Annotated in this window: 114 protein-coding genes and 1 tRNA gene (1 of these 115 only partly in view); 88 read left to right on the top strand and 27 right to left on the bottom strand. The window is 34.1% G+C overall.

The window, feature by feature from the left end; genetic code table 11:
• Window positions 1-689: 689 nt before the first annotated feature.
• From infA to CGEO_RS09620, 34 genes are all read left to right on the top strand, one after another.
• Entirely contained in the window at window positions 690-908 is a 219-nt protein-coding gene (gene infA / locus CGEO_RS09785) for a translation initiation factor IF-1 (protein ID WP_005869854.1), read from the top strand.
• 174 nt (window positions 909-1,082) lie between these two features.
• Window positions 1,083-1,196 carry a 50S ribosomal protein L36 gene (gene rpmJ / locus CGEO_RS09780; protein ID WP_075492963.1) on the top strand — a complete coding sequence of 38 codons (114 nt, stop codon included), beginning with the start codon at window positions 1,083-1,085 and terminating at the stop codon, window positions 1,194-1,196.
• A gap of 3 nt (window positions 1,197-1,199) precedes the next feature.
• The gene (rpsM, locus tag CGEO_RS09775; RefSeq protein ID WP_172658142.1) at window positions 1,200-1,568 is read left to right on the top strand and encodes a 30S ribosomal protein S13; all 369 of its coding nucleotides are present in this window, start codon (window positions 1,200-1,202) and stop codon (window positions 1,566-1,568) included.
• A 9-nt stretch (window positions 1,569-1,577) separates the two neighbouring features.
• A complete protein-coding gene (gene rpsK / locus CGEO_RS09770) occupies window positions 1,578-1,970 on the top strand; it encodes a 30S ribosomal protein S11 (protein WP_075492965.1) in 393 nt (130 codons plus the stop codon).
• Between the two features lie 9 nt (window positions 1,971-1,979).
• Complete coding sequence (gene rpsD, locus CGEO_RS09765) at window positions 1,980-2,606, top strand: 30S ribosomal protein S4 (protein WP_075492966.1); 627 nt, start codon at window positions 1,980-1,982, stop codon at window positions 2,604-2,606.
• Window positions 2,607-2,618: 12 nt separating this feature from the next.
• Complete coding sequence (locus CGEO_RS09760) at window positions 2,619-3,632, top strand: DNA-directed RNA polymerase subunit alpha (RefSeq protein ID WP_075539980.1); 1,014 nt, start codon at window positions 2,619-2,621, stop codon at window positions 3,630-3,632.
• 3 nt (window positions 3,633-3,635) lie between these two features.
• On the top strand, window positions 3,636-3,992 hold the full coding sequence (gene rplQ, locus CGEO_RS09755; RefSeq protein ID WP_075492968.1) for a 50S ribosomal protein L17: 357 nt from the start codon (window positions 3,636-3,638) through the stop codon (window positions 3,990-3,992).
• Window positions 3,993-4,109: 117 nt separating this feature from the next.
• Complete coding sequence (locus CGEO_RS09750) at window positions 4,110-4,385, top strand: NifU family protein (protein ID WP_075492969.1); 276 nt, start codon at window positions 4,110-4,112, stop codon at window positions 4,383-4,385.
• Window positions 4,372-4,923, top strand: coding sequence for a hypothetical protein (locus CGEO_RS09745; protein ID WP_075492970.1), 552 nt, complete (start codon window positions 4,372-4,374; stop codon window positions 4,921-4,923). Before CGEO_RS09750 ends, CGEO_RS09745 begins: the two co-directional genes overlap by 14 nt.
• A complete protein-coding gene (locus tag CGEO_RS09740; protein ID WP_075492971.1) occupies window positions 4,920-6,224 on the top strand; it encodes a UDP-N-acetylmuramoyl-L-alanyl-D-glutamate--2,6-diaminopimelate ligase in 1,305 nt (434 codons plus the stop codon). The genes CGEO_RS09745 and CGEO_RS09740 overlap by 4 nt, the downstream gene beginning before the upstream one ends.
• Window positions 6,214-6,558: an aspartate 1-decarboxylase gene (gene panD, locus CGEO_RS09735; protein ID WP_075492972.1), complete on the top strand. Its 345-nt coding sequence runs from the start codon at window positions 6,214-6,216 to the stop codon at window positions 6,556-6,558. The genes CGEO_RS09740 and panD overlap by 11 nt, the downstream gene beginning before the upstream one ends.
• Window positions 6,559-6,566: 8 nt before the next feature.
• Entirely contained in the window at window positions 6,567-6,881 is a 315-nt protein-coding gene (locus CGEO_RS09730; RefSeq protein WP_075492973.1) for a YbaB/EbfC family nucleoid-associated protein, read from the top strand.
• On the top strand, window positions 6,878-7,729 hold the full coding sequence (locus CGEO_RS09725) for a polyprenyl synthetase family protein (RefSeq protein ID WP_075531221.1): 852 nt from the start codon (window positions 6,878-6,880) through the stop codon (window positions 7,727-7,729). Before CGEO_RS09730 ends, CGEO_RS09725 begins: the two co-directional genes overlap by 4 nt.
• Window positions 7,730-7,731: 2 nt before the next feature.
• Complete coding sequence (gene tkt, locus CGEO_RS09720) at window positions 7,732-9,642, top strand: transketolase (RefSeq protein WP_075539981.1); 1,911 nt, start codon at window positions 7,732-7,734, stop codon at window positions 9,640-9,642.
• 694 nt (window positions 9,643-10,336) lie between these two features.
• A tRNA-Ser gene (locus CGEO_RS09715) sits at window positions 10,337-10,424 on the top strand.
• Between the two features lie 204 nt (window positions 10,425-10,628).
• On the top strand, window positions 10,629-12,350 hold the full coding sequence (locus CGEO_RS09710; protein ID WP_106381564.1) for a ShlB/FhaC/HecB family hemolysin secretion/activation protein: 1,722 nt from the start codon (window positions 10,629-10,631) through the stop codon (window positions 12,348-12,350).
• A 14-nt stretch (window positions 12,351-12,364) separates the two neighbouring features.
• Window positions 12,365-13,114 (top strand): hypothetical protein, encoded by a 750-nt coding sequence (locus CGEO_RS09705; RefSeq protein ID WP_075539982.1) that lies wholly within the window; start codon window positions 12,365-12,367, stop codon window positions 13,112-13,114.
• Between the two features lie 72 nt (window positions 13,115-13,186).
• Window positions 13,187-13,672 carry a hypothetical protein gene (locus tag CGEO_RS09700; protein ID WP_075539983.1) on the top strand — a complete coding sequence of 162 codons (486 nt, stop codon included), beginning with the start codon at window positions 13,187-13,189 and terminating at the stop codon, window positions 13,670-13,672.
• A 209-nt stretch (window positions 13,673-13,881) separates the two neighbouring features.
• Window positions 13,882-14,310, top strand: coding sequence for a hypothetical protein (locus CGEO_RS09695; protein WP_075539984.1), 429 nt, complete (start codon window positions 13,882-13,884; stop codon window positions 14,308-14,310).
• Between the two features lie 483 nt (window positions 14,311-14,793).
• Window positions 14,794-15,597 (top strand): hypothetical protein, encoded by an 804-nt coding sequence (locus CGEO_RS09690; protein WP_075539985.1) that lies wholly within the window; start codon window positions 14,794-14,796, stop codon window positions 15,595-15,597.
• A gap of 780 nt (window positions 15,598-16,377) precedes the next feature.
• Window positions 16,378-16,644: a toxin C-terminal domain-containing protein gene (locus tag CGEO_RS09685; RefSeq protein ID WP_075531215.1), complete on the top strand. Its 267-nt coding sequence runs from the start codon at window positions 16,378-16,380 to the stop codon at window positions 16,642-16,644.
• 5 nt (window positions 16,645-16,649) lie between these two features.
• Window positions 16,650-17,054 (top strand): Imm41 family immunity protein, encoded by a 405-nt coding sequence (locus CGEO_RS09680; protein ID WP_075539986.1) that lies wholly within the window; start codon window positions 16,650-16,652, stop codon window positions 17,052-17,054.
• The gene (locus tag CGEO_RS09675; RefSeq protein WP_075539987.1) at window positions 17,041-17,475 is read left to right on the top strand and encodes an Imm41 family immunity protein; all 435 of its coding nucleotides are present in this window, start codon (window positions 17,041-17,043) and stop codon (window positions 17,473-17,475) included. Before CGEO_RS09680 ends, CGEO_RS09675 begins: the two co-directional genes overlap by 14 nt.
• Window positions 17,476-18,302: 827 nt before the next feature.
• Window positions 18,303-20,894, top strand: a complete 2,592-nt coding sequence (gene nosZ, locus CGEO_RS09670; RefSeq protein WP_075492985.1) for a Sec-dependent nitrous-oxide reductase — start codon at window positions 18,303-18,305, stop codon at window positions 20,892-20,894.
• Between the two features lie 38 nt (window positions 20,895-20,932).
• A complete protein-coding gene (locus CGEO_RS09665) occupies window positions 20,933-21,694 on the top strand; it encodes a cytochrome C (RefSeq protein WP_075539988.1) in 762 nt (253 codons plus the stop codon).
• A complete protein-coding gene (locus CGEO_RS09660; RefSeq protein ID WP_075492987.1) occupies window positions 21,691-22,902 on the top strand; it encodes a nitrous oxide reductase family maturation protein NosD in 1,212 nt (403 codons plus the stop codon). Before CGEO_RS09665 ends, CGEO_RS09660 begins: the two co-directional genes overlap by 4 nt.
• Window positions 22,899-23,624 (top strand): 4Fe-4S dicluster domain-containing protein, encoded by a 726-nt coding sequence (locus CGEO_RS09655; protein WP_075492988.1) that lies wholly within the window; start codon window positions 22,899-22,901, stop codon window positions 23,622-23,624. Before CGEO_RS09660 ends, CGEO_RS09655 begins: the two co-directional genes overlap by 4 nt.
• Entirely contained in the window at window positions 23,621-24,187 is a 567-nt protein-coding gene (locus CGEO_RS09650) for a c-type cytochrome (RefSeq protein WP_075492989.1), read from the top strand. The genes CGEO_RS09655 and CGEO_RS09650 overlap by 4 nt, the downstream gene beginning before the upstream one ends.
• Window positions 24,184-24,609, top strand: a complete 426-nt coding sequence (locus CGEO_RS09645) for a c-type cytochrome (protein ID WP_075492990.1) — start codon at window positions 24,184-24,186, stop codon at window positions 24,607-24,609. The genes CGEO_RS09650 and CGEO_RS09645 overlap by 4 nt, the downstream gene beginning before the upstream one ends.
• Window positions 24,610-25,512, top strand: a complete 903-nt coding sequence (locus tag CGEO_RS09640) for a NapH/MauN family ferredoxin-type protein (protein WP_075539989.1) — start codon at window positions 24,610-24,612, stop codon at window positions 25,510-25,512. It begins immediately after the preceding gene.
• A gap of 8 nt (window positions 25,513-25,520) precedes the next feature.
• On the top strand, window positions 25,521-26,159 hold the full coding sequence (locus tag CGEO_RS09635) for an ABC transporter ATP-binding protein (RefSeq protein WP_075539990.1): 639 nt from the start codon (window positions 25,521-25,523) through the stop codon (window positions 26,157-26,159).
• Window positions 26,143-26,760: a hypothetical protein gene (locus CGEO_RS09630; RefSeq protein WP_075539991.1), complete on the top strand. Its 618-nt coding sequence runs from the start codon at window positions 26,143-26,145 to the stop codon at window positions 26,758-26,760. Before CGEO_RS09635 ends, CGEO_RS09630 begins: the two co-directional genes overlap by 17 nt.
• A complete protein-coding gene (locus CGEO_RS09625; RefSeq protein WP_075492994.1) occupies window positions 26,760-27,587 on the top strand; it encodes an ABC transporter permease in 828 nt (275 codons plus the stop codon). Before CGEO_RS09630 ends, CGEO_RS09625 begins: the two co-directional genes overlap by 1 nt.
• An 8-nt stretch (window positions 27,588-27,595) precedes the next feature.
• Window positions 27,596-28,060 carry a nitrous oxide reductase accessory protein NosL gene (locus tag CGEO_RS09620; RefSeq protein WP_075539992.1) on the top strand — a complete coding sequence of 155 codons (465 nt, stop codon included), beginning with the start codon at window positions 27,596-27,598 and terminating at the stop codon, window positions 28,058-28,060.
• Window positions 28,061-28,513: 453 nt separating this feature from the next.
• On the opposite strand, the gene CGEO_RS09615 is transcribed toward CGEO_RS09620, so the two are convergent.
• Entirely contained in the window at window positions 28,514-28,978 is a 465-nt protein-coding gene (locus CGEO_RS09615) for a hypothetical protein (RefSeq protein ID WP_075539993.1), read from the bottom strand.
• A 244-nt stretch (window positions 28,979-29,222) separates the two neighbouring features.
• Between CGEO_RS09615 and CGEO_RS09610 the strand changes: the two genes are divergently transcribed.
• From CGEO_RS09610 to CGEO_RS09520, 19 genes are all read left to right on the top strand, one after another.
• Window positions 29,223-29,588 carry a YegP family protein gene (locus tag CGEO_RS09610; protein WP_075492997.1) on the top strand — a complete coding sequence of 122 codons (366 nt, stop codon included), beginning with the start codon at window positions 29,223-29,225 and terminating at the stop codon, window positions 29,586-29,588.
• Window position 29,589: 1 nt separating this feature from the next.
• Window positions 29,590-29,976, top strand: a complete 387-nt coding sequence (locus CGEO_RS09605) for a hypothetical protein (protein ID WP_075492998.1) — start codon at window positions 29,590-29,592, stop codon at window positions 29,974-29,976.
• Between the two features lie 293 nt (window positions 29,977-30,269).
• Window positions 30,270-30,740 (top strand): cyclic pyranopterin monophosphate synthase MoaC, encoded by a 471-nt coding sequence (gene moaC / locus CGEO_RS09600; RefSeq protein ID WP_075492999.1) that lies wholly within the window; start codon window positions 30,270-30,272, stop codon window positions 30,738-30,740.
• The gene (locus tag CGEO_RS09595; protein ID WP_075493000.1) at window positions 30,718-30,984 is read left to right on the top strand and encodes an HP0495 family protein; all 267 of its coding nucleotides are present in this window, start codon (window positions 30,718-30,720) and stop codon (window positions 30,982-30,984) included. The genes moaC and CGEO_RS09595 overlap by 23 nt, the downstream gene beginning before the upstream one ends.
• A gap of 11 nt (window positions 30,985-30,995) precedes the next feature.
• Window positions 30,996-32,255 (top strand): hypothetical protein, encoded by a 1,260-nt coding sequence (locus CGEO_RS09590; RefSeq protein ID WP_075493001.1) that lies wholly within the window; start codon window positions 30,996-30,998, stop codon window positions 32,253-32,255.
• Entirely contained in the window at window positions 32,245-33,807 is a 1,563-nt protein-coding gene (locus CGEO_RS09585) for a class I SAM-dependent methyltransferase (RefSeq protein ID WP_075539994.1), read from the top strand. Before CGEO_RS09590 ends, CGEO_RS09585 begins: the two co-directional genes overlap by 11 nt.
• Before the next feature lie 46 nt (window positions 33,808-33,853).
• On the top strand, window positions 33,854-34,822 hold the full coding sequence (locus CGEO_RS09580; RefSeq protein WP_075493003.1) for a putative transporter: 969 nt from the start codon (window positions 33,854-33,856) through the stop codon (window positions 34,820-34,822).
• A gap of 18 nt (window positions 34,823-34,840) precedes the next feature.
• Entirely contained in the window at window positions 34,841-35,635 is a 795-nt protein-coding gene (locus tag CGEO_RS09575; protein WP_075493004.1) for a M48 family metallopeptidase, read from the top strand.
• Between the two features lie 29 nt (window positions 35,636-35,664).
• On the top strand, window positions 35,665-36,603 hold the full coding sequence (locus tag CGEO_RS09570; protein ID WP_082255616.1) for a 4Fe-4S binding protein: 939 nt from the start codon (window positions 35,665-35,667) through the stop codon (window positions 36,601-36,603).
• Complete coding sequence (locus tag CGEO_RS09565) at window positions 36,603-38,549, top strand: proton-conducting transporter transmembrane domain-containing protein (protein ID WP_075493005.1); 1,947 nt, start codon at window positions 36,603-36,605, stop codon at window positions 38,547-38,549. The genes CGEO_RS09570 and CGEO_RS09565 overlap by 1 nt, the downstream gene beginning before the upstream one ends.
• Window positions 38,550-38,562: 13 nt before the next feature.
• Window positions 38,563-39,483 carry a respiratory chain complex I subunit 1 family protein gene (locus CGEO_RS09560; protein ID WP_075539995.1) on the top strand — a complete coding sequence of 307 codons (921 nt, stop codon included), beginning with the start codon at window positions 38,563-38,565 and terminating at the stop codon, window positions 39,481-39,483.
• Window position 39,484: 1 nt separating this feature from the next.
• Window positions 39,485-40,129, top strand: a complete 645-nt coding sequence (gene hyfE / locus CGEO_RS09555) for a hydrogenase 4 membrane subunit (protein WP_075493007.1) — start codon at window positions 39,485-39,487, stop codon at window positions 40,127-40,129.
• Between the two features lies 1 nt (window position 40,130).
• Entirely contained in the window at window positions 40,131-41,621 is a 1,491-nt protein-coding gene (locus CGEO_RS09550) for a proton-conducting transporter transmembrane domain-containing protein (RefSeq protein WP_075493008.1), read from the top strand.
• The gene (locus tag CGEO_RS09545) at window positions 41,618-43,357 is read left to right on the top strand and encodes a hydrogenase large subunit (protein WP_075539996.1); all 1,740 of its coding nucleotides are present in this window, start codon (window positions 41,618-41,620) and stop codon (window positions 43,355-43,357) included. Before CGEO_RS09550 ends, CGEO_RS09545 begins: the two co-directional genes overlap by 4 nt.
• A gap of 7 nt (window positions 43,358-43,364) precedes the next feature.
• The gene (locus tag CGEO_RS09540; RefSeq protein WP_075493010.1) at window positions 43,365-43,904 is read left to right on the top strand and encodes a formate hydrogenlyase complex iron-sulfur subunit; all 540 of its coding nucleotides are present in this window, start codon (window positions 43,365-43,367) and stop codon (window positions 43,902-43,904) included.
• A gap of 11 nt (window positions 43,905-43,915) precedes the next feature.
• Window positions 43,916-44,746 (top strand): NADH-quinone oxidoreductase subunit B family protein, encoded by an 831-nt coding sequence (locus CGEO_RS09535; protein ID WP_075539997.1) that lies wholly within the window; start codon window positions 43,916-43,918, stop codon window positions 44,744-44,746.
• Window positions 44,740-45,084, top strand: coding sequence for a formate hydrogenlyase maturation HycH family protein (locus CGEO_RS09530; protein ID WP_075493012.1), 345 nt, complete (start codon window positions 44,740-44,742; stop codon window positions 45,082-45,084). Before CGEO_RS09535 ends, CGEO_RS09530 begins: the two co-directional genes overlap by 7 nt.
• Window positions 45,081-45,530: a hydrogenase 3 maturation endopeptidase HyCI gene (locus tag CGEO_RS09525; protein ID WP_075493013.1), complete on the top strand. Its 450-nt coding sequence runs from the start codon at window positions 45,081-45,083 to the stop codon at window positions 45,528-45,530. Before CGEO_RS09530 ends, CGEO_RS09525 begins: the two co-directional genes overlap by 4 nt.
• An 87-nt stretch (window positions 45,531-45,617) precedes the next feature.
• The gene (locus CGEO_RS09520; RefSeq protein WP_075493014.1) at window positions 45,618-46,934 is read left to right on the top strand and encodes a hemolysin family protein; all 1,317 of its coding nucleotides are present in this window, start codon (window positions 45,618-45,620) and stop codon (window positions 46,932-46,934) included.
• A gap of 545 nt (window positions 46,935-47,479) precedes the next feature.
• Here CGEO_RS09520 and CGEO_RS09515 read toward each other — a convergent pair.
• Complete coding sequence (locus CGEO_RS09515) at window positions 47,480-49,096, bottom strand: sulfatase-like hydrolase/transferase (RefSeq protein ID WP_172658141.1); 1,617 nt, start codon at window positions 49,094-49,096, stop codon at window positions 47,480-47,482.
• Window positions 49,097-49,657: 561 nt separating this feature from the next.
• Window positions 49,658-50,140, bottom strand: a complete 483-nt coding sequence (locus CGEO_RS10250; RefSeq protein WP_242647983.1) for a type II secretion system protein — start codon at window positions 50,138-50,140, stop codon at window positions 49,658-49,660.
• 114 nt (window positions 50,141-50,254) lie between these two features.
• Here CGEO_RS10250 and CGEO_RS09505 point away from each other — a divergent pair, with 114 nt between their 5' ends.
• The 5 genes from CGEO_RS09505 to CGEO_RS09485 all read left to right on the top strand — a co-directional run bounded on the left by CGEO_RS09505 (window position 50,255) and on the right by CGEO_RS09485 (window position 55,377).
• Entirely contained in the window at window positions 50,255-51,370 is a 1,116-nt protein-coding gene (locus CGEO_RS09505) for a tyrosine-type recombinase/integrase (RefSeq protein WP_172658140.1), read from the top strand.
• A gap of 130 nt (window positions 51,371-51,500) precedes the next feature.
• The gene (locus CGEO_RS09500; RefSeq protein ID WP_172658139.1) at window positions 51,501-52,043 is read left to right on the top strand and encodes a type II secretion system protein; all 543 of its coding nucleotides are present in this window, start codon (window positions 51,501-51,503) and stop codon (window positions 52,041-52,043) included.
• 40 nt (window positions 52,044-52,083) lie between these two features.
• Entirely contained in the window at window positions 52,084-53,532 is a 1,449-nt protein-coding gene (locus tag CGEO_RS09495) for a sulfatase-like hydrolase/transferase (RefSeq protein WP_075540001.1), read from the top strand.
• A gap of 456 nt (window positions 53,533-53,988) precedes the next feature.
• Window positions 53,989-54,516, top strand: a complete 528-nt coding sequence (locus CGEO_RS09490; protein ID WP_075540002.1) for a type II secretion system protein — start codon at window positions 53,989-53,991, stop codon at window positions 54,514-54,516.
• 93 nt (window positions 54,517-54,609) lie between these two features.
• Window positions 54,610-55,377, top strand: coding sequence for a RipA family octameric membrane protein (locus tag CGEO_RS09485; protein WP_133147230.1), 768 nt, complete (start codon window positions 54,610-54,612; stop codon window positions 55,375-55,377).
• 447 nt (window positions 55,378-55,824) lie between these two features.
• Here CGEO_RS09485 and CGEO_RS09480 read toward each other — a convergent pair whose 3' ends face one another.
• Entirely contained in the window at window positions 55,825-56,592 is a 768-nt protein-coding gene (locus tag CGEO_RS09480) for a UDP-N-acetylmuramate dehydrogenase (protein ID WP_075493023.1), read from the bottom strand.
• Complete coding sequence (locus tag CGEO_RS09475; protein ID WP_082258963.1) at window positions 56,592-57,455, bottom strand: menaquinone biosynthesis family protein; 864 nt, start codon at window positions 57,453-57,455, stop codon at window positions 56,592-56,594. The genes CGEO_RS09480 and CGEO_RS09475 overlap by 1 nt, the downstream gene beginning before the upstream one ends.
• A gap of 98 nt (window positions 57,456-57,553) precedes the next feature.
• Between CGEO_RS09475 and recA the strand changes: the two genes are divergently transcribed.
• The 4 genes from recA to thiD are packed head-to-tail and all read left to right on the top strand — an operon-like array spanning window position 57,554 to window position 60,890.
• The gene (recA, locus tag CGEO_RS09470; protein ID WP_075493024.1) at window positions 57,554-58,594 is read left to right on the top strand and encodes a recombinase RecA; all 1,041 of its coding nucleotides are present in this window, start codon (window positions 57,554-57,556) and stop codon (window positions 58,592-58,594) included.
• Window positions 58,591-59,841 carry a phosphopyruvate hydratase gene (gene eno / locus CGEO_RS09465; RefSeq protein ID WP_075531195.1) on the top strand — a complete coding sequence of 417 codons (1,251 nt, stop codon included), beginning with the start codon at window positions 58,591-58,593 and terminating at the stop codon, window positions 59,839-59,841. The genes recA and eno overlap by 4 nt, the downstream gene beginning before the upstream one ends.
• Complete coding sequence (locus CGEO_RS09460) at window positions 59,838-60,113, top strand: hypothetical protein (RefSeq protein ID WP_075493026.1); 276 nt, start codon at window positions 59,838-59,840, stop codon at window positions 60,111-60,113. Before eno ends, CGEO_RS09460 begins: the two co-directional genes overlap by 4 nt.
• 18 nt (window positions 60,114-60,131) lie before the next feature.
• Window positions 60,132-60,890 (top strand): bifunctional hydroxymethylpyrimidine kinase/phosphomethylpyrimidine kinase, encoded by a 759-nt coding sequence (gene thiD, locus CGEO_RS09455; RefSeq protein ID WP_242647932.1) that lies wholly within the window; start codon window positions 60,132-60,134, stop codon window positions 60,888-60,890.
• A gap of 673 nt (window positions 60,891-61,563) precedes the next feature.
• Here thiD and CGEO_RS09450 read toward each other — a convergent pair.
• From CGEO_RS09450 to CGEO_RS09435, 4 genes are read right to left on the bottom strand one after another with little or no spacing between them, the layout of a single operon-like run.
• Window positions 61,564-62,205, bottom strand: a complete 642-nt coding sequence (locus CGEO_RS09450) for a hypothetical protein (protein WP_075540005.1) — start codon at window positions 62,203-62,205, stop codon at window positions 61,564-61,566.
• A 3-nt stretch (window positions 62,206-62,208) separates the two neighbouring features.
• Window positions 62,209-63,066, bottom strand: a complete 858-nt coding sequence (locus tag CGEO_RS09445) for a dimethyl sulfoxide reductase anchor subunit family protein (protein WP_075540006.1) — start codon at window positions 63,064-63,066, stop codon at window positions 62,209-62,211.
• Window positions 63,053-63,700, bottom strand: coding sequence for a DMSO/selenate family reductase complex B subunit (locus tag CGEO_RS09440; protein ID WP_075493029.1), 648 nt, complete (start codon window positions 63,698-63,700; stop codon window positions 63,053-63,055). Before CGEO_RS09440 ends, CGEO_RS09445 begins: the two co-directional genes overlap by 14 nt.
• Before the next feature lie 9 nt (window positions 63,701-63,709).
• The gene (locus tag CGEO_RS09435) at window positions 63,710-66,112 is read right to left on the bottom strand and encodes a DMSO/selenate family reductase complex A subunit (RefSeq protein ID WP_075540007.1); all 2,403 of its coding nucleotides are present in this window, start codon (window positions 66,110-66,112) and stop codon (window positions 63,710-63,712) included.
• A 419-nt stretch (window positions 66,113-66,531) separates the two neighbouring features.
• Between CGEO_RS09435 and CGEO_RS09430 the strand changes: the two genes are divergently transcribed.
• Both CGEO_RS09430 and CGEO_RS09425 read left to right on the top strand, forming a co-directional pair.
• Window positions 66,532-68,463 carry a TonB-dependent receptor domain-containing protein gene (locus tag CGEO_RS09430; RefSeq protein WP_075493031.1) on the top strand — a complete coding sequence of 644 codons (1,932 nt, stop codon included), beginning with the start codon at window positions 66,532-66,534 and terminating at the stop codon, window positions 68,461-68,463.
• Window positions 68,463-69,554, top strand: coding sequence for a PepSY-associated TM helix domain-containing protein (locus CGEO_RS09425; protein WP_075493032.1), 1,092 nt, complete (start codon window positions 68,463-68,465; stop codon window positions 69,552-69,554). The genes CGEO_RS09430 and CGEO_RS09425 overlap by 1 nt, the downstream gene beginning before the upstream one ends.
• A gap of 987 nt (window positions 69,555-70,541) precedes the next feature.
• Here CGEO_RS09425 and tsaD read toward each other — a convergent pair.
• Genes tsaD through CGEO_RS09395 form a run of 6 tightly spaced genes read right to left on the bottom strand, consistent with a single transcriptional unit; the run spans window position 70,542 to window position 77,294 of the window.
• Window positions 70,542-71,537, bottom strand: coding sequence for a tRNA (adenosine(37)-N6)-threonylcarbamoyltransferase complex transferase subunit TsaD (tsaD, locus tag CGEO_RS09420; RefSeq protein ID WP_075540008.1), 996 nt, complete (start codon window positions 71,535-71,537; stop codon window positions 70,542-70,544).
• The gene (locus CGEO_RS09415; RefSeq protein WP_075540009.1) at window positions 71,534-72,847 is read right to left on the bottom strand and encodes a uracil-xanthine permease family protein; all 1,314 of its coding nucleotides are present in this window, start codon (window positions 72,845-72,847) and stop codon (window positions 71,534-71,536) included. The genes tsaD and CGEO_RS09415 overlap by 4 nt, the downstream gene beginning before the upstream one ends.
• Window positions 72,844-74,094, bottom strand: a complete 1,251-nt coding sequence (locus CGEO_RS09410) for a hypothetical protein (RefSeq protein ID WP_075540010.1) — start codon at window positions 74,092-74,094, stop codon at window positions 72,844-72,846. The genes CGEO_RS09415 and CGEO_RS09410 overlap by 4 nt, the downstream gene beginning before the upstream one ends.
• Window positions 74,084-75,193 carry a 1-deoxy-D-xylulose-5-phosphate reductoisomerase gene (gene dxr, locus CGEO_RS09405; RefSeq protein WP_075540011.1) on the bottom strand — a complete coding sequence of 370 codons (1,110 nt, stop codon included), beginning with the start codon at window positions 75,191-75,193 and terminating at the stop codon, window positions 74,084-74,086. Before dxr ends, CGEO_RS09410 begins: the two co-directional genes overlap by 11 nt.
• Window positions 75,187-75,936 (bottom strand): phosphatidate cytidylyltransferase, encoded by a 750-nt coding sequence (locus tag CGEO_RS09400; RefSeq protein ID WP_075540012.1) that lies wholly within the window; start codon window positions 75,934-75,936, stop codon window positions 75,187-75,189. Before CGEO_RS09400 ends, dxr begins: the two co-directional genes overlap by 7 nt.
• 41 nt (window positions 75,937-75,977) lie before the next feature.
• On the bottom strand, window positions 75,978-77,294 hold the full coding sequence (locus CGEO_RS09395) for an NFACT RNA binding domain-containing protein (protein WP_075493038.1): 1,317 nt from the start codon (window positions 77,292-77,294) through the stop codon (window positions 75,978-75,980).
• Window positions 77,295-77,361: 67 nt separating this feature from the next.
• Here CGEO_RS09395 and leuC point away from each other — a divergent pair, with 67 nt between their 5' ends.
• From leuC to CGEO_RS09375, 4 genes are all read left to right on the top strand, one after another.
• Window positions 77,362-78,627, top strand: a complete 1,266-nt coding sequence (leuC, locus tag CGEO_RS09390) for a 3-isopropylmalate dehydratase large subunit (protein WP_075493039.1) — start codon at window positions 77,362-77,364, stop codon at window positions 78,625-78,627.
• An 8-nt stretch (window positions 78,628-78,635) separates the two neighbouring features.
• Window positions 78,636-79,184, top strand: a complete 549-nt coding sequence (locus CGEO_RS09385; protein WP_075493040.1) for an NTP transferase domain-containing protein — start codon at window positions 78,636-78,638, stop codon at window positions 79,182-79,184.
• The gene (locus tag CGEO_RS09380; RefSeq protein WP_075540013.1) at window positions 79,181-80,224 is read left to right on the top strand and encodes a phospholipase A; all 1,044 of its coding nucleotides are present in this window, start codon (window positions 79,181-79,183) and stop codon (window positions 80,222-80,224) included. The genes CGEO_RS09385 and CGEO_RS09380 overlap by 4 nt, the downstream gene beginning before the upstream one ends.
• 70 nt (window positions 80,225-80,294) lie before the next feature.
• Entirely contained in the window at window positions 80,295-81,605 is a 1,311-nt protein-coding gene (locus tag CGEO_RS09375; protein WP_075493042.1) for a dicarboxylate/amino acid:cation symporter, read from the top strand.
• 1,187 nt (window positions 81,606-82,792) lie between these two features.
• On the opposite strand, the gene CGEO_RS09370 is transcribed toward CGEO_RS09375, so the two are convergent.
• From CGEO_RS09370 to topA, 8 genes are all read right to left on the bottom strand, one after another.
• Window positions 82,793-83,941: a glycerate kinase family protein gene (locus CGEO_RS09370; RefSeq protein ID WP_075531187.1), complete on the bottom strand. Its 1,149-nt coding sequence runs from the start codon at window positions 83,939-83,941 to the stop codon at window positions 82,793-82,795.
• Window positions 83,942-85,315 (bottom strand): GntP family permease, encoded by a 1,374-nt coding sequence (locus tag CGEO_RS09365; protein ID WP_075493045.1) that lies wholly within the window; start codon window positions 85,313-85,315, stop codon window positions 83,942-83,944.
• A gap of 133 nt (window positions 85,316-85,448) precedes the next feature.
• Window positions 85,449-87,800, bottom strand: a complete 2,352-nt coding sequence (locus CGEO_RS09360; protein ID WP_075540015.1) for a hypothetical protein — start codon at window positions 87,798-87,800, stop codon at window positions 85,449-85,451.
• An 89-nt stretch (window positions 87,801-87,889) separates the two neighbouring features.
• Window positions 87,890-88,672 (bottom strand): 3'(2'),5'-bisphosphate nucleotidase CysQ family protein, encoded by a 783-nt coding sequence (locus CGEO_RS09355; RefSeq protein WP_075493047.1) that lies wholly within the window; start codon window positions 88,670-88,672, stop codon window positions 87,890-87,892.
• 6 nt (window positions 88,673-88,678) lie between these two features.
• Window positions 88,679-89,992, bottom strand: a complete 1,314-nt coding sequence (locus CGEO_RS09350; protein WP_075493048.1) for a citrate synthase — start codon at window positions 89,990-89,992, stop codon at window positions 88,679-88,681.
• Window positions 89,993-90,075: 83 nt separating this feature from the next.
• Window positions 90,076-91,227, bottom strand: a complete 1,152-nt coding sequence (locus tag CGEO_RS09345) for a cation:proton antiporter (protein ID WP_172658138.1) — start codon at window positions 91,225-91,227, stop codon at window positions 90,076-90,078.
• Window positions 91,220-91,750, bottom strand: a complete 531-nt coding sequence (locus CGEO_RS09340) for a YfcE family phosphodiesterase (RefSeq protein WP_075493050.1) — start codon at window positions 91,748-91,750, stop codon at window positions 91,220-91,222. The genes CGEO_RS09345 and CGEO_RS09340 overlap by 8 nt, the downstream gene beginning before the upstream one ends.
• Complete coding sequence (topA, locus tag CGEO_RS09335) at window positions 91,750-93,822, bottom strand: type I DNA topoisomerase (RefSeq protein ID WP_075540017.1); 2,073 nt, start codon at window positions 93,820-93,822, stop codon at window positions 91,750-91,752. Before topA ends, CGEO_RS09340 begins: the two co-directional genes overlap by 1 nt.
• A 328-nt stretch (window positions 93,823-94,150) precedes the next feature.
• On the opposite strand from topA, the gene CGEO_RS09330 reads away from it, so the two are divergent.
• From CGEO_RS09330 to CGEO_RS09320, 3 genes are all read left to right on the top strand, one after another.
• Window positions 94,151-94,396: a hypothetical protein gene (locus tag CGEO_RS09330; protein WP_075540018.1), complete on the top strand. Its 246-nt coding sequence runs from the start codon at window positions 94,151-94,153 to the stop codon at window positions 94,394-94,396.
• A complete protein-coding gene (locus CGEO_RS09325; RefSeq protein WP_165590151.1) occupies window positions 94,396-94,545 on the top strand; it encodes a hypothetical protein in 150 nt (49 codons plus the stop codon). Before CGEO_RS09330 ends, CGEO_RS09325 begins: the two co-directional genes overlap by 1 nt.
• A gap of 600 nt (window positions 94,546-95,145) precedes the next feature.
• Complete coding sequence (locus tag CGEO_RS09320) at window positions 95,146-95,625, top strand: hypothetical protein (RefSeq protein ID WP_075495453.1); 480 nt, start codon at window positions 95,146-95,148, stop codon at window positions 95,623-95,625.
• Between the two features lie 17 nt (window positions 95,626-95,642).
• Here the strand turns inward: CGEO_RS09320 and CGEO_RS09315 are convergent, their stop codons facing one another.
• On the bottom strand, window positions 95,643-96,146 hold the full coding sequence (locus tag CGEO_RS09315; RefSeq protein WP_075495455.1) for a tetratricopeptide repeat protein: 504 nt from the start codon (window positions 96,144-96,146) through the stop codon (window positions 95,643-95,645).
• Window positions 96,147-96,722: 576 nt separating this feature from the next.
• Entirely contained in the window at window positions 96,723-97,283 is a 561-nt protein-coding gene (gene dcd, locus CGEO_RS09310) for a dCTP deaminase (RefSeq protein WP_075493053.1), read from the bottom strand.
• A gap of 157 nt (window positions 97,284-97,440) precedes the next feature.
• Here dcd and CGEO_RS09305 point away from each other — a divergent pair, with 157 nt between their 5' ends.
• From CGEO_RS09305 to CGEO_RS09295, 3 genes are all read left to right on the top strand, one after another.
• Entirely contained in the window at window positions 97,441-99,003 is a 1,563-nt protein-coding gene (locus CGEO_RS09305; RefSeq protein ID WP_075540019.1) for an ATP-binding cassette domain-containing protein, read from the top strand.
• A 50-nt stretch (window positions 99,004-99,053) separates the two neighbouring features.
• Window positions 99,054-99,608 (top strand): hypothetical protein, encoded by a 555-nt coding sequence (locus CGEO_RS09300; protein WP_075540020.1) that lies wholly within the window; start codon window positions 99,054-99,056, stop codon window positions 99,606-99,608.
• A 102-nt stretch (window positions 99,609-99,710) separates the two neighbouring features.
• Entirely contained in the window at window positions 99,711-100,595 is an 885-nt protein-coding gene (locus tag CGEO_RS09295) for a GNAT family N-acetyltransferase (protein ID WP_075531183.1), read from the top strand.
• Window positions 100,596-100,790: 195 nt separating this feature from the next.
• Here the strand turns inward: CGEO_RS09295 and hutX are convergent, their stop codons facing one another.
• Window positions 100,791-101,285 carry a heme utilization cystosolic carrier protein HutX gene (gene hutX, locus CGEO_RS09290; RefSeq protein WP_075531182.1) on the bottom strand — a complete coding sequence of 165 codons (495 nt, stop codon included), beginning with the start codon at window positions 101,283-101,285 and terminating at the stop codon, window positions 100,791-100,793.
• 163 nt (window positions 101,286-101,448) lie between these two features.
• On the opposite strand from hutX, the gene CGEO_RS09285 reads away from it, so the two are divergent.
• The 12 genes from CGEO_RS09285 to CGEO_RS09230 all read left to right on the top strand — a co-directional run bounded on the left by CGEO_RS09285 (window position 101,449) and on the right by CGEO_RS09230 (window position 112,442).
• Entirely contained in the window at window positions 101,449-102,060 is a 612-nt protein-coding gene (locus CGEO_RS09285; protein ID WP_075540021.1) for a MotA/TolQ/ExbB proton channel family protein, read from the top strand.
• A gap of 23 nt (window positions 102,061-102,083) precedes the next feature.
• On the top strand, window positions 102,084-102,473 hold the full coding sequence (locus CGEO_RS09280; protein ID WP_075493059.1) for an ExbD/TolR family protein: 390 nt from the start codon (window positions 102,084-102,086) through the stop codon (window positions 102,471-102,473).
• Between the two features lie 9 nt (window positions 102,474-102,482).
• Window positions 102,483-104,471 carry a TonB-dependent receptor gene (locus CGEO_RS09275; protein ID WP_075540022.1) on the top strand — a complete coding sequence of 663 codons (1,989 nt, stop codon included), beginning with the start codon at window positions 102,483-102,485 and terminating at the stop codon, window positions 104,469-104,471.
• Window positions 104,461-105,435: a FecCD family ABC transporter permease gene (locus CGEO_RS09270; RefSeq protein ID WP_075493061.1), complete on the top strand. Its 975-nt coding sequence runs from the start codon at window positions 104,461-104,463 to the stop codon at window positions 105,433-105,435. The genes CGEO_RS09275 and CGEO_RS09270 overlap by 11 nt, the downstream gene beginning before the upstream one ends.
• Window position 105,436: 1 nt before the next feature.
• A complete protein-coding gene (locus CGEO_RS09265) occupies window positions 105,437-106,204 on the top strand; it encodes an ABC transporter ATP-binding protein (protein ID WP_075493062.1) in 768 nt (255 codons plus the stop codon).
• A 9-nt stretch (window positions 106,205-106,213) separates the two neighbouring features.
• Window positions 106,214-107,011: an ABC transporter substrate-binding protein gene (locus CGEO_RS09260; RefSeq protein WP_075493063.1), complete on the top strand. Its 798-nt coding sequence runs from the start codon at window positions 106,214-106,216 to the stop codon at window positions 107,009-107,011.
• Complete coding sequence (locus CGEO_RS09255; RefSeq protein WP_075540023.1) at window positions 107,008-107,637, top strand: hypothetical protein; 630 nt, start codon at window positions 107,008-107,010, stop codon at window positions 107,635-107,637. The genes CGEO_RS09260 and CGEO_RS09255 overlap by 4 nt, the downstream gene beginning before the upstream one ends.
• 8 nt (window positions 107,638-107,645) lie before the next feature.
• Window positions 107,646-108,881 (top strand): radical SAM protein, encoded by a 1,236-nt coding sequence (locus CGEO_RS09250; RefSeq protein WP_075540024.1) that lies wholly within the window; start codon window positions 107,646-107,648, stop codon window positions 108,879-108,881.
• 15 nt (window positions 108,882-108,896) lie between these two features.
• Entirely contained in the window at window positions 108,897-109,391 is a 495-nt protein-coding gene (locus CGEO_RS09245) for a flavodoxin family protein (protein WP_075493066.1), read from the top strand.
• Window positions 109,392-109,471: 80 nt separating this feature from the next.
• Complete coding sequence (gene accB / locus CGEO_RS09240; protein WP_075493213.1) at window positions 109,472-109,927, top strand: acetyl-CoA carboxylase biotin carboxyl carrier protein; 456 nt, start codon at window positions 109,472-109,474, stop codon at window positions 109,925-109,927.
• Window positions 109,927-111,264, top strand: coding sequence for an acetyl-CoA carboxylase biotin carboxylase subunit (locus CGEO_RS09235; RefSeq protein WP_075540025.1), 1,338 nt, complete (start codon window positions 109,927-109,929; stop codon window positions 111,262-111,264). Before accB ends, CGEO_RS09235 begins: the two co-directional genes overlap by 1 nt.
• 719 nt (window positions 111,265-111,983) lie before the next feature.
• On the top strand, window positions 111,984-112,442 hold the full coding sequence (locus CGEO_RS09230; RefSeq protein WP_075493068.1) for a hypothetical protein: 459 nt from the start codon (window positions 111,984-111,986) through the stop codon (window positions 112,440-112,442).
• Here CGEO_RS09230 and CGEO_RS09225 read toward each other — a convergent pair.
• Window positions 112,392-113,261 carry a peptidylprolyl isomerase gene (locus tag CGEO_RS09225; RefSeq protein WP_075493069.1) on the bottom strand — a complete coding sequence of 290 codons (870 nt, stop codon included), beginning with the start codon at window positions 113,259-113,261 and terminating at the stop codon, window positions 112,392-112,394. The genes CGEO_RS09230 and CGEO_RS09225 overlap by 51 nt on opposite strands.
• 89 nt (window positions 113,262-113,350) lie before the next feature.
• Between CGEO_RS09225 and gltX the strand changes: the two genes are divergently transcribed.
• Both gltX and CGEO_RS09215 read left to right on the top strand, forming a co-directional pair.
• The gene (gene gltX, locus CGEO_RS09220; RefSeq protein WP_075531178.1) at window positions 113,351-114,724 is read left to right on the top strand and encodes a glutamate--tRNA ligase; all 1,374 of its coding nucleotides are present in this window, start codon (window positions 113,351-113,353) and stop codon (window positions 114,722-114,724) included.
• Window positions 114,725-114,740: 16 nt separating this feature from the next.
• Window positions 114,741-115,343, top strand: the beginning of a protein-coding gene (locus tag CGEO_RS09215; protein WP_075493071.1) for a malic enzyme-like NAD(P)-binding protein. Its footprint extends 651 nt past the window's final position; only the first 603 of its 1,254 coding nucleotides appear in the window; it begins with the start codon at window positions 114,741-114,743; its stop codon lies beyond the right edge, outside the window.

The following is a 115,343-nucleotide window of genomic DNA, read 5'->3' as shown; positions in this document are numbered from 1 at the left end:
AAAAAAGATTAAAAAAAATTATGAAATTTTTATGAAAAAATAACAAAAATGTTATTATAAATATTACTTATCGAAATGACTAAATTTTATTTCAACACCCAAAATAGCGTAGCATCGTGGGTTTGGAGATTGAAGTAAATTAATTTTTACTGAATTGATAGATTTAATTTAATCAATTAATAAGTAATTAAAAAATTTTTAATAATAAAAGTAGTAGAAAAAAGTTTATAAAACTCAATTAAATTTTAAATAAAAACAGTTAATAATATTTTAAAACTACTTTTTATTTAAATTAATTTAAATTTTAAAGCATATGCTGTTAAATTTTATATATAATAGTGTTTTAAACGATAAATTTAAAACTATTAAATTTTAAGTTTAAATTTAATAGTTTTTCAAAATTTATAGCCACAAATTTTGCAAAATTTAATAGCTTGTGGTTTGGTTTTTGCTTTATAAATTTAGATATTAAAATTTAATTAAACATTATTTTTTTACGGCTCGAAGAAAATTTTATAACAAAATTTGAGAAATTTTAGCCTAGAAGTTATAGTAAATTTTTACGATTCTTTGCGAATTCTTAAATTTAAAACTAAAATTTAGCTTATTTTAAATTTAGTTTAAGATGAAATAAATTTAAATTTATGTATAATGACAAGTTTTCGCGAAAATTTATATGAAAGGATATTATGGCAAAAGATGATGTCATTGAAATAGACGGGAATGTCATTGAGGCGTTGCCAAATGCGACATTCAAAGTTGAGCTGGATAACAAACATGTTATTTTGTGTCATATCGCTGGCAAGATGAGAATGCACTATATTAAAATTATGCCTGGAGACCGTGTTAAGGTGGAGCTAACTCCATACAGCCTTGATAAAGGTCGTATTACTTATCGTTATAAGTAAATTTAAAGCTATTTTTAGATAGAATAATCGTTTTTGCAACTAAGCTGTAGGAAGAAGTGTTTTCAAAATCACCACTATTTTGAAAACAGTTGGTTTGATACTTTCTTTAAAGATTTCATTAAACCTAGGTGCAGTTTGCATTAAAAGTGGAAATTTATTTTTTAGGAGACTAAGATGAAAGTTCGTCCTTCTGTTAAGAAGATGTGTGACAAATGTAAGATTGTCAAACGCAAAGGCATAGTTCATGTTATTTGCGAAACCCCAAAACATAAACAAAGACAAGGATAAGGCATGGCTCGTATTGCAGGTGTTGATTTACCAAAGAAAAAGAGAGTTGAGTACGGCCTTACTTATATTTTTTGTATTGGGTTGTTTACTTCAAGAAAAATTCTTGATGCTGTAGGGATATCTTACGATAAAAGAGTTGCTGAGCTAAGCGAAGATGAAGCTGCTGCTATAAGAAAAGAGATTCAAGAACATTATGTTGTTGAAGGTGATCTTAGAAAAAGTGTAGCGATGGATATCAAAGCTTTGATGGATTTAGGAGGCTACAGAGGTTTAAGACACAGAAAAGGTCTTCCAGTTCGTGGTCAAAAAACAAAGACAAACGCTAGAACCAGAAAAGGTAAGCGTAAAACTGTCGGCGCAGCATCTAAGTAAGGATAAGAAATGGCAAAAAGAAAAGTACTTAAGAAAAAAGTAGTTAGAAAAAATATTGCAAAGGGTATTGTTTATATCAGTGCCTCTTTTAATAATACGATGATAACTGTAACTGATGAGATGGGAAATGTTATAGCATGGAGTAGTGCTGGCGGTCTTGGTTTTAAAGGAAGCAAAAAATCAACCCCATATGCAGCACAACAAGCTGTAGAAGATGCATTAGCTAAAGCTAAAGATCATGGCATCAAAGAAGTCGGTATCAAAGTTCAAGGCCCAGGAAGCGGTCGCGAAACTGCAGTTAAAAGCGTAGGTGGCGTAGAAGGAATCAAAGTTACATTCTTAAAAGATATAACTCCACTTCCACACAATGGTTGTCGCCCACCAAAAAGAAGAAGAGTGTAAGGATATAAAATGGCAAGATATAGAGGACCAGTTGAAAAGTTAGAAAGACGACTTGGAGTTGATCTGTTTTTAAAAGGCGAAAGAAGACTAGCTGGAAAAAGCGCTCTTCTTAAAAGAGCTTTTGCACCAGGACAACATGGACAAAGAAGAGCGAAAATTAGCGAGTATGGACTTCAACTAAGAGAGAAACAAAAAGCTAAATTTATGTATGGCGTGAGCGAGAAACAGTTTAGAAGACTATTTACAGAGGCTGCTAGAAGAGAGGGAAATACAGGTGCAATCCTTATCCAACTTTTAGAGCAAAGACTTGATAACGTAGTTTATAGAATGGGTTTTGCAACAACTAGAAGATTTGCAAGACAACTTGTAAGCCATGGACATATTTTAGTAGATGGCAGAAGAGTAGATATCCCATCATATAGCGTTCAAGCTGGACAAAAAGTAGAAGTTAGCGAAAAAAGCAAAAACAACCCACAAATCAGTAGAGCTATAGATTTAACAGCTCAAACTGGTATTGTTGCATGGGTTGATGTAGAAAAAGATAAAAGATATGGCATCTTTACTAGAAAACCAGAGAGAGAAGAGGTTGTCATTCCTGTCGAGGAAAGATTTATAGTAGAGCTTTACTCAAAATAATAGGAGGCAAAGATGAGAAAAATCACAACGTCAGCCTATATGCCAACTGATATAAAAGTAGAAAATGTTGGGCCAAATGTAGCTAAAGTTATAGCATATCCTTTTGAAACAGGATATGCGGTTACTGTTGCGCATCCGCTTAGAAGACTTTTGTATACTAGTACAGTTGGTTTTGCTCCTACTGCTATTAAAATTGATGGCGTTAGTCATGAATTTGACAGCATAAGAGGTATGCTTGAAGATGTTGCAGTTTTTATTATAAATTTAAAAAATCTTAGATTTAAAATAAAAGGCGATTCTAAAAGAGAGATTATCGAGTATAGTTTCAATGGCCCAAAAGAGATAAAAGGTAGCGATTTGACTAACTCTGTTATAGAGATAGTAAATCCAGATGCATACCTAGCAACTATCAACGAAGATGCTGATTTAAAATTTACAATTATTGTAGAAAAAGGTATCGGATATGTTCCAAGTGAAGAGTTAAGAGATTATATCGATAATGATTACATGGCACTAGATGCATTTTTTACACCTGTAAAAAGAGCAGTTTACGAGATAGAAAATGTTCTTGTTGAGGACAACCCAGACTATGAAAAGATTATTTTTACGATTACGACTGATGGACAGATAGGACCAATAGTTGCATTTAAAAATGCGCTTGAAGCGATGTATCAACAACTATCAGTTTTTGGCGGTATCGTCGATATAGACATACCAGCTAATGTAAGTAGCCCAGCTCAAACTGGTGAGCACTCAAAGCTTTTTGAAAGCGTTGAGAACCTAAATTTAAGCGCTAGAAGTTTTAACTGTTTAGATCGTGCTGATGTAAGATTTATCGGAGAGCTTGCACTTATGGAAGAGAATGAGCTAAAAGATTTAAAAAATCTTGGTAAAAAATCTCTTGAAGAGATAAAATCTATAATGGAAGAGATAGGTTATCCTGTCGGAACTCCAGAGTTAGCAGACCAAAAAGAGCAGTTGCTTAAAAAAATTAAAGATTTAAAAACACAAAAGAGCGAAGGATAAAATATGAGACATAAACATGGTTATAGAAAGCTTGGTAGAACTTCGACTCATCGCTCGGCTTTACTTAAGAATTTGTCAATAGCAATTATAAAAAGCGAGAAGATTGAGACTACACTTCCAAAAGCAAAAGAGCTTAGAAGTTATGTAGAGAAGTTGATAACAAAAGCAGCAAAAGGCGATTTTAACGCGCATAGAGCGGTTTTTGCACAGCTTCAAGATAAAGAGAGCACAAAAAAACTTGTAGAAGTTATTGCTCCTAGATTTGCGCAAAGAAACGGTGGATATACTAGAATAGTAAAAACTAGACTACGCCGTGGCGATGCTGCTGAAATGGCTTATATCGAGCTAGTCAGCGAATAACCCCTCCATAATCTACCCTGAATTTAGGGTAGATTTCCTCTTATTTACTTATATTAAATTTATAATTTATCAAATTTAGGGTAAAATACATCCAAAATAACAAATTTAGGATTATACATGATACCTTTTAGTGATGAAGAACTGTTAAAACCTGTTAAACAATGCCTTGATACAGTAAGACCTATGCTCCAAAACGATGGTGGGGATATGGAACTTTTGGGCATCAAAAATGGCGTTGTATATGTGCGTTTACAAGGTGCTTGTCATGGATGTGCTGCTAGCGGACAGACACTAAAATATGGCGTAGAAAGACAACTTAAACTTGATATCCACCCCGAACTTAGCGTTGTAAATGTTCCCGTTGGCGAGGAATTTTGCCTTGAGCGATTATAAAAAACTAGGAAATAAAGCCTTTAAAACTGGTAAATTTGACCTTGCAAAGACATACTTTTCTTTAGCGATAGATGATGAAAACAAAGAGGAAATTATGTTTTTAGTCAGTCTTTGCGAAGTGGCTAAAAAAAGCCGCGATGATGCAAATTTGCTTTTTGATTTTTATATTTTTAATATAAAAGAAAAAAGAGACTTTGATAACCTAAACTCACTTCTTTTAACTATCGAAGAAGATACGCAAGATGAGCAGTTAAACGAAGTGCTTACCAAAGAGCATGCCATAGGATATGAAGAGTTTAAACAAGTTGTCTTAAGACACAAAAGCTTTAAAGAGGGGCTTGAAGGAGTTATGGTTTCTACTAAGCTTATCATCAAAGATAGGGATAACTTTTTAGATTTTATAGAAAATTTACTAGATAATGAGATGTATGAGGCGGGAATTCAGTACTTTGAGATGTTTATCGAAATTCACGGTTCGTGGGATGAGCAGATTAAAGTGATAGCACAAAAGATTAAAGATTACGAAGCAAGAAGATGAAAATACAAATAAATTCAAATTTCATAACTGACAACTCAAACGAGTGTGAGGCGAGATGTTATTTTTTAAAAACTGATGCAAACGCTAAATTTAGCGATATCGCCACTCAAAAAGGTGCGAGCATAATCAGTGTAAATGAGGCAAAAAAGCTTTTAAATATAGATGAAAACATAAAAATAGTCGGCATAACAGGGACTAATGGCAAGACAACGACCGCTGCTGCTATTTACTCAATCCTTTTAGATTTAGGTTATAAATGCTTTCTTTGTGGCACAAGAGGAGCTTTTGCAAACGATAAAAGAGTCGATGAAAAAGGACTTACAACAAGTTCAGTCATAGCAAATTTAAACTACTTAAAAGAAGCGACCAAGTTAAACTGCGAGTATTTTATCATGGAGGTTAGCTCCCACGCAATCGCGCAAAACCGTGTAGAGGGATTAAATTTTGCTCTTAAAATTTTTACAAATTTAAGCCAAGACCACCTAGACTATCATAAAACTATGCAAGAGTATGCAAGGGTAAAAAGTAGCTTTTTCCTTGATGAAAATACACCAAAACTTATAAATAACGATGATGAGCATATAAAATTTAGCTACAAAAACACGCAAACTTACGCGATTAAAAAACCAGCCACTTATAGCGTTGTAGCTTATGGGCTAAAAAATGGTATAAACGCTGTGCTAAGAACCCCAGATGGCGAGGTTGAGATAGAAAGTGATATGGTTGGAGAGTTTAACCTTTATAACCTTATGGCAGCTTTTGCTGGAGTTAAATTTCTAACAAAAAAACCAAATTCACAAATCGCCAAAGCTTTACAAAATTTCGCTGGAGTTGAGGGAAGAGTCGAAGTTGTATCACAAAAACCACTTGTTATAGTAGACTTTGCTCATACTCCTGATGGGATAGAAAAAGTGTTAAATGCTTTAAAAAGCAACGAGCTTATAGTTGTCTTTGGAGCTGGTGGAGATAGAGATAAAACAAAAAGACCGATAATGGGAGCCATGGTTGAGCATTTTGCAAAAGTGATAATCATAACAAGCGATAACCCGCGAAGCGAAGAGCCTATAAGGATTATAAACGATATTTTAGATGGCATAAAAAGCAAAGATAGAGCAACCGTAGAGCCAGATAGAAAAAAGGCGATAGAAAAAGCTCTAAATTTAGCTAAAAACGGCGAAGTTGTAGTCATACTTGGCAAAGGCGATGAGCCTTATCAGGAGATAAAAGGAGTAAAATATCCATATTCGGATAAAGATACTGTAAGAAAAATTTTAAAACTGGAGATAGATAATGCAAATTGAAATGTTAAAGAGTAAAATTCATCGCGCCACAGTTACAGACGCGAATTTAAACTATGTCGGCTCGATTACGATAGATAACGAACTTATAAAAGCGGCGAATTTAAGAGAGTTTCAAAAGGTTGAAATCCTAGATGTAAACAACGGCGAGAGATTTCAAACGTATGTTATAAAAGGTAGCAAAAAAGGCGAGATTTGCCTAAATGGCGCAGCAGCTAGAAAAGTCTGCGTTGGCGATATCGTTATCATAGTAAGTTATGCAAGCATGAGCGAAGAAGAGGCTGATAAATTTAGCCCAACAATCGTGCATGTAAACGAAAAAAATGAGATAGTATAGGAGCTAAAATGTTTGATGGACTTGATTTTTCTAAAATGGGTGGCATGTTTGAAGAGATGCAAAAAAAGGCTCGCGAACTAGAGCTTGAGAGCCAAAATAAAGAATTTAGCGTAAAAAGTGGCGCTGGAATGGTTGAGATAAAGCTAAATGGCAAGGGCGAAGTTTTGGATGTCAGCATAGATGAGAGCTTGTTTGAAGATAGAGAGAGCTTACAAATTTTACTAATCTCAGCGATGAATGACGCTATAAAACTTGTTGAAAACGAGAAGAAAAACATCGCAACAAAGATGCTTGGCGGACTTGGCGGAGGGCTTGGAGTGTGAATTTGCTTGATGAATTTAAACTCTTTTTAAAAAACAACACCATCGAGTGCGAAAGCTATCATCCATATTTTCAAGAGGCGCTAAACTATATGCTTTTAAGCGGTGGCAAGCACTTTCGCGCTCAACTGCTTTTAGGCACGGTTAAAGCTTTAAACCCATCTTTGCTTGAAAATGCGATGAGAGTGGCGCTAGCTGTTGAGATGGTGCATACTTACTCGCTGATTCATGATGATTTGCCGGTGATGGATGATGCAGATTTGCGCCGTGGACACACTACAACGCACGTAAAATACGATGAAGCGACTGCGCTTTTAGTAGGAGATGCTTTAAATACGCAAGCATTTTATGAAATTTCAACATCAAATTTAGATGATAAAATCAAAACAAAATGCACTCAAATTCTAGCTTATAACGCTGGAGCAAACGGTATGGTTTTAGGGCAAGCGCTTGATTTGTATTTTGAAAATAAAAGGCTAAATTTAGATGAACTTAAATTTTTACACCTTCACAAAACTGGCGCATTAATCGCAGCTAGTTTACAACTAGGCGCGGTTATCGCTGGATTTAGCGATGAAGATAGCAAAAAGCTTTATGAGCTTGGATTGAGTCTTGGACTTGTTTTTCAAATACAAGATGACATAATTGATGCGACAAAAAGTTGCGATGAAGCTGGAAAACCAACACACAATGATGAAGCCAAAAACTCTTTTACAAACCTTCTTGGCGTTGAAAAATCAAAAGAGATAAAAGATAAACTCATAGATGAAATTCAAACCAAAGCCAGAGAAAACGAGCCAAAACTAACAGATATGATAGAAAATTTGATAAACAGATACCTAAAGGAATAACTATGCAAAGAATTTCAAACACGATTAAATTTTTAAGTGCCGACATGATACAAAAGGCAAATTCGGGTCATCCAGGCGCTCCTATGGGGCTTTCAGACATCATGAGCGTTTTGATGAAAAAGCTAAAGCATAACCCAAAAAACCCAAGCTGGCTAAACCGCGATAGACTTGTTTTTTCTGGTGGACACGCAAGTGCGCTAGTTTATAGCTATTTGTATTTAAGCGGATATGATGTGAGTTTGGAGGATTTGAAAAATTTCCGCCAACTTCACTCTAAAACTCCAGGGCATCCCGAGATTACAACTTCTGGTGTAGAAATCGCAACCGGTCCACTAGGACAAGGCGTGGCAAATGCTGTTGGCTTTGCTATGGCTGCAAAATATGGTGCAAATTTGCTAAATAGCGATGAGTGCAAGGTGATTGATCATAAAATTTATTGCCTTTGTGGCGATGGAGACTTGCAAGAGGGCATTAGTTATGAGGCTTGTTCTTTGGCTGGAAGACACCAGCTTGATAACTTAGTTATCATTTATGATTCAAATGCTATAACTATCGAAGGCGATGCAACTATCGCGTGGGATGAAGATGTTAAGGCGCGTTTTGAAGCGCAAGGCTTTGAAGTTGCTCGTATCAACGGACATAATTTCGATGAGATTGAGTTTGCGTTAAATGAAGCTAAAAATAAGAAAAAACCATATCTTATCATCGCAAACACAACCATCGCAAAAGGAGCAATGGAGCTTGAAGGAAGCCACAATGCCCATGGTGCGCCACTTGGAGAAGAGCTAATCGCTCGTGCAAAAGAAGCTGCTGGCTTTGATAAAGATGCTAAATTTAGCGTGGCTGAAGATGTGCTTTTCGAGACTAGAAGTGCGGTTGAAAAGGGCGATTTGGCTGAAGCATTGTGGAAAAAAGAGCTTGAAAAACTAAGCGATGAGAAGCGCGAACTTTTAGAAAATTTGCTAAATCCAGACTTTTCTAAGGTTGAATTTCCTGATTTTAGTGGTCAAAAAGTGGCAACTAGAGATAGCAATGGTAAAATTCTAAACGCCATAAGCGCTGTAGTTCCTAGCTTTTTAGGTGGAAGTGCCGATCTTGCTCCATCAAATAAAACTGAGCTAAAAGGCGCTGGAGACTTCCCGCACGGTAAAAATATCCACTATGGAATTCGCGAACACGCAATGGCTGCCATTGGCAACGCGTTTGCTAGATATGGGCTTTTTGTGCCGTTTTCTGCAACATTTTTTATCTTTAGTGATTATTTAAAAACAGGCGCAAGACTTGCTGCTTTGATGAGTTTGAAGCACTTTTTTGTCTTCACGCATGATAGCATAGGCGTTGGCGAAGATGGGCCAACTCACGAGCCGATTGAGCAGTTATCAACTTTTCGTGCAATGCCAAATTTCTATACTTTCCGCCCAGCCGATGGCAACGAAAATGTCGCTAGTTGGAAAGTTGCACTTAGCTTAAATGCTCCATCGGCATTTGTCTGCTCTAGGCAAGGTCTTGAGCCGCTTCCAAAAGCTGTTTTTGGCGATGTAAAAAATGGAGCTTATCTAATCAAAAAAGCGCAAAATCCAGCCATAACGCTTGTTGCAAGTGGCAGTGAGGTTAGCCTTTGTTTAAAAGCAGCTGCGATTTTAGAAAACGAAAATATCGCTACTAGCGTGGTTTCAGCTCCTTGTTTTGATATTTTATGCGAACAAGATAAAAGCTATATAGAGCAAATTTTTGCACCATCTAGCAAGGTTTTAGCTGTTGAAGCAGCAAGCGCTTTAGAGTGGTATAAATTTGCTGATGAGGTCTTTGGTATGAAGAGCTTTGGAGAGAGTGGCAATGCAAATGAGCTTTTTATACACTTTGGATTTAGCGATAAAAACATCGCAAATGAGGCAAAAAAGCTTTTAAAATAGATATTTAGCCTAAATTTGTATTAAATTTAGGCTAATCTTTGATAAATTTAATAAAATATTTATAAAAAACTATAAATTTATAAAACCGCATAGCAAAACTCTTTGTAAATAGCAAAATTTGGCACTCTTATCGTGGTTTTAGTTTTACTTATCTTTTGCTTGGTGCGCTATTTGGTTAAAGTTAGTAAGCTTATTTGGATTTTTAAAGACAATTTTATGTTTAAATAAATTTATAAAAAAGAGAAAATATAAAAGATTTATTTATCATTATTTTGGCTTGTTGGTTTAAATGCTGTTGCAGATAGAGCTTGTGATATGTCGCGTGGCTGTGCTAAACCACTGCAAATGTGAGTTTTTAAAGCTTTGCAGTTTTTTTGTGATAGCGAAGCGTTGCTGGGTGTGCTTTTAAGACGTTTAAATAACGTGAGTGCAGATATAAAATAAGATGATAACGAACTAAGCTATATAAAAAAACTTGCGATGATGGAAATGATATAAATTTATATTATTAAATACTGATATAAAATTTAGTTTAGTAAATATATTTATGATTTGCCGTTTAAAATTTTCGTAGTCAAATTTGGCAATTATATTTAGATTTAATAGATAAGTTATATAAAATATTTAATTTTAGGCAAAACATAGCAAATTCTTTTAGTTTTAGCTAAATTTGGCTAGAATTACAGCCTTATTTGGGTAGATGTCCGAGTGGTTGAAGGAGCACGCCTGGAACGCGTGTGTAGGGCAACTTACCGTGGGTTCGAATCCCACTCTACCCGCCATGATATATTGTATTTAACTATTTTTACTTTTGCAATCAAGCTTATAAATTTTACAACATATCTATCTAAAGCGTTTGTCTTAGTTGATACTAAATTTATGAAACTATAAAATTAGCATTAAATAAATATCTTTTCATTTACTTTTATTAATCTTTTATTTTATTATTAGTATAATTTTATTTATTTTATAAATAGGAATATAATATGCTAAAAGGTTTTATAAAAAATTTTTCCTTTGTTATATTATCTTTTAGCGCTCTTTATTCTAATGCTATATCTACTGCGACAAACACAATAACTCAAACCCAAACTTCGACTCAAACTACAAGAGAAGAAGTGACAAAAAGTATATTTAAAAAAGATACAAATATCATTTTAGATGAAAAACGCACCTTTAAACAAGCTTTGCTTAAAGATGAAAGTCCTTGCTTTAGGATTGACAAGATTAAACTATATGGAAATGAAAGCAAGAAGTTTCAAATTTATCTTGATAGGGCCTTAAAAGAGCTTAAATTTAAACGTGGTATCTGTTTAGGTAGCCAAAGTATAAATGCTATATATTCTACATTTTCTAACAACATAATAAAAGCAGGATATATAACAACTTCTATACAAATCCCATCTCAAAACCTAAATTCCAAAACACTTAAATTTAATGTATCGGCTGGCAAAATCGATAAAATTTATATAAACAAAACAGATAGCGTAAAAAACAGAGCTACCAAATTTACGGCATTTGGGTATTTAGAAGATAAATTACTAAATTTGCGAGATATCGAGCAAGGGTTAGAAAACATCACAAATGCTTCGGTTTCACAAGTAGATATAGAACTTATCCCTTCAAAAAACGTCTCTTATACAGATGTATATATAGATAAGGACGAGAAATTTCCGGTTAAATTTAACCTATCGTTTGATAACTTAGGAAGTGCTGCTACTGGAAAATATCAAGGTGGACTGTCTGCTCACTCTTTAAATTTATTAGGTTTTAATGAGATGTTTTATGTCTCATATACTAGAAATATCTTTAAAGGCAATGAAGAGAGAGTAGAAGACGAATCAAAAAGAGGCAAATCACATAACTATTACTATGGTTTTAGTATACCATATAAATATTTTTTACTAGATTTTAACGAAAACAGATACACATACGCTCAAGCAATCCCTGGAGCTTATAGCGTATATAAATACAGTGGCGAGAGTTTAACAAGAAATCTAAATTTAAGCTATCTTTATCTAAGAAATCAGTTCTCAAAAAACAGCATTTATCTAAAATTCTGGGAAAAAGAGAGCAAAAACTATATTCAAGATTATGAACTAGATAACCAAAGTCGAAAAACATCTGGATATGAAGTAGGGCTAAGCTCTCAAATCTTTTTAAAAAACTCCACTATAAAAGTAGCAGGAGCATATAAAAAAGCAACCGGAGCAAGAGGGGCGATTACTATGCAAGAAGATGAGGATGGAGATAGTAGAGTAGAAATTATTACCTTTGATTTGGCATTTCAAACATATATAAACAACCTACCTTTAGCTTATGATATCTCTTTACACGCACAGTTTAACCAAACTCCACTTGTAGTCCAAGATAGGCTTAGTATCGGCGGAAAATACACAGTTAGGGGCTTTGATGGAGAAATGAGCTTAGTTGGCAATAGAGGGTATTATATAAGAAATACATTAGAGTATTCATATGACGTAAAACATGGTGTGTATGTAGCATTTGACGTTGGTAGAGTTTCTGGGTTAAGTAGTGAGTATCTAAGTGGGCAAACTTTAGTTGGCTCAGGAATCGGATTTAAAGGTAACTTCACACCTCATGGAACTTTAGGTTATGATTTGCTTGCAGGATTTGCTATAAATAAGCCAAGCTATTTTAAAACAGATGATGTGGCTTTAAACTTTTCGCTAAATTATAGCTTTTAACAAGGATGTTAAAAATGGTTACAATGTTGAAAAACATTCTAGGCATTACAGTCTTGATATCTTTACTTTTTCCAAATTTTATTTTAGCACAGATAATCGCCGATAAAAACGCATCTATAGCTAATCAACCTAGCCTTTTACAAACACCAAACAAAGCAGTACAAATAGATATAGTCAAACCCAGCAAAGATGGAGTATCTATGAATGAATACTCTAAATTTAACACACTAAAAACTGGCACTGTGTTAAATAACTCCAAAAAAGGTACTAATTCTATAACTGGCGGTTATATACAAGCCAATCCACAATATAATAGCGATAAAAAGGACACTCAAACACCAAAGCCAACTTCTACTAAAAGTAAGATTGTAGCCAAAGAGATTATAAATGAGAGTTTAAAGATTATCTTAAATAGCATAGATTTAAAGATAAAAGATACTCTTTTAAACATTAATTCAAATTTAGCACTTAAAAGTATAAACCAACTAACTAGCATAAACTCTATAAATAACAAAAACTTAGACAGCATTTTTATCAACTCTTTTAAAAACATAGACTCAGATATATCTATAAAAACAGACTATCAAACAACAAGTAATAAATTTATAAGTAAAAAAACATCTTTTAACCCACTAAATTTTACTCTTTCCACAGGAAGTCTAGGTTTTATAGACAAACCTATCTATGAAGCAAAACTTCATAAAGAACTAGATAGTAAAAACATCCAAAAAGCTTCAAATTTAAAAGCTGGTAAAAACATTTAAAAAAGCTGGTAGTAAGTTAAAAAGAATTGGCACAGCAGATAAAGATTTAAATATTTTTAAAAAGTAAAATATATGAAAATAGATGATATAACACCAAACAACTTCGACAAGGTATTTGAAAAAATGCTTAAAGACAAAAAGAAAAGAGGAGTAGCTAATGCGCGTATTGATTTTGAAAATATCAGCATTAATGACAAGATTAAACTAATACTATTTTTAATTTTTAACGGTAATGGAGTAGAAAATATTATTTATAAAATTCTTTTTTGGGAAAACGATACGGAGATTAAAAACTATATTGAGACAAAAATTCCAAAAGAAAATTTTAAAAAAATAAAACCTTATAAAAAAGGAGCCGAGCCTGGCGTAATTTTTATAGAGCAAAATGAGATTAATACAGATTTTTTAAAATCTATATTGCTAAGGCATTTTAATTTTGAATTAGCAAAAGAGCCATTGTTAAATATTAGAGTGCTTCTCTTTGTTAAAATGAAAAATCAATTTTCTATTTTGTTGGATATTTATGATGATAGAGGATGTTATGCGTATTATTTATAGGTTAAAAATAGACAAATCGCAAAAAATATATCAAAAAATGCAACTAAAAAAGCTATTAAATATTTATTAAAATTAAGGAAAAACATAGTGCGAATAAATGAATATGAACTAAAAAACACTTCTTATAAAAAAACAGAAATAACTTTAAGTAATATAGAGATAGTAGCAGATGCGATAAAAAAATTTGTATACGCAAACTATAAAGGTAGTTGTTTTACGGTAGATTTTTTGGCGAAATAAATAGTGATTTTAGAGCTGTGGCAATTATAGGCAGTGTAAGTGATGATAATTTAATTTTTAATATTGATTTAAAAGAATATGATAGTAAGTTTACATTTGGAGCTTTTAACATAAAAAAAGATATACTCAAAGCAAAACATTGTCATTTATTAAAAATGGATGAAAGAGATATTTTAAATACAATTTTATTGTATATTTCTTATGAAAGATTTGAAGGTGGATATTTTTCTAAAGGTAAATTTATAGGTAAAAATACTAAAAATTTGAAATTTATTGGTATTTGTGGTGATATCGCAAATGAGATGTCGATAAAATCTATAAATTTAGATGAAATTTACTCTTCAATGCCAAAATTAACAAGTAAAAATGGTTTTTATGTATCTAAATTTTATCAATAAATAAATGGTTGTATCATTAAAATTTAGATACCCGCAATGGTAATCAAGAATCATTCTAAAGCAGATTCTAAATAAAGGAAAAAATTTATGATAACTTTGCCTATATCAATTTTTAATAATGATATACAGAAGTTGATATTGATTTAAAACCACAAAATAAGACAGATAAATCTGGAGGACATAGTATTAATGAAAAATAAAATTGTAAAAAATTTGAAAAATTTAATTATTGACTATGATAATAATTTATTAAAATTTAAAGATATATTAGATAAATTAAAAAAAATAGATATAGAAAAATAGTTTGATAAACATTTTAATTAAGTATGATTTTAAAAAAAGCATTCGATAATTAACAGTGTTTATGAAAAATATTTTTTTGAAAAAGAATATGATGATAAATTAAAAATTGAGATAAATATAACAATATTTCATTTATTAAATGGCTTTAACATTGAAAATATAGCAACAAGATTTTATTCTGTGATACTTGATGATATTTCATTGGAAGCATCTTTTAATTTATACAAACAAAATTCAGATAGTTTAAAATATTTTTATAATGAATTTAATGAAATTATAGCTGTCAATAACAAGATTAAAAACTTTATATCAAAAATGCATTATAATGAAATTTTGCATAATGAATGCTATGAAAAAAAATTAGTAAAAACAAACAAAGGCTACTGCATTGTAGAAGCCGATATTATATCGTTAAGAGAAATATTATGTAGAGATTTTAATAATTTACCAAAAGAAATAAATGAATATTATTTTGATAGGCATTTAGGCAAAAGCTATAATGATAGCTCGCAGTATTTAAGTATTATTTTACTTTTAGATAGAATTTTTACAAAAAATGATAATATTTCTACTATAGAAAAAAGCGATAATACTTCTATCCAGAGATGGAAAATGGACTTTGGAGAAGTAGATAATATTTGTAGTGGGATTATTCTTCTAATATGGAAAAAGCAGCCTTTTTATACGATATTTAAGTTTGTATATGATAAAAAATTTAAATTTAAAACAGATTTGGTAGATTTTACAACATCGCAAGAAGATTTTATAGAAAATTTGAAAGAAAATTTAAAAAAAAATGGTTTAAAAGAGTGCTTTTCATCAAATTTAAACCTTTGCTATTTTAAATATGAATTTGGTAAATTATTAGAAATAAAAAGAGATGAGATTTTATCGGGCAAAAATGTTGTATTTGTGGAGGATGATGGAAATATAAATTGGTTGTTTGGTGATGGAGCATTGGATGTGCTAGGTTTGGAAGAATAAATTTATCATAATCCTACTCGTGGTATTTTGGCTGACTTAACTGAAAGGGATATTAAAAAAATGGATGAAGTTACCAAATGAATAAAATGAAATATTTTGATTTGGATTGGATTAAAGGTAATTTGTCTGATACAGAATACGAAAGAAGAGAGGCATATTATCAAAACCAAATAGATGTTTTGAAAAAATTTAAATATAAGCCAAAGAATTTTTGCAGATATTAATTTTAATGATGCAAAAAATATCTCGAATTTATGGCTTGTATGAGATGTAGAGAAGTTTTTAATTTCCGCGATATTAAAGAAAATAAAGTATGTCATATATGCAACTGATTGATAAACCGCAACCCAAAAAACTAAAGAGTAAAAAAGACAACAAAGAAGTTTGAATTTAAATAAAAAAGAGATAAAATAAAACAAATAAGTAAAAAAGTGTCGTAGATGATTAATTATATATTAAATAACATAAAGCAAGGCTTTAGCAACTGGTTTTCTGCTAATGTATGGAATATTTCTAGAGAGTATCCGATATTTTATTGGATATTGTTTTTTATCGTTGGGCTTTTTTTACTTCGCGCATTTTTACATTTATTAATTTTAGAAATTACAAACAACTATTATAAAAAGTTTAAGTCAATTTTTATATATTCTATAATTATTTTAACTATTTTTGCTTTACTTATATATCTTACTTTGACAAAAACTCATGGTTGGCTAATATATCCTTGCGTATTTGCTTGGATATCTACTTTTTATATAGTATTTTTAAGTTACAAAATATATGAAAAAGAAAAATTTTTTATACCAACGCAACCCAAAAAAACTAAAGAAAAAGAAAAACAATAAAGTTAAATTTAACAAAACCTCAAGTGATAATCTGATAAATTTAAAAGATGTAAAATTAAAGAGTAAAAAAGACAACAGCTATATTGCTAAAGATTTAGATTCTCATAATGGCGGAGCTTGGAAAGAAGCTTCAAAGCCAGATAAGCTAGAAAGTAAAAAAACTCGAAACGGAACATTTGATAAAGATATGAAACGAATTTGAGATTAATGAATTTAAAAATATTTTATCAAAATATAAAAAAGATTGATAAATTTAACCCTCATTCTTTTGTTGGAAAATTTATACTACAAGGAGTTTGGTCTGATATAGACTATTGGGGTCTTGATAGTGATTTGGTTAAAATTTATAAACATTATAAAAATAAAGAGCTTCCAAAAGATATTTTTGCTGGAATTGTATCTATAATGACAGATATATGCGGAATTTGTGAAAAGTCGGAAATTTATATAGACAATGAATATTATCTTAAAAATGATGATGGCGTAATTCCTGATTTATATAGTAGATACGAGAGATTAAAGGTGCTATGCGAATGCATTGTGTATAAACACGAATTTGAATGTATCGATTTTTGGTATAATCCAAAGGATAAATTTAATGAAATTAGTTGATTTTTATAGAAATACTGCATTTGATAATAGATATGATGAAAACTCATTTATAGGCAAAATCCTTAATTATAACCTTTGGTCTGATGATGAATATTGGAAACTAGAGGCTGATTTGCAAAAGCTTTTAAGATTAAATTTAAATAAAATTTTTATCAAGCAAGAGATTATGGAAGGAATATTTTCTATTTGCAATGATGTTTTCTTAGCTCAAAAATGGGATTTCATTAAGATAGATAGTGATATTTTATACAAAAATAATCCAAATATAATAGATAAAGAGCCAAATATTTATGATAGATTCAGAAGATTAAAGAGGCTTTTAGTAGCCGTTGCATATGGCGATGAAAACTTTTTCAATATAGATTTTGTATATAAAAAACCAGAAATTAGTTGCAAAAAAGACAGCAAAAAAGAAGCTTAAATTCAAATAACAAGAGATAAAGTAACAAATGAATAAAAAAGAGTATTTGGCTAAATTTAGAAATTTAAATAAATATAAATTTAAAAATTATTATTTAAAAGCGAAAGATGTGAAATTCTCACATTTTTAACCTTTCTAAATTTTAAAAACAGAAAAAGTGTCGTAAATGCTAAATAACGTGAATTGCTCGCTAAAATAGTAAAATAAAATTTGATTTTTAAATAGCAAAATATACTATAAGAGTCGGTTAAGCCGCCACTTTTATAACTGCTCGCATATTTTCTAAAGCAGCAAAACATACGAAAATAGCATGGTTACAAAAGAGCAAAGCGTAAATTTAAAGCGTTAAAAGATATCTAAATTTCAAACTCAAAGTATCAAATCCAGCTTTTATAACCAAATTTAAAAAATCGCGAGCAGTAAAATAGCAAAATTTAAGCTAAACCTAAGCTAAATGTTACCAAAAGGAATTTAATTTTTAAATTTATATTATGTCATTTTTACGCTTTTTCATAAAACACAGCAAATTCATAAACATCTTTAAATGTTAAAGCTTGGTATTTTTATATCTTTATTATAAACAAAACTAAAATTTAAAAAGATATAAAAAGCATAAAGCCCTATTCTAGCGATATTTTAAAAAACAGGTCTAAATTTATAACTGTTTTAACAAAAGCCAAAACATAGTCAGATACATTTAATATATCTATTTTTCTTTTATTTTATAGAAGCTAGAAAATTTTTTATTTATAATTTATTGATTTAAATCAACGATTTCTAAATAAAAAAGAGTATCCTAAAGTAAAAATTCACAAAAGGAGTTTAAGATGCGAAGTTTAAAACGCGCAGTCTTGTCAATAGGCTGTTTGTTCGCTTTTGCGGTATCGGCTTTTGGACAAAGCGATTTGCAAAAGATTATGCAAGAGCGAAAGCTAACAGAGCAAGATGTTTTAGCCGCGGCTAAGACTTATCAGCCAAGTGGCAGAAAAGATGAGTTTATCGTATTTTCATCTGGTGGACAATCTGGTCAAGTGATAGTTTATGGTGTTCCATCGATGAGAATTTACAAGTATATCGGCGTTTTTACACCTGAGCCGTGGCAAGGATATGGCTTTGATAATGAGTCAAAAGCAGTTTTAGCCGAAGGTAGAATTCACGGTAAAGACATCACATGGGGCGATACTCACCACCCAAATTTCACCGAGAAAAATGGCGAGTATGTGGGGGATTATCTTTTTATAAATGATAAAGCAAACCCACGAGTCGCTGTTATAAATTTAAAAGATTTTGAAACAACACAAATAGTAGTAAATCCAATCATAAAAAGCGAGCATGGTGGAAGTTTTGTCACGCCAAATACCGAGTATGTCATCGAAGCTAGCCAATACGCAGCTCCACTTGATGACTTATGGCACCCAATCGAAGAATACGAAGCCGTTTACCGTGGCGCGGTTACACTGTGGAAGTTTGACTATGCAAGCGGTAGAATCGATGTAAATAAGTCATTTAGCCTTGAGCTTCCACCTTATATGCAAGACTTAAGTGACGCGGGTAAAGGCATTTCTATGGGTTGGGCGTTTACAAACTCTTTTAACTCTGAGATGTATACAGGTGGCATTGAAAAGGGACTTCCGCCGATGGAAGCTGGTATGAGCAGAAACGACACCGACTATCTTCACATCTATAACTGGCAAATTTTAGAAAAGTTAGCAAAAGATTCTAAAAACTATAAAATTTATAACAACCACAAAGTTATCACCATAGAAGCAGCCGTTAAAGCTGGTGCGTTGTTTTTAATCCCAGAGTCAAAATCCCCTCATGGCGTTGATGTGACTCCAGATGGCAGATATATCATAGTTGGCGGCAAGCTTGATACTCATGTTAGTGTTTATGACTTTAAAAAAATCAAAGAGCTAATCGATAAAAAAGAGTTTGCAAGTAAAGATCCTTATGGCATTCCTGTCTTAGATATGAAAAAAACGCTTCATGGACAAGTTGAGCTTGGACTTGGACCACTTCACAGTTCGTTTGACTCAAAAGATGGCATTGTTTATACTTCGCTTTATGTTGATTCTCAAGTTGTAAGGTGGGATTATAAAAGCTTAAAAGTGCTAGATAGAATAAATGTGCATTATAACATCGGACATCTTGATACAATGGAAGGCAAATCAGCAAAGCCTATCGGCAAATACGCCATAGCGCTTGATAAACTCTCAATCGATAGATTCAACCCAATCGGACCTCTTCATCCACAAAACCATCAGCTTATCGATATAAACGGTGCTAAGATGGATTTGCTTTATGATTTACCAATAGGACTAGGAGAGCCTCACGATGTTGTTAGTATACAAGCATCTAAACTAAGTCCAGCCGTAACTTATAAAATGGGAACAAACTCAAGAACAGGCAAGCAACACCCCGCTATGACACTAGCTGGACAAGAAAGAGTTGAAAGAGATGGCAAAAATGTTAAAATTTATATGACAGCAGTTAGAAGCCACTTAAATCCAGAGCATATCGAAGTACAAAAAGATGATAACGTAACTATATATCTAACAAATTTAGAGAGAGCTCAAGATGAGACTCACGGTTTTGCCATAGATAACTATAATGTGCATATGTCAGCAGAGCCTGGAAAAACTGCAAGTATAACGTTTATAGCAGATAGAGAGGGAGTTTTTCCATACTACTGCACTGAGTTTTGTTCAGCACTTCACCTTGAGATGTTTGGGTATTTATATGTAAAAGATCCAAACAAAAAGTATGAATCAGCCAAAAAAATGCAGCTTCAAACCCTAAGTCCTCAAGCACTTGAAACAGAGTATCAAAAAATTCTAGCAACAAACAAAGCAACCGATGAAGTTATCGGCTCTGTTGTTAAATTTCTAACTGAAAAAGGGTATGAAAAATATCCAAAAATCAAAGAGCAAGTCGTAGACGCACTTGATCAATACTCTAAAATCAAAGAGGTAAAAGACAAAGCAGACGCGGCTTATAAAGCAAAAGATTTAAATAGCGCTATTTTGTGGGAGTATCAAGTTTGGCAATATCTTGTAAAAACAGCAGATGTTGGACTAAGAGCTAAAAACAACCTTGTAAGAGAGCTATCAACTCCGATGAGCCCAGCTGCAACTAGAGGCGAGGTTGCTTATTTAGAGGGTGGTTGTAATGGTTGTCATGTCATAGGACAAGTAAGTTCAGGACCAGATATCACAGGTGCGCTTTTAAGGCATGAAAAGGGCGAAGAGTGGATATTTAGCTTTATAAAAGATCCTGCAAAACACTATGAAGAGGAGTATGTTAAAGCGCTCATTAACTACTTTAACCTTAGAATGCCAAATCAAAATATGAAAGATAGCGAGATTAAAGATATCATTGAATATATGAAATGGATTGACGAAAACGCTGGACTAAACTAAATTTAAGCCCCATTTTGGGGCTTATTTAAGGAGCTAAAATGCAAAAATACAAAATTTACACCATCATAGCAATTATCATTATGAGCGTGTGCTTTACTATACCTGCGCTTGGATTTTTCGGTGTTTCACAAAAGATAGCAAATGGCGAAGCTGTGCCAACGTATGCGGTTAAAATTTGGAATTTATACTCAAAAATTCAGTATAAAAACCACCTGATAGACAAAGATACGGCAAGTGATTTAAACAAGATGATAGCTTCACGCGCCGAGATTGCTCCAGCGTCATTTCCGGTTTGGTCGATTTCGCTTGATGCACCAAACTATCCAAAAGAGGCATTTCCAAACGGAGTTCCTTTATATGTGCATATCGACGGATATGGTGGCGATGTAAGTGAGATGAATACGCTAAATCACTATATAGGAATGTATGCAGTAGAGTATGGTGGGAATTTTGAAAGAGCGATGTCGCCATACTATCTTTTGATTTCTACTTTATGTATGCTTGCGTTTTTATACTATGATGGCAGGGCAAACTCGCTTTTAATGGTGCTTCCTATCATCGCTCCTTTGATTTTTATAGCCTGTTATGCTGGATGGCTTTATTGGTATGGGCATAATATGCAAGAATTTGGCGCATTTAAGATAAAACCATTTATGCCAACAGCTTTTGGAGATGGCAAAGTAGCGCAGTTTAACACGCATTCATATCCAGCAATTGGCTTTTATGCTATGCTTTTGTTATCGTTTTTTTCTATTTTGGCACTCTTTTCAAAAAGAAAGTTTCTAGCAGATAAAAGATGAAAAAATTTAGCCTTTTTTTGCTGATTTTGCTAAACGCCTTTGCTAGTGAGCTTCAAGATGCCATTGACAATGCCCAAAATGGCGATATAATCGAACTATCAAATGGTGTTTATAAGGGTGGAATTTTAATAAATAAAGCAATCACAATAAACGGAGTTGATAACAAAGCGATTATCGATGCAAACGGAGTTGGAAGCGTTATAACAATCACTTCGCCAAATGTTATCATAAAAAATCTCACCATCCAAAACAGCGGTAGCTCACACGAAAACCTTGACGCTGGGATAAATGCGATAAATGCTAATCACATCGTTATAGAAAATAATATCATAAAAGATGTTCTTTTTGGGATTGACTTAAAACAGACTCAAGAAGCCGTAGTTGTGAAAAACACCATCTCTTCACGCCCAGCAGCTCTTGGTTTAAGAGGCGATGCGCTTAGGCTTTGGTATAGCCATAGTGGCGTTATAAAACAAAACCGAGTAACAAACGCAAGAGATATCGTGCTGTGGTATTCTAGTAACAACACAATATCTAAAAACTACAGCACAAATTGCAGGTATTCTTTGCACTTTATGTATGCGGGTGCGAATTTAGTAGAGGATAATATCTTTGAAAACAACTCTGTTGGGATATTTTTTATGTTTTCAAAAGGCTCAACCGTTAGAAATAACACGGTAAAAAACTCAATCGGCGCTTTTGGCGTAGGCATTGGTATGAAAGATACGAGCGATTTTAAATTCTATAACAACACTCTTATGTATAATGCGCGTGGATTTTACCTAGATCAGTCGCCATTTCAGCCAGATACTACAAATTTATTTGACTCAAACATTGTCGCTTATAACACAGTTGGTATCCAGTTTCACGCCACGCAGCACAAAAGCATTTTTACAAATAACACCTTTAAAGGCAACATGGAAGTAGCCAACAACGATACTTTAGGCTCAAAGCTTGAGTTAAATCAGTGGAGTCAAAACTACTTTGATGATTATGAGGGAATGGATAGAGATAAAGATGGTTTTGGCGATATCGCTTATAAAAACTACGTTTACGCAGATAAGCTTTGGCAACAAAACAAAGCGGTGCAGTTTTTTTACGGCTCAAGCGTTATGGGCTTGTTAAATTTTTTAGCAAAACTCGCGCCATTTTCAGAGCCTAGTTTGCTTTTAAGTGATGATATGCCAAGAATGCGAGAGATAAAATGAAAGCTATAAAAGAGAAAAAAGTTAAATTAAAAAAGCGATTTTTTTTACTCTCATCGGCGATTTTGTTTACAAATTTAAGTCTAAATTTGCAAGCAAAAGATAAAAAAACAAAAAATTTGTTTTTACGCCCTCCTGGAGCTTTAAACCCAAAAGAGTTTTTAAGCTCCTGTATAAAGTGTGGACAATGCGTTCAAGTATGCCCATATTACTGTCTTAAAATCGCAGATATAACAGATGGATTTGGTATCGCTACGCCATATATAAATGCAAACGAAAGAGGCTGTTATCTGTGCGATCTTTTCCCTTGTGTGCTTTCTTGTCCAAGTGGAGCGCTAAGTCATGATACAACGCTAGTAAGCGATGTTAAAATGGGCGTTGCGGTTATAACAGAGCTTAATTCTTGTCTTAGTTTTAAAAAAAAGAGGCTAAAACAAAGTGATGTGCTAAATTTAATCTCATATAAAACGCATAATCAAAAAGAAAAAGATGTGGTAGAAAAGATAAAAAGTAAAGTTGGAGAAAAGTGCGATTTGTGCGCTAGTTTATGTCCACATCCAGAAAGTTTTAAAGCGATCGAAATGATAAATTTAGATGATAAAAAAGCACCACTTATAAAAGAAGCTTGCGTTGGCTGTGGGGTTTGCGCTGAGGTATGTCCGGCGCAAATTATAGAGATTGTGCCACAAGCTACATATAGTAAAATTTATGGAGATAATATATGAAAAAGATAGTTTTTATGATGATTTTGGCTTTGCTTTTAGCTTCGTGCGAGAAAAAAGAGCAAAAAACAGAGCAAAATACAAGCTTTAAAAATCAAAACTCGCTTGAACAAAACGAGCCGCAAAAGGCAAAAATTGTCATTAAAAAAGGCGATGAAAAGATAAAAAATGATGATAAATTTATAGTTTATAACATCGATGGCGAGCGAAAAGTGCAGTTTAATATAAATAACGAAAACAACGAAACCACACGCGAAATCATCGCTTATGCAAGGCTAAAATCACCTTATAAAAATATAAATTTAGATTTGCTAAAAAAACGGCTAAGCCCAAATTTTATCCTTAAATGTTCAGCCTGTCATAACGACTACGCAAATGGCATAATAGGACCATCTTTGCTTGATAAAACAGATAAAGAGATAGTCAAAATGATAAAAAAATACCAAAGCAAAACCCAAAAAAACGTTTTGATGTATGAACTTATAAGCAAGATGAGCGATGAGGAGATTTCAAATTTAGCTGATGAAATTTATGAGTTTAACAAGCAATTTAAGGAGTTAGAATGAAAAAAGTAGTTGTTGGAATTTGCGTTTGTATAATAGCGCTTATGATTTTTATGATAACTTCGCAAACTTCTAGTCAAAGCATGCCAAAAACGCAACCAAAAAAGCCAAATTTAGAGCCTAAAAAAGAGATTGTTTTGCAAGAAAAAGATGATATCAAAAAAATCAAAGAGCTAAAACAAAGCGTAAAAGCAAAACAAACAAGCAAACTTTATCTTGTAAGTTGCGCGCCTTGTCATGGCGATGATGCGCGTGGAGTTATCGCGCCATCGATTGCTGGAAAAAGCAAAGATGAAATTTTAGCAAGGCTAAAAGATTATAAAGCAGGCAAGTATCCAAACACACTGATGGCTGGAGTTTTGCAAAATATAAATGATGTAAATTTAAGCGCACTTGCTGGTGAAATTTCGGAGTTAAAAAAGTAGATGGATAGTTATAAAACAAGAGCCACGCTAAAAGATACGAGCTTTTTCTCAACTCTTATAATCACTTCTAAAAATGGCACAAAACGCCTATCAATCCGAGCTTATCGCTTTTTTACTATAATTTTAGTGCATCTTTTGTTTTGGTTTTCATACCATGTTGATATCCAAATTTTAGAAGGAAGCATAAGCGGCTCAAGGGCTTTTGGATTTCACTTAAGTGACCCATTTATCGTGCTTGAAGTGCTTGGAGCGTTTGGAAAAGTTGAGTTAAATTTAATCATCGGCGCAGTAAGCATTTTGTTTTTTTACCTTATTTTTGGTGGACGAGCGTTTTGTGGTTGGATCTGTCCGTATGGGCTTATAAGCGAGATTGGCGAGAAAATCAATGCAAAATTAATCGCTAAAAACATCATAAAAAAACGTAAATTTACAAGAATTTCAAGATATGTTTTTTGGGTTTTGTTTTTAGCAAGTAGCTATTTTAGCGGATATTTGGTTTTTGAGGTTATAAATGTTGTTGGAATTTTATCACGATTTATAATCTATGGCTTTAGTTTAGCTATTTTGTGGCTTGTGGCTGTGTTTTTAGTGGAGCTGTTTTTTGCAAGAAGGGTTTGGTGTGCTTGTTTTTGTCCGGTTGGAACGACGTATTCTTTGCTTGTTTCAAAACCTAGTTTTACAAAAATTCAGTGGGATAAAGATAGGTGTGATCACTGTGGTGTTTGCGTTGATGTCTGTTTTGTGGGCGATATACTTGAGCTAACTAAGAAAAATAGCGCCATTTCAAAAGAGCAAAAGAAATTTAGAATCAGCGGGATTGACTGCACACTTTGTGGAAGGTGCGTTGATGTGTGTCATCATGATGCGCTTAAATTTGATAACCTTTTAAAACGAATGGTCTAAGGAAAAAAATGATAGAAATAACAAATTTAACTAAAAAATTTGGCGAACAAATAGCACTTGATGATATAAATTTACACTTTAAAAAAGGTGAAAAATCTTTGATAATAGGGCAAAATGGCGCAGGAAAAAGCACGTTGATGAAAAGCATTTTAGGCGAGTATTTGCCAAATACTGGAAGCGTTAAAATCAATGGCATAAATCCACTAAAAGATAGAAAAAAAGCTTTAAAAAACATAGCCTTTGTCCCACAAACTCCACCTCCGATTAAGCTAACATTGTCAGAAATGGTTGAGTTTGTTACAAAAAGTTGTGAAATTTCGCCAACAAAGATAGATGAGTTTTCAAAGTTTTTAGAGTTTAATTTAAAGGCGAATTTAAACAAGCCGTTTTTTAAACTCTCAGGCGGTATGAAGCAGAAATTTCTCATTGCAATCGCTTATGCAAGGGATTGTAGTATCTTGATGTTTGATGAGCCAACGGCGAATTTAGACCCAAAAGCGCGCGAGATATTTAAAGAGTTACTAGCTAACTCGCAGGGCAAAACGGCGGTTTTTATCTCTCATAGAGTTAGTGAGATGGGTGGTTTGATAAACAGAGTTATAGAAATGGACTTAGCAAAGGTGGTTAAAGATGAAAAAGTTGTTTAAGATAGCGATTTTAGCGATTGTTATAGCATTTGGAGTTGTTGGATGTGATGAGAAAAAAGAGTTTGGAAATATCCACTTTGACCGCGATGTTTGCGAGCATTGCAAGATGTTAATTAGCGATAAACTTTACGCAGTTGATGCTTTAGTCGCTGATAAACACTACTATTTTGATGATATTGGTTGTTTGATTGAGTGGAGCAAAAACCAAAAAATAGAGCTTGAAAATGCTAAAATTTACGTAGCAGACGCAAGCAGTGGCGAGTTTTTTAACGCTAAAGATGGATTTTGGTATGGCGGGTTTTTAACGCCGATGAACTATGGATTTGCTGCTTTTAAAAAGGAGCAAAACAACGGTAAAAAAGTTTATAAATTTAGTGAAGTTATAAATTTAATTTCCACCAAACCACACAGTCACGAAATGCATAAAGCAAAACATTATATGCACGATAAAGCGCTTGAGTCTAAAGACAAAGCGCATGGCAAAACGCTTGAAAATGCAGATGAAAATTTAACGCCCAAACATATAAACGATACAAAAAACAGTAGCCAAAAAGATGAAAATGAAACGCTTAAAAACCAAAGCAAACACGAGGCGCACTGATGAAAAACACGATTTTAATAGCATTTTTAGATATCAAAGAGTCGTTTCGCTCGAAGTGGTTTTTGATTTATCTTTTGATTTTTGGTGGGCTTGTGGCAGCATTTTTTATAAGTGGTGTTACAAACTCGCGCGTTTTGGGCTTTAGTGGGCTTTCTCGTTTGCTTTTACTTTTTATACAAGTTTGTATTATAATTTTACCTATTTTTATCCTTGTAAGTACGGTTAGAGCGATACTTCAAGATAAAGAATCAAACGTGCTTGAATACTTGCTAAGCTTTCCTATAAATTTACGAGAGTATTATTTTGGTAAGGCGCTTGGTAGGCTTTTTGGAATTTTTGTGCCGGTGTTTTTATCGCTTGTTTTAGCTGTGATTTGGGGAGTTATAAAAGGCGTAAATGTGCCATGGGAGCTGTTTTTGCTGTATAGCGGGCTATTATTTTGTCTTTGCGTTTCGTTTCTTGGCATTGCGTTTTTAATCTCTAGCTTGGCAAAAACTGCTGAAATCGCCCTTGCTTTGGCGTTTTTTGTCTGGCTTGTGGCTTTGGCATTTTTAGACCTACTTTTAATCGCTATTTTGATGAAGTATCAAGTAGATCAAAACATTATCTTTGCTGTGGCTTTGGCAAATCCGATTGAAGTTTTTAGAATCGCAGCCATCGGACTTTTTGACCCAGCACTTGCTGTTATCGGGCCTGCGGCGTATTTTATACTAGATACTTTTGGGCGTGTGAATTTCTTGATTTTTGCGCATGTTTATCCGATTTTTCTTGGAATTTTGTGTTTAGTTTTGGGATTTGTCGTTTTTTGTAAAAAAGATTTGGCTTAGGAGAGATGATGAGAGTTTTTTTGATTATGATTATGTGTATTTTGGGTTTGAGTGCGAATTCTATCAGTGGTGATGTAAAAAAAATGTGGCTAAAAGATGTGAATTTAACCTGCGCCCAGACCTTTGTCGATATGAGAAAATATCCAAAATGGATAGCGGTTTTAGAACTAAAAAATGGTAAAAAAGTTGTTTTTGGCTCGGTAAAAGTGATGATGCAACACTTCTATGAAAACTCGCACAAATATGCTTCAAAGATGAAAGCGATGTATGTGAGTGATTATAAAAGTGGCGATTTAATCGATGCTAGCGAGGCTTTTTACGTTTTTGGCAGTCGCATAGTAAGCATAAGAGGCGATGATTTGATACCATTTGCAAAGCTTAGCGACGCACAGGAGTTTTCAAGCCAAAACTCAGGGCATAAGATACTTAAATTCAGCGGTATTACAAAAAGGCTGATTGATTATCTAAGATAAATTTGGCTATTTTTAAATGGCTATAAATTTAAAAGAAAATTTGGTAAGTTTTAAGTGGTGGTTGATTATGCAATACAAAATTTATTTAAATAAAATAAGTAAAAATTATGACTATCCTATCGTAACATTTGAGTCTATAATACAAAATATAGTTTAAAAAATCGATATGGCTAAGTTTTTGCTGTAACGCTCGTGCAAATTTTTAATACAAAATTCTTAAACAAAATTTGCAAAGTAAAGCTAACAACTCCAGCTTCAAATGCGTAGAAAAACTATATAAGCTACTTTGCAAAGTTTTGATATAAAATTTGTTCAAGCAAAATTGCAGATAGTAGAGTAGTTTTACTTAAAGGAAAAGCGTTTCAATACAAAATTTGTTCAAGCAAATTTAACAAATTTCTCTCTTTATCAAAAAATTTCAACCAACTACACAAAATCACCTTTAAAGCAAATTTAGTGCTGTTTTAAATCAAATTCTATATAAATTCCAGTGCTTTTTTTCTTATCAAAAATCTCAGCTTTATAACGCATAGAGTGCATACTACACATACTTAGAACAAAAACGCCATCAAGCTCATCGCCGTTTTTTTTCAAACTAGAAGTGATATCTCCCATATACATATTAACGCCGCTAAAAACGACTTCCAAATCTTTTGAGTTTAAATCCAAGCCTTTTATCTTAATAATATGCTTTTGCATCGCAGTTATGGGCTTTGGAGAGATTTCAAAACTGATTTTTTTGCCAGAGAATTCTTTTGTGCAAATTTGTCTATTTAAATCGCAAACCAACGGTTCTAAATCCTTTAAAATAGGGCTTTTAGCAACATAAGCGCTATCTTTTTTAACAAAAATAACAAGCACGATTAAAACCACAGATAAAGCGCCAAGAAGATAGATAGCTAGTTTTTTAAATTTCATCTTTTATCCAATTTTTTAGATATTTTAGCATAAATTTCGGGCATAAAAAAATCCGCCTCAAAAGAAGCGGATATACAAAAAGGAGGTTTTTATTTCAGTTGGTAGAATTATAGGCACTTTGGCTAAATTTAACTAAAATTTTTAATAAATTATTTTTAAATATATTTTTCTAAAATAATTAAAATATGAAAAGATTAAGCTAAAAGTAGTTAGAATATAGTTAAATTCTTTAAAAGGAGTAGATATGTCTAGATTTATCATAAAATCGGCAAAAGATGGTGTTAAATTCGACCTTGAAATTAACACTCATGTAGTTTGCACCTCTCAAGTTTACAAAAGCTTGAATGGCTGTCAAAACGGTATCGAAAGCGTTAAGAAAAATGCATCTTTGCATAAGGTTGATGACTTGACTATAGAAGAAAAAGCCCAGCTGTCAAATCCTAAATTTGAAGTTTACCAAGATAAAGCTGGTGGATTTAGGTTTAGGCTTAAAGCAAGCAATGGTCAAATAGTCGCAGTTAGCGAAGATTTTAAAGCAAAAGAGGACTGTCTTAAAGTCATAGAACTCATAGCTAAAGAGGCTTATAGAGCACAAATTCAAAAGGCATAATATGGATATAAACGCACTGACAAATATGATATCTTCGCTAAAAGGCGATGGAAATTTGCTTAGCAAATTTAAAGAAAATCCAGTAGCTGTAGTAGAGCAGTTTTTAGGAGTTGATTTGCCAGATGACCAAGTAAATGCAGTTATTTCTGGACTTAAGTCAAATTTCTTAGGAGAAAAGGCACAAGGAGCGGTTGATTCGCAAGGGCATGATTTTTCAGCTATTATCGCAAGTCTTGCCTCATCAAAATTTGATGCAAATGGCGATGGGAAACTAGGACTTGATGATTTAGGTGGTATTTTGGGCGGATTTATGGGCGATAAAGGTCAAAATCAAGCAGACAAGAGCCAAAGTCCGTTAGGAAATTTAAAAAATATCTTTAAAATTTAAAAGGTGCGGATATTTTCCGCGCCGTTTCAATATTTGTTATAAAATTTACCCCAAATTTACGCACTTTTAGAAGTTAATAATAAAAATTATCAGTTGTTATTTTTTATTTATAAAAAGTTAATCCTAAATTTAAAGCTTATGGGTAGTATTTCACTTGTCCAACAAGATAAAAAAACCTCCTTTTTGTAGAATTCGAGCGCCGTGGGTGCTCGGATTATTTTCTTAAACTCATAAATCTTTTAAAAACTTTAATCCTTTAAAAACTTTTGTTATAATTGCTTCAAAGGAAAAATATGCTAACACATTTAGATGAAAAAAATAGACCAAAAATGGTCGATGTAAGCCCTAAAAATGAGACTTTGCGAGTTGCAACTGCAAGTGGGGTTATCAAGATGAGTGATGAGGCGTTTCGTGCGATTAAAGAAAATAGTGCTAAAAAAGGTCCAGTTTTGCAAACTGCGGTTGTTGCGGCGATAATGGGTGCAAAAAAAACAAGCGAACTTATACCGATGTGCCATCCACTTTTAATCAGCTCAGTCGATACAGATATCATCGAACTTCCAGAAATTTTTGCATTTAAACTGATTGTGACTGTTAAAATCAAAGGGCAAACTGGCGTTGAAATGGAAGCGCTAACTGGCGTAAGCGTGGGGCTTTTAACTATATATGATATGGTAAAAGCGATAGATAAATCAATGGTTATCGACGAGATAACACTTCTTAAAAAAAGCGGAGGCAAAAGTGGCGAGTATATGCGAGCTTAACAGCAAAAAACCAGAAATTTTATACCCAAATTTTTGGGAATATAAAGTTATCATGGACTCAAAAGAGCATGATGAGAAAAAGTTAGAAGAGATTGTAGCAAATAAAGAGCATAAAATTTCTTTTTCAAAACACAGTAACGGTGGGAAATATATGAGTTTTAACGTGTCTGTTTTGGTAAATTCAGAAGCTGAACGCGTTGAGCTTTTTGAAAAATTCAAAAAAATTTCTAAATTTGTACTATAAAAGGATAAAAGATGGCAAAAAGTAGGTTTTATATAAAAATAAGTCAAAACCTAGATAAGGAAAATCTTGCTTTATACATACTTCAAACGGCTCAAGATGAGAGTTTGGAGTGTTTTAGAGGTAAGAGTTTGGAAGAGAAAAAACTAGAAGCGGTTAAGCTTTTTTCAGGATTTTGTGATGATTTGGAGAGTTTGGGTTTGTTAGACAAACAAAACGCAAAAAATATCCTAATGGGCGTTAAAAAGGCTATCACAAAAGATGAAGAGGAGTATTTATATAAGCTTTTATATGAAAGCGATAAGATAAAAAAACAGATTGAAGAGCAAGGCAGAGAGATAAAAAACAGCATATCTTCAAGCTTAAAAAGTATAGAAAATGATATAAAAAGCAAAGAAATCACGCATAAAGGCGAAATTCTCTCAGCGATAAATGAGATGCTAGTAAGCGAAGTTCAACTACGAGATGTGATAAAAGAGGTGTGCGAGTCTGTTTTTGTAAGTATCATTGAAGATGGCGTTGATATCGAAGAAAGCGCACGCGAATCAAGTAAAAATATGGTTTATAAAATCATCTTAGAAAGCGGTTTTAGCAAAAACTACGCCATAGAAATCTCTAAAATCATCATCAAAGAGGCAATAAGTGTTGCAAATTTAAGTAGCGCTTATGCTGATGAGTTAGTTAGTGGCGTTGTTGATGGCGCAAATGATGGCATAGTAAAAGCTATGGAAAAGACTAAATCAAAGTGTAAATTTGCTCCAAGCCAAGAATATAGCGAATGCAACGAAGTGCAAAAAGAGTTTTTAGGCGTTGATGAGGCGTTTGTTTTGATGCTTAAAGAGCTTGCAAATTTATCACAAAATCCTTCAAAAGAGATTTTAGAAACGATACTTAAAAAAGATTATAACAACTATTTTGCAAAGATGAAAAGACTATCAAATGACGCAAGCGAGCAGATAAAAGCGCGTTTAGAACAGATCGATATGGGAGAAAACTACAAAGAGTTAAGCAAATTTGTAGCGACTAAATTTGATGATATTAAAAAAGATATTAGCGCAAAAGGTTCTAAAATCATTGATGATTTTGACCTAGATGATAAATTTGCAAATTTTAAAAAAGAGATCGAAGAGATAGAGAAAAAAATTAGCTCTAAATTTAGCGAATTTAAGAAAAAGAAAATCGAGCCTCACACAAAAGAGTTAGCCGATAGAACTTATGAAGCGACAAAAGAGATAGTAAAAGAAAAAAAGGAGAAAACTCCAGATGAACAATAGTGTAGAAATGGTTGAAAAAACCTACGAAGAAGAGCCATATATCTCTTATCAGTATCCACAATCCTCGCCAAACAGGCAATGGGTGGCTGGATTTGTTTTTGGCTTAAACGCGCCAGATATTCAAACAGCTAGAGTTTTGGAGCTTGGTTGTTCGATGGGCGGGAATTTAATGCCTTTAGCTTCAAGATATAAAAAGGCTAAATTTATAGGAGTTGATCTATCTAAAAAGCAAATCAGCGTTGCTAAAGAGATAGCAAAAGAGCTATCTTTAAAAAATATTGAGTTTTATGCAAAAGATGTTACAACTATAACAAAAGATTTTGGCGAGTTTGATTACATCATCGTTCATGGCGTTTATAGTTGGGTTCCGCAAGAGGTTAAAGAGGCTATAATGCGAATTTGTGGAGAGTGCTTGAGCCAAAACGGACTAGCATATATCTCATATAACACCTATCCAGGCTGGAAAGGTAAGGAAATTTTGCGAGATATTATGCTTTTTAACATGGATAAAGATACTCCAGCTTCGCAAAAAACAGTCAATGATGGCATCGATATGCTTAATTATATGAGGCAAAATGTCGGAAATAACTTCATAAGAAAAATTCTTGATGATAGTTTTAGCGGGTTTGAAAGTCATGGCACATCTTATATTTTGCATGAGTATTTTGAGATATTTAACCAGCCAAACTACTTTCATGAAGTGGCAAGTTTAGCCAAAGCTAATGGGCTTGAGTATCTTAGCGAGTCAGAATACACGCAAAACATCTTCCCACCAATCAGCAATGAAGTCAAAGAAAGACTACTTAAAAAATGTGCTGGTGATAGGGTTAAATTTGAACAATACATCGACTTTGTTATAAACAAGACATTCAGACAGACGATTTTTTGTAAAAAAGAGAATGCAGAAAATATAAAAGTAGATTTTACTTATAAATTTGAAGAGCTAAACAAGCTAAATTTAGCAGGCAAATTTAGCTATAACGCAAACATTCAAAGATATGTCTCACAAACTCAAGTTCACATGCCAGTTGGAATTTCAAAGCTGTTAAACAAAATTACTGATGCTTATCCATCTAGCGTGAATGTGGGCGAGTTTGTTAATGAACTTAAAGATAAAAGTCAAGAAGAGTTGCAACGAATTTATCAAGGAGTTGCATTTTTACTAAGTAATAATGTCTGCTACATCTCGCCGGTTGCTGATAAATTCCTAAGTGAAATTCCAAAAAAACCAAAGCTTAACAGCGAAACACTAGCTCTAGCAAAATATAAAGTAAGGGTTGAAAATTTAGATAACATCTCGTTTTTTACGCCAAGAGGCGAAACTTTTGGTATAGATAAAAACCTAGATCATAGAATTTTAGCCTTGCTTGATGGAAGTAAAGATGTAGATGGGATTTCAAAAGAGATTTTTAAGATGTCAAAAGATGGAATTTTCTCATTCGTTGTCGAAGAAATGCCAGTCGTTGAAGATGAGGAAATTTTAAAACAAGCTAAAGAAAGAGCAAATTTTATAGTCTCAAGGCTATTTTTTGAAGGAATGCTTGTTAAGTAGAGTCTAAATTTAGTTATAATGGCTAAATTTTTTAATTAGGTTATATATGTTTAAATCTTTTTTTGGTAGTAAAAAGTGGGCGATTTGGGCTTATGGCGGCGGTTTTTTTCTAATTGCGATGCTGTATTTGCAAGTGCAGTTTAATGTCATGATAAACGAGTGGTATAAAGACTTTTATGACATGATGCAAAAAATCGGCGAACATAAGATAGATGAGTACTGGGCGCAAGTTAGGCGGTTTTTATATATCGCGATGCCATATGTTATAACAGCGACCCTGACTCAATACTTTACTAGCGTTTATACATTTAAGTGGCGAGAGGCGATGACTTTTGCCTATGTTCATCAGTGGAGAGGCGTTAGTAAAGATATCGAAGGTTCATCACAACGTATCCAAGAAGATATCTACCGCTTTGCTAAAATCGTTGAGAGTTTAGGCTTGATTGTGATTAGGGCGGTGATGACGCTTATCGCGTTTTTACCGATTTTATGGGGGTTAAGCAAGGGGCTTGATTTGCCTATTTTTGGTACGACTCCTGGCTCTTTGGTTTGGGTTGCGCTAATCGTATCAATCGGTGGGCTTGTTATATCGTGGTTTGTAGGAATCAAACTTCCAGGACTTGAATACAACAACCAAAAAGTAGAAGCTGCTTTTAGAAAAGAGTTAGTTTATGCTGAAGATGATAAGTTAAATTACGGCGCAGAAAGCACGCTTTTTGAGCTTTTTACAGGGCTTAAATTTAACTACCACAGGCTGTTTTTGCACTATGGGTATTTTAACATCTGGCTTTACTCTTTTGAGCAGTTTATGGTCATCGTGCCTCATCTTTTTATGGGAACATCGCTATTTAGCGGTGCGATAACGCTTGGAGTTTTGATTCAAGTATCAAATGCTTTTTCGCAAGTTAGAGAGAGTTTTTCTATCTTTATAGGCAACTGGACGACGATAACAGAACTTCGCTCGATTCATAAAAGATTAAGTGAATTTGAAGTCAATATTGGGTATAAAATATAAAATTTTTTAAGGTAGATTATGAAAAAATTTATCATTTTCGCATTGACTTTTGCGGCAATTTTGTTTAGTGGATGTGCTTCTACAACTCAAGGTGGCGTTGTTGGAGCCGATAGGAGTCAGTTTTTTATGGTGAGTGAAGCTCAGATGGATCAAGGAGCAGCACTAGCTTATACTCAAACCATAGATAAAGCCAAAAAAAGCAACACGCTTAACACAAACCACGCTCAAACAAAGCGAGTAAGGGCGATATCTAGCAGACTTATAGATCAAGTTGGCGTGTTTAGACAAGATGCTGCTAAATGGAACTGGCAAGTAAATGTGATAAATGAAAACACCATAAACGCGTGGTGTATGCCAGGTGGGCGAATCGTAGTTTATAGTGGGATTATAAATCAACTTAAGTTAAATGATGCAGAGTTAGCTGCCATTATCGGACATGAGATGGCTCATGCTTTAAGAGAGCATGGAAGAGAGCAAGCATCAAGCGAACAGCTTAAAAGCATAGGAATTATGGCAGTTGGCATAGCAACTGGAAGTAATGATTTAGCAAATTTAGCCAACATGGCGGCTCACTATACGATAAGTTTGCCATTTTCAAGGGGTCATGAAACAGAAGCGGATTTAATCGGACTTGAACTTATGGCGCGCGCTGGATACAATCCAAATGCCGCTATAACACTATGGGAAAAGATGGATAAGGCTAGTGAAAGCAAGCCTTTAGAGTTTCTTTCAACCCACCCATCAAACGAGAGTAGAATTTCAGAATTAAAGGCAAAGATAGATAAAGTTATGCCTTTATATGAGAAAAAATAAAATTTAACCAGATAGGTTTAGGAAAATTTATGTCAAAACTTAATAAATTTGTCATCTGCAACCCTGATCTTTGCATCGCTTGCAACGCCTGTATGAAAACGTGCATTAAAAATGCATATGTTAGAGGCAGACTTTCTAAAGCAAGACTTGATGTGCTAAAAAGAGAGAGCGGTAAAATGCCAAACCAGTGTCGCCAGTGTGATGATGCACCCTGTGCAAACGTCTGCCCAACTTCAGCACTTCGTCTTACAAACTCGTGCGTTGAGCTTCATGAAGAGCTTTGTATCGGCTGTAAACTTTGCACCATCGTTTGTCCATATGGCTGTATTTACATAGAAGGCGAAATTCAGCCATCGGCTAAAGATGAAGCTGAGCGTCATATGGAGATAGGGTGTGTTAGTGGTATAAAAAGTTTAGCTGTAAAGTGCGATATGTGCAGTGGACGAGATGATGGTCCAGCGTGTGTAGATATCTGTCCAAAAGGCGCGCTTCTTTTGGTCGAGCCAATAAGCTTAGAGCATAAATTTGGCAAAAAGCTAAAGGCTGATATGACTCCGTTTTTACAGATGATTTTAAACAAAGATGAGGTTATGCCTAAAAAAGTTGAAGAAATAGAAGAGCCAACATCAAATCAAGAAGCACAAACTAAAGAAAATTTAGAAAAAACAAAAGATTCTAAAGAGAATTTAGATAAAGTTGCGCAAAAAGACAGCTCAAATTTAGAAAACAAACCAAATTTAGATAAAAAAACTGCAGAGCCAAACTTAGCAAATTTAAAAGCCAAAACTGAGTCAAATTTAGATGATAAATCATCAGAAAAAAAGCTAGTTAAAGAGGCTAAAGTATCAGATAAAGAAACAAGCAAAGAGCCAAATTTAAATGAAAATTTAGCGGACAAATCTTTGAATTTAGATACCAAAGTTGCAAGCAGCGAACACGCTAAAACCCCAACGCAAAGCGAGATATAATGCAAACTATATATTTAACATTTTTGATTTTAAGTTTTATTACGCTTTTGTTTTATAAAGCGCCAAAACTTGGAGCGTTTTTCGGCTTTGGGCTCTCGGCTTTGATCTCGCTTATCTCATCGCTTTATTTTCTAACTCATATGTTTGAAACTCACAGTTTTTCCCTTGGTTCTGGGTTTTTGTTTACGCCAAATTTTTTACTCGAACCGATTGGAAATTTCTTTAGTTTTATAGTGTGTTTTATCGCTTTTATCTGCGCGATTTTTAGTATAAAATACGTTCTTTCGTATGCAAAAAAGGCAAATTTAGCTGTTTTTGCATCGCTTTTTAACACATTCGTGCTTTCTATGCTTTTAGTAATAAGTGCAAATAACGTCTTTTCTTTTATCGTTTTATGGGAGCTGATGACGTTGATTTCAGCGTTACTTATCATGGTCGATGATAATAAATTTAGCCAAAAAGCCGTTATGATGTATCTTGGAATCGCACAAATCGGAGCATTTTGTATAGTTTGCGCTCTTGTGATTTTAGGGCATTTTGCTGGAAGTTTTGAATTTAGCCAGTTTGATAAAGTTAGTTTAACTCCGGCTTTAAATTTAGTTGTTTTCTTGCTATTTTTTATCGGTTTTGCAAGCAAAGCTGGACTTTTTCCTTTGCATGTTTGGTTGCCACTAGCCCATCCAGTCGCGCCTTCAAACATATCTGCTTTGATGAGTGGAGTGATGTTAAAGGTTGCTATTTTTGTTTTTATTAAATTTAGTCTGTTTTTAGAAATCAGCACAAGTTTTGCCTATATTTGCTTGGTTTTAGGTGGGATTACTGCGCTTGTTTGTATGCTTTATGCTGCGATTCAAAACAACTACAAAGTCGCAATCGCCTATAGTTCGTGCGAAAACATAGGCATTATTTTTATGGGAATTGGAACTTGTTTTTATGGACTTGCGACATCAAATTCTATTGTTGTTTTAGGCGGAGCTTTGGCGACATTTTATCACATTTTAAACCATAGCGTTTTTAAAAGTTTGCTTTTTTTAGGAAGTGGAGCAGTTCACAGCGCAACGCACACTTTTGATATGAACAAGCTTGGTGGGCTTGATAAAAAGATGCCAAAAATTTCTATCTTAATGCTAGTTGGAGTAGCAGGAGCTGCTGCGTTGCCGCCACTTAATGGTTTTGCTAGTGAGTGGGTTTTGTATAAAAGTATGCTAGCTGGTGGCGTTGATGTGAGTGTTGCTTCAAGAGCGGTTTTTATACTTTGTATTTTAGCTCTTGGTGTTGCTGGAGCTTTGGCTGTGATGTGTTACTCTAAAATTTATGGCGCGATTTTTTCTGGCGTAGCAAGAGATAAAGAGATAGAAAAACATGCCAAAGATGGCGATAAATTTATGGTTTGCTCTATGGGCGTGCTTGCTGTTTGTGTTGTCTTGCTTGGAGTTTTTATGAGTGAGATTTGTGAGTTTATCTTAAATATTATTAAAACCATTCCACGTTTTTCGGCGTTTGAATTTAATAGAAGTGAGTTTATAAGCTTGCCTTTAGTTTTTGTACTTTTAGCGTTTTTAAGCGTTTTACCTCTTTGGGTTTTGTGGGTTTTAAAATCAAACTCGCTAAAACCTAGACTTAGTGAGCCTTGGGCGTGTGGGTTTAAATACAGCCCAAATATGCAGATTGGTTCAAACCCATACACTGGAGATTTGCGAAAGGTTTTTAGCTTTTTTTACCGCACAAAATCGGTTGTAAAAACGACTGATTATTTTGCAAAAGTGGAGTATAAAAGCAAGACTAAAGAGGTGGTTTATAACTATATTTATGAGCCAGTTATTAAATTTTGTATCTTTTTAGCAGATAAAATCGGTGCTTTTCAAAACGGGCGAACAAACGCGTATGCAGCCTATATCTTGGCATATTTATGCCTAGTTTTAGTGCTTGGTTACTATTTTTTATAAAAGGAGCGAGTAGATGAGTGTTATATTTTTGATGTTTTTACAACTTCTTGCTATCTTGCTAATCGCCCCTTTGTTTGATGGGATTGCTAGAAAGCTTAGAGCAAGGTTTCAATCGCGCGTTGGATGTAGTATCTACCAAAGCTATCTTGATGTTTTTAAACTAATAAAGCGTGGCAGAACATATCCAGAGTGCAGTGGTTTTATCTTTAAAATCACACCTTATTTGATGTTTGCAATCATATCTTTTATGGTTTTAGCAATGCCGATTGGCTATGGAGTGAGTCCAACTTCGATTAAAATTTCAGATATTTTACTTATAATTTATCTTGGAGCTTTATTTCGGTTTGTATTTGCCATAGCAAGTAGCCAAAGCGGAAATGCATTGGCTGGAATTGGCGCAAGTAGAGAGGGAATGGTTGGAATTTATGTAGAGCCAACCTTGATACTATGCCTTGTAGTTGTGATGTTAAAGACTCAAACAACATCATTAGTTGAGATAAATGCCTTAGTTAGCAGTGGCGCTTATGGATACACAACGCCATCATTTGCAATCGCTTCAATCGCGTTTTTATGGGCGATGTATGTTGAGATGGGAAGAAAGCCTTATGATTTAGCTGAAGCTGAACAAGAGCTTCAAGAGGGCGTTATAGGCGAGTATAGTGGGCGAGATCTTGCGATAATAAAAGTAGCACTTATGCTAAAACAGTTTGCGATGATTGCCTTTTTTATCTCTATTTTTGAACCGTGGAATTTCTCAAATCCGATTTTAGCGATTTTAGTCTTTATAATAGAAGCTGGAGCGATGTATGTTTTGGCTATTTTTATCGATAACTTTGGACCTAGATATAAAATCGAATTAGGCGCAAAAACAAGCTCGCTAATCGCTTTTGGAATTTCACTAATTGCTGTAATGCTATATGTGATAGGGGCGTAGAATGGTTGCTTTAGATATTTTAACAGTTTTGATGGCTATAACTTCAGTTGGTGTTTTTGGGCTTAGAAAATATAAAAAAAGTATTTATCTTTACTCGCTTGGAACGTTTCTTTTAGTCTGTATTTTTATGCTTTTATCTTTTAAATACGATATTTCAACTTTAAGAAATTGGGCTTTGATAGCCTTTTTTATAAAGGTGATTTTAGTGCCTTTGATTTTACTTAAGTTAGTTAAAAAGCTAGATGTTATCAACGAAGATGAGCCAGTTGGCGGGTTTTTTGTGGCTGTGATAGTCGCAGTTGCGTTCTCGCTAGCAGTTTCTATGCTTTTATATAAAGTTTTTATGGAATTTTCACTTTTAAAAGATGAACTTCCGCTTTTCGTATCGGCTTTTATATTTATGATGGGAATTTTTGGCTTTATTTTAAGAAATTCTTTTATAAAGCAAATTTTATCTTACTGTCTTTTTGAAAACGGAATTCATCTTAGCCTTGCTTTGATGGCTTATGACTCACATGAGTTAGTTGAGCTTGGGATTTTAACAGACGCCGTTTTTGCCGTGATTATCATGAGTGTTTTAGCCGCTAGATTTTATAAAATTTATGGCTGTCTTGATACATCAAAAGCCACAAATTTAAAGGGATAAAATGAGTAGCTTAACTTTGATTTTAATACTACCGCTAGTTTTTGCTGTGGCGATGATGATTTTGCCAAAAAATTTAAAAACATTAAATTTAGCCCACATAGTTTTTAACGCTATTGGCTCTTTTGCGATGTTGTATTGTGTTAAAAAGGTTGTTTTATCTGGAACGTTTTTTGCGCATGATAAATTTCTTTTTCTTGATAGTATTGGGGCGATTTTCTTATCTATTATCGCGATTACAGGCTTTTTAGTAAATTTATATGCTACAACTTATTTTAAATGGGAAGTTGAGGATGGACATTTAGAAGTTAAAGATGTTAAGAAATACTACTGTTTAAGTTATATTTTTATATTTACCATGACTTTAAGCGTTGTGGCAAACAACCTAGCTTTTATGTGGAGCGCTATTGAGGCTACGACTCTATCTTCGGTGTTTTTAGTTGCTATTTATAAAAACAAAAAATCAGTCGAAAGCGGATATAAATACATCGTTCTTTGCAGTATCGGCTTAGCCTTTGCTCTGTATGCGACTATCATCTTATATGCTGATGCGCACTCAGTTTTAAAAGGCGATGATGCGATGCTTTTTACTACTGTTTTAGCAAATTCACATCTTTTAAGCGATAATGCTTTAAAGCTTATCTTTATCTTTGTGCTTATCGGCTTTGGAACAAAAGCTGGATTAGTTCCAACTCACACTTGGCTTCCAGATGTTCACGCACAAGGTCCTGCGCCAACTTCTGCGTTGCTATCTGGAATACTTCTAAAGTGCGCTATGTTAGGACTTATCCGTTACTATGCGATAGTTGGAAATGGCGTTGGGTTTGTGTATGTTGAAGAGCTGATGATAGTAAGTGGCGTTATAACGCTGTTTGTTGCGGCATTTTTCCTAATCCGCCAACACGATGTAAAAAGAATGTTTGCCTATCATAGCATAGCTCATATGGGCGTTATAGCCTTTGGGCTTGGAGTTGGTGGAATTTGGGGCGTAGCAGCAGCTCTTTTTCACTGTGTTGCTCACTCGTTTACAAAAGCTTTGGCGTTTTGTTCAACTGGAAATATAGCTAGAATTTATGGAACGAAAGATATGACTAAAATGGGTGGCATGATAAGACTTGCTCCTGTTACAACTGTGCTTTTTGGCATAGCGATTTGTTCTCTTGTTGGAGTTCCTGGATTTGCTATTTTTGTGAGTGAATTTATGATTTTCAAAGCAGCTTCAATCAACGAAAGCTACCTGCTTATGGGAATTTTCGCTCTATCTTTAACGATAATTTTTATAGCTGACTTTTCTCACTTTTTCTTAGCTAGTTTTGGTGAAGTAAAAGGTGAGGTTAAATTTAATGGCGAGATGAAATTTAAAGAGAATTTACCACTTATAATCCTTGCTATCTTAGTCATAGCGTTTGGAATACTAAATTTTGACTCTTTTGTAACGCTTTTAAATGAAAGCGTTAAAACCATAACAAAGCAACCGGAGGCGATACTACTGTGAAATGTGATAAATTTGTTGAAATTTTAAAAAGTAAAATAAATGTCTTAGATACAACTAGACAAACTGATGATCAAGTTACTGTGCTTGTTGATAGAAATGACTTGCCAGAGGCGGTAAGAGTTTTATACTATGACATAGGTGGCTACCTTAGCACGATGGTTGCAAACGATGAGCGCTCGCTTAACAAGCATTTTGCGCTTTATTACGCGCTTTCTATAGAAGGCTCAAAGATGAGTGAAGCCGATGAAATAGCTCAAGATGAAAAGTGCTTTATAACAGTCAAAACGCTTATCCCACCAGCAGATCCTACATATCCATCTGTTACGCCAGTCGTTCCAGCGTGTGTTTGGTATGAAAGAGAGGCTTATGATATGCTTGGACTTGTTGCTGAGGGCTTGCCTGATAAGAGGCGTTTGGTTTTAAGTGATGATTGGCCTGATGAGCTTTTCCCGCTTAGAAAAGATGCGATGGACTATCGCTTTCGCCCAGATTCAGTTGAGCATAGAGATGAGCCAGAATATGACTTTTTAAGACCAGATGGCGATACAGTTATAGATGTACCACTTGGACCACTTCACGTAACTAGCGATGAGCCGGGGCATTTTAGACTATTTTGTGATGGCGATACTATTGTCGATGCAGACTATAGACTTTTTTACCAGCACCGTGGTATGGAAAAACTAGCAGAAAACCGTATGAACTACGACCAGATGGCGTATTTGGCTGAAAGAGTTTGTGGAATTTGTGGATATGCTCACGCGATTGCTTGTATAGAAGCTGTTGAAAAGGCTATAAATTTAGAAATTCCGCTTCGCGCTCAAGCCATCAGGGTTATTTGTTCTGAAATCGAACGCCTTCACTCACATCTTTTAAATTTAGGACTAGCGTGTGAGGTCACTGGAAACTACACGGCATTTATGCATATTTTTAGAATCAGAGAGTATTCCATGGAGTTAGCCCAGCTAGTAACTGGTGGGCGAAAAACATATGGAAACGTTGTAGTTGGCGGTCTAAGGCGTGATGTCACTGGAGCTGAGATAAAAAGAAGTTTGGAGATTTTAAAGACAATCGATATTCAAGTTGATGAAATTTGGGAAGCTTTGATGGAAGATAAACGCCAAATTTCGCGTTGGAGTGGAGTTGGAATTTTAAACAAGCAAGTAGCAAGGGATTTTTCAACTGTTGGGCCAAATATGCGAGGAAGTGGCATTAAACGAGATAGCAGATATGATCATCCATATGACTTTTTTAACCAAATCGAGTTTAAAGTAGCAGTCGAGCATGGTGGAGATGTTCTTTCTAGACTTATAGTTAGATATAAAGAGCTTAAAAGTTCGGTTGATATCATAAGACAATGTTTTGAGCTTATGCCTGATAGCGCGATTATCGAAGATCCAAATTTTAGAATCAAACCAGAAAACTACGCTCTAGCTTATGATGAAGCACCACGTGGCGAGAACGTTCACTGGATAATGCAAGGAAGCGCTCAAAAGATTTATCGCTGGAGATGTAGAGCAGCTACATATAACAACTGGCCAAGTCTTCGTTACCAGTTTCGTGGTAACAGCATAGCAGATGCTGCTTTGATAGTTTGCTCGCTTGATCCTTGCTACTCTTGCACAGAAAGAGTAACGGTAGTGGATATAAAGTCTAAAAAGAGTAAAATCCTAACGGAAAAAGATTTAAAACGATATTGCAAAAGTTTAAAAGATAGCCCACTCAAAGATTTAAGGTAGGTGTGAAATGATGAAGCTTATAGATATAACTGAAAAGTATGGAAGAACGACATATAAATATCCGTTTGAGCCATATCTTGTAAATGAAAACTTCCGTGGCAAACCTAGCTATATCTTTAACCGCTGTATAGGTTGTGCAGCGTGCGGGATAGCATGTCCAAGCAACGCTATAACGGTGCTTTTAAACGATAAACAAGATAAGCTTATATGGCAATTTGATTGTGGAAGATGTATCTTTTGTGGACGTTGCGATGAGGTTTGTCCAACTGGCGCGATTCATTTAAGTAATGAGTTTGAACTAGCGATTAAATTTGATAAATCAGCGTTGATTCAAAGAGGCGAACTTGAAGTCGTAAGGTGTAAATGCTGTGATAAGCCATTTACAACACACCGCCTAATCGAATACAGCAAAGAACGCCTAAGCAAGGCAAATATCCCAGAAAAGCGTATCAAAGAAGCAGATGAGTATCTTTATATCTGCCAAAAATGCAAGCAGGATATGAGTGTTGATAAGCTAACTAAAAAAGAAGAAGTTAAGATAAGATAAAGAGAGTAAAAATGGGTATTTATGAAATTCCAGCAGCAATTAGTAGCGCAAATGACTTTGAATCAAAGCTTGAGTTGTTAAAAAACATCAAGCGAAGTTTTAGCGTTTTTAGGATTGATTGCGGTAGTTGTAATGGTTGCGAGATTGAAACTTTTGCGGCAATCACTCCGATGTGGGATCCTGAGCGTTTTGGGTTTAAACTAGTCGCAAACCCACGCCACGCTGATATTTTGCTTTGCAGTGGACCGGTTACTAGACAGATGTATTATCCCTTGCTTCGTGCTTATGAAGCAACACCAGATCCTAAAATCGTAGTCGCGCTTGGCGCTTGTGGAAGCACGGGCGGTATTTTTTACGATGCGTATAGCGTTTGGAGTGGTGTTGATAAGCTAATCCCTGTTGATGTTCACATCCCAGGTTGCCCACCACATCCTGCAAGTATAATTTATGGTTTGGCGATGGCTTTAGGTTTGATTGATCAAAAGCTTCATAAAGTTAGCTTTGAAAAAGAAGATGAGCTTCCAAGTTTGGTTGAAGACTCGATTTTAGGTGATACGCTTTTTGAAAGAGATTTGCTAGTTCATGCTAAAAGACTGATGAGTTATGTTTTTGGAAGAAAGCTGTATGATAAATTTATAACTGCTGCAAAAACGGCAAAAGATAGAAAAAATCCACTTGAAGTAAAAGAGCTTATAACAAAAGCAGCCCAAGCCGAAGAAGACCCGCGATATGCGCAGTGTTTGGGAATTTTATATAATGAAATTTATCTAAAATACGTTGGAAGAAGCGATGAACTTTTAATCGATAGTGAAAAAATTTGGAATAAAGCAGAAAAATGGTAGAAGTATATAAACTAACAAAACGCCACACCAACGAAGCTAAAGAGCTATCGCGTGAGTTAAAACACATCGTGATGTTTTCAACTAGCGTTGGACATGGAGTCGGTAAAATCGACTTTAGCCAAAAGGTTTTAGAACTAGATGATGATGAGTTTAACAAGATTGTCGAAAATAGTGGCAAATACGCTAAATTTAAGCTTGGAAATTTAAGCAAATACTTTGAAATCGAACTCTTTGCCGAACACATAAACAAGCTTTTACCGGAGTTGGCTGATGGGGAATTTAAAGAGATTTTAGCAGATTTAAAAGAGGGGTATTTTATCATAAGGAAGTCGTTTTGAAAAAGGCTATTTTATGTATCGGAAACGCGCTTCGTGGTGATGATGGCGTAGCACTTGAAGTAGGGCGGTTGGCTTTAGAAAAGTTGCCACAGTGGAGGGTGTTTTTTGGAGAAGATGTGCCGGAAAATGAATTTGGCGAGATTAGAGAATTTTCACCCGATGTTTTAGTTGTAGTTGATGCGATGAGTGGCTTTAAAGAGGGCGTTAGCGAGTTTTTGGACTTAAGCGATGATAGGGAGTATATCTACTCTACACACAACATTCCAACGCCGATTTTACTTAGTTATCTAAGAAGTATTTGCAAAAGTACGATTTTTCTTGGGATTTCTGTTTTGCTTGAAAATGTGCTTGATTTTAAAGAGGGCTTAAGTCAAAATGCTAAAAACAGTGCAAATTTAGCCATTCAAAAGCTTATAAATTTAGACCAATCGTTAAAAGAAAGATAAACTTACTTAAATTTAGAAAAATTTAGCTATAATTAATGAATTTTTATTTTAAAGGATCGATTTTTGGACACGGATAATTCGGGATTGATGTTACTTCTCGCTTTTGTATTCATATTTTTAAACGCCTTTTTTGTTCTCTCAGAGTTTGCCATTGTTAAAATCAGAAAGAGTAAGCTTGAAGAACTTATCAAAGAAAAAGTTCCAAATGCTAAAATGGCATTTGATATTACAAATTCACTTGATACCTACCTAAGTGCGACTCAACTTGGTATCACACTTAGTTCACTTGCTCTTGGTTGGATAGGCGAACCAGCTGTTTCAAGGCTTATCGAAGGTCCTATAAGAGAACTATTCACTGTAAGTGATTTGGTTATACACACGGTATCTTTTGCTATCGCATTTACTTTTATCACACTTTTACACGTTGTTTTAGGCGAACTTGTACCAAAATCGGTCGCCATAGCAAAACCAGAAAAAGCAACTCTTTTTGTTGCTCGTCCACTTCATGCGTTTTGGGTGGTTTTTTCGCCATTTATTAAGATTTTTGACTTTTTAGCTCAAAGAATTTTAAAGTTGATAGGCATAAAACCAGCTAGCGAAAGCGAGATAGCGCACTCTGAAGAGGAGATTAAAATCATCGTTGGCGAGAGCTTAAAAGGTGGTGTTTTAGACTCGCTTGAGACTGAAATCATCAAAAATGCGGTTGATTTTAGCGATACAGTCGCAAAAGAGATAATGACTCCACGAAAAGAGATGGTGTGCTTAAATAAACAAAAAAGCTACGCTGAAAACTACAAAACAGTGCTTGACTCTAAATTCACGCGCTTCCCATATATCGATGGAAGCAAAGACAATGTTCTTGGTATGATACACATCAGAGATATCATCCAACAAGGCGATGAAAAGGACTTTAACAAGCTAGTTAGAAAGATGATAATAGTCCCAGAAAACAGCTCTATAGCTAAGATTTTACCGATGATGAACAAAGAGCGGATTTTTGCTACTTTGGTTATCGATGAGTATGGCGGGACTGCCGGACTTTTGACTATGGAGGATATCATCGAAGAGATTTTTGGCGATATTAACGACGAACACGATGATAAAAACCAAAATTTTAAAAAGATATCAGATGGCGTTTATGAGTTTAAAGGTCGATATGATATCGAAGATGTCGAAGAGATAATGAGCATAACATTTGATGAAGAAACCGAGCAGCTAACCATCGGCGGATACGTCTTTAACCTGCTTGAACGCTTGCCAGTAGTTGGCGATAAAATCGAAGATGAAAACTGCATATATGAAGTTTTAAGTATGAATGGCACGATGATATCTGTAGTAAGAGTTACCAAAAAAGATATCTTAGAAACTTCACAAACTACACAACCAGCACAGAGCGAGGAGTAAATTTACTCCTTTGCTTTGGCAAATTTGATGACTTTTGCTTGTTTTATAAATTTATGATTTTAAAAATCTTTGAATAAATTTATAAATTTAAGAGATTTTGTTGGGCTTTTTTGATTATCTGTTTTTATAAATTTAGAAATTTTTATGAGTGTTGCAAAAGCATTTCAAGTGTTTTTGAGATATAAATTTATTGATAGAGCGTTTTTGGCTATTTGCTAAATTTAGAAATTTATAAAATTTGATTTTAACGCGATTTCTAAGTATTTATACCCTAAAAAGTTAGCTAAATAAGCCATATCTTTTGCAAATTTATAATCCATATTTAAGGATATTTTACAAACATTTATGTTTGACAGCTTGCTCTTTAAAAAGCCTTTGCGCTTTACATATCCTAAAATCGCTTAGCTTATTTCAGATATAGAAGTGAGTTATCTTTTAAAAATGATATGATAAATTTCTATCATCTTTGTTGTTTTTGATTTTATCTTCTAAAATGCCATAGGAATTAGCACTTGTTGCTAAGCTAAATTTTATATTTTCTAGCTTTAGTTATATAAATCTAAGCTTTGAGTTGCGGCTGTATCATAGATATCTTTTTTAACGCTGTCTTTTAAGTCTTTATCAAACGAGAGGTTTTTTAGCACATTTCGCCCAAGGTTCATCTTGTCTAAAACGCCCATATATCCAAACAAAGTTGTAAAAGTATCAAACGTAGTCCCAGCAAAATCAACGCGCTTAAGCTCTTTTATATCATCATCTATTATCAAAAAATACATCTTTGGCTCAAGATTTGAAGTATGAGAAAACAACGGCATATAGTGGTCGTTTTGCACTACTATGATGGTATTTTTACTAAATTTTGAGCTTTGGATTTTGCGTATGAACTCGCCGATTAAAAAATCTGTGCATTTAACTGCATTTAGCATTTTATCTTTTCCATCTTTGTATTTTATCTGACTACATTTTTGTGAGATAAAACCATCTGGAGTGTGAGTTCCAACAGTTATAAAAGAGAGTAAAAATTTATCTTTTTCTTGCGAGAGTCTCATAAACTCTTTAAATGCAAACTCAAGCATAACATCATCATCCACGCCCCATTCGTTAAACTTATCCACACCACGCTTTGCGAATTCTTCCTTGCCACTCATCTTATCAAATTTTTTAACTTCTAAAAACGATCGAGTTCCTTGAAAGTAAATAAAAGAGAGTAAAAATTTATCTTTTTCTTGCGAGAGTCTCATAAACTCTTTAAATGCAAACTCAAGCATAACATCATCATCCACGCCCCATTCGTTAAACTTATCCACACCACGCTTTGCGAATTCTTCCTTGCCACTCATCTTATCAAATTTTTTAGCTTCTAAAAACGAACGAGTTCCTTGAAAGTCAAGACTAGCGCCTTTCATAAAAGATAGGTAGTAACCACTTTCTTTTAAAATTTCGCTTGCACATAGAGCATCGGTTGCCGGTCTTTTGTGCTTATCTTCTTTTACAGGATAAGATGTCCCGCACATCGAAGCATAAATGCCTTGTATTGTAAATGCTGCTCTGCTTATAGGTTCTTTAATATTTGTAAATTCTATCTTGTTTTTGATAGAGTTTAAATTCGGTGTTAAGTCTGCAAAATCGGTTGTAAAGTTTGCGTTAAAACTTTCTAGGTAGATGTATACGATGTTTTTATCTAAATTTAGCTTATTTGGAGCTGGTTTTACTATATATTTATGAAGTCTATCTTTGGATAATTTTACTTTTATAGGATTTTCTATCTTAAAAATATCAGAAATGGTATATATAAGAGGATTTTGAGCGATAGCTAAAAACATTGTAGCAAAAAAGAGATAGTTGAAGTATTTAAATTTAAACTTATTTTTTATAGAGCGTTGATATATCAACAAACAAAAAAGAAGTATCGCCACCACACATGATAAGAAAAGCAAAATTTCTTTATAGTAGATTGATAGTGGAGCGCCTTTTATACTTAGTAAAATGACTTGTAATAAAGATAAGTCTAAGAATTTTCCATAAGCGAAGTAAAAACTGTAGCTAAAAAGTGCAGTTATAAGGTAAAAAAATACTAAAACCAAGCCAAAAATTTTGATATTTTTCCCATAACAAAAGTATAAAAACAGCAAAGATATGAGAAAAAACAGCGCTGATATCAAACGGCACTCCTAAAGATAAATTTTTATATTTTATCTAAATTTGGCTTATGTATTTAGCCATATTTATACATTTTGATTTATAAACATAAAATAATTTATAATTTTGTTTGTTTAAAAGTGCTATGCCAAGTCTGGATATTGCACCTAAAAAATAATGTGGTTAAAAATAAATTGAAATCGTCTACATCAGCATAACTTTGCATAAATCAGATATAAAAAATAAGTATGTCAAAACTAATAATATATAGAATGTTGCTAGTTTTTGGTTTAAATAATTTAATTTGGAAGGTTTTATAAGCAAATAGATGACAATAAGAAAAATGCCTAAAATATGGAATGTTGCTATAAATGATGTATATTAAAATTTATATTTGAATGCATTTTTGTAGCAAATTTATATTTTTAAAAGTATAATAGTTATTATTAAATATGTTTTATTGTAGTGTTTTATATAGTTACATTTTAAATTTTTAAAAAGCCCCAACCGAAGTCAGGGCTTAAGCTAGATTTCTAGCTAGTTTTTAGAGTTTAGAACTCGACTTGTTTATCAACTTTGCAACACTATGGTTGTGTTGTACCAGTTGTAGTATCGTCACCGAAGTTTACTCCACTACCACCAAGTCTAATCGGACTTGAGTCTGTAATCTTCTTAACAGCTGCTTGAGCACCTTTGCATGCAGCATCAGAGGCACCAGCTGCAATAGCAGTTACTTGAAGTACAGGATCACCAGCTTTTACGCCTTTGTCCGCGTCATCAGCAGTTGCCTTTATAGCTTCAAATTTAATGCAAGCTGTTGTTTTGACTTTCATTTGTCCTTGTGCATCAAGAGCTACATTTGTAACTTTAGTAATATCGCTTGGAAGCTTTCCTTGAGCTGTATAGTAGCTAGTTATGTCTGCCACAGCAGTAGCAACATTTGTAGCTGCTTTGCTTATCTCAGCATCATCTCTAGTAGCTGCAAGTCTTGGTATAGCAACAGCTGCCAAGATACCTAAAATAACGATAACGAAAATCAACTCGATCATAGTAAAACCCTTTTTCATGGTTTACTCCTTGTTTTAAATTTCACCTTACATACACTTATGTAAAATTTCTTATAAATTTAAGGATAAACTTCCATTTCTAGGCAACACAAACAAAAAAATAAAAGGAAAAAAATGTATATAATCACAAAAAACAACCAAATTTATCTAGAATTTCAAGGCAAAACAAAACTCATACAAAAGCCGCTAAATTTAGAAGCAACGAAGAAAAATTTAGCCTATGCTACTAAAGTTTTGTTGCCTATTTTTATCAAAATCGCGAGCATTTTTAGCCCAGATTCAAACGAATTTTTTGATTATGTTAAAAAATCTCATAAAAGTTCATCAAAAAAAGCCAAACCAAACCCAAAAAACACCCTCAAACAATCCACTCGCCCAGAGTCAAACACACTAGATGAGTTTTTACATCTTCACATATCAGCCCTAAAACTAAAAGCCAAAAAAAGCACCATAAGCTCTGCTTGCTACGCGCATAAAACGCTATTAAAACACTTAGAAAACAAGCATTTAGCGCTTTATACCCCATATGATATAGAAAATGCCATCTCTAAAATGAGCCAAAGTCTAGCGCCTAAAAGCATACTATCTGCTCTATCTTATGCAAATTCAGCCTTTAAACTCGCCCAAAAACAAGGCGTCATCACTCAAAACCCAGTCGAATTCGCAAAAAAGCCAAAAGCCACTAGCACTAGCAAAAACATCTTTTCGCTTAGCACTATAAAAAAGCTTTTAACCCACGCTACTGGCGAGCTTAAAACGTTTTTATATATCGCCTTTTTCACAGGTGCAAGATGTGGCGAGATACTAGCGCTTAGCAAAGCTGACATTGACTTTAAAACAGATAATCTAAGCATAAACAAAAACCAAACTCGCTTTGAGCTAACAACTCCTAAAAACGGCAAAAGTCGTGATATCTACCTGCTAAAACCTCTTAAAACTTATCTTTTAAGCCTAAATTTACCAGATGACAAGCTTTTTACGATGGATTATTTTAAAATTTATTATGAATATAAAAAGCTCTTAAAAAAGCTGAATTTAGCGCCATCTGGACTGCACAGCACAAGACACACCTTTGCTTCTATACTACTGCAAAAGCGCGTAAACTCACCGCTAATCGCCAAAATGCTAGGACACTCAAGCACCGGTTTAGTCGAGCGAACTTACGGACACTTTTTAAAAGATAAAAATGACTTAAAGATGTTAAATTCTGCTTTTAAGCAGACCGCCTAAATTTAGGCTCTTTACAATAAAATATTAAACAAAAAATAAAAAATTTGATTTTTTAAATAAAAAGATGTATAATAACCCCAACATTTTACATAAGTGTATGTAAGGTGAAATTTAAAACAAGGAGTAAACCATGAAAAAGGGTTTTACTATGATCGAGTTGATTTTCGTTATCGTTATTTTAGGTATCTTGGCAGCTGTTGCTATACCAAGACTAACAGCAACAAGAGATGATGCTGAAGTTTCAAAAGCAGCTACAAATCTTACAACAATTGTAAGTGATATAAGTGCTTACTACACTTCACAAGCTAAATTTGATTCAAAATTATCTGCTATGACAAATGTTCAGTTATCAGACGTTAAAGGTGATGCAACTAAACCAACTGGCGGAACAGGAGATATCATGGCAGCAGGCAAAAAATGCCTTTCTGTAAAAGTTGTACCATATGATGCAGGTACAGCAAAACCAGCTACCTTAACAGTTACTGCGGGTGGAACAGGCGAGTCTATTTGCGATAAGATACATGCTATGCCATCAATCAAGAAAATACTTGATGGTAAATACACTTATCAAGCAATTAAAACAGCAGCTACATCTACAAAAGAGGCAACTTATGAGTCTAAAGATAGTGAAAAAGGTGAGATTGCTATAAGTGGTCTTGGTGTTGTTTACTAATATAAACTTAGTTTTAGCCTCCTAGCGATAGGAGGCTTTTATGCTTTCTTTCTTTGTATTTTTATTAGCTTTATTTTCTTGTTTTTTTATAAATAGCAAATCTTTTTTAATCTTATCTGCTATAATCAGTTTTATATATTTAATAATAACTATTTTTAATTATTTTTTATACATATATACTGGAAATTTTCTTACGCTAGGTACTATAAACTTAATGCTTTTAGCTATAGATGGTGCTCCATTTATGGAATTTTTAGATGTGATAGTTTTAATTTTATTATCTATAATTGCTGGTGTGTTATTTTGCGTGCTGTTTTATTTCCGTATGATAAAAAATATAGCAAATAAAAATATGGCAAAAATTTGTTATTTTGCTTTTATTTTGCTAGCTTTTATCCTAAATCCTTTAGCTAAAGCTGGCTATGATATCTTTACTGTTTTAAATCCGCAGTATAACAAACATTTCGTATCTATACTACAAAAATCAATCATAACCCCAAAACCAAAACCGGCAACAAAAAATAAAAATATAGTTTATATATACCTAGAAAGCTTTAGTAGAAACTATCTTATAAAATTTCCAAATTTAACGCCAAAAATTAACTCTTTAACCAACAAAATAGACTTTGTTAATATATCTCAAGCAGATGGTACTGTAGTTACTATAGAAGGTTTATTTGGTTCTCAATGTGGATTGCCACTATTTTATTACAGTTATAAAAAAGATGGAGAAGGCAATAGAAAATTTCCAAAAAATATAAAATGCTCTAGCCAGATTTTAAAAGAACAGGGGTATTATACTTATTTTATCAAAGGTGCTGATTTGGAATTTGAAAAAACAAGGGATTTTTTAAATTCAAGAGCATATGATGAGCAAAAAGGAAAAACAGAGCTTTTAAAACAGCAAAATTTTCTTCTTAATGAATGGGGAGTAAATGATGATGACATGTTTGATATAGCTTTTAGTGATTTTATAAGACTTTCAGAAACTAAAGATAAATTTTTACAAGTTGTTTTAACGGTGGGAACTCATGTGCCAAATGGTTTTATATCAAAAAAATGTCAAAATTTAGTCTATGAAGATGAAAAAAATGCTATGTTAAATGCAGTAAAATGCACTGATTTTTTATTATATGATTTTATAGATAAAATTCGCAAGTCAAAATTTGGTAAAAATACAATAATAGTCGTTCAAAATGACCATCTTGCACCATACGGACTTATCAAAGGTATAGATGAGAAAAAATTATCTGATTCAAATAATTTATTTTTTATACTTGATGATGATATAGATGGTGTTCAAATCGTAGAAAATAAAGGCTCTTCGCTTGATACTTTCACAACTTTGCTAGGATATATAGGAATTTTAGATGAAATGCATTTTGGTAGAAATATCTTAAAAATAAAATCTCTTCATGAAACACTAAAAAATCCAAACCAAATTTATCAAATTTCAATGCCTTTAATACCAAATTTATCGGACAAGTAAGCGCATTCGTTTTGTAAAATAATTTTAAAATAAAATTATCTCTACACAATAATCTATCAAATACACATATAAAACTGCTCTAGTATTTTTTAACTTTCATCAATTTTAAGAAAATTTTTAATAATTTTATAGCTCAATTTTCTTATATAAAATCAATCAATGTAATCAAAAACAACAAAATATCGTCTAAATTTAAAATTGCAAAATTAGTTTAAAGTATATAAAAATGTTTTATTGCTTTAAATTTTTCTTCGTTGCTTCTAAATTTAGCGGCTTTTGTATGAGTTTTGTTTTGCCTTGAAATTCTAGATAAATTTGGTTGTTTTTTGTGATTATATACATTTTTTTCCTTTTATTTTTTTGTTTGTGTTGCCTAGAAATGGAAGTTTATCCTTAAATTTATAAGAAATTTTACATAAGTGTATGTAAGGTGAAATTTAAAACAAGGAGTAAACCATGAAAAAGGGTTTTACTATGATCGAGTTGATTTTCGTTATCGTTATTTTAGGTATCTTGGCAGCTGTTGCTATACCAAGACTTGCAGCTACTAGAGATGATGCTGAGATTACAAAAACTATCTCAAATGCTTCTTTAGCTATTAGAGATTTTACAGGTTACTATACAGCACAAGGTGATTTTAATGCTACTGCTGCAAACATGACAAATGTTCAGTTGGTAACAGCAAAAGATACACCGCAAGATAAAGAGGCTAATGCAGGAGCACTGACTTCAGATGAATCAGTAGCAGGGGTGTTTGTTCCATTTAAAGGCGAACCTTGCATAGGTATAAAAATACTTGGTGCTAGCGCTGGTATAGTTGTTACCAATAACTCAGCCAATATAAACGGAAGTGCTAAAAGTGCATGTGCATCTGTAGCTGGTGCTCCTGGTATTAAAACACTAATTGATTCTAAATTTACAAATAGTGCGGGTGAAGAAGTTTCTGGTGTAAAAATTGGTGGAACTTCTAACATCAAATTCTAAGTAGAGTTCTAAACTCTAAAAACTAGCTAGAAATCTAGCTTAAGCCCTGACTTCGGTCGGGGCTTTTTAAATTCTAAGAGATAAAAACATAAAATGCGCCATAAGTCAAATTCAAATAATTCTTCTAAAAATTGCCATAAGTCAAATTCAGATAATTCTTCTAAAAATTGCCATAAGTCAAATTCAAATAACACTTCTAAAAACAACAACCACGATTTAGACATTCGTTTAGAAATCCTAAAAAGGTTATGGCAAAGTAGGGATTTCGAGATAAGTCATCTGTGGCAACGTTCTGTATTTTTAGGTGCTTATCTTATCCTTACTTATACTGCTTATGGAAGCTTTCAACTTAAATTATTTCAAACAGAAAATAACAGCTTTTTATACCTATGTGATAACATTACAAATTGGATATCTATAGCTATATGTTTTGTGGGTCTTGTTGTATCTAGTTTATGGATAATGATGGCTAAAGGCTCAAAAAATGTTTATGAGTGTTATGAAAAAGCCGTTAGAAAGTATGAAAATAACCATTTTAAAAAATTTTTACCAGATTACTTAACACCAGATTGTCAAAATAAAAATCCACTTGATGGAACACAGGTAAATTTAGGCGAGCATAAATTAACAAAATGCGATACTTTATTAGGTGGTGAAAGATACTCGCTTAGCAAGATAAATATAATGGTAGGTATTGTTAGTTCTGTTATATTTACTTTGCTTATAGTGGTTCATATGTGTTTTTTATATTTAGAATTGAGATATATTAGTTGGTGGACATTAGCCTTTATAGCTATCAGTTTTATTTGTTTTATAGCACTATTAGTCTTATTACAAGGCAAAGATTCAAATGATAAGTAAGAAATACTTTGCTTTTAAACCTACTAAATCAAGCAATTATCTTTATACAAACAGACATTTAAAATATTTAAATTCTACAAGCCAAATTTAGATAAAATAGAAAAATTTATCTTTAGGAGTCCGTTTGATATCATAAAGATAGTTTATAAAGTTATTTAAATTCCACAGGGTAAAATCTATAAAAACACAAAAATTTCTAGCTTATTTTATATGATTTTGATAATTTTATTTTTGCATAGCGTAAATTCGCAAACTTCATAAGAAAATTTTAAGCCCACATACAAATTCAGGTTTATACACTTATATCATCAAAATTTTAACTAAATTTGACTTTTTATACTTTTATTTTATAAATTTTAACTAAATTTGACTTTTTGAGTGTTGCTATCGCTTTAGCTTTTGCCGTAAAATAAAATTTATAATCACTTCAAAACCGCTACTATAAATTTATAGCACCACAACTTCAGTTTCAAGCTTGATACCAAACTCTTCAAAAACGCGCTTTTTGGCTATTTTTATAAGCGTTATCGCATCATCAAAACTTGCTTTGCCATAGTTTATCAAAAAATTTGCATGTTGCTCGCTAAAGCCAGCGCCACCGACTCTAAAGCCTTTTAAACCGACAGCTTCAAGCACTCTTCCAGCGTAGTCGCCAGCTGGATTTGTAAAGCACGAACCAAAGCTAGCACCTTTTGGTTGGTTTGCTCTTTTTTGTGTGATTTGATTGCTGATTTGCTGGTTAAAACCGTGAGTAGCTCTAAATCTAGCTTCAAGTATCACGCCAGAAATCTCACTTTTTCGGTAGCTAAACTTAAGTTTATCTTTACTAAACTCGCCAAGGCTTGTTTTTACGCTTATCAAGTTATCACAAATTTCCCACTTCATAAGCCCCGCATTCATCGTTAAAAGTCCGCCAAGCGTGCCTGGAATGCTTTTTAAAAACTCGAAATTTGCTATATCGTTTGTTTTGGCAAAGTTATAAATTTTCCCACTCTTGCACGCCCCACCAACTAGCAAAATATCATCTTCTAAACTTAAAAAGTCAAATTTCTTATCTAAAATCCCAAGTTTAGGAGGATTTGGCGAGAGCAAGATGTTGTTTGCTCCACCTATGATAACGCCATCAAAGCTCTTTAAATTTAGCTCATTTAAAAGCGTTACTTCGACTTTTTGTCCGATTTTAACCGAGCTGTATTTAGCAAAATCAACTATCACTAAGAAAACCTAAAGTCCATATACTCAGTCGGCACTAAAGAGCTAAAAGCATCAACGCTTTTTGGATAAAATCCATGCTTATAACCTATCTCAAAGAGCTTATTTACCGCGTTTAGTTGAAGTTCGTTCATGCTAACTGAGTTATCGTTTGCATAAAGTCCAAGATAAATTTCAAGTTTTTTATCATCAACACGGACTAAATTTCGCTCTAAAAGCATTTTTGAAAGCACCTGTTTGTGCGTGTTTGCTACATCAACTGCCTTTGTAAGCACTCTTTCACACTCGATTGCGTCAGTTATAGGCAAAGAGCGGCGAAGCGCCATCCCGCCAAGTGGAAGTGGTAACTTCCCGCCACTTAACTCAACCCAAATATCCCAAATTTCGCGCTCCACACAAAGCTCATCGTTAAAGTCTAAAATGCTCTCGTGTATTAGCACTCCAGCGTCTACTTCGCCACTTAGCACGGCATTTTCGATATCTAAGAAGTTTTTATAAACAACTCTTGCTTTTGGGTAAGCTACGCGAAACAAAAGCGCATTTGTCGTATGCGCACCACTTAGTGCGACTTTGAAATTTGGTTTTAAGATAGTGTTTTTTTTCTTTATCAGTTTTGGACCATATCCCTCGCCAAAGCTAACAGCAGTTCGCAAAAGCGCATACTCATCAGCAATCAGCGGATAAAGAGCAAAACTTATCGCACAAACATCATAAATGCCCTTTAGAGCGGCTTCATTTAGAGTTTGTATGTCATCTGCGGTGTTGCTAAATTTAAGGATTTTACTATCAACCCAACCAAATTTTATAGCCATATACATAAAGATATCATCAGCGTCTGGAGAGTGCGCTACGCTTATATTTTTCACATCCGTCCTTTGTTTATTTTAAAAAAGTATAATATATTTTTACTTATCTTGAAGTAAAAATTTACTACAATAACCAAAATTCTATAAAAAGGCGTTAAATGGATGAAAAGAAACAAAAGAGCCTTGACTTGGCGCTTAAACAGATAGATAAGGCGTTTGGCAAAGGCACACTTCTTAGACTAGGCGATAAAGAGGTTGAAAGTATTGATTCGATTTCGACTGGCTCAGTTGGGCTTGATATCGCACTTGGTATCGGAGGCATTCCAAAAGGCAGAATCATCGAAATTTATGGACCTGAAAGCTCTGGTAAAACAACTCTTACACTTCACGTTATAGCTGAAGCTCAAAAAGCGGGCGGAATTTGCGCGTTTGTTGATGCAGAACACGCACTTGATGTTAAATACGCTAAAAATTTAGGCGTTGATACAGAAAATTTATATGTATCTCAGCCTGATTATGGCGAGCAAGCACTTGATATTGTTGAAACTCTTGCAAGAAGTGGCGCGATAGACTTAATCGTAGTTGATAGCGTTGCAGCACTAACTCCAAAAAATGAGATTGAGGGCGATATGGGCGATACTCACGTAGGACTTCAAGCTCGTTTGATGTCGCAAGCTCTTAGAAAACTAGCTGGAGTTGTTCATAAAATGGGAACTACAGTTATATTTATCAACCAAATTCGTATGAAAATCGGGCAAATGGGATATGGCTCGCCTGAGACTACAACTGGTGGAAATGCTTTGAAATTTTACGCTTCAGTTAGAATCGATGTAAGAAGAGTGGCTACTTTAAAACAAAACGAACAGTCAATCGGAAATAGAGTCAAAGCCAAAGTGGCTAAAAACAAGGTCGCTCCGCCATTTCGTGTGGCTGAATTTGACATCATGTTTGGCGAAGGCATCAGTAAAATGGGCGAGTTAGTTGACTATGGCGTAAAACTAGATGTGATTGATAAAAGTGGCGCGTGGTTTAGCTATAAAACAGCTAAAATCGGGCAAGGCAGGGAAAATGCTAAAATTTATCTAAAAGATAACCCAGAAGTCGCTAAAGAAATCGAAGCTGCGATTAAAGAGCAGTTAGGAACGATTAGCATAACAGCTAGTGGCGATGATGAAGAAACACAAGGAGATGAAGAATGACACGCATTGAGGATATTTTCGCGCAAGAGGTGCTTGATAGCAGAGGAAATCCAACTGTAAAAACTACAGTTATGCTAACTGATGGCACGGTTGCAAGCGCAATCGTTCCAAGTGGCGCAAGTACAGGCAAAAGAGAGGCGTTAGAGCTTAGAGATAAGGACGCTAGATTTGGCGGAAAAGGCGTTTTAAAAGCAGTTGCAAATGTTGAAGAAGTCATAGCTGATACGATAGTTGGTATGAGTCCATACGATCAAAAGCTTATAGATAAGGCGATGCAAGAGCTTGATGGCACTCCAAACTACTCAAATTTAGGCGCAAACGCAACTTTAGGCGTTTCTATGGCGGTTGCAAGAGCAGCGGCAGTTAGCTTAAATATGCCACTTTATAAATACCTTGGCGGAGAAAATGCAAGCATTTTACCAGTGCCGATGTTTAATATCATAAATGGCGGCGCTCACGCAAACAACAGTGTGGATTTTCAAGAGTTTATGATAATGCCATTTGGTTTTGATAACTTTTCAGATGCGCTTAGAGCGGTTGCTGAGATTTACCAAACGCTAAAAGGCATTTTAAATGAAGCAGGACACAGCACCGCAGTTGGCGATGAGGGTGGATTTGCTCCAAATTTAGCTGATAATGAAGAGCCGATAAAAATCATCATAGAGGCTGTTGAAAAAGCTGGATATAAAATCGGCGAGCAGATAAAACTAGCTCTTGATGTCGCAGCTAGCGAACTATATAACAACGGTATGTATAAGCTTGAAGGCAAGGAATTTTCAAGTCAAGAGCTTATAAATTACTATGTTGATTTGTGCGAGAAGTATCCGATTTACTCTATTGAAGATGGTTTGGGAGAAGATGACTGGGATGGCTGGAAGCTTTTAACACAAAAACTTGGCGCAAAAGTTCAGCTTGTTGGGGATGATTTGTTTGTAACAAATGATAAAATTCTTTATGAAGGCATTCAAAAAAACATAGCCAACGCGGTCTTAATCAAACCTAACCAAATCGGTACTTTAAGCCAAACTCTCTCAACCATAAGATTGGCTCAAAGAAATGGCTATCACACCATCATAAGCCACAGAAGTGGCGAGAGTGAGGATAGTTTTATAGCTGATTTAGCTGTTGCTACAAACGCAGGTCAGATAAAAACGGGCGCAACAGCAAGAAGCGAACGAAACGCAAAATACAACCGCTTGCTTGAAATCGAGCTTGAAACTGATGAATATATAGGAAATGGAATTTGAAAGAAGTTTTAAACGAGCAAGCAGAGAAACCCAAGAAAGCCTACTCGTTAAAAACATTTTTTGTATTTACGCTACTTTGCGTTTTAGTCGTGATTTTTGGCGTGTATGTAGGAAATGCTATCTTTGGAGAGCGTTCCTACACTGTTTTAAAAGAGCTTCAAAAACAAAAAGTCTTTTTATATAACGATGTAGCAAGACTAAAAGATGAAAACGCAAAACTACAAAAACTCTATCTTGAGCGAGCTGCTCTTGATCCAGATCTTAAACAATAGCAAAAACAAGGCATTAAAATGGATAAAATCAAAGATATGAAAGTGCTTTTAAGCATAGCTGGGTCTGATTCAAGTGGTGGTGCTGGAATTCAAGCTGATATAAAAACGGCTGAGTATTTTGGCGTATTTAGCACCACAGCAATCACTGCTTTAACAGCGCAAAACACATGTGGCGTAAGCGATGTGATGAGCGTTTCGCCAGAGTTTATCAAAGAGCAAATCAACGCTGTTAAAAGTGACTTTGAAATCGCAGCGCTTAAGCTTGGAATGCTGTTTAACAAAGAGATTATGGCGGTTGTGCTTGAGTTTATCAAAGAGCTTAGCGTGCCAGTTGTGCTAGATCCCGTGTTTATCTCAAAAGCAGGCTCGGTTTTAATGAGCGATGAAAACATAGATGAGATAAAAAAACTTTTTGAGTTTTCTACTATCATCACGCCAAATTTACACGAAGCAAAACGCCTTTTTGGACAGGATTTAAAAGTAGATGCGCCTTGTAATGTACTGATAAAAAACTTATGCGAGGGCGAATTTAGTGTAGATAGGCTGATATATAAAGATAAAAGCGTAAGAGAATTTAAAGAGTTATGTTTACAAAGCCAAAACTTGCATGGGACTGGTTGCTCGTTTTCAACTGCGATAGCTTCAAATTTAGCTCTTGGCAAAAGCCTTGAAAATGCAATCGAAATTTCAAAAAGCTTTATCACAAAAGCTATCAGAAATGCTCCAAATTTAGGACACGGCAAAGGTCCGATAAGACATAATCTAAATAAAATTTAGGTTTAAATTTATTTGCATAAAGCCTAAATGTTAAGTAAATTTTTGTTTTAAATGTGGCTAAATTTAGAACCAATATATGAAAATCAGTCTAAATTTCAAATCTTTTTGGCTCGAGTTGTTTAAAAAGATGATAAATTTAGCCAAATTTTGCTTTTAATCGCAGCGTTTAAAAGCTAGAAAATGGGGATAAATTTAATCTTTAAATTTGTAATTATTTTGATACTTTGCGCTATTTGCTTATATAATTTTTAAAATATTTTAAAAGTCTAAGCGCAGTTGCAAGCTAAATTTATAAAAATCTTTTTAAATTTAGTTAAATTTGGAAGTATAATTTAGCCAAACACAACTTCAAAAACTGCCTAAATTTAAAGCCTTTCTCGCTCTTATCTTAAAAACAGAATTTGCTTTAATGAAAAAGCATAGATAAGAATCAAGCCAAATTTACACCAAGCAAAACGTAAATTTATAAAATTCTTACTAATTTTTAAAATATAAAATTTAGCGCAGCAAAAGCCGTTTTGCGTAAAGCATTTTAAATTTAAATAACGATGAAGAAGCTAGACTTTGAACTAAGCTGTTATTTTATCTACTTAAAACGTAGGTTAAATGGCAATTATAGTTTTATAGTTTTTGCCAATTTAACATTTAACCAGCCTTTTACTAAGAGCTAAATTTAGCTAAGTTTACAAAGACTCTTTTCTTTGAATTCATCCATGATTTCATCAAAATTTGGCTTTATACTAAATTCGCTTACAAGCAAATTTAAATAATCCTTAAAAAGCAAACCAAAACCCATATAAAAGTGCGTTTTTGACTCTTGTAAAAGTAAGTTATCAAAAGTAAATGCAAACGGCAAAAACTCATCTTGCAAAAACTTTTTAAAAATCTCACCCTTAAAAAGCTCGCTAGAAAAACAAAAACTTATAAACCCAAGCTCGTTTTTAAGCGCGTCAAATGGCAAATTTGGCGAAAGCAAATCGTAGTTAGATGGCTTATAAAACTCTTTAAAAACCAAAAAACTTCTAGCCGTTTTTATCTGGGCGTATTGATTAAAGTAAAAACTAGCAAACCACGGGCATTTTACCCCATCGATATTTGCTAAAAAAAGCTCGGTAAAATCGCTATTTATCTCATCAAGACTCTGAAATTTGAGGTTTTTAAACTCATTTAAAGCCTTTTTAAAACTCTCACCTTTGATTAAAAAATCATCAAAAAAACCAGCTTGAGTAAAATTACCAAACTCTTTTTTCTCTAAATTTTCGCATAAAAATAGGGCGAAAAAATCCGCCCCAAATTTTAAAATTTCACTTTTCATCTGTTATAACTGCATAATCGTAGTATTTATAAGCCCATAAAATAGCACTCTAGCGATGATAACGCCAACTCCGGCGCAAACAAGTGTAAGATATGGAAGTGCAATTTTACTTTTTATAAAAAATTTATTTATACCCCAAAGAAGTACCGAAAAACCAAGCAGCGATGAGCACCAAACGATAAATGTGAAGTAAAATCCATCAAGCATATCATATGGGTTTTCAACTCCCATAACCCAAGTTTGTCCTACGTGAAGGGTCTGAAAAAAAATCGAACTAAAATGCACGCCAACGCCTAAAAGCCCAAGCAAAAATGCCACTTTTTGGCTGTTTTCATCTTTAAAGCCAAGTAGGTGATACATTATCGCGCCAAGAAAAATCGCAGCCGAGTAAAACATCACTAAAGTTATGTTAAAGTCCCACATAACAACACTTTTTGACATACTTCCATAAGCTCCAGCCATGAAAAATATACCCAAAACTCCAGATAAATTTGCCAAAATCAACAAAAAGTTTTTCTGCCATTTACACAACGCAAAACCAAAAAGACAAACCAACCCTACAAAGGCAATCTCATTATTCATCCAGCCGATGTGGTAGCTTTCATTTGACTCTATAAAAAAGCCAAGTCTATAGATGATTTTAAACGCATTTGTGATATCGCCTAAGTGAAAAAAAGCAGGAATTATAGAAATAACCATCAAAATCCCAATCTTTAAGCCAAATTTAGACAGCTGGTCTTTTTCTCCTCTGTTTTTAAAATAAAAATATGTCCAAATCCACAAAAACCCTATCGAGCATTGAGAAAATGTGGTAAAAAGCACGAGCGGAAGCTCATGGATAACAATATCATACAATGTCATACTCTACTCCTTGATATTTTTCTGGTGAGTGCATTCTAACGCTTCTATCGCCACTAAATTTAGTATCTTTGCTAGGATTTATCACTAAATTTGGCAAAGTTACATCTTCTTTTGGCAGTGGCGCAACGCTTGCTAAGCCATCGTGTTTTGCTCTAAGTTCGCTTATGTTTCCAAACTCAAGCGCTCTAAATGGGCAAGAAGCGGTGCAAATGGGCTCTAAGTTTTCATCTATGCGTTCTAAACAGCCGTTGCATTTACTCATATGTCCGCTTTTTTTATCATACTGTGGTGCGCCATAAGGACAAGCCATCGCACAACTTTTACATCCTATGCAGTCTTGTTGGTTTACCATCACAATGCCATATCTTGTTTTCATCATCGCGCCAGTTGGGCAAACTTTCGTGCAAGCTGGATCGCTGCAGTGGTTACAAGAGATTGATGTGTAGTAGGCAAAAACGTCACTTTTGATAGTTTTATCGCTATCAAACCAACTTCCACCCTCTACTTCAAAAACTCTCCTAAAATTTACGCCAATGGCGCTATCATGATAATCCTTACAAGAAAGCTGACAGGTTCGACACCCTATACAGCGGTTTAAATCTAAATAAAATCCAAATTGTTCATCTTTTTTCATTATATTTCCTTATGCTTTTTTTATCTCGACTAAAACTGAATGCACGCCATTTCCTTTTGCTATAGCGGTTGGTTGCATAGAAGTTAGCGTGTTTATACATCCGCCAACATCAACGCCGTTTTTAAATTTACACCAGCCACCTTGATATGTTAGCGCAGTTCCTGGCATAACTCTTGCTGTGACTCTAGCGGTTACTTCGATGGTGCCTATGTCGTTGTATGCTTGAATTTTATCTCCAGTTTTAATGCCGCGTTTATCGGCATCGATTGGATTTATCCAAATTTCTTGCGGGTTGATTTCTCTTATAGGAGCGCTCTCCCAAAAGCTCGAGTGAGTTCTTCCTTTGTAGTGAAAACCGTAAAATTGAAGTGGGTATTTTTTTCTAAGCCGATCTCTTGCGCCCATTAAGACATCTTCAAAAACCGGTAAAGCGTTGATTTGTTGCCCTGGAAGAAGCTTCCACGTTTTACTCATGTTATAGAGTCTGGTTGAGAAAATTTCAATCTTTCCAGTTGGAGTTTTTAAAGGATTGTTTTGTGGGTCATCTCTAAATTCTTTAAAGGCAACTTTTGGCTTGACTGTGTCAAATTTGATAATTCCCTTTTCTTTAAATGTTTCAAAATCAGGCAAATTTAAATCACTCAATTTTTCTCTAGTTTTGCCCCACAAATACTCCAACCACTGATCTTGCGTTCTACCTTGAGTAAATTCCTCTTTAAAGCTCTCTCCACCAAGTTTTAAAGCGATTTGTGTGCACATATCATACACGCTCATGCACTCGCCTGCTGGTTGGACTGATTTTTTGTTAAAGAGCATATATGGGCGGTTACTCATATATGCAGCATTTGGTCTTAAAAAGTCGTTTTGCTCTAAATGCATTGCATCTGGTAAAATTATATCAGCGTATGAGTTAGAGTGAGTTCTAGTGATATTTACATCGATTATCAGCTCACAAAGCGTGTCGTCTTCTAAAATTTTAGCAGTGCTTTGGATATCGGCGTGTTGGTTTGTAAGGCAGTTGCCGTTTGTGTTAAAAAGCACTTTTATAGGAGCTTTTAAATGACTTGCACCACGAACTCCATACTCAACATCGCTCATCTTATCCCAGTTTCTAATGCCCTCATACCATAAAAAGCAAGGAATCGCCGTTTTTACAGGGTTTGGACAAGGAAGCGTTTCTATCATATAAGTTGTGCTAGTTATGGCATTTCCTCCGCAGTTTCCACCAAGTATGCCAACATTTCCACTCATACAAGCTAGTGTTGCTATGGCTCTGCTTGATTGCTCGCCGTTTTGGTGGCGTTGCACTCCCCAGCCTTGTTCTATATAACAAGGTTTTGCAGCACTTACCTCTCTAGCTAGTTTTATGATTCTTTCTTCTGGAATTTTAGTTATTTGGCTTGCCCATTTTGGAGTTTTTGCGGTCTTATCATCGCCATTTCCTAAAACGTAGTCTTCATATGAGCCATTTTTAGGAGCGCCATCTGGAAGTGTGTTACTAGAAAATCCAACGCAGTATTTATCTAAAAACTCTCTATCAAGCAAATTCTCTTTTATCATCACATACGCCATACCAGCTATCAAAGCAGCGTCAGTTCCTGGAGCTATCGGTATCCACTCATCACATACGCCAACCATACTATCGTTATAGCAAGGATCTATGTGTATGATTTTAGCTCCACCTTTTCTAGCCATTTCTTGATAGCTATATCCAGTTCCAGCACCACCCATTCTAGTAGTTACAGGGTTTGAGCCAAAAAATAACCCTAGCTTTGCATACTCAAGGTTTTTGATATCGCTTCCTGTGTTTTGTCCATAAAAGCTAGTAAAACCCTCTGCGATTTGTGCTGTTGAGTAGCTGTTATAATACCTTAAATACCCGCCATAAAGCCCAAGCAGCCTAGCCCAAGGCCCAGAAGTTCCGCGACTTAAAACGCCACCAGTTGTGCCAGTTGCATAAGCTATGTAAATGGCTTCATTTCCGTACTTTTCTTTAACCTCTTTTAACTTATCAGCTATGGTTGTAAATGCCTCATCCCAGCTAATGCGTTTAAATTTTCCCTCGCCTCTTTTGCCAACTCTTTTTAGTGGATAAAGAAGTCTATCTTTGTGATAAAGTCTGTATTTTGTCGAACGTCCCCTAACACAGGCTCTAATCTGTCTTTTATCATACTCATCATCGCCCTCGTTGTCTGTTTCTATGTGTGTTATGACGCCATTTTTAATGTGTGGTCTTAAAAAACACTTGCTTCCACAGTTTACTGGACAACCATTTACTCCATAGTACTCTTCATCTTTTAGTGCGTTTGATGCCGCATTTATGGGATTTGCGGCTAAGCTTGCACAAGATGAAGCAACTAAGCCACTCCATTTGAGAAAATTACGCCTGTTTGTATCTAGCTCTGCGCTCATTTATTCTCCTTAAATAAAATTAAAATTTTAAACTAACTTTATAAAAATTATATATTTTGTGATAAATAAATAATTTTTTACCATTATCAAAGTAAAAACAGTGATAAATTTAAAAATTTAAGACTATTGTATAAAAATAAGTTGTCAAAAAATGGGCAAAATCGCTTAAAACACTAAATTTATTAGAATTTTTTTAAATTCAAATAGTAAATTTAAATTTAAGATTTGATATTAAATATCAATATTTTTTGCAAAATTTAGTATATTAAATTTTACTATCTTTGCTACTTTAAAGTAAATTTTTATAAATTTACCAAATTTAAGCTATAAATTTATAAATAATTTAACATATATTTAAGCATTTTTTGGCAATACTTACACTAATTTTTAAAATCATTATCATAAAAGGAGAGAGATTTATGAGGTTTAAGCCCTATTTAGCACTAAGTTTAATCGCTTCTGCTGCGATAGCAGATGAAAGTATTAAGCTAGAAAACATAGTCGTTACCGCAAGCGGATATGAACAAAACATACTTGAAGCACCAGCGACAATCCAAACGATAACAAAAGAGGAGATTGAAGATAGAGCATATGCAAACATTACCGATGTTCTTGATGATGTCGCCGGAGTTAGCATAGAAGGTGGAGCAAACAGCAAAACAAGTGGAGGGAGTATCTATATACGTGGGCTTAGCGAAGAATACACCATGTTTTTAGTCGATGGCAAGGCGCAAGGCTCAAGTCAAGTTTATTATAATGGTTATGGAAGTGGGGCTGAAAGTAACTGGCTACCGCCTGCTGATGCAATCGAGCGAATCGAAGTGATAAAAGGTCCGATGAGTTCGCTATATGGCTCTGAAGCGATGGGTGGAGTTATTAACGTTATAACTAAAAAAATCCCAACAAAACCAAGTCTTAGGCTAACTTACGATACGATGCTTCAAGAAAAAAGCGCGGCTGGTAATTCAAACAACTTCAAATACTACATGGCAACACCGATAATAGATGATGTTTTAGGTATTAGTTTATATGGACAGTTTTTTGATAGAGATGAGGATAAAATCACAGATGGATACAAAAAGCAGATTAAAAACAATCACACAGCCAAAGTAAATTTAAAAATCGGCGATAGCCAAGATATCGAGTTTTTAGCCGGTTATGCAAGGACAAAAAACCGAGGTCATAAGGAAAAATCAGGCTATAACTCAGTTATGGATAATGATAGAAGAAACTACTCACTAACTCATAATATCGAGTGGAATGAAAAGATAAATACAACAAGTTTTATAAACCACGAAAACGTGCATATCCACAACGGTTCGGCAAATTCAGGATATTTAAGAACGACTTATAATACAAAAAGCGTCGCTGTTTTTGATACAAATGTGCTAACTTTTGGCGCTGAGTATAAAAAAGAGCAAACCAAACATGCTAAAAGTCGCTTTCATGGAACTCAAGGCAGTATGGATTTAAAAAGATGGCAAGGGGCGTTGTTCTTAGAAGATGAGTATTTTTTAACTGATGAATTTTACTTAACTGGTGGGCTTAGATGGGATGAAAATGAGCATTATGGAAGTGAGATAATACCGCGCCTTTATGGAGTTTATAAGCTAAGTGATAGCTTAAGCTTAAAAGCTGGAGTTAGCAAAGGCTATAAAGCGCCAACTCTAAAACAAGCAGATCCTGCTATAGGCGAACAGAGCAAGGGTGGGGGAGTTGATTTAGGAAATAAAAGCTTAAGTCCAGAAACAAGCATAAACTATGAAGTTGGACTTGCTTATGATGATAGCGCTTTAAGTGGGGATTTAACAGCGTTTTATACAGACTTTCAAGATAAGATTAACAAAGTTAGAATTTGTGATAAATTGGGCGGTTGCCACTATAATGACCAAATTTGGAACTACATAAATGAGTATCAAAATGTCGATAAAGCCGAGCTAAAAGGCGTTGAGTTTAACATCGGTTATAAATTTGATAAAGTTAGGACTAAATTTAACTACACATACTCAAAAAGCGAGCAAAAAAGTGGAGCGAACAAAGGTCAGCCATTTACCAACACGCCAGCTCATATGGCAAATATAAGCGTTGATTACTCGCCGATTTCGACTTTAAATTTATGGAGCAAAGTTAAGTATAAAAGTGCAACTAGAGAAAGCGTTTCAAGAGGAAGAAGTGTCAAAACTCCTGATTATACTTTAGTTGATTTAGGTGTGAAGTATAAAGTAGCGAAAAACTTTGACTTGTTTGCTGGAGTTTATAACGTTTTTAACAAAGAGATCGACCAAGAAGATGGATATGGCAAGCATCTTGATGGTAGACGCTATAACTTAGGCTTTAGTGTTAATTACTGATGAAAAAAGTGCTTTTAAAACTTCATCTTTATCTAGGGCTTGTTTTTGGCGTTATCATCGCAGTTATAGGAGTTAGTGGGGCGTTTATATCATATCAGAGTGAAATTTTAGAAGTGTTAAACAAAAGCTCGATAAAAGTTGTGCCACAAACTACGACAATCAGCCTTGATAAAATGGCTTTAAATGTGCAAAAGCTATATCCAAACAGCCCGATAACTGGTGTTTATGTGTATAGCGATAAGAGCCGTTCTGTGCGTTTTAGCGTAGCGGTTGAGCCAGGAAAACGTGGTATAAAAAACGTCTTTGTAAATCCTTATAATGGTGAAATTTTGCCACAGTATCGCTATCAAGGCTTTTTTAACTTTATGTTAAATGTGCATAAAAGGCTAAGCCTTGGTGGAGCTGGTAGGGAGGTTGTGGCGGTTTCGACTGTGCTTTTGATATTTTTTAGCATAAGTGGTGTGATTTTATACTACAAAGCGTTAAAATATAACTTTATAAAAGCGATGAAAATTCCGCTAAAAGGCTCACTGCACGCGCTTTCGTATAAGTGGCATTGTGCGCTTGGAATTTGGTTTTTAGTGCCGATTTTGCTGATGTGTTTAACTGGGCTTTATTGGTCGTACGACTGGTATAGAAGCGGCTTTTTAAAGGTGTTAAACTATGAAAGAGTGGTTAAAAAACGAGTTGTTAGCGCACCAAAAGTTAGCCAAATAAGTGGTCTTGATACTGTTTTTGATGAATTTGGTAAAAAATTTGAGTATGAAAGTGCGTGGGTTAGGTTTCCGCTAAATTTAACAAATCAAGAAATCAGCTTTTACAAAAAGGGCTACACGCATATAAGGCAGACAAATTTGGTGCGAATTGATGCAAAAAATGGCGAAATTTTAAGCCAAAATTTATATGAAGAAAAACCGCTAAATGCTAAATTTGCAAGCTCGGTTTTACCGCTTCACAGTGGTGAGTTTTTTGGTGAGATAGGTAAGTTTATCTTTATGGTTGCAAGCTTTTTAATGGCGCTATTTGGGGCGACTGGATATATTTTGTGGTTTAAAAAACACAAGAAAAAGGCTAAAAAAGTAAAAGCTTAATGGACTGATTTAGAAAATAAATGTAGATTTTTAAATGGTTAGATAAGTAAAGATTTATAAAAGTGGCGTTGTTGTAATGATTTAAATAAATTTATAAAATTACGAGCTAAATTTATAAAAGTTAAGATAAATTCTTGCTCTAAATTTAGCTTTGTATTTGGGCGCTCTGCCTAAAAAGCGCTTATTTTTGCAAAATTTATGGTGTTTTATAGAGTATTTATTAAAAAGCTAAATTGTTATAAAGCCTTGCATTTATTGTGCTAAATTTTAGGTAAAACTATCAAATTTTACCTAAAAAATATCGTTTGCGTGAGCGTTTAAACTAAAGAGCTTGAACCGCTTTTAGGCAAAATATTTTTATAAATTTATTGATATTTAGACAAAATTCAGAGTTGCAATTTTGTCTAAATTTAGATGATAAAGCCTTAACCGGCTTAAATTTAGGCAAAAAAGTGCTAATTTTAGGCTAGTTTTTGCTTAAATTCTTATATTTTAAAACTGTTTCAAAGACAAAATTTAGATAAATTTAACATCGATTTAGTCATCTAAACTAATTAAATAGTAAAAATGCAAAACTATTTTATCTAAATAAATTAAGCTAAACTGGCGGTATTGATTTTATGCTTTATCTAAAATTTATATAAAAAAGTAAAAATATCTTTTTAAAAAGATAAATTTAGATAATCCAGTTTTAAATTTAACATCTCGCGCTTGGTTAAAGAAATTTTACTTTACCTAAATTTAGAGCCATTCTCATCAAACTCTTTATAAACACAAATTTTTTAATAAAAAAAGTCAAACTGATAGTATAAATTTAGCTTTTGCAAAGTTTTTATAAATTAAAATTATATTTTTCGTTTAAAATTTTGTAAACTAAAAGTTTTCGCACAAAAGCTATATTTTACTAAAAAAAGCATTTTAAATTCAGTTTCGCGCCACAAAATTTACAAAACCAAAAAGCTTTTTTAACTAAATCTAGCAAAAAATTCAAGTCTTTTTTATATGAAGTTTTGGGTTGATTTTTAGCTCTTTATAGTGAGTAAACTCGCTTTTGCGGTATTTCTCAACGCCAGCTCTTGCTATCATTAGCGCATTATCTGAGCAAAACTCAAGTGGGGCTACAAGCATTTGACAGTTGTAGTTATCGCAGAGCTTTTGCAAATTTGCTCTTAAGAATTTATTTGCACTTGCTCCCCCAACCACGCCAAATTTAGTAAATCTTTTTTGTTTGAAAATGACTTTTAGCTTATCGATTATATGCAAACAAGCCGCTTTTTGAAAGGCTAAAGAGATATCGCAAATCTCTTGCTTACTTAAATTCCCAAGCTTTTCGATTTGCACTCTAACTTGATTTTTAAGCCCAGAAAAGCTGTATTCTACCCTCTTATCGCCCTTTAGTGGCACAGTAAACTCAAATGCTCCACTAACGCCATTTAGTGCTTTTTGCTCTATTACCGCGCCTCCTGGATAGCCAAGATTCATCATTTTTGCGACCTTATCAAAACTCTCGCCAAAGCTATCATCTCCGGTTGTGGCTAAAATCTCGATTTTCCCAGATTCATCGATATCTAAAACCATCGTATGTCCACCACTTACAAGCAAAACTCCAAGTCCAAATTCAGCCTCACGCTCTAAAAAAAGCGAGTAGATATGTCCGATGAGGTGATTTATGGCGATGATGGGTAAATTTAGCGCCACACTTAGCGTTTTTGCGACACTTACGCCACTGATTAAACTAACGCTAAGCCCTGGTTCGTTTGTAACAGCAACTGCTTTTAAAGAGTTAAAATAAGGCTTGATTTCTTCAAGTAACTTCGGTAACGCCGCAGTGTGAAGGCGCGCGGCAAGTTCAGGGACAACTCCGCCGAATTTAGCATGATCTTCTTCTTGAGTGATTTTTTTATAAAATTTACACTCTAAGTTTTTTTCATCGATTATCGCTAGTGAGCTATCATCGCAACTACTTTCAATGCCAAGTATCACTTCGCGTCCTTTTCATCTGCTAGTTCATGAACTTGTGGCAAGTCAAGCTCTTCTGCGTTTTCAACATGAGGCAATACTAAATTTAACACCACGCCAACAACAGCTCCAAGTCCGATTTGACTAAATGTCGCAACCCCAAGGTCTAATATCATACCACCAAGTGCAGGAACTAAAATCAAAGCGATAATAACCATATTTCGTGGATTTGCCATATCGACTTTGGCTTTTATCAACGTTTCCATACCTACACTTGCGATGATTCCAAACAAAAGTATCATAATCCCACCAAGCACACAAGCTGGAATACTTGCAATCAAAGCCCCAAGTTTACTTACAAAAGCTAGCAAAATCGCCGCGATTGCAGACCAAGTCATAATAGCTGGATTAAATGCTCTTGTTAGTCTAACAGCTCCAGTTACTTCAGCATAAGTAGTGCAAGGAGGACCTGCGACAAACGCTGCTACAGTCGTTGCTATGCCATCGCCTAAAAGCGTGTTCTCAAGTCCTGGTTTTTTTACAAAGTCGTATTTTGTAACATTTCCTATGGCGATAACGTTGCCGATATGTTCGATTATAGGAGCGATAATCACAGGTATCATGTATAAAATCGCATCTAGTTGAAAAGTCGGCGTTGTAAAATTTGGCATTGCAAACCAAGGCGCACTTGCGACTTTAGAAAAATCAACAATCCCATAAAAACAAGATAGTATATATCCAGCGCTCACACCGCAAAGTATCGGCACTAGCTTCATCATACCCTTGGCAAACATAATGCAAATCAGCGTTACTAAAAGCGAAACTCCGGCTATTATCATCGCATCATTTGCGCTAAAATGCGGATTTAACGCTTGATACGCACCAAGCATATCGCCACTTGCAGTCGCCATGCCAACAGCAGATGGGCTTAAAATCAGTCCGATTGTCATAATCACTGGACCAACAACGACTGCTGGAAGGATTTTGTGAACGAACGAAGCGCCTTTATAACGCACAACAAAACTAAAAGCAGTGTAAGCAAGTCCTGCAAAAACAACTCCACCCATCGCAGCGCTTAAGCCCCATTTTTCCACAGCAAAGCTAATAGGAGCGATAAATGCAAAGCTTGAAGCTAGAAATATCGGAACGACCTTTTTGCGGCAAATAAATTGAAAAATCAGCGTCCCAACTCCAGCGGTAAAAAGAGCCACACTCGTATCAAGACCCGTTAAAATCGGCATTAAAACCAAAGCTCCAAACGCTACGAACAAAAACTGAACGCCTAAAAGCGAGTCTTTAAGCCTGAAATTATACTCTATTGATGGGTTACTCATCGGTTTTCCTTTGTGAAGTCGTGCGTGGTTTGTTTTGCGCTATTGACTGTGGTTTGAATTTGGCTTTGTGGTTGTGGAATTGGTTTAAATCTATCCCAAAGATTAAATATGTCAGCTACCACGCTTATGCAGGTTAAAATCGTAATGATGGTTGCTAAAAAGACAAATTTTGACATTTTTTTATCTCGTTTTTCACTCTCAATCCTAGCTTTTTCTTGTTGGGTTGTGAGATTTTTAAGATAGTCTTGAAATTCTACTTGATACTTTGCGTTTTTGATTTTATACTCTTCATTTTTTATATTAAAAAACTCATCAAAATCTTTGCTAAGAACGCTAAGTATGGCATCTAAATTAAATTTATCTTTAGCTTTTTCAAAAATTTTTAATGCCTCTTGTCTATCTTCGCTTACTTCAAATTTAGTTGTTAGTTTTTGGATAAAAAGCGATTTTTTAAGCTCTAAAATTTCATATATGTTGTCTAAATTTAGGCTATTTTTAAGCATATTGTTAAAATTTTGGTAGATATTTTTATAGGCTAAACACAAAGTTTGGATAAGTAGAACTTTTAAGATATTTTTATCTAAAATCCGGTTTTGGCTGCTGTTATACTGATAAACTCCAAAGCATTGTGATGAAATCGCGACTTTGTAATTACAATACTCTTTATTATCTTTTTTGATTTTTGCTCTTTCAAAAATTTCGCAATTTTTGGCATTATTTTTGCAAATTTCATCAAATTCAGCTTCAACGTATGTGTGTAAAAAAAGTGGATTTTGCGTATTGTTTTCTTGCGATATAGCTCTAATGGCAAAAAGAATTTTCCCATCAAAAAATGATATAAAATGCGTTGCATAAGCTAAATATTTTAAGCTATCATCATCTGCAAATTTTGCATAAATTTTACCTAAGTCTGATTTAAATTTATACTCTTTTGACTTTACGCCTTGTGCGATTTGGCTTTCAAATTCGCTAAATTCAAGCCCAATTTTGCTCTCTTTTTCATCAAATTTAGTTCTGTCAAATTTACCTTTTTCAAATGGATTTAGCGTAAAAAACTCGTAAAAGCTTGTGTCTGAGAAAATTTTAAGTTTTTCATCATCTATGTGCTGATGGAAATTTTCATACACAAACTTTTGATAAAACTCAAATTCGCTTTTTTTTTGGCTAACTTGAGCAATATTACTGTTAAAATTTTTAAAAATTTCTTTGATATTTTCATTTTCAACTAAAATTATTTCATATAACATTTCTGTCCTTTAAATTTAGCTTAAGCTCATTTTTAGCAAATTCTCTTACTAAATTATCGTAGTAAAACAGCTCGTCTGGCTCTTTTAGCTCTAAATTTTCAAATTTTTCTAAACTTTTAAAAACAACTTTTGATATGTCTAAAAAGCCGCATTTTCCAGCTAAAAATGCCTCCACGCCGATTTCGTTACTAGCGTTGATAATCACGCCTAAATTTGGGTTTTTAAGCACCTTATCTTTCAAACTAAAAATTGGAAATTTTTCCAAATCTATCTTTTTAAACTCGATTTTAGCTAGACTTAGCAAGTCTACACTCGGTAAAATTTCTTTTTTAACATCGCCTAAAACCGCGTGTGCGATAGCTAAACGCATATCGGTGTTACAGATGTGAGCGGTCGTTGAACCATCGATGAAATTTACAAGTGCATGTATCATCGAAGTTTGCTCGACTACTGCATCGATTTCTTTGATACCATATAGCCAAAATGCCTCTAAAATTTCAAAAAGTTTGTTTGTCATAGTCGCGCTATCGATTGTGATTTTAGCGCCCATATCCCAGTTTGGGTGTTTTAGCGCCATCGCTGGAGTTGCGGTTTTTAGCTCTTTTAGTGGCGTTTTATAAAATGCCCCGCCACTTGCCGTGATAACTAGACTTTTTACAGGAGTTTTTTGTCCGCTAAGTAAAAAATTTAACCCAAAATGCTCGCTATCAATCGCTCTTATAGCTTTGCAGTCAAGAAACTTTCCACCAACGACTAAGCTTTCTTTATTTGCAAGGGCTAAAGTTTTGTTGATTTTTTGTATTTTAAGGCTTGGTGCAAGTCCGGCAAATCCCACAAGAGCGTTTACTACAAGCTCGCTTTTGCACTCATCAAGCATATCTAAAATCCCACTATCATCTGTAAAAACTCTATCGTGTTTTACAAAACTTTTTAAGCTTTTATCGCCGATATGGACAAATTTGGGCTTAAATTTTTCTATTTGTTCGTTTAAAAGTTTATAGTTTTTTTTACAACTTAACGCTTCAACTGCTATATCGTTAGTTTTGGCGATATCAAGAGTATTAACTCCGATACTTCCAGTCGAGCCTAAAACTACCATGGAAGCACCAAACTTAGGTAAATCGCAGCAAAAAGATAGCCATCGATTCTATCTAGCATTCCGCCATGTCCTGGGAAAATCTCTCCACTATCTTTAACTCCAGCTTGGCGTTTTAAGTAGCTTTCAAACAAATCGCCAAATATGCCAAAAACAGCGACTAGCGCGCAAGTTAGAAGCGTTGCAAATTCACTATCTTTTAAAAACAAAAGTCCAAAAATATATCCGCCTATAACGCCACAAACCACGCCACCAGCGACTCCTTCAAGAGTTTTGTTTGGTGAAGTTAGACTAAATTTGTGTTTGCCAAAAGCTTTTCCGATAAAGTAAGCGCCACTATCGCTGCAAATAACAACAAATATCATAAAAACAAGGTATCTTATGCCAAAGATATCATATATCGCAAACATCGCAAAAATCGGCGCTGTCGGGTATAAAAATGGCAAAATGGATTTTAAATTTTGTGAGTTTTGATAGACAAAAAATGATGATAAAATAAGCAGCATAAAAACTATAAATTTATAAACCGTGCTAAAATCATCTATAAAGTAGGCAAAGCCCGCAAAAAGGATAAGAGTTAGTGCAACAAGGGCTTGATTTTCTATCTTGTAAAGCTTTAAACTCTCTATAAAAGCAGTTGCTAAAATAATGGCAAAAATGATGAAATTTAGGCTAGCTGAGTCTATCCAAACTATAAGTAAAAATGCCGCTAAAAGCACGGCAGCAGTTTTTATGCGTGTTATCATGAAATATCCTTTAAAAAGTTATTTTATATAAATTTAGCTTATCAAGGCTTTAAAACCGATATTGTGGCGTATTTTACATAGTTTACAAACGCACCATCTACGACTTTGACATTCTCTTTTTTAGTGTAATCAACAAGGTAATTTCCACTCGCTTTTACGCTCATGTTCACACAAAGTTTTGCTGCGAAATTTATAATATCTTCGCTTAAGCTTTGTTTGTTTGTTTTAACGATGACATGGGCTGATGGCAAGTCTTTTAAGTGAAACCAAAAGTCGTTTTTTTTCGCATCTTTTAAAAGGCTGATGTTGCCTTTTTCGTTTTTGCCTACTGAAATTTTAAACTCTTTTATATAGAAATTTTCTATGTTATCAAATTCTTTATTTAGCTCTTTTTTAGCGCTTGTTTTTGGAAGCAAGATATTTAGCTCTTCGCTCGAGTTAGACTGCTCTATCATTTGCTTAAGGTTTGAGAAAAACTCTATTTTTTGAAGCAGATTTGCACTTTCTAAATTTATCCCAAGTGCTTTTTGTTTTAGTTTTTTGCTTTCGTTAAAAAGCTCTTTTGCGGCTGTTTTGGGGTTATCTTTTAGATTAAATTTAACACGGTTTTCGTTAAAATCCAAAAGCTCAAATTCGCGCTTAAATTCATCTAAATTATGTAAATTCGCGGTTAAAATCATACCTTTTTGATTTAACTCTTCGCTTTTTTGTAAAAGCTCATCTTTGCTATCGAGTGAATTTAGGTTTTTGTGTAAATTTTCTAACTTTTTATCGATTAAATTTAGCTTTGAAGTCCGCACGGTTTGGAGTTTTTCTAAATTTTGTTTATCAAATTCGGCTTTAAAAAACTCATCAAAATTCCCTATCTTATCACTTTGTTTTTCTTTTATCTCGAACGGTTTTAAAAGCTCTAAAGTTTTGCCAACTTTCACCACTCTTTGCTCGTTTTCATAGTGTCTAAGCGCTTCTAAAATCACGCCATTTTCATCGACTATGATGATATTTGTAAAACGCCCAGTAAATTCAAAATAGATAGCTGAAACTAGCTTTTTGTAGCTTCCGCTGTGAGAAACTTGTATTTTTAAAACGCGGTTGTTTTCTAAAACTTCGATTTTATCGATACTGCTCGAGTTAAAACGCTTTTGTAAAATCACATCAAATGGAGCTTTATAATCTTTTGTGATGATGAAATTTTCGTTTTTATGAATGTTTGAGTTTGATTTATTTAAATCAAAAAAAAGTCTGTTTGACCCATCAAATTCAGCTAAAATCAGCGTATCGCCGACTCTTTTGATGTTGGTGATTTTTTTATATTTTTGTAGATATGTTTGGATTTGAGTTAATATATGGTATTTCATAAGCTCAATTATAGTCAAATTTAGCAAAATTTAGATAAAATCAGCAAAAATTTTTAAAGGGAAATCCATGAAACTTACAATCACAGAAAAAATCTTTAGCGAACATGTAGGCAAAGAGGTAAAAGCTGGAGCTATAATCGACTCTAATATCGATATGGTTATAGGAAACGACATCACAACGCCGATTTCAATCAAAGCATTCAAAGAAAGCGGCGCTACAAAACTAGCAAATCCAGATGGCTTTTCTATCGTGATGGATCACTTTATCCCAGCAAAAGATATAGCTTCGGCAAATCAAGCAAAAATCAGCCGCGAGTTTGCTTATGAGCATGATTTAAAGAACTTTTTTGATGAAAAAGATATGGGGATTGAGCATGCTATTTTACCTGAAAAAGGGCTAATAGTTCCTGGCGATGTGATAATAGGAGCTGACTCGCACACCTGTACGCACGGTGCTTTGGGAGCTTTTTCCACTGGTATGGGTTCTACAGATTTAGCTTATGCTATGATAACTGGAAGAAACTGGTTTAAAGTTCCGCCGACAATTAAAATTATTTTTAGCGGAAAGATGCCCGAGTTTGTTTATGGAAAAGATTTGATTTTAGAGATTATCCGCCAAATCGGCGTTGATGGCGCAAGATACAAAGCGCTTGAATTTGGTGGCGAGACGATAGCTCATCTTGATATGGATAGTAGATTTAGCCTTTGTAATATGGCGATTGAAGCTGGTGGAAAGAGCGGAATTGTCGCAGTTGATGAGATAACAAAAGAGTTTTTAAAAGATAAAAACCTACCGCGAACACCAAAATATCACTACTCAGATGAGGGTGCGCAGTATGATAAGATAATGCAAATCGATGTTAGCAAACTTGATCCAGTTGTAGCCTACCCACATCTTCCAAGCAACGGCAAAAGCATTCGCCAAGCGGTTAAAGATGATTTAGCAGTCGATCAAGTCTTTATAGGAAGTTGCACAAATGGTCGTTTAGGAGATTTGCGAATCGCAGCAAGCATTTTAAAAGGCAAAAGAGTCGCACGAAAAACTCGCCTTATCATCACTCCTGCAACGCAAACGATAGCTTTGCAAGCACAAAAAGAGGGACTTATGGATATCTTTGCTGAGGCTGGCGCTGTTGTAAGCAATCCAACTTGTGGTGCTTGTTTGGGCGGATATATGGGAATTTTAGGCGTTGGCGAAAGATGTGTTTCTACGACAAATAGAAATTTCATCGGCAGAATGGGCGATAGAACAAGTGAAGTTTACCTTGCAAACTCAGCAGTTGCCGCAGCTTCAGCGATAGCCGGTAAAATAGCAGATCCGCGCGATTTGTAAGGCGCGATGTGGAAATTTGCGTTATTTTAGGTGGTGGAAAAAGCTCAAGAATGGGGCGCGATAAGACGCTTTTACCATTTGGCGGATTTGCTACCTTAACGCACTATCAGTTTGATAAATTTAGTCAAATTTTTAAAAGCGTCTATGTGAGTGCAAAAGGGCAGAAATTTAATCCAAATTTGCCCATTTTAAAAGATAGGTTTGATGACTTTTCTCCTATGGGCGCGCTGTTTTCTATACTTTCAAATTTTAAAAACCAAAAAGTTTTTATAATCCCTGCTGATATGCCATTTATCGAGTTTGACACTGTAAAAAAGCTATATGAAATTTCAAAAGATTATGAAATTTGTGTGGCAAAAGATGAGTTTTTTACCCATAGTTTATGCGGGTTTTTTGACTCAAAAGTAGCAAATTTAGCTAGTGAGTTTTATCAAAAAAACGAGCATAAAATAGGGCTTTTGTTTAAAAATACTTCATTTAAAAGTGTCGAATTTAAGGACTCTGGGCAGTTTTTTAACATCAACTATCTGCAAGATTACGAAAAGGTAAATATATGAGAAAAATTTTATTTTTAGCAGCTGTTTTTATAAATTTAGTTTTTGCAAACGACTTTTATGAAAAGGCGCTGAAATTTGAACAAAATGGTGATTATAAAAACGCGATGAAATACTACAAACTCGCCGCACAAGAAAATCAAAAAAATCAAAATAGTACAAATTTAGCAGACAAAAACAGTCCTAACAACAAACTAGTTATCTATAAATTAAGCTCGGAAAAAGGGCTTGTTGTAGATGAAAATTTAACTAAATTCGCACACGATAACAAAGAAAATGCTAGCAAAAAATCGCTAGAAACAAGTGATATATCTACAAAGCAGAGTGCGAAAGTTCAAGAGGAAACTCAAGATGATAGGTATTTTGGAATTAAATCATACGAGCCGATTTATCTTGCGTGGGCGTATGATTTTAATGGTAAAAAAGATAGGGATTTAAAAGAGCTTAAATTTCAAATCAGCTTTGAAAAGCCTTTGTTTACGGACTTAATCGGACTTGATGAGACGCTAAGCTTTGCTTATACGCAAACTTCTTGGTGGCAAATTTATGAAGAAAGTGCGCCGTTTCGCACGACAAACTATCGCCCAGAGCTGTTTTTAACTATCCCAACCGAGCTTGGCGCTATGCAGTATACTAGAGTTGGATTTATGCATGAGTCAAACGGCGAGGGGGCGCAAGATTCAAGATCGTGGAATAGAGCTTACTTGCAAACTAACTTTAAATTTGGAAATTTTGAGCTAACGCCTCGCGTTTGGTATGCTTTTGCTTTTGATAGCACAAACGAAGATATCCACAACTACCTTGGATATGGGGATTTGCGTGCTAGTTATAAATATGGCAATCAGAAATTCTCAGCCATCTGGCGAAACAATTTGCATTTTGATAGCTCTAACCGTGGTGCGTTTGGGCTTGACTGGAGTTTTCCACTCTTTAATAGCGGGCTTTTTGGATATGTACAGTACTTTAGTGGATATGGCGAGAGCTTGGCGGATTATGATAAAAGTGTTGATAAAATCGCAGTTGGTGTTGCTTTTAGTAGATAAGATTTATAAGCTATATTTATTATAAATCAAACAAAAAAGTTTAATAAAAATTATTTTAAAAGGAGATTTTGTGACTAAAAAATTTGGCGGGGTGTTTGGGCTATACTTTAAGACAAATATACTTCTTAGGATACTATTTGCCCTCATTTTGGGTGGTATCGTTGGTGTAATTTTTCAAAATGCAACAGGGATGATAAATTTTTTATCTTTTTTTGGAGATTTGTTTATCAGGCTTCTTAAGATGATTATCGTACCAGTTGTTATGGCATCTTTGATAGTAGGATGTAGCTCGATAGCGCCATCTGATCTTGGTAGAGTAGGGGCTAAAACGATTTTGTTTTATCTAGTAACTTTGCTTTTTGCTATCATAATAGGTCTAGTGGTCGGCATTGTTATCGAACCAGGTGCTGGACTAAATATCGTAGGAAGTGGAAATGAAATCGCAAAAGAGGCAAAATCGCCTAGTATAGTTTCGATTTTACTAAATTTAATCCCGACAAATCCGTTTGAAGCGATGGCTAAGGGCGAGATTTTACAAATAATATCTTTTAGCCTATTTTTTGGTATCGCACTCTCGTTTATAAAAAATAGCAAAGATGAGAATTTAAGCAGACTTGGAAATTTCTTATATGATATTTTTGATGGCATTAACCAGATAATGTTTATCGTTATTAGATGGATTATGGAATACGCACCAATAGGCGTTTTTGCGTTGATTTTCGTTGTCTTTTCAAAGCAAGGTGCGGCGGCGTTTACCTCGCTTTTAAATGTTACAGTAAGCGTTTATATCGGACTGATTTTACAAGTGGTTTTGGTTTATTGTGGCGTGTGTCTTTTGATAAAATTAAATCCTATAACTTTCCTTAAAAAGGTTCGCGCTCCGATGATTACGGCATTTGTTACTAGAAGTTCTGGCGGAACTCTGCCGATTTCTATGAAAACTGCTGATGAAGAGATGGGCGTTCCAAAGGCGATTTATGGCTTTGCGCTTCCTGTTGGCGCGACTGTGAATATGAACGGAACAACGATATATCTTGGAGTTTGCGCGATATTTATAGCAAATGCAGTCGGCGTGCCACTAGATATGGGCGCTAAATTTACTATCATTTTAACCGCAGTTTTAGCATCGATTGGAACTGCTGGCGTGCCTGGAGCTGGTGCGATAATGCTTTTAATGGTGCTTGATAGCGTTGGACTAAAGGTTGAAGCAGGAAGCGCTGTGGCGGCGGCTTATGCCTTGATTCTTGGGATTGATGCGCTTTTGGATATGGGTAGAACTTCGATAAATGTCGTTGGCGATATGATGGGCGTTGTCGCAGTTGCTAAAAACGAAAAACAGCTTGATATGAGTAAGTGGGAAGAGCCAAAAACAAAAGGTTAAATTTGCTTAAATGTGAATGCAGCAAATCTACGCTATTTAGAAACATATGATTTGTTGTTAAAGAGTAAAAGTGTTGGCTTATAAAAGAGTTAAATTTAAGAAAAAAGCTAGCAAATTAGCTAGCTTAAATTTTTGACTTAAGCGATAGTTTTGAGTTCTTTATACTTTTGGCTAAATTTGATAATTTTGCATGGTTCTAGTTATCAAATTTAGCCTAGAGATAGTTAAATTTAAAGATGTGTTTTGTGTATTTAAAATTTGCTTGAATAAATTTGGCGTTTTGATTACTCTTTATTTCATAAATTTTTATAATTTTAGTATAAATTTAACAAAAAAAGCGTATAAAACAGTGAAATTTAGCGGATACGACGCGAATTTTGTTATTTTTCATAGCTTTTAATAACAAAATATCTTTAAATTTCTTAAATCATCTTTTGCTATATATTTCACAAATTTTATTATGAGTTATAAAATAAGATTGGGTTGATTTTTAAGTGGTATGCAAGAGCGTGCGCGGCTGGAAAGCTTTTATTTTACAAAGGCTAAATTATGTTTTTGTTAGAATTTGCAAACTCAAAATTTGTAAAAACAAAATTTGGTTTTAAATAATAATTTAGATTTTTAAAATATTTAGCAAGTGGCGAAAGCTAAAATTATATAAATTTTAATAATTGTAATTTTACTATATATACATAAAACTTATGCCAAAAAGTTAAAAAGCAAGATTTGTAAAGCAAGCTATATCGTTTTTTTAACTTAAACGCATAAAGATATTTTAGTGATAGTAAAAATTTTAGCTTTTAAGCGCTTTTATAAGATGTCAGATAACAACCAATTTATCTTAAATTTTAAACCTATAAATGGCAAAAAATTTGATAAATAGTAAAATAAAAACATTTTGTTAGGCTAAATTTAAATGCAAAATAAGTTTCTAGCAAAGGCTAAATTTTAAATAGTGGTAAGTTAAATTCTTTTTATGCGATTTTAAACAAATAACAAAGGCTAAATTTAAACGATATGAAAATTCTACCAAACAATAAAAACTTAATTTTCTGCTAAATTTTATAAATTTAGTGGGTAAAATTTAAAAATAGCAAGAATTTAGATTTTTAGTAGCAAAAAATTATTTTAGATAAATTTCAAACAGTAGAGGTTGAATCTCGCCAACGCCTACTGTTTGAATTTTGCTAGTGGTGACTATCTTTTGCGCTTTTACTAGCTAAAAAAAGCCTTAAAGCCTGTAAACTTACAGCGCTTAAATTTGCCTTTGCAACTTCTGGTTTTAGAGCCTTCGCAAGGCTAATCGCGCCTTGTTGTATGCAAAAATAAGCATCTATGCACTCATTACAGCTTTTTGCTCCATCGCTAATAGCTCCAGCAAGAGCGATAACTGTGACATTAGCGTTTGTTTTGGCGAGTTTTGCTACCGCGCTTGGAGTTTTGCCCATTATGCTTTGATAATCTAATCGCCCCTCGCCAGTTATAACTAAATCTGCGCCAACAAGCTTGTCTTTAAGCCCTACAACATTTGAAATTATCTCAAATCCAGGCTGAAGTTTTGCTCCTAAAAAGCTAACTAGTCCAAACCCAAGACCACCAGCTGCGCCACTTCCAGCTAAATTTGAGTTATCAACTCCAAAAAACTCACTTGTGATCTTGCTAAAGTTTCTTAGCCCCATATCAAGGCGTTCTATCATCGCGCTATCTGCGCCTTTTTGAACGCCGTAAATGTGCGCGGCACCGCTTTTTCCAAAAAGCGGGTTGTTTACATCGCAAGCGACTAAAAACTCGCACTCTTTTAGCTCTTTTAAAGCGTTTAAATCGCTTATGGAAGCGATTTTGGCTAAATTTTTACCTTTTGGCGCAAGAGGGTTTTTAAACTCATCATAAAACTCAAAGCCAAGCGCTTTAAGCATTCCCATTCCAGCGTCATTTGTAGCACTTCCGCCAATTCCTATTATAAATTTACGCACACCTAATTTTAGAGCATCTTTTATCATCAAACCAAGCCCATAAGTGGAAGTTTGCTCCGGGTTTCGCTCATTTTCATCAAGCAAGGTTAGCCCACATGAACTTGCCATTTCCATTATGGCTTGATTGTCTACGTAAGCATAGTTTGTTTTTAGCTCGCGCCCAAGTGGGTCAAGGCTCAAAACTTCACGTTTTTTAGCTTTAATCGCACTTATCATAGCTTCAACGCTTCCCTCTCCACCATCGGCGATAGGCACAACTATAACCTCATCTACAAGTGAAGCGATGGCATTTTTTATAGCATTTCCTGCTTCGAGCGAGCTTAAACAGCCTTTAAATGAGTCGATTGCGATAACAACTTTCATCTAGCAAACTACCAGCCATACGACATAAACGCTAATCGCGCCAACCACACCCATGATAAGCGTTAGAAGCGATTGCGTTCGGTAACCTTGTTGCGCGCTCATATGAGAGAAGTTGCTAACTACCCAAAAGTAGCTATCGTTTGCGTGAGATACAGTCATAGCTCCACAACCTATCGCCATAACAGTTAGCGCTGCTGCGAAGCTTGAAGTAAGTCCAAGCGCGCTCATCATCGAGCTAGGATCAGCATATGAGCCTAAAATCGCAGCAGTCGTAACGATAGCCACAGTTGATGAGCCTTGAGCGGTTTTTAAAACAGCTGCTATGATAAATGGAAAGAAAATCCCCATAGTGCTTATATAAGCGGCATTATCTTTGATAAAACTAACAAATCCAGCTTCTGTTATAACCTTACCAAGAACGCCACCGGCTGCGGTTATGAAGATGATAGGTCCAACGACTTTTAGGCTTTCATTAGTTAGTTCGTTAAATTCGCTTAGTTTTTTGGTGCTATAAAGCTGATAAACGCCACATATAACACCAACTCCAAGTGCGATGATAGGAGCGCCTAAAAATTTAAATATATCTCCAACCATGCCATCTACTTTTAAAATAGCAGCGATTGAGCCAAGTGCCATTAAAACGATAGGAGCAAGGATAGGCATAAGTGCGTTTGTGCCACTAGGAAGCGTGCCAAAACCAGCTTTTAGCTCTTCATATGTTTTTGAGATCTCAACTCTATCGCTATCTAAAACCTCTTTTTTATCAACAAATTTAGAAAAGATATAAACAGCTATCATAACAGGAATGCTAATAAGCACACCAACTAAAATCACCATCAAAAGTTGCTCGCCCATACCAAGAGAGCCTGCAGCAGCAATCGGACCTGGAGTTGGCGGGATAAGTACGTGCGAAACATAAAGTCCACCACTTAAAGCAACTGCCATACCGATAGGATTTGCTTGAGTGATTTTTTGCGCTAGAGCTTTTCTTATGGGATTTAAAACGACAAAACCACTATCGCAAAAAACAGGAATTCCAACGACCCAACCCATGATAAGCATGGCTAAATTTGGACGTTTTTCACCGACAAATCCAACAACCATATCAGCAAGTTTTAACGCCGCTCCGGTTCGCTCTAAAATCGTGCCAATAAGCGCTCCAAAGATAATAACGATACCTATGCTTGAAAAAATTCCGCTAAATCCAGAGCCTATAATGCCTGGAATTTTACCAAGTGGAAGTCCAACCACAATCGCAAGTAGCAACGAAACTGCCATTAGCGATAAAAATGCGTGGATGTTTAACTTAGAAATCATAAATATCACAAGCGCGATAGCCACAACCAACGCTATGAGTAAAAATATACCGCTCATTTTCTCTCCTTTGAGTTAAATTTAGTTATTATACATTTTCGTGATTTAGATAATGCTTTTTTTGAGAAATATTTTAGCTTAATTATTAAATTTATTTTTTAAGGTTAAACAAAGTAGCAAAACAGCTCACTTGTTAAAAGATGATGAGTAAAAAGGCGCTTTGGTGATAAAGAAATATCTGCGTTAAAAACTCATTATTAACTCTTCTTTCTGTCATCTTATAAAGAGTTTGAGGTAAAAGTTTAGCTACATCAGTAACTTCGCCCATAGCTTCACGCTCTGCTGATGTGTAATCTCTTCTTAAAATATACTCTTTTTTGCCTAGACTATTATACTTTTGCCCCTCTAGTATCCATTTTCCCTCTTGTGAAAAGCCTTTATCGCCTTTAGTTGCTATCTTGCTTCCCTCAAACAAATCCCCTTTTAACAAGCTATTATATGTCGCTTCATCTACTGTTTTAGTTGTTCCTCTTGCATACATTTTATCCACAGTAAAACTGTTTGAACCAAAAAAATACTCTTTAAATTTGTGTGCTAACTTCTCATTTTCATAGACCCTACTTAAAAAGTTACCGCCAAACTCATCAGCTACCTCTTTTGATATTAGCCCACTATCTACTTGATATGAAAACTCTTTTATTATCTGCTCTCTTGCATTATTTGCAAATTCTCTAAGTTCAGGTTTTAGTGTATCTATTTTTGCTCCATTAACGAAAAAGTCATATAAGGCTTTATTATCCTCTTTTGAGATTTTAGATAAGACTGCACTTAAATCAACCATCTTGTTATAGTAGCTACTCATAGTTCCAGTTACTTTATCTCTTGCTACTTCATAGCTTTCATCTAATGTATTACTAAATTTAAGCTTTAGTTCATTTAGCATTCCACCAGTTACATCGCCCCAAATTTTATTTGCTTCATCGCTTAAGAATTTATTTGCTGTTTTTACTATCGTTTTATCTACTCCAGCTTTTATAGCATTATCTATACCTGTATCTCTTACTATGTTTCTAACTGCATTAAAAACGCTACTTACATTAGCTAATCCCATCACCCCAAATGCTCCAGCAACAGCTCCAGCTAGTCTTTTATCTTCAGGTGCATAAGCTGAGCCTAAACCTGCTCCTAAACTAGCAGCTAATATGTTATGAGTCATTACTTGAGTTGTATAACCGCCTTTCATTTTAGTAGAGTTTAAGTGATTTGGTGGTATAGTTTTATCAGAGATGGGTGTGCTAACCGATGTCGCTTGAACGCTATCTTGCTTTTGCGGGATTCCAGAGTGGTGGTTAATAGCATTAGTGCTCGAGATGCCCCCATCCAAATTCCTATTTGAATAATAGCTTATCAAATCTAATTCATTCCCATTTTTACCAAAAAATACCTCAAATCTTATAGGTTCATTTTGTTTTGTTATAGGATTAAATTTATCTAAAGTTCTAATATAAGATACACTAGTTGCCGTTTCATTTCTTGTGCCATTAACAATAGTTTTATAAAGGTCTAAAACCTCTCTTGCATTAAGTTCGCCCTCTGCACCCTCGCCATAATGTTTTGTTATAAAGTGCTTTAAGCCTTTTCCTGATACGTCATTTTGATAACCTTTACTTAAAACTCTTGATATTCCTGCTAACTCTTTATCATATCCAAGTGATACAAATTCTCTAGTTCCATTTATAAAAGATAGCATATCGCTTTGTTCTTTAGTTGGTTTTTTTATTTTAGAATAAATATCGCCTATGCTATTTTTTAAATCATCTAACTTATCAGCATAACTTGCATTTTTACCAACTGCTAGTTTAGCGATATTGTTTATAGCACTCATTACATCGCTAACTGATTTGCCTTTTGGAGCAGAAGATAACATCTCAACTGCTAAAGCTTTTGTGTTTTGTGGAGTTAAAGCCCTTGTTAAAACATCCGTTCCTAATCCACCAGCTACCGCACCAAGTATAAACCCCCTTGTAGGATTTTCTCTATCAAGAGTTGCACCTATACCACCACCAGCAGTCATACCTGCTATGTTACTAGCCATATTTTGATTAACAAAACCTCTTTTTGTAAAGACTTCTGCTTCTTTAGCTAGTTCATCGTTTAGTCCTGTTTTGTTTATGCTATCTAGCGATGATTGTTGCTGTGGATTTATGTTTGGCTCTTGTGGTCTTAATGGCGGTTGTCCTTTCATACTTCTATTTAAATTTGCTAATTGTTCTATAATATCAACTCCACTTTGTGGCTTTGGTGGTTGATTTAGCCCTTGATTTGGCACTATGTTTTGATTATCAAAAATCCTAGAGGTTGTATCATCTACGCTACTAAATTTAAAATTTGGCGTTTGCTGTGCCAAATCTTGTGGATTTATACCAAATGCTTCATAGTCCATATTTCTAAATCCATCTAAATTCACATCATTTACATCATCTGCTACTTGTGGATTTGGGTTAGCTCTTGATTTAAACTCATTGTAAAATCTACCGCTTTGCATTTGTGGAAGTAAGGCTCTTGTGTTGTTGCGTATTATAAATATTTATTATTTATAGCGTTGTATTTTAAAGATATTATAATATATTAAATTTATTTTGTAGTTGCAAATTTCTCTATGATTTCAAAACTTTGATTAAGTAAATTTAAGCTATTTGAATCAAGTGCGATAAATGGGTTGTTTATAAGGTTTTTTTGATTATAAAGTGGTGGCTTTTTGGTTTTTAAGTCGATTAAAACTCCGCCACTTTGAGTAAGCAAAAACTCCCCAGCAGCGATATCCCATATCGAAGAAGCGCCAAATCTAGCATAAACACTAGCTTTATTTTGCGACAATATACAAAATTTAATCGCAGAGCCGATTCTAAAAGGTTCTAAATTTAGTGAATTTGCTAAGCTTAATCCCTTTTTTGAGTTTCCATGCTTTCCAAGTAAAAATAAATTTGGCGATTTATCAAGAGGTTTTAAAATTTCATCATTTTTATAAAGTTTTTCACCAATGCAACTATAAAAAATTTCATCTTTTATAGGTATATAAATCACGCCTAAAATCGGTCTGCCACGCTCAATCAAAGCGATACAAACGCAAAATTCGCCATTTTGTGCGATAAATTCTTTCGTACCATCAAGCGGATCTACAAGCCAGAATTTATCTAAATTTAGCCTTAAGTCATCATCTAAAATGCTCTCTTCAGAACAAATCGGGATATTTGTCTGGCTTAGAATTTTAAAAATTTCATCATTTGCAGCCAAATCGGCAGTAGTTAATGGGGATTTATCACTTTTTTGAAAAAGAGTGTAGTTTTGATAGTGTTTTAAAATCGCCTCGCCAGCGCACTTTGCAGCACGCACAGCAAGGCTTAAAAGCTCTTTCATAAAGCTTTATTTCCTAGATTTTAGTTCGACATCTTTTGGACCTACATGTTCAGGCGTGATATCTTTTGGTCCGATGTAGAGTTGTCGTGGGCGAACAATTTTAACGTTTGCTTGCTCTTTTAACTCCATCCATTGAGCCATCCAGCCAGGAGCGCGCCCCATAACAAACATTACAGCAAACATCTCTGTTGGGATATTTAGCGCTTTTAGGATTAGTCCTGAGTTAAAATCAACATTTGGATATAAATTTCTACTAATAAAATAATCATCAGTAAGCGCTATCTCTTCGATTCTGTTTGCGACTTTGATTAAATTTGAGTCAATTCCAATTTCATCAATTAGTTGATTTCTTAGTCCTTTTAGCACTTTTGCTCTTGGGTCGTAGTTCTTATAAACTCTGTGTCCAAAGCCCATTAGGCGGAATGGATCATCTTTATCTTTTGCTTTTTTAATGTATTTATCAACGTTTTCTACTGAGCCTATCATCTCAAGTTGTTTGATAACGCTTTCATTTGCGCCACCATGAGCATGCCCCCAAAGTGCGCCTATTCCAGCACTTATACACGAATATGGATGAGAATGAGTTGAGCCAACTGTTCTAACTGTTGTTGTAGAGGCGTTTTGCTCGTGATCTGCATGGAGCATTAAAAGCGTATCAAGAGCTTTTACTTCAATAGGTTTAATATTTACATGTGAGTGTGGGAAAGATCTCATCATATATAAGAAATTCTCTGTAAATCCACGATCTAAGTCTGGATAAACGATAGGATATCCCATAACATGGCGATAGTAAAATGCTGCTAGAGTAGGTAGTTTAGCTACAAGTCTAATGGCTAGCTCCATATACTCTTTTGGATCATCATAGTTCATATCGCGTGAGTAGTATGTGCTAAGAGTTGCGATACACGCTTGTAAAACAGCCATCGGATGAGCGCGATCTGGGAAAGCGTCAAAGAGTTTTAACATCTTTTCGTTTATGAAAGAGCGAATTTTGAGCTCTTTTCTAAAGTCGTTTAGCTCTAAGTCATCTGGGAGTTTTTTGTGTAAAAGTAGATAAACAACATCAAGAAAGATTTTGTTTTCTGCAAGCCAAGCGATATCATATCCTCTATGAAGCAATTCGCCTTTTTCGCCATCTATAAATGTTATGCTAGATCTACACATCGCTGTTGAGGTATAACCTCTATCGAATGTAAACATGCCTGTATCTTTGTATAAAGACGAAATATCTATAACTGATGGACCAAGAGCTCCATCAAGGATAGGAAAATCGTAACTTTTTGCGTTTCTGTTATCTGTAAGAGTAACTGTGTTTGCCATACTTTTTCCTTAATATGAATTTGTGTTTGCAAATTTTAGCCAAAAAAGTATTAAAAACAAGGTGTTGTTAAATATCTACAAATTTATTTTTTGCTAAGTTTAAAGTTGTAGATTACCTTTATCATCACCAAGCAGATAATCGCCTCAAAAAGGCTAGCTAAGATAAGCGAGTAATACACATCTTGCGAGATATACTTAGTCTCATACCCAATCGCTGCGGTTGCTATCAGCAAAGTTAGCGGTATCGAAAGCGAAATTCCAAACAAAACGCTTCCTTTAAGCCCTAAATTTGGTATAAAAATTATCGAAGCTACAAGTCTAACTATAAGCATAGCGGTTGTTATAAGAAAGATTGTTGGCACGACTCCTGGAAGCAAAAGTGCGTCTAAATTTACAGTTGAGCCGATATAAACAAAGAAAATAGGCACTAAAAATCCAAAACCAAAGCTTGAAAGCTTGTGCGGAAGCTCTTTTTTATGATCAAAAAATGTCGGTATCAAAGTCCCTGCAATAAACGCGCCAATGACAACTTTTAAATCAAGTATTATCATCACGGCGATAACAAAGCAAAGCAGCGCCATAGATAGGCGGATATCTTTTTCTTCTTTGTCGTATTGTGGCATAAGGATTTTTTTGATACTAGGATACCACCAAAAAAACAGATCAAGCCCTTTAAACACTATCGTTGTGATAGCTAAAAAGCCAACTAGTGCGGCTAAATTTATAAACAAGCTTGCGCCAAAGCCGTATTTTAAATAAGCATTTAAAATGGTTAAAAGCGCGATACTTACGACTTCTCCGATAACTCCAACTAGCATGGCGGTATTTAACCACTCCTCATCTTTTCCATAGTCCTTATAAAGAGTTGAGAGAATTCCTATGCTGATAATCGGCATAACGATTATAAAAAGATAGCTAAGATTAAGCGTGTAAACTAGCAAAATAGAAAGGATATATAAAAGTACTAAAAATATAATAGAGCGTTTTAGCACCGTTTTTTCGGTTGTGAAAAAGATTTTTAAATCGACTTCTGTTCCTGCTAAAAACATCAGATAGTAAAATCCAACATCAGCAACAACTTTAAAAAACTCATTTTCAGGGAAAAATCCAAGGCTACCAAATATAATGCCAAGTATGATTTCGGTGGGCGCGACTGGGATTTTAATAAATTTAGCGATATATGGGGAAGCAAAGATTATAAAGGCTAAAACTATTAAAATTTGTATCTCACCCATCGTTGTTTCCATCAAGTAAAATTTCTCTCTCACTCCAAACAGGTTTTTCGCTAGCTTCACTCCAGACTTTGAAAACTCTAAATTTTTTATCTTCATAAGTTAGGTAAGCAAACTCAAAAAGCGGTTTTTTGCGACCGCAAATTTCACCAGAGTTTATATACAAATGGTTTTTATTTAGCACGGCGACAAAGTAGTGAGTATGCCCGTAAATGTTGATATCAGCGTCATTTGAGAAATAAAACGGATAGTGCATCATCCTTATTTTTAAGCCCTCAAATTTAAAGTTATACGGCTCTTCAAAAAGCTCAAATTTCTTCATATGTTTTTTTAAATTTGTATCGTTGTTACCAAGCACGGCTCGGTATTTTATCCCGCTTTTTTTCATAAGCTCAAGAGTTTGAAATTTAACGATATCGCCAGCGTGAAGCAATAAATCTATCTTTTTATCTTTTAAGTAGTTAATGGCGCTTTTTGCGATATCAACCCTTTGGTGGGAGTCTGAGATGATGCCTAAAGTTATCATTAATCAATCTGCTCTTTAAATTTACACGCCGGACACTCTAAAAATGTACCTTTTTTAAGCTCTTTTTTAACTAAATGTGAGTTTTTGCACTCTGGGCAAATTTTTTCTGTCGGCTCATAGTTGCTTACAAAATCGCACTTTGGATAAGCCGAACAGCCATAGAATTTACCTCTTCTTGAAAAGCGTTCAACTATCTCGCCAACGCCACATTTTGGGCATTTTATGCCGATAGTTTTAATCTCTTTTTTAGGCGCTTCTTCATTTTTTAAATTTCTTGAATACTTGCATTTTGGAAAGCCAGAACACGCGATAAACTCGCCAAATCTTCCTTTTCTTTTAACTAGCTCTTTTCCGCATTCTGGGCACATTTCGCCGGTTGGAATGGCTACTTTTTGACTTTTTATATCGGTTTTTCCTTTGGCGATTTTCTCCATAAATGGATGATAGAAATTTAATAAAATCTCTTGCCAATCAGCCTTATCTTCGGCGATATGATCTAGCTTTTCTTCCATTTTAGATGTAAATTCGCTATCAACGATATTTTGGAAATTTTGCTCTAACATTTCAGTGATTTTAAAGGCGATTTCAGTTGGAATGAGCTGTTTTTTCTCTAAATTTACATACTTTCTTGCAGTTAGTAAAGAAATCGTTGGCGCGTAAGTTGATGGTCTTCCAATACCCAAGCTTTCAAGTTTTTTAACCAAACTTGCTTCAGAATACCTAGCAGGCGGCTCTGTGAAGTGCTGCTCGCTTTTAATACTTTGAACTAACATCTCATCACCAACTTTTAAATTTGGCAGAATTTTATCCTTATCCAAATCTCCATAAACGCGGTAAAATCCATCAAAAGTTACCTTTCTACCGCTGATTTTAAACTCGCTTTTTTCTCCTGCAACAAAAACATTTTGCAAAAGCGAAACGCTTGGAGTCATCTGTGAAGCTAAAAATCGGTTGTAAATAAGCGTGTAAAGCTTCGCTTCATCTTTTGGCAAAGTTTTAGCTGCGATTTGTGGCGTAAAAGCAAGGTTTGTAGGGCGGATTGCTTCGTGGGCTTCTTGTGCGCCTTTTGATTTTGTGGCGTAGAAATTTGGGCTTTTAGGCAGATATTTTTCGCCAAAATTTACTTTTATATGCTCTCTTGCACTTTCTAGCGCCTCTTTTGCGATATTTAGCGAGTCTGTTCTCATATAAGTTATCGCTCCGCCTTCATGCGTGTTTACGCCCTCATACAGGCTTTGAGCGAGCATCATCGTCTTTTTAGGGCTAAAACCAAGGGCTGAACTTGCGCTTTGTTGTAAAGTTGAAGTCATAAATGGTGGCGTTGGGTTTGTTTTTCGCTCTTTGCTTTCGATTTCTTTTATGCTAAATTTTTCACTTTTTACAGCTTGGACGATTTTAGCGGCTTCATCTGCTGTTTTAACACAGAGTTTATCCATCTTTTTAGACTCAAATTTAACAAGTTCGGCTTCTAAATCTTTTTTAAAAATCGCATCTATGCTGTGGTATTCAACTGGCACAAAAGCTTGAATTTCACGCTCTTTATCGACTATGATTTTAAGTGCTGAGCTTTGAACACGACCTGCGCTTAAGCCTTTTTGGATTTTTTGATTTAAAAGAGGGCTTAGTTTATATCCGACAATTCTATCTAGCAAACGTCTAGTTTGTTGCGCGTTTACGCTAGCAGAGTCTAGTTTTCGTGGGTTTTTAAGCGCTTCTTGAATGGCGTTTTTGGTGATTTCGTGAAAGACAATTCGAGGCAGAGACTCTGGCTCTTTGCCGATAGCTACTGCGATGTGATAGGCTATAGCTTCTCCTTCTCTATCTTCATCGGTTGCGAGGTATACTTGCTCGGCTTTTTTGGCTAGATCTTTTATCTCTTTTACCACTTTTGAGTGATCTACGCTTACGCGGTATTCGGGAACGAATTTATCATCTTCGATTTTAATACCAAAAGTTGTCTTTGGTAAATCCCTAATATGCCCCTTTGAGGCGATAACCTCATAGTCATTTCCTAAGAATTTTTTTATAGTTTTTGCCTTAGCAGGAGACTCCACGATAATTAAATTTTTCATTATTCTAACCTTAAAAACACGAAATTTTGTTTATTCTATCAAAAAGCAGTATCTATGTAAATAGGTTCTAAAAAATAGCCTAAATGATACTTTAAAAATTTTTAACGCTTATTGTATCTAATATATGTTAAAAAAGATAAATTTATGAAATTAAAGTTGATAAAATTTAGGCATAAATTTATAAAAAGCGTTGATAAAAGTGTAAATAAGCAAGATGTAGGGTTAATAAAAAGCAAAAAATAGTGTTAAAAAAGGACTTAAGCTAGTTAAAAGGTCTAGTAAATTTTAGATATAATGTAGTTTATAAAAAGAGAAAAAAGGAGATGAGATGACATTGATTAACATCCAAATCCAAGCAGATAAAACCACTCTTGAAGCGCTAAAGGCTTTGCTTTTTAAGATTGATTCAACAGCAATTTTTGAAAGCTATGATAAACAGAGTAATTTAAGCCAAATAGACCAAAAAAAGCTAGGAGAGATTATCCAAGCAGATAAGCGCGGTAAAGTAAAATATCAAAGCATAGGCGAATTTGATATTGAAATGAGAGGTTATTTGAAAAATTTAGGTGCTTGATGGAAATTGTATTAAGTGAGCAATTTGAAGTAGAGCTGAAAGTTATTTTAGAGTTTTATTCTGATAAAATCCCGCAAGTTGCAGACAATTTTTACAACGATTTGTTTATAAAGCATAGAAAGCACCTCTTTTATATCACATCGCCTTAGAAAGAACAAATTTTTTATTAAAGACAATATAAGAGATTTGATTTTTAAAGGCTATGTTATACCTTTTCAAACTATTAAAATTTTATCTATATTTAAGTATAAATATTTATTAAATTTAACTGTTTTAGCGACGTTAATTGCCTTTAAAACGAACTAAAAATTCGCTCAAAAATTATAAATTTCTTTCGTGAAAATTTCAAAAAAATATAAGCAAATTTATATCAGTCTTTAAGTTCAAAACTGTTATAATTCTCCTGTAATTCGGATTTAGGGACTTCCAAACATTCAAGGGCTTTTTAATAGCCATTTTCAAAAACATTTATATATTTTACTAGTATTTTTACAAGGTTTTTATAAAAAATCAAACAGGCTTTTTATGCCTAAAATTTATGGTTTTTGTTTGGGTAATTCATACCCTAAATTTAAGAATTACAGATGTTTTTAGTCTCTTTTTGTCCGAATTACAACAGACTGGAGGGCTAAGATGAAAAGAATATTTTTTATCATGTTGGCTGCTGCTATCATTGGAGGATGTGGCGGTCTAATCAGTGTTGGACACGAAAATAACAACACAATTTACAATTACAAAAAGGAAAAATGATGAGTGAAATTATGAATGATATGGGTATTACTGCAGGTTTTAGGAATATTGCGCCAAAAGAGTTAAGTTTTGAGCAAAAACAAGCAGTAACTTTTGGATTCTTGAAAGCATTTTATACAAGTGATTATGTTGGATACAATGTTGATAGATACAGCTATAGTGATGTAACTCAAGATATTATAGATATTGTTAATACAATGGGCAGAGAAATTGTTACAAATGTTAGAATAGTTCAGGTAGCTAACATTTTTAAAACATTAGCCGAAGGTGTTGGATCTTTATGGGAATTTGCTGGTGCATTAGCACAAATAGTTTTCAGTGGAGACTTATATAACTTTGCTAATTTGGTTCAAATTACAAAAAGCCAACTCATAGTTGAAAAGAATAGAATTAAGGCTAATGCTTTAGCTAATTCTGTAATGCTTCAAATTCTTAATAGAGAAAAAACAAATATAGAACTTAAATTTATGGGTTTCTAAACTAAGCATCAAAGGGTTTAAAACCCTTTGATGCTATTACATGAAAGTTTATGACCAAGTTTGCAAGCTTTCTCGTAATAATATTTCGCTTGTTTTTCATACTCTTTTTTTATATTTTTATCATTTTCATTCTGTGATTTTATATGATAACTTACTGCTATAGAAGAACAAGCCGAAACAAAATTACAATCGCAGCTTTTTTTAGCATATAAAAGGTACTTTTTATCGTTTTGACTAAAATTGTATTCTCCATTTTGATACAAAAGTGCTAAAGTAAGACATTTTGAAGCATTTCCTAGTTCACAATCTTTCTTATATACTTCAGAGATTTCATTTAAATATTTTGTACATACTTCTCTATCAGTCTTTTTATCCTCAAAATTAATGCCTTTTTGACTATATGAATTTGCGCAAAATTTATACAATTCGTTAAAATTATCTTTCTGTGGATTAAATTTAAACTCACCAGCCATCAAACCAACTAATCCAAAAATTAAAAATACTATAGCCATCTTTTTCATATCTACATCCTTTTAAAAAAGAAATTTATCATATTATACAATATTTAATTTTATGTTTAAAAATATAATAGTTTACGTATTTTTTGAACTTGTGAAAAAAATCAAATTATTACCTTGCTTGTCAAGGTGGATAATTTGCAAATTATCCACCTATTCGTAAACTCATAAGTGAAAATTTGTTTTTTAAAATTAAGATATAGTTTGACAAGCTTATTAATTTCATCTGATTTGTCTATAAATTTCTAACTTTAAAGAGCTATTATTTAGTTTTATATCTTTAAATTTAAACTATACTTAAGACTCATTTATAATAAATCAAAATTTTATATCTTAAAGTTTTTGATGTTATGTTTAAATTTTTATATTTTTATGAAATTTTACTATGTTTAGCATTATTAAGGCTAGATAAATTTTATAGTATTTGTAAAAGAATTTATAAATTTAGCAAGTTTTCTTGCTAAATTTTACTTAAAATGTATTTGATTTTAAACTGCAAACAATAAATTTAAAATTAACTAAAATTACTTTTAAATTTAATTCAAATTTAGTTAAATTTATAGGCAAATTTAACTAAATTCAGCCTAAAATTCGCGGTAAAGTTATCCCCTCTTGACTTTGGTATTTGCCTTTTTTATCAGCATAACTTACCTCACACGGCTCATCACCTTCTAAAAATAGCACTTGAGCAATGCCTTCGTTTGCGTAAATTTTAGCAGGAAGTGGTGTTGTGTTTGAGATTTCGATTGTGATATGCCCTTTAAATCCAGGCTCAAATGGCGTAACATTTACGATAATTCCGCACCTTGCGTATGTGCTTTTGCCAAGGCAGATAGCTAATACGTTTCGTGGCATATTAAAGTACTCAACTGTTCTAGCTAAAGCAAATGAATTTGGCGGCACGATACAGATATCTCCTGTAAAATCCACGACATTTTTTTCATCAAAATTCTTTGGGTCAACTACCGTTCCGCCGATGTTTGTAAAGATTTTAAACTCTCTTGCTACTCGTATGTCATATCCATAGCTACTAAGTCCATAGCTAACTACGCCCTTGCCGATGTTTTGCTCGCAAAATGGCGTTATCATCGCCTCATTTTGGCTCATCTGCCTTATCCATTTATCGCTTTTTAGTCCCATAAAGTATCCTTAGAAAATTTTTGCTTATTGTATCAAATATAAGATAAAAGTTAAATTTTAGCCATTTTTAGTGCAAAATTTCTTGATATTTTGATAACAACTATCATATAAATTTAGATTTTGCTATAATTGCTAAATTTAATTTTAGGATTTAGGTTTGAAGAGAAAATATACACGCAAATTTATTATTATATTCGCTTTGACACTTTTGTATAGTGCCTTTAATATCGGACTTTTAGCCTTTATAAACAGTTATATTTTGAGTTTAGAAAATGCAGATTATAAAATTCTTTTATTTTTCATAGCACTTTTGGTTGGATTTTTTCTCTCTACGTATGTGGTAAGATATATCGTTGCAAGCATTAATAACTCCATAGTTTACGAGCTTCGCGTGCGTTTTGTGATGAGAGTGATAAATAGCAAGATGATTTTCGATGAGAAAAAGCCTAAAATTTTAGCCTCTCTTTCAAAAGATATAAGTAGTATTTCAAACGGTTTTATGCGTTTAAGCGATGCGTTACAAGGAGCGATACTGCTGTTTTTATCATTTTTTTACTTTGCATATCTTTCAAAAGAATTATCACTTTTTGTTATAGTTTGGTTTTGTCTTATAGGTGTTTTTGTCTATTTTTTGATAGATAAAGCTAGGAAAAACTACACTCTTTCAAGGCAAAGCGATGATATGCTTTATAAAGATTATGAGGATTTGCTTGGTGGATTTAAAGAACTTAGAATCAACCAAAAACGCTCAAATCACTTCTTAGAGCAGTTTTTTCAAAATGCAAATTTGCAAAAAACTAGCAACACAAATGCTGAAATTTATGGAAGTTTATCTGGAAATTTTATCAATGTTATGATGTTAGGAGGCATTGGGATAGTGATGTATCTGTGCCTTGCTATGGGAGTTAGCGACTTTAAAACAGCTACGACTGTTTGCTTGTCGATGATGTTTTTAAGAGCTCCTTTTATGATGATGATAGCTTCGATTCCATCGATTTTAGTGGCAAAAATTTCATTAGATAAAATCAAAGAGTTAAATCTTATAAGCTTTGATGAAAAGAGTTTTTCTCAGGTTGCAAATGCGATGAAATGGCAAAAAATAGAGCTTAAAAATATAAGCTTTGCTTATGATGATAAATTTGTTTTAAAAGATGTAAATTTAGAGATAAAAAAGGGCGAAATCCTGTTTTTAGTAGGGGAAAATGGTTCTGGAAAATCAACTCTTTTTTTACTTTTATGTGGGCTTTTGCGCCCAAGCAGTGGGGAGATTTTAGTAGATGACAAAGTGCTTGATGAAAGTATGATAAAAGACTTTCAAAACAGTGTGAGCGTTGTTTTTAGCGATTTTTACCTTATGGGTGAGATTTTAGAAAAGGATGATGAGGTTTTTGAGTTTTGGTTAAATACTTTGAAAATGCAAGATAAAGTTAGCTTGATTTGTCAAAATGATAAAGCTAAATTTTCAAGCTTAAACTTATCTTTAGGGCAGAGAAAACGACTAGCACTTTTGCAAGCTTTGCTAGAGAAAAAAGACTTTTTGATGCTTGATGAGTTTGCGGCTGACCAAGATCCAGAGTTTAGAAACTATTTTTATAACCAAATACTACCTTTGTTAAAAAAGCGTGGAGTTAGCGTTTTTGCGATAAGTCATGATGATAGATACTTTGAAGTTGCAGATAAAGTTTATAAGATACAAAATGGAAAAGTAAGCAAAATTTAAGCACTTATATATAATAATAACGATTATCAAAACTATAAGGAGTGCAAGCCATGCTTACTAATAAAAGTTTTTTGTTTGCATCGTTAGCGTTGTTTACGACAAATAGTTATTCTAGTAGCCAAGATATGCTAGATATTTTTAAATACTCTAAAATTCCTGACTATGAGTTATTGCGTATTTGGACAAGCCCTATTTACAGGCAAAGTGTGCTTGATAATCCTTATATGCTATTCCCAGAAGATGCAAAGCATAAATTTTTTCAAGCTTATAATTTAAAAGATGAAGATAGTTTGAATTTTAGTATCCCGTTTTTGAGTAATCGCATTATAAATAATGAGAGTCTAAAAAAACAGATATCAAATTTAAGTAAAATAGATAATTTATCTAATATACTGCCATTGTCTATCCTAACAAAAGCACTAAGAGATGATGGTTTTAAGAGCGATTTGATTAAAAATCCAAATAAAATTTTGGCCGATTTTGGATATGACACAAAAGGTTTTAAAGTAAATATTTTTAAAGATACAGACAAATTAAAAAACATCATTATACCGCCATCTGGGTTAAATGAACAAGAATTAGCTTATTATGAATTTAGCGCTTAAACTCTCATTATGGAAAAAACTCTTGTCATAAAAACTTGCCATATAGTACTAAAATACGGATAGAATGCACTTCGCTTCCAACTTGCATATAAAAGGAAAAATATGAAAAATTTAACGATTATAGAAAATTCAGCTGATTTTAAACCGAGCGATTTTGATGAGATAATGCTTAGTATCGGCTGGACAACACCTGAAATTATATCTCAAACCCCATCATATGCCGAATATGATATGTTTAGAAGTTATGATTACTACCTAGTAGCAAAGATAGGGGATAAAGCGGTTGGAATTTTACAAGCGACTTGTGATAAAGATCGTTTTGATACTGCTTATTTTTATTGTGTTGTTGTGCATAAAGAGTATCAAAGAAAAGGCGTTGCAAGAGCGCTGTTAAGAGAGTTTAACAAGAAATTTTCTCACACCATAATCCGCACTATAATGCCTAAAAACAAAACCGATGGAGCTGCTTTGTTTTTAGCTAAATTTGGTTTTGAAAATATATCAAAAAACTATGATTTATATAGTAGAAGTAGAGAGTTGGGTTTTGAATCTAAGAAAATTAATGTAGAAATAGTAGAAAATCTACCAGATATTGGCATTGATGAGTATAAAGATATATTAAACTCAAATTTTATTGACACTGATGATATAAATAGCACTTTACTATATAAAATGTGTGGAGTGTATCACTACTATGCTATCGCTAAAATTGATGGTAAAAGTGTTGGGATAATCACAGCGATTACCGATAGAGACGCATTTGCTACGACTTATTTAAACAGTATTTTGGTGCATAAAGACTACGCTGATAACTTAGTTTATGAAGCTTTGCTAGTAAGCTTTTTAAAACGGTTTTCCCATACTACGATTTGGGCTATAGTTCCTAAAAAACAGGGTTTGGATGTAGTTTTAAAAAACTTTGGTTTTAGAGAAAACTCGGCAAATTTCACCCCTTTTATAAAACTGCCAAATGAATTTAAGCATTAGTCAAAAAGTTAAAAATGAGTTTAGAGAATGTGAATTTAGTAGTGATTTTTTAGAAAATATATTAGTTTAAAATATCAAATATAATAATTGCATAAACGTATTTAATAAAATTAACACTTTGCTTTTAAAAAATATAAATTTATAAAATTTGCCTACTTTTGCAGGCAAATTTAAAACAGACAAATGAAAATTTGGTTAAAAACGCTCTTTTAGCGCAAGAAATTTCTCAACTTGAGCTTTATCTAGCTCTCTTTTTTCATCACGGCTTAGATAAATTTTAAAAATTGTCTCGTTTTTGGCGCTATAAAAATGAATGCTATGCCCTAAAAGCCCCATAAATTTAGTGCTTACAAATCCAATTGAAGCCACCGCTTCCTCTTTTAAATGTCCGCCTAAAAAGCCACTTTTACCGCAAAAGTTGTAATATCCTCTAGCTTTTTTAGCCTCATCAATTTTAGTTTTAAACTCGATTATAAACTCTGGCGTATTCTTGCAAAACATAACTTCGCCCCAAGAAGCGATATCTTGTAAGACCTCGCTTAGATGTGAACCGCAAATTTCTTTAAATTCCTCCAAACTTTTAAAACGCAAAATTTCGCACTCATTTACATTTAGCTGGCTTGCTGCTTGCAAGACTGACATTTTTTCATCTTTAAAAAGCTCAGCGACTTTGTTCTCAAGATTTTCCATTTATGATATCCTTTATTAAAACGATTTTGATAATTGTATTTAAAAATATATAAAAAAAAGATTAATAAATATATAAGCATATAAATAAAATGAATTTATTCTGGATTAAGGTTTTGAATACTATAATTTCAAAAATCATTATCAAAATTATCTAGGAGAGTCGATGTTGCACTATATGCAAGCAGGTGGAGTATTTATGTGGCCGATATTTTGCCTTGCCATTATAGCACTTGCGATAGCATTAGAAAAGATATATTACTATAGTTTTATATCAAGAGATTCTACGACTAAATTTAAACTAGAGTTAACAAATCTCATAGGTAATTGCGATGAAGATGAGGTTATAAATTTTTGCAAGCACTATAAAAATCCACTTGCAAAAGCAACAATCAAAAGCCTAAATTTTTCTAAAAATGATTGCAATTTGGACAAAGATGAGTTGAAATACAACATCGAAGTTGCGATAGATGATGAGATATCTGGTTTTGAAAAGGGCAGTTGGGTTTTAGGAATTTGTGTTGGAGCAGCGCCACAGCTTGGGCTTTTAGGCACGATTGTTGGTATGATAAAATCGTTTGGAGCTTTAGGCGAGTTAGAGGGTGCAAGTGTAGTTGCAGATGGAATCTCGCAAGCGCTTTACACAACTGCTTTTGGGCTTTTAGTTGCGATTCCTGTGCTTGTGATTCATGTTGTGATTGGTAAAAAAAATGACTCACTTATAAAAGATTTGGATAGGCTTGAGATGCTTCTTATAAAAAGGTTTAAAAAACAGTGAGAAGAGCTCGTAAAAGGCGCAGTTTGCAAGAAATTTCTATTATAAATTTAATAGATGTGATTTTTATGTTGCTGATATTTTTTATGCTTACAACCACTTTCAAAAAAAGCGAGAGTTTTGATGTAAATTTGCCAAAAAGTAGCGCTAAATTTGAGGTTGATGATAATGCAACGGCTAGAATTTATTATGATTTAAGCGAAGTTGTGTCTGTTGTTATAAATGATAATGAGCCGATTAAGCTAAGCTTTGATGAGTTAAACCAAACTTTGCCCTCGCTAAATTTAAATGCTTTTAAAAGCGTTCATTTAAGCGCGGATAAAAGCCATAGTTATGCAAGTATTATAAATTTAATAACAGTTCTAAAAGAAAACCAAATTTCAAATATAAATTTAGATATAGAAAAAAAGAATTAAAGGAGAAAAATGCGCAAGGCTGTTTTGCTCAGTTTTGCCTTGATTGGCATAATTTATGCTGATACAAGGCTTGATGAGAGTGTGATATCAACAACAGGTTTTGAAGATAATATCTTAAATGAGGTAAAAAATGTAAATATCATCACAAAAGATGATATAGAAAAAAGAAGCGATAGCGACTTAAATGAGCTTTTAGAGCGTGCTCCTGGAATCAGCTTGCAAAAGATGGCGTTAGGTTGGGCTATTGATATGCGTGGGCAGGGAAACAGAGCCAACACAAACGTTCAAGTTATGGTAAATGGCGTATCTATGAACATGACAGATAGCACTCACAGCGCTACGCCACTTGATGCGTTTTCTCTTGATGATGTAGAGCGCATTGAAATCATACCTGGTGGCGGGGCGGTTTTGTATGGAAGTGGCACTCAAGGCGGGGTGATAAATATCATAACCAAAACAATACCACAAAATTTCTATGCAAATGTCGCTACAAAATACTCACAAAGCGGCTCAACTAACGCTAGGTTTAACATAGGTGGGCTAGTTAGTGAAAATCTTTTTTTAAAAAGTAGTTTTTATACTAACAACACAGACGGTTACAGACAAGGCGATAAAAATCGTGGGGCGTATGGGAGTTTTGGTCTGCAGTATCAAATCACGCCAGAGCAAAAAATAAGTGCAAATTTTTCTCATTTTAAGGGTAAAATATACTCATCTGACGCTTCGACAAGAGCAATGCTTGATGAAAATAGACGAAATGCGGATACAAAAAATATCTCCAAACTTGATATAAAGCTAACAAATTTAAATGTTGATTATAATGCTAAATTGAGCGATAAACTAGAGCTAAATGTTACGCCATTTTATCAAGATACTAAATTCAAGCCATCATCTCAATCAAGATTTACAGATAAAAAATATGGCGCAAGAACTAAACTAAAATATAGCTATAGCTTTGGAAATTTCATAACTGGATATGATTATATCTACAACAAAGGCAAAAATGATGGTTCGTTTGACTTGATGATGAGTCCAAAAATGCGCTTTGTAAATATCTCAAAAGGCTCAACTACAAAAACAACAAATTCAATCTTTTTTATAAACAAATTTGATTTTACAGATGAGTTTTCGCTAAGCGCTGGTTATCGTTTTGAAAATGCAGAGTATAAAATACTAAAAAATACATTTAGTAAAATAGCGCCTGCTGCGATATTTGATAAAGCAAAAGGCAAAACAACCAAGGCTGATATATCAAAAGATGAAAACAACTACGCCTTTGAAATCATGCCAAATTACAAGTATTCAGACAGTGGAAATGTTTATGTTAAATTTGAAAGAGGTTTTACATCTCCAAGTGCAAACAAAATGCAAAACAAAGACGCTAGGTTGGGGTATTATCCAAGTAACATAGAGCCAGAAACTTATAAAACTTATGAGGTTGGTATAAAAGATCTTGTCTTTGGGCAGTATTTTAGTGCAACTTTGTTTTATACAAATAGTAAAAATGAGATTAGTACGATAGGAAAACCGCCAACTTACTGGACTCAAGTAAACATAGGCGAAACTCAAAGAAAAGGTTTTGAAATTTATAGTGAGCAGGCTTTGTTAGATGATAGTTTAAGACTATCTCAAAGTTTTACTTACACAGATACAAAGATAAAAAAATCCGGCACAAGCGGATACGCAGCTGGCTCGGTCGTGCCAAATGTCGCAAAATACAAAGTTGTTTTGGGTGTTGATTATGATATAAATAAAAATTTTACTATTTTTGCTGATTCTAAATTTTATGGAGATCAAAGAAACACGTCAAATGAAAAATTACCAGCTTATAGCATAAGCGATGTTGGAGTTAGATACAAAAACAAGGGCTTTACAGTCACTGGTGGCGTAAATAATGTGTTTGATAAAGAGTATTTTACATCAGCAGATTATAAAAAAGACTCATTTTATGTAGGTGATGGTAGAAATTTATATGTTGAGTTGAAATATGACTTCTAAAAACAGACAAATTCTTTTAATTTTTATGCTAGTTAGCCTTTTTGTTGCTATATTTTCTATATCAATAGGTGGCGCAAATATCGGTATAAAAGAGGTTTTAGGGCTTTTTAGTGGAGATATAACTCACTCTCAAGAGATAATCTTGCTTGAAATTCGCTTGCCGCGAATCATCATGGCATTTTTAATTGGAATGCTTTTAGCAACGAGTGGAGTTGTAACTCAAAGTGTGTTTTTAAACCCAGTAGCAGATCCATACATCATAGGAATCGCCTCAGCCGCGACTTTTGGAGCTGTTGTTGCATACTTTTTAAAACTTCCAGATATTTTTTATGGTGCGTTTGCATTTTTAGCTTCAGCGGTGCTTTCTTTAGTTATTTTTAAAATGTATACAAAGGCTAGAAGTATCGCAACCTTGCTTATCATAGGCATTGCTTTTTCATCATTTTTAGGAGCTTTTACATCGTTTGCAACCTATATGATAGGAGAGGATAGCTTTAAGATAGTTGCGTGGATGATGGGATATATCGGCTCTGCTTCATGGACAAAAATCGCTCTTGTAATAGTTCCGCTTTGTATAACTATGGTCTATTTTTACTCAAAAAGATATGAGTTAAATATACTTTTAAGTGGCGATGAGGAGGCAAAAAGCCTTGGTGTTGATGTAGAAAAGCTTAAAAAACGCTTGCTTGTTGTTTCAGCACTTGCTGTTAGTTTTAGCGTTGCGTTTACTGGAATGATAGGCTTTGTGGGGCTGATTATCCCGCACGCCATAAGGCTTCTTTTTAAAACTTCAGATAATGCCATTATCATACCATTTTCAGCAGTTATCGGTGGGCTTTTTCTCTTGCTTTGCGATGGTGTTGGAAAGACGATTTTAGCTCCGACAGAAGTGCCAATCGGCGTTGTTACGGCATTTTTTGGTGCACCATTTTTTCTATTTTTAGCACTTCAAACAAGGCGTTAAGATGAGTTTAGATGTAAAAAAACTTGAATTTGGATTTGGCAAAAAAAATATTTTAAATAACATATCTTTAGAAGCTTTAAAGGGCGAATTTATAGGGATTTTAGGTCCAAATGGCTGTGGTAAAAGTACGCTTTTGAAAAACATACTTCAAATTTACAAGCCAAAATCAGGCATTATAAATATAGAAAATAAAATGGCTAAAGAATACAGCCTAAAAGAGCTAAGTAAAATCATAGGTTTTGTCCCGCAAAAAAGCGCTTTAGCGATGCCGCTTTTGGTTGAAGATATTATTTTGATGGGGCGGTATTCAAACCTTCAAAGCTCATTTGCTGGATACTCAAAAGAGGATTATGAAGCAGTTGATGAGGTTATAAAGCTGTTGGATTTAGAAAAATTCAAAGGGCGGATTGCGTTTTCTTTAAGCGGTGGCGAGTTTCAAAGAGTGATTTTAGCAAGAGCTTTGGTAAGTGCGCCAAAGATTTTGCTTCTTGATGAGCCAACTAGTGCGCTTGATTTAAACTATGGAGTTCAAATTTTAAAAATTTGCAAAAGTATTATCAAAAAACGAAATATAATCGGCGTTGTGATACTGCATGATTTAAATTTAGCCTCTCTTTTTTGCGATGAAATTTTGATGATAAAAGATGGCGAAGTAGCATACAAAGGCGCTCCAAACGAGCTTTTAAAAAAAGATATATTAAAAGAAATTTATGACTTAGAGTGTGAGATTTTACATCACGAAAACAGAGCGGTCGTAGTTCCATTATAGGAGAAATTTATGAAAAAGATTGTTATTTTTATGCTTTTTGGTTTTGCAAGTTTGTTTGCTAAAGGATTTGTGGTTTTAAACCCAGCTAGCGTTGAGATATTTTATATGTTAGGTTGCGAAGATAAAATATCGGCAATCGCCAAAACCACAAGTAGCGAAATTTGGCCAAAGGAAAAAACGGATAAACTCCCAACAGTTGGCACTTATATAAAAGCAAATTTAGAAAAAATTGTTGAGCTTGATCCAGAAATGGTTATAACTAGTTTTCACTCTAAAGAGATTTTAGATGATTTGGATAGATTTGGCATAAAGCACATTGAAACGCCAAATGATAGTATAAAAAATATCTTTAAAAGTATTAAAATCGTCGGAGAGATTTGTCATAAAGAAGATGAGGCAAAAAAGCTAATTGAGAGTTTTCAAACCAGACTAGATAGTCTTGATAAGACAAAATTAAGCGAAAAAAAGGCGATATTTTTCTACGCGACTGCAAATTTGATGGCTTTTGGAAAAGATACTTTGCCAGGAGATATTTTTAAATTTATAGGAGTTAAAAATTTAGCCGATAAACTAGATGGCAAAACTCCTATAGTAACAAGCGAGTTTTTAATCGAAGAAAACCCTGATTTTATGGTAATTGTCGGTGTTCCAAAGGTGGAGGACTTTTTAAAACAAAATCCAGTTTTAAAACATACTAATGCTGCTAAAAATGGCAAAATCATCATCGTAAACTCAGCGTCTTTACTACGCGGAACTCCAAGAGTCGTTGATGAGATAGAAAAGCTGCATAAAGAATTTGTAAAATGAAATTTTTTATCATCTCTTTGGCGCTAAATTTAGCTTTACTTTTTCTACCATTTTTTAACATAAATAGTAGTTTAAAAGGCGAAGAGATAGCTAAAGAAATGATAAAAATAACTATAAATGAAATATCTAAAATAGAAACTAGCGATGAAATAAGTATAAATAAGCCAAACGAAGGCGATGAAAAAGAGCAAAAACTAGAGCAAAAAGTTGTAAATGAAGTAGAAAATATCACTAAAACTAAAAATACAAAAAAATCAAGCAGCAAAAAAGTTAAAAAAATAGCTTTAAAAGAGATAAAACAAGAGTCAAAATTTAAACAAACATCATCGCTAAATAACGCAATTAGCGATGTGTGCAAAGAAAATGAAGGCTTTAAAGTTTTAAACCCAAAACAAAACTATAAATTTCCTAAAAAAGCAACAATGCTAAGAATTAAGGGCAAATTTAGAGTCGATGTTAGCTTTAGACTAGATAATGGCAAGGTTGAGATTATAAAAGTTTTAGGCGATAACCAAATTTTTAAAGATGAAGCAGTTAGGCTAACTAAAGCGCTTGAAATCGTAGTTTTAGATAAAAAAGTATCAAGTTGCACGATAGTAAAGCCGTTCGTGTTTGAGTTAAATTAAGGAAGATTATGTTTAAACAAAGAGTAAAAGGTCATCACAGAGAAGCGCTTGAAAAGCCTGTTATGGCGAGTAAAGATGAGCTAGAAAGTTTTTTGCAAAACGAATGCGAAGATAAAGAGGGCGTTATATACTTTCATATCCCATTTTGCGATAACATCTGCTCGTTTTGTAACCTGCACAGAACAAAGCTTGATGATGAGCTTGATGAGTATGTGAAATTCTTGTTAAAAGAGATTGATTATTATGCTAAATTTCCATACATAAAAACAAAAATTTTTAAAAGTGTATATTTTGGCGGCGGGACGCCAACGATTTTAAAACAGCGACATTTAGAGCAAATTTTAAATGCGATAAACAAAAGCTTTAGCCTTGATAAAGATGTTGAGTTTAGTTTTGAAACCACGCTTCATAACCTAACTCAAAACAAAATCGAGCTTATGCATGCTCTAGGCGTTAATCGCTATAGCATTGGAATTCAGACTTTTTCGACAAGAGGCAGGAAGATTTTAAACCGTATAGGCGATAAAAAAAGCGCGATTGATAAACTAGCGATGATAAAAGAGAGTTTTGGTGGGCTAGTTTGCACCGATATTATTTATAACTATCCAAAGCAGAGCATACAAGAGGTTTTAGAAGATGCTAAAGTGCTTAAGAGTTTAAAAATCGATAGCTCCAGCTTTTACTCGCTTCAGTTTCAAGAAGGCTCGATTTTTTCTAAACAATACGATGAAAACTACTATGATTTACAAACTGATTATAAGCTTCACAACGCCTTTTTAACAAGCTTGTTAAAAGATGAGTATGAACTACTTGAATATACTAAAATCAACCGCAAAAACCGCGACAGATATCTTTATATAAAACTCTCGCACAAAGGCACAGATATCTTGCCAATCGGCGTTGGAGCTGGTGGAAGAGTTGGGTTATATAGCATATTTACGCCAAGACAAAATATGCAAGTTGTGTCAAAAACTAGCCAAATTCAACTAAATTTTAACATATACTCAAATTTATTTCAGTATGATAAAATTTCAATTACGCAAATCAAAAGCTTTTTAGATAAAACAACCTTTGAAAAAATAGAAGAGTTTTTTAAAGCTTGTGAGAAAAAAGGCTATGTAAAAATAGAAAATGGCGTGATAAAATTTAGCGCTGATGGCGTTTTTTGGGGAAATTCTATAGCGTGGGAAGCTATAGAGCTAGCAAAAGATTATTTCATAGAAAAATTAAAAAAAGCAAGTTAAACAAAAGGAAAAAGCGTGAAAAATTTAGTCCTTTATGACTCACTCACAGGAAATACAAAAAAAGTAGCAAATGCGATAGCTTCTAGCCTAAATTGCGATATTAAGGGCATAGATGAAAAGCTAAATTTAGATGATTATGAGCGCGTAATCTTTGGCTTTTTTGTAGATAAAGGCTTAATGAGCCAAAAGGCAAAGGATATCGCTATAAAGATAAAAGATAAAAAAGTTGGTATATTTTTCACTCTTGGAGCTGAGCCTAACTCGCAACATGCGGATAAATGCAAGGCTAGAGCTAGAGATTTTTTTGAAAAAAACTCAAATTTGGTAGAGGAAATTTTTTGTTCTCAAGGAGCGATTGATCCAAAACTTATCGAAAAAATGAAGCAAATAGCGCAAAACTCAGGTCAGACTATCGAGCCAAAAAGAGAGGCAAGATGGAGTGAGGCTGCAAGCCATCCAGATGAGAATGATTTAAAAAATGCAGTTAAGGCTTTTGCTAAATTTAGGTAAAATAGCATAAATTTATAGTAAATTTTGGATATTTTTGATAATATCATGTGTTAAGAAAATTTCAAAATTGGAGTAAAATGATGAAAAAAGAAGAGATTAAAGATCTTATGAAATTTTTCGAAGATACTGGAATCAACAGACTAAGAATAAAAGAAGATGAATTTGAAATAGAGTTGGAGAAGTATTCTGAAGTGCCAGAATTTACACCAGAGATGTGCCCGACGCCAGCTCCTCAAGCACCTATAAATTTAGTAGTAAATGACAAAACAGTAAGCGCTGCGCCAGCTAGCGTTAAAAAAGATAGCATAGATTCACCTATGGTTGGAACATTTTATATGGCGCCAACTCCGGGAGCTGCGCCATTTGTAAAAGTTGGGCAAACAGTTAGAAAAGGCTCTGTTATAGGTATTATCGAAGCGATGAAGATAATGAATGAAATCGAAGCAGAGTTTGACTGCAAAATCACTTCGATTTTAGTTGCTGATGGGCAACCAGTTGAGTTTGGAATGCCACTAGTTGAGGTGGAGAAGATATAATGGAAATCAAAAGAGTTTTAATAGCAAACCGCGGAGAAATCGCACTTCGAGCTCTTAGAACCATCCAAGAGATGGGAAAAGAGGCGATAGTAATTTACTCTACGGCGGATAAAGATGCTTTGTATGTAAGATATGCTGATGCAAGTATCTGTATAGGACCACCAAGAAGTAGTGATAGTTATCTAAATATCCCTGCGATTATGACAGCAGCGCAAATCAGCGAAGCAGACGCGATTTTTCCAGGGTATGGATTTTTAAGCGAGAACCAGACTTTTGTTGAAATTTGTGAAAAAGAAAATATCAAATTTATAGGACCTAGCGTTTCTGCTATGGCGTTAATGAGCGATAAAAGTAAGGCAAAAAGCTTTATGATGAGAGCTGGAGTTCCTGTAGTTCCAGGAAGCGATGGTGCGCTAAAAGATATAGAAGAGGCTAGAAAACTAGCAGCACAAATAGGCTACCCAGTCATCATAAAAGCCGCAGCTGGTGGTGGTGGGCGCGGTATGCGCGTGGTTTATCAAGAAGAGGATTTAGAAAAGAATTTCTGGTCGGCTGAAAGCGAGGCTATATCAGCATTTGGCGATGGAACTATGTATATGGAAAAATACATCCTATCTCCACGCCACATCGAAGTTCAAATCATCGGAGATAATTATGGAAATGTCGTTCACGTAGGCGAAAGAGACTGCTCTATGCAACGTCGTCACCAAAAACTTATAGAAGAAAGCCCGGCGGTTTTACTAGATGAAAAAACTAGAGAAAAGCTTCACGACACAGCAGTTAAAGCGGCTAAAGCTATAGGGTATTCTGGTGCTGGAACATTTGAGTTTTTATATGATAAGACTACAAATGACTTTTATTTTATCGAGATGAACACAAGGCTTCAAGTTGAGCATTGTGTAAGCGAGATGATAAGTGGTATCGATATAATAGAATGGATGATAAGAGTAGCGCAAGGCGAGAAACTTTTAGAGCAAGATGAAATCATACTAAACGGTCATGCTATCGAGTGTCGTATCACAGCTGAAGATCCAAAAAGCTTCGTTCCAAGTCCTGGTAAAATCACTCGTTACATCGCTCCTGGTGGGCGAAATGTTAGAATGGACTCGCACATCTATCAAGATTACAGCGTTCCGCCATACTATGATAGTATGATAGGAAAACTTGTAGTTCACGCTCAAACTAGAGATAAAGCTATAAGAAAGATGAAAGTAGCGCTTGATGAGCTAATCATACAGGGGATTAAAACCACAACAAATTTCCATAAAACTATGATGGAAAATGATGATTTTATAAACAACAACTACGATACAAACTACCTTTCAAAGCATTATTAAGAATTTGCTTCCGTTCAAATTTGGGCGGAAGCGACCTTAAAAATTTATTTATAAAAAGTTGGCAGTGTGGCTGCTTTTTAAAAAAATTACATAGTTTGGATAAATTCATTTTATCTAACTAACACTATGTTAGAAATCGCTAAATAGGTTTAAAACAAAATTTTCTTTATCGCAACTAAAAGCTGATAATATAGCTTATGATGATTAGAATATGGCTGAGTTTTATAGCATTTATTTTATCAAAGCTTGCTATGATAAGCAGTTCGCGCATTTATCTTTAAACGATATTGGTTTTTAGCTTTTGCATAGCATCGACCATAAATACCTGTTTTTAAACAATATATTTATAAACTCATCCGCCCGAGCAGGCTAACCTACGGTTTGTTTAAAAATAATGTTTTATTTAGAAGGGTGGTTACTCTTATTTTATTAGCAAATTTGATAATCTTGCAACGCAACATTCAAATTTAATCTTTTTATCATTTTTAAATAACGATTTTTATCACAACTTATTCAAAACACACGAAACGGGTGTATAAAAAAAGTTTTAAACAACGATTTGTTTATCACAAACTAACAAATTTTCAGATATCAAGCGTAAAATTTAACAAATTTATTATAAATTTTAGATAATTAACTATTTCAAATTTGGTATTTAAATTAAAAAATCACATTTTTATGATATCATTAACTTTGCTAAAATATCAAAAAGAGGTTTTATGAAACACCTAAAAACAGCGCTATCTTTTGTAGTTGGCATATGTTTGTTTGTTATGATGTTTTATGAATTTGGCGCGGTTTTAAATTTAGTTTATGACTTTTTGGTTTTGCTTTTTAAAAGCGAGTTTGCGCTTAGAAAGCTCATCGCTCCAGCTAGTTTTATACTCTCATTTTATCTTGGGCTTAGCTATGGATTTATTTTAATCGACGCAGTTTGGGATAGGTTTTATAAAAAAGATTTTAACGCCAAACTTCACAACACAAAGGTTTTGAAATTTATACTTTTTATCGTGGTTTTTTTCTTAGTTTTGTTTGTGTTTTCAAATGGTCTAAATTTAGACAGCGATGTTAGAACGAACGATTTTTTAATAACGCTTTTTTCTGTTCTAACATCTGCTTTTATAAATTTATTTATTTGGTTTTTTATCGCTATTTACAAGAGGTTGTTTAACAGGTAAAAACTGCACCACAGCTTCAGCTCTTAGCTTTTCGAAGTATTCATCTACTGCTTTTCTTCGCTCTTTTTGGACAAATTCATTTATCGCCATATTTTGTGCTTCTTCAAAACTTAGCTGGTTTAATCCTACTTTAGAATCTATCCTAAATACCTCAAAGTATCCTTGCGGGTTGTGAACTATGGGTGTAAAACCGCCATCTTTTATGCTTGCAAAAACATAAGCAGTTTGCTCGCTTAGCCCTTTTCTTGGGATTTTAACCTTTTGAGAATATAAATTTTTTGGTTTTTTACCAGCTAGCAGCTCTTCTATTTTAGCTCTGTTTTTATCTGCGTATCTTGTTACATTTACTGAGTCAAATGTGGTAAATCTAGCGATATTTTGCTTGTAGTATTGCTCTACGTTTTGAGGAGTTATCCTGTTGTCTACTCTTGCGAAAATAGACTCGTAAAATTTTTGATCTTTTATGCTTTTTGCTATCTCTTCTCTAAAATGAGTGTAGTTTATGCCTTCTTTTGCAAGGTTGCTTTTAAACTCATCAACACTCATACCGTTTTTTTGCGCGGTTTGCTCTATCCTTTGGGTAACTTCGTATGGAGAGGCTGTGATATCTCTTTTTTTAATCTCTGCTATTTGAAGCTTCTCTTTTATTAAAAATTCAATGGCATTTCGTTCATTTCCGCCGATTTTTTTCATAGTGTCAAATACTTCATAATTTGTTATAGGTTGGTTGTTTACTAAGGCAACAACCCAGTTTACCATACTTGCTTGAGCTAAGCTAAAGCTAAGCAAAAACGATACAAAAACCAATCTTTTCTTCATAAAAAACCTTTATTTTAAGCTTTGCTGGATTATAATACGGCATTAATTATATCACATAATATGTAAATTTGGCTCAAAAAAGGAAAAATATGATTGTAACTCGATTTGCACCTTCACCAACAGGATATCTTCACATCGGTGGGCTTAGAACAGCACTTTATAACTACCTTTATGCAAGGGCAAATGGTGGCAAGTTTTTACTTCGCATAGAAGATACAGACTTAAAACGAAACTCAAAAGAGGCGGCTGAAGCGATAGTAGAGGCGTTTAAATGGTGCAAACTTGATTTTGATGGTGAGATGGTTTATCAAAGTTCTAGATTTGATTTATACAAAGAGTATGTTCAAAAGCTCCTAGATGAGGGCAAAGCGTATAAATGCTATATGAGCAAAGATGAGCTTGATGCTTTAAGAAAAGAGCAAGAAGCGGCAAAACAGCGACCAAAATACGATGGCAGATACCGAGAATTTAATGGCATGCCACCAGAAGGAATTGAGCCAGTTGTCCGCATAAAAGCTCCTCTTGATGGCGTGATTGAGTTTAATGATGGCGTTAAAGGCGAGATTAAATTTAACTGTGCAGATATATTAGATGATTTTATAATAGCAAGAAGTGATGGAACTCCAACTTATAATTTTACCGTTGTAATTGATGATGCGCTAATGGGCGTAACTGATGTCATAAGAGGCGACGATCACCTTTCAAATACTCCAAAACAGATAGTTTTATACGAAGCGCTTGGCTTTAAAGTGCCAAAATTTTACCACGTTGCTATGATAAACGGAAGCGATGGTCAAAAGCTCTCTAAAAGGCATGGCGCAACCGATGTTATGGAGTATAAAAAGATGGGTTATCTAAGTGAAGCGCTTTTAAATTTCTTAGTTAGACTTGGTTGGAGTCATGGCGATGATGAGATTTTTTCTATGGATGAGATGAAAAAACTCTTTGATCCAACTCATCTTAGTAAATCTGCTAGCACCTTTAATCAAAGCAAACTAGAGTGGCTAAACTCGCACTATATAAAAACCGTTAGCTTTGAAAGGCTAGTTGATGAGTTAAAGCACTTTGGACTAAATTTAAAAGAGATAAAACACGCTAAACTTTTGGTTGATTCGTTAAGAGAGAGAAGCAAAACGCTAGTTGAGATGGCAAATTCTGCAAAAGCTTTATTAAATAAGCCAAAAGAATATGATGAAAAAGCCTATAAAAAATTTATTAATGAAAATAGTCTAAACTTGCTTGCAAAATTTAGCGAAATTTTAGATGAGGATTTAAACGCATCTGGATATGAAGAAAAAACCATTAAATTTTTAGAAGAAAACGAAGCTAAGTTAAAAGATTTGGCTCAACCTTTAAGAGTGGCTATAACTGGGACAAGTGTGAGTCCATCTATCTTTGAAGTTATAGAAATTCTAGGAAGCAAAGAAGTTAAAGAAAGAATAGAAAAATTAATAAATAAATAAAAAGGTAAATCAAGATATGACTATAAAATACACCAAAGAAGAGGCGTTAGACTATCACATTGGCGGAAAGATTGGCATAGATGTTAAAACTCCAGTTAAAACGGCAAAAGACTTAACGCTAGCCTATAGCCCAGGCGTTGCTGAGCCTTGCAAAGAAATCGAAGCAGATCCGCAAGCAGCTTATAAATATACAAATAAAGCAAATTTAGTAGCAGTTATCAGCGATGGAAGTGCTGTTTTGGGACTTGGCGATATCGGCGCGGCGGCTAGTAAGCCAGTTATGGAGGGCAAATCTGTTTTGTTTAAAAAATTTGCAAATGTTGATGCCTTTGATATCGAGATAAACGAAAGCGATCCAAAAAAAATTGTTGAGATTTGCAAGGCGATTTCTGTTACTTTTGGTGGTATAAATTTAGAAGATATTAAAGCTCCAAAGTGCTTTGAGATAGAAAAAGAGCTTCAAGAAGCGGTAAATATACCTGTTATGCACGATGATCAGCATGGAACTGCGATTATAACAACGGCGGGGCTAATAAACGCACTTGAGATAAGTGGCAAAAAAATCAAAGATATAAAAATCGTTGTTAGCGGAAGTGGTGCGGCTGGTATAGCGTGCGCT

It is taken from the genome of Campylobacter geochelonis (assembly GCF_013201685.1).
In the GTDB taxonomy this organism is placed as follows: domain Bacteria; phylum Campylobacterota; class Campylobacteria; order Campylobacterales; family Campylobacteraceae; genus Campylobacter_B; species Campylobacter_B geochelonis.
This window is presented reverse-complemented; position numbering and strand designations above follow the sequence as displayed.

Coding starts and splice junctions, on each gene's coding strand:
- CGEO_RS09345 (WP_172658138.1), bottom strand. CDS start 91,227: ATGGGTGAGATACAAATTTTAATAGTTTTAGCCTTTATAATCTTTGCT.
- CGEO_RS09325 (WP_165590151.1), top strand. CDS start 94,396: ATGGAAATTGTATTAAGTGAGCAATTTGAAGTAGAGCTGAAAGTTATT.
- CGEO_RS09300 (WP_075540020.1), top strand. CDS start 99,054: ATGCTTACTAATAAAAGTTTTTTGTTTGCATCGTTAGCGTTGTTTACG.
- rpsD (WP_075492966.1), top strand. CDS start 1,980: ATGGCAAGATATAGAGGACCAGTTGAAAAGTTAGAAAGACGACTTGGA.
- CGEO_RS09490 (WP_075540002.1), top strand. CDS start 53,989: ATGAAAAAGGGTTTTACTATGATCGAGTTGATTTTCGTTATCGTTATT.
- CGEO_RS09260 (WP_075493063.1), top strand. CDS start 106,214: ATGAAAAAGATTGTTATTTTTATGCTTTTTGGTTTTGCAAGTTTGTTT.
- CGEO_RS09700 (WP_075539983.1), top strand. CDS start 13,187: ATGAAAATAGATGATATAACACCAAACAACTTCGACAAGGTATTTGAA.
- CGEO_RS09285 (WP_075540021.1), top strand. CDS start 101,449: ATGTTGCACTATATGCAAGCAGGTGGAGTATTTATGTGGCCGATATTT.
- thiD (WP_242647932.1), top strand. CDS start 60,132: ATGGATAAAATCAAAGATATGAAAGTGCTTTTAAGCATAGCTGGGTCT.
- dxr (WP_075540011.1), bottom strand. CDS start 75,193: ATGGTAGTTTTAGGCTCGACTGGAAGTATCGGAGTTAATACTCTTGAT.
- CGEO_RS09630 (WP_075539991.1), top strand. CDS start 26,143: ATGAAAAAGTTGTTTAAGATAGCGATTTTAGCGATTGTTATAGCATTT.
- tkt (WP_075539981.1), top strand. CDS start 7,732: ATGCAAAGAATTTCAAACACGATTAAATTTTTAAGTGCCGACATGATA.
- CGEO_RS09365 (WP_075493045.1), bottom strand. CDS start 85,315: ATGAGCGGTATATTTTTACTCATAGCGTTGGTTGTGGCTATCGCGCTT.
- CGEO_RS09505 (WP_172658140.1), top strand. CDS start 50,255: ATGTATATAATCACAAAAAACAACCAAATTTATCTAGAATTTCAAGGC.
- CGEO_RS09585 (WP_075539994.1), top strand. CDS start 32,245: ATGAACAATAGTGTAGAAATGGTTGAAAAAACCTACGAAGAAGAGCCA.
- CGEO_RS09395 (WP_075493038.1), bottom strand. CDS start 77,294: ATGAAATACCATATATTAACTCAAATCCAAACATATCTACAAAAATAT.
- CGEO_RS09410 (WP_075540010.1), bottom strand. CDS start 74,094: ATGTTATATGAAATAATTTTAGTTGAAAATGAAAATATCAAAGAAATT.
- CGEO_RS09275 (WP_075540022.1), top strand. CDS start 102,483: ATGCGCAAGGCTGTTTTGCTCAGTTTTGCCTTGATTGGCATAATTTAT.
- eno (WP_075531195.1), top strand. CDS start 58,591: ATGACACGCATTGAGGATATTTTCGCGCAAGAGGTGCTTGATAGCAGA.
- CGEO_RS09495 (WP_075540001.1), top strand. CDS start 52,084: ATGCTTTCTTTCTTTGTATTTTTATTAGCTTTATTTTCTTGTTTTTTT.
- leuC (WP_075493039.1), top strand. CDS start 77,362: ATGAAACTTACAATCACAGAAAAAATCTTTAGCGAACATGTAGGCAAA.
- CGEO_RS09620 (WP_075539992.1), top strand. CDS start 27,596: ATGAGAGTTTTTTTGATTATGATTATGTGTATTTTGGGTTTGAGTGCG.
- rpsM (WP_172658142.1), top strand. CDS start 1,200: ATGGCTCGTATTGCAGGTGTTGATTTACCAAAGAAAAAGAGAGTTGAG.
- CGEO_RS09750 (WP_075492969.1), top strand. CDS start 4,110: ATGATACCTTTTAGTGATGAAGAACTGTTAAAACCTGTTAAACAATGC.
- CGEO_RS09665 (WP_075539988.1), top strand. CDS start 20,933: ATGCAAAAATACAAAATTTACACCATCATAGCAATTATCATTATGAGC.
- CGEO_RS09635 (WP_075539990.1), top strand. CDS start 25,521: ATGATAGAAATAACAAATTTAACTAAAAAATTTGGCGAACAAATAGCA.
- CGEO_RS09230 (WP_075493068.1), top strand. CDS start 111,984: ATGAAACACCTAAAAACAGCGCTATCTTTTGTAGTTGGCATATGTTTG.
- CGEO_RS09440 (WP_075493029.1), bottom strand. CDS start 63,700: ATGAAAAAAGATGAACAATTTGGATTTTATTTAGATTTAAACCGCTGT.
- CGEO_RS09580 (WP_075493003.1), top strand. CDS start 33,854: ATGTTTAAATCTTTTTTTGGTAGTAAAAAGTGGGCGATTTGGGCTTAT.
- CGEO_RS09760 (WP_075539980.1), top strand. CDS start 2,619: ATGAGAAAAATCACAACGTCAGCCTATATGCCAACTGATATAAAAGTA.
- CGEO_RS09250 (WP_075540024.1), top strand. CDS start 107,646: ATGTTTAAACAAAGAGTAAAAGGTCATCACAGAGAAGCGCTTGAAAAG.
- CGEO_RS09660 (WP_075492987.1), top strand. CDS start 21,691: ATGAAAAAATTTAGCCTTTTTTTGCTGATTTTGCTAAACGCCTTTGCT.
- CGEO_RS09685 (WP_075531215.1), top strand. CDS start 16,378: ATGAAAAAGAAAAATTTTTTATACCAACGCAACCCAAAAAAACTAAAG.
- hyfE (WP_075493007.1), top strand. CDS start 39,485: ATGGTTGCTTTAGATATTTTAACAGTTTTGATGGCTATAACTTCAGTT.
- CGEO_RS09400 (WP_075540012.1), bottom strand. CDS start 75,936: ATGATAACACGCATAAAAACTGCTGCCGTGCTTTTAGCGGCATTTTTA.
- CGEO_RS09500 (WP_172658139.1), top strand. CDS start 51,501: ATGAAAAAGGGTTTTACTATGATCGAGTTGATTTTCGTTATCGTTATT.
- CGEO_RS09340 (WP_075493050.1), bottom strand. CDS start 91,750: ATGATAACTTTAGGCATCATCTCAGACTCCCACCAAAGGGTTGATATC.
- CGEO_RS09435 (WP_075540007.1), bottom strand. CDS start 66,112: ATGAGCGCAGAGCTAGATACAAACAGGCGTAATTTTCTCAAATGGAGT.
- rpmJ (WP_075492963.1), top strand. CDS start 1,083: ATGAAAGTTCGTCCTTCTGTTAAGAAGATGTGTGACAAATGTAAGATT.
- rplQ (WP_075492968.1), top strand. CDS start 3,636: ATGAGACATAAACATGGTTATAGAAAGCTTGGTAGAACTTCGACTCAT.
- CGEO_RS09235 (WP_075540025.1), top strand. CDS start 109,927: ATGGAAATCAAAAGAGTTTTAATAGCAAACCGCGGAGAAATCGCACTT.
- CGEO_RS09640 (WP_075539989.1), top strand. CDS start 24,610: ATGGATAGTTATAAAACAAGAGCCACGCTAAAAGATACGAGCTTTTTC.
- CGEO_RS10250 (WP_242647983.1), bottom strand. CDS start 50,140: ATGAAAAAGGGTTTTACTATGATCGAGTTGATTTTCGTTATCGTTATT.
- CGEO_RS09645 (WP_075492990.1), top strand. CDS start 24,184: ATGAAAAAAGTAGTTGTTGGAATTTGCGTTTGTATAATAGCGCTTATG.
- CGEO_RS09570 (WP_082255616.1), top strand. CDS start 35,665: ATGTCAAAACTTAATAAATTTGTCATCTGCAACCCTGATCTTTGCATC.
- CGEO_RS09530 (WP_075493012.1), top strand. CDS start 44,740: ATGGTAGAAGTATATAAACTAACAAAACGCCACACCAACGAAGCTAAA.
- CGEO_RS09650 (WP_075492989.1), top strand. CDS start 23,621: ATGAAAAAGATAGTTTTTATGATGATTTTGGCTTTGCTTTTAGCTTCG.
- CGEO_RS09370 (WP_075531187.1), bottom strand. CDS start 83,941: ATGAAAGTTGTTATCGCAATCGACTCATTTAAAGGCTGTTTAAGCTCG.
- nosZ (WP_075492985.1), top strand. CDS start 18,303: ATGCGAAGTTTAAAACGCGCAGTCTTGTCAATAGGCTGTTTGTTCGCT.
- CGEO_RS09605 (WP_075492998.1), top strand. CDS start 29,590: ATGGATATAAACGCACTGACAAATATGATATCTTCGCTAAAAGGCGAT.
- CGEO_RS09575 (WP_075493004.1), top strand. CDS start 34,841: ATGAAAAAATTTATCATTTTCGCATTGACTTTTGCGGCAATTTTGTTT.
- CGEO_RS09565 (WP_075493005.1), top strand. CDS start 36,603: ATGCAAACTATATATTTAACATTTTTGATTTTAAGTTTTATTACGCTT.
- dcd (WP_075493053.1), bottom strand. CDS start 97,283: ATGGGACTAAAAAGCGATAAATGGATAAGGCAGATGAGCCAAAATGAG.
- CGEO_RS09730 (WP_075492973.1), top strand. CDS start 6,567: ATGTTTGATGGACTTGATTTTTCTAAAATGGGTGGCATGTTTGAAGAG.
- CGEO_RS09445 (WP_075540006.1), bottom strand. CDS start 63,066: ATGACATTGTATGATATTGTTATCCATGAGCTTCCGCTCGTGCTTTTT.
- CGEO_RS09560 (WP_075539995.1), top strand. CDS start 38,563: ATGAGTGTTATATTTTTGATGTTTTTACAACTTCTTGCTATCTTGCTA.
- CGEO_RS09615 (WP_075539993.1), bottom strand. CDS start 28,978: ATGAAATTTAAAAAACTAGCTATCTATCTTCTTGGCGCTTTATCTGTG.
- CGEO_RS09550 (WP_075493008.1), top strand. CDS start 40,131: ATGAGTAGCTTAACTTTGATTTTAATACTACCGCTAGTTTTTGCTGTG.
- CGEO_RS09415 (WP_075540009.1), bottom strand. CDS start 72,847: ATGAGTAACCCATCAATAGAGTATAATTTCAGGCTTAAAGACTCGCTT.
- CGEO_RS09520 (WP_075493014.1), top strand. CDS start 45,618: ATGTTACTTCTCGCTTTTGTATTCATATTTTTAAACGCCTTTTTTGTT.
- CGEO_RS09270 (WP_075493061.1), top strand. CDS start 104,461: ATGACTTCTAAAAACAGACAAATTCTTTTAATTTTTATGCTAGTTAGC.
- CGEO_RS09655 (WP_075492988.1), top strand. CDS start 22,899: ATGAAAGCTATAAAAGAGAAAAAAGTTAAATTAAAAAAGCGATTTTTT.
- CGEO_RS09450 (WP_075540005.1), bottom strand. CDS start 62,205: ATGAAAAGTGAAATTTTAAAATTTGGGGCGGATTTTTTCGCCCTATTT.
- CGEO_RS09485 (WP_133147230.1), top strand. CDS start 54,610: ATGCGCCATAAGTCAAATTCAAATAATTCTTCTAAAAATTGCCATAAG.
- recA (WP_075493024.1), top strand. CDS start 57,554: ATGGATGAAAAGAAACAAAAGAGCCTTGACTTGGCGCTTAAACAGATA.
- panD (WP_075492972.1), top strand. CDS start 6,214: ATGCAAATTGAAATGTTAAAGAGTAAAATTCATCGCGCCACAGTTACA.
- CGEO_RS09320 (WP_075495453.1), top strand. CDS start 95,146: ATGAGTGAAATTATGAATGATATGGGTATTACTGCAGGTTTTAGGAAT.
- CGEO_RS09680 (WP_075539986.1), top strand. CDS start 16,650: ATGAATTTAAAAATATTTTATCAAAATATAAAAAAGATTGATAAATTT.
- CGEO_RS09710 (WP_106381564.1), top strand. CDS start 10,629: ATGCTAAAAGGTTTTATAAAAAATTTTTCCTTTGTTATATTATCTTTT.
- infA (WP_005869854.1), top strand. CDS start 690: ATGGCAAAAGATGATGTCATTGAAATAGACGGGAATGTCATTGAGGCG.
- CGEO_RS09675 (WP_075539987.1), top strand. CDS start 17,041: ATGAAATTAGTTGATTTTTATAGAAATACTGCATTTGATAATAGATAT.
- CGEO_RS09430 (WP_075493031.1), top strand. CDS start 66,532: ATGAGGTTTAAGCCCTATTTAGCACTAAGTTTAATCGCTTCTGCTGCG.
- CGEO_RS09610 (WP_075492997.1), top strand. CDS start 29,223: ATGTCTAGATTTATCATAAAATCGGCAAAAGATGGTGTTAAATTCGAC.
- CGEO_RS09255 (WP_075540023.1), top strand. CDS start 107,008: ATGAAATTTTTTATCATCTCTTTGGCGCTAAATTTAGCTTTACTTTTT.
- CGEO_RS09535 (WP_075539997.1), top strand. CDS start 43,916: ATGGGTATTTATGAAATTCCAGCAGCAATTAGTAGCGCAAATGACTTT.
- CGEO_RS09295 (WP_075531183.1), top strand. CDS start 99,711: ATGAAAAATTTAACGATTATAGAAAATTCAGCTGATTTTAAACCGAGC.
- CGEO_RS09380 (WP_075540013.1), top strand. CDS start 79,181: ATGAGAAAAATTTTATTTTTAGCAGCTGTTTTTATAAATTTAGTTTTT.
- CGEO_RS09265 (WP_075493062.1), top strand. CDS start 105,437: ATGAGTTTAGATGTAAAAAAACTTGAATTTGGATTTGGCAAAAAAAAT.
- CGEO_RS09540 (WP_075493010.1), top strand. CDS start 43,365: ATGATGAAGCTTATAGATATAACTGAAAAGTATGGAAGAACGACATAT.
- CGEO_RS09740 (WP_075492971.1), top strand. CDS start 4,920: ATGAAAATACAAATAAATTCAAATTTCATAACTGACAACTCAAACGAG.
- CGEO_RS09350 (WP_075493048.1), bottom strand. CDS start 89,992: ATGGCAAACACAGTTACTCTTACAGATAACAGAAACGCAAAAAGTTAC.
- CGEO_RS09330 (WP_075540018.1), top strand. CDS start 94,151: ATGACATTGATTAACATCCAAATCCAAGCAGATAAAACCACTCTTGAA.
- CGEO_RS09315 (WP_075495455.1), bottom strand. CDS start 96,146: ATGAAAAAGATGGCTATAGTATTTTTAATTTTTGGATTAGTTGGTTTG.
- CGEO_RS09705 (WP_075539982.1), top strand. CDS start 12,365: ATGGTTACAATGTTGAAAAACATTCTAGGCATTACAGTCTTGATATCT.
- rpsK (WP_075492965.1), top strand. CDS start 1,578: ATGGCAAAAAGAAAAGTACTTAAGAAAAAAGTAGTTAGAAAAAATATT.
- CGEO_RS09355 (WP_075493047.1), bottom strand. CDS start 88,672: ATGAAAGAGCTTTTAAGCCTTGCTGTGCGTGCTGCAAAGTGCGCTGGC.
- CGEO_RS09225 (WP_075493069.1), bottom strand. CDS start 113,261: ATGAAGAAAAGATTGGTTTTTGTATCGTTTTTGCTTAGCTTTAGCTTA.
- CGEO_RS09625 (WP_075492994.1), top strand. CDS start 26,760: ATGAAAAACACGATTTTAATAGCATTTTTAGATATCAAAGAGTCGTTT.
- hutX (WP_075531182.1), bottom strand. CDS start 101,285: ATGGAAAATCTTGAGAACAAAGTCGCTGAGCTTTTTAAAGATGAAAAA.
- gltX (WP_075531178.1), top strand. CDS start 113,351: ATGATTGTAACTCGATTTGCACCTTCACCAACAGGATATCTTCACATC.
- CGEO_RS09360 (WP_075540015.1), bottom strand. CDS start 87,800: ATGCAAAGCGGTAGATTTTACAATGAGTTTAAATCAAGAGCTAACCCA.
- topA (WP_075540017.1), bottom strand. CDS start 93,822: ATGAAAAATTTAATTATCGTGGAGTCTCCTGCTAAGGCAAAAACTATA.
- CGEO_RS09425 (WP_075493032.1), top strand. CDS start 68,463: ATGAAAAAAGTGCTTTTAAAACTTCATCTTTATCTAGGGCTTGTTTTT.
- moaC (WP_075492999.1), top strand. CDS start 30,270: ATGCTAACACATTTAGATGAAAAAAATAGACCAAAAATGGTCGATGTA.
- CGEO_RS09590 (WP_075493001.1), top strand. CDS start 30,996: ATGGCAAAAAGTAGGTTTTATATAAAAATAAGTCAAAACCTAGATAAG.
- accB (WP_075493213.1), top strand. CDS start 109,472: ATGAAAAAAGAAGAGATTAAAGATCTTATGAAATTTTTCGAAGATACT.